Consider the following 115,343-nt stretch of genomic DNA (forward strand, 5'->3'; position numbering starts at 1 on the left):
AGTGAGGATGGTGTGGATGCCATGCTCAGTGTCTGGATACGCAAAGGGGTGATTTCGCGCTTTATTGATACTAATTGCGCCCAGCATGTGACCCGGGTGCGCTATGCGATTAATCAGGCGCAGGCGTTGTCTGTGACCGTGACGATGTAGAACCGGAACGTCAGTGCTGCGATAACCAAAAGCCGCTTGCTTAACAGGCGGCTTTTGCGTCTTTACGGACCAAGTGTCAGCCCTGCAAGAGAATAAGCGTGATCAATAGCGGTTTCTTTTGCGATAGACTTTTTATACAGCGACAAACATTCTATACAGCAACGAACATTCTATACAGCAACGAACAGAGTGCTTAGTGACAATACGCTGCGCAGTTTGCGCAGCATCGTCTCTTGCTCAGCTTCGCTGCGCGTCTCACCCTGAGTATTTCCCCATACAGGCCCGGGCCAGGCAATGTCATCCTTAAAACGGGCAATGTGGTGAATGTGCAGCTGAGGTACCATGTTGCCCAGTGCGCCCAGATTAAGCTTATCCGGTTGAAATAAGGCTTCCAGAGCCTGATTGATCGCTTGAGATTCTAGCAGAAATTGCTGCTGTTCATGCATTGGCAGATGATGCAGTTCTTTCAGATGGGCTTTTTTTGGCACCAGAATAACCCAGGGCACGGCAGAATCTTTATGCAGCAGGGCAACACAAAGAGGAAAGTGGCCGATCACATCGGTATCTTTGGCCAGTTGAGGATGAAGTTCAAAGCTCATGATAGTTATCCGTACAAACGTGTTGGTGGTATAGGGCAGTCATCGAACCGGAAACGGGGTCAGTAATGAAGCGATCACTGCCTGTGTGACTGACAGGCAACACACTGCAACCACAGTACCAGCATTATAACCCCAAGCCGCGTTCGGACGCAGCAGCTAAACATCTTGGTTGGTGGCGGAGTTCAATGCTGTTTATCTATAAAAACACCAGTCTTATCGATAAGAATCAGTACGATGTAGATAAAAAACAGCGAACAAATAAAAAGGCTGACCTCAGGCCAGCCTTCGCAGCGGTTGTTAGTGCCACAAGCTTGTGACAACAAAGCCTGCCGGTTGCGCGTTTACATACGTTCCAGCGTATTGATGCCCAGCAGTGACAAACCTTGTTTGATGGTTTTTGCGGTCAGTGCAGCCAGCTTGAGACGGCTCTGCTTCACTGCTGCATCTTCTGCGATCAGGATTGGGCACGCTTCGTAGAAGCTCGAGAATTGACCCGCCAGTTCAAACAGGTAGCTACACAGAATGTGTGGCTGACCTTCACGTGATACCATTTGCACGGCTTCTTCAAATTGCAGCAGCTTAGCAATCAGAGCTTTCTCTTTTTCATCAGTGATTTGGATATCACCTTCGATGTTGTCCTGAGTGACGCCAGCTTTAGCAAAGATAGACGCCACACGGGTGTATGCGTATTGCATGTAAGGGGCTGTGTTACCTTCAAATGCCAGCATGTTGTCCCAGTCGAACACGTAATCTGTAGTGCGGTGCTTAGAAAGGTCAGCGTATTTCACCGCTGCCATCGCCACAGTGCTGGCAATTTCTGCTTTCTCTTCCGCGCTCAGTTCGGCGTTTTTAGACTCAATCAGTGCTTTAGCCCGCTCTTCTGCTTCATCCAGCAGATCAGCCAGACGTACTGTACCACCGGCACGGGTTTTGAACGGGCGACCGTCTTTACCCAGCATCATACCGAACGCATGGTGCTCCAGGCTTACTTCGTCCGGTACATAGCCCGCTTTGCGTACGATGGTCCAGGCTTGCATCAGGTGCTGATGCTGACGTGAGTCGATGAAGTAGAGAACGCGGTTGGCACCCAGAGTCTCGTAACGGTATTTCGCACACGCGATGTCCGTTGTGGTGTATAGGTAGCCGCCGTCACGTTTCTGGATGATCACACCCATCGGCTCGCCTTCTTTGTTTTTGTATTCGTCCAGGTAAACGACTTGGGCACCGTCATCTTCCTGCGCCAGACCTTTCTGTTTCAGATCCGCCACGATAGTTGGCAGCATGTCGTTGTACATGCTTTCCCCCATGACATCATCACGGGTCAGAGAAACGTTAAGGCGGTCGTAGTTACGCTGGTTCTGAATCATGGTCACGTCAACCAGCTTTTTCCACATATCTAGACAGAACTGATCTCCACCTTGCAGTTTCACTACGTAGTTACGCGCACGCTCAGCAAATTCTGCATCTTCGTCGTACAGCTTTTTCGATTCACGGTAGAAGCTTTCCAGGTCTGCCAGTTCCATGGACACTTCACCAGACTCTTGTTGTACGCGCTCCAGGTTGGCAATCAGCATACCGAACTGAGTACCCCAGTCACCGATGTGGTTGGCACGAATCACTTTGTGGCCGAGGAATTCAAGCGTACGAACGACAGCGTCACCGATGATGGTTGAACGCAGGTGACCGACGTGCATTTCTTTCGCAACGTTTGGTGCTGAGTAGTCGGCAACAATGGTTTGTTGCTCTTCGATGGCGACACCCAGACGCTCATCTGCCAGAGCGACATCCGCTTGTTTAGCCAGGAACTCTTCGCTCAGGAAGATGTTGATAAAGCCAGGACCGGCAATTTCGGTTTTGCTGGCGATGCCATCCAGTTCCAGAACATCCAAGACTTTCTGCGCGAATTCGCGCGGATTTGTACCCAATTTCTTTGCCACGCCCATTACGCCGTTGGCCTGGTAATCACCAAACTGTGGTTTTGCGGATTGGCGAACGGCTGCAGGGCTGCCTGCAGGTGCGCCAGCGGCTTCAAGAGCCTGAGATACTTTGTCATTAATCAGTGCTTGGATATTCACTTGCGTGTCCTTCAATTCTGGGAATTGTTTCGGTATGCATCAGCTCACTCGGCAGAAGTGAATGCATATCTTGATCTTGTTCATAAATTGGCGCACATCATAGCAATTTTATTACCGGGCTTATAGGGACAAAATTACGAAAATTTCTACTTTTCAGCTTAATCTTGGTACCATCGCCGATAAAAGATGGTTTGGGAAAGTAAAAATGCTTCAAGCGCTAATGGAATCAGGCCTTCATCCTGTTCAAATGAAAGACAAACTTGACGACTTTATCCAGAAAATTCAGCAGTTATCTGCTCTTTTGCATATAGATTTATCTGGTCATACTCTGGACCATATTGCACTGCGTATTAATGACCCGAAGTTAGCGCAAGCTGCGCATCAAGAGTGGCTTAAAAGCGGCCGACAAATCTCCTCGGCCGAGATCAACTGTCGGGCGATTATTGTGCTGGAATTTGACCAGCCTCTGGCCGCTGGCCCCTGGCATATCGCGTGTCTGGAATTGCCGTATCCGGCGCCAGGCAAAATCTATCCCGAGCAAAGTTGGGAGCATGTGGAGTTTGTTGTGCCATCGCAGGCGGTCAGCGCAGAGGCGTTTGTGGCGGATATACAGCAACAGTTTCCGGCACTGGCCGCGGGTTGGGATGGATTAGCAGAGCAAGGCGTAACAATTAAACTCTCCAGCCCAAAAGGCCAAGGGGAGAGGCTCAATAATCCGACCGTGGCGTTTAAGTGGCAGGGAGTGTGTATCAAACTGCACCCCCACACCCTGAAAACGATTGTCGAATCGGAACAGGCGCCGAATCCCGACTGCGCGTGCTGAGTTAGCCGAGGTCGTATGCTTTAGGTCGCAGCTGGAACTCTTCAATCGAGCCGATTTCTTTTCCCTGTTGCAGGGGCTTTGCGTCATGGTGAGCATTACCCTGAGTATGCATGATAAGCCGGTTAGCGGTACGCGGTTTGAGCTCATTGACCACAAAGCGGATCATATCTGAGCGCGTCAGCTTTTTGAGCTCTTCCAGTACCTGTTCACGCTGGTTGAAGGTCCAGTCTTTGTTGCCTATGGCTACCCACAAACGCTGCGCGCGGGTGCGCAGTGTTTGATCCGGAGTGGCGATTTGATTCCATAATCCGCGTTTACTGCTGTGCCACTGGTAATCGCTTAGCTCAAGCAGCACCAGGTAGAAGGCATTAAGAAACTCGTCCACCGAGCTGATTAAGTCGGCCGGAGCAGCATTCGGGGATTGAACGTAGAGTACCATCCCAGGGTGGCGGTTAAGCGGCATGTTGCCGGTGCCGACCATGTAACCCAACTGCTGTTTGGTACGAATTTCGTGGAAGAAAGTCGCCGACATCAGATGATTGGCCAGTGAATAGAGGGCAATACTGCGCGGTTCGGTATCACGCGACTGATAATAAACCGCCACAGCGGAATCATCCTGATCGCAAATCACTTCTCGTTGGAAGGTACCGTTACGGCCAAGCATCACCAGAGGCCGGAGCGATTCCTCGTAGCTTTGATTCTGCATCCGCAGCGCATTTTTCAGCACTTCTGCCATGCTGTGGGCATCTTGTTCCTGCCAGTCGCCGTAAACAAACATTTCAATGTGCAGTTCGGCCAGGATGTTTTCGACAAACTTAGCCAGTTCACCCACTTCAATGGTTTCCAAGGCCTCGACCAACTGCTGGTAAGGCGGATTGTTGGGCTGCAGCAGACCGGTCATGGCATTGAACAGTTGCGACAGCGGACGGTCATGCGCGGCGTTACGCCAGTTGCGTAATAAATGTTGTTTGACGGTGGCAAAACGGGGCTGGCTGAATTCGCGCCGGGCAAATTTGTCGAGGATCATTTTCATCAGCTCAGGTTGCTTCTGGCTGAATCCGGATAAGGTCAGAGTCACACCGCCCTGATGGGCATACATGTTGTAGCCCATACCGGCAATTTCCGCCTGATAGGTCTCTTTGGCCAGCGTGTCTAGAAACATCTCCACGCACAGGCGTGTAATAACGATATTGCGCGTGGTCGCCACGGAGTGGGGGCTGTCGATGGCAATATAAATCACCCCTTTAGGGACGCGGAACTCAGCATCCTGCAAGTGCCAGAGACGAAAGCCGGGTAAGTCCTGCAGGATATGGGGCAGGTGGCGAGTGCCGAGCAGTGGTTTGGGATCCAGCTGCTCACATATGAACGGGTTTTTGCCTGGCAGGCGTAGTGCCAGTTCAGTGGCCGGGCTGGCAAAACGGCTCAGTTCATCATCACTGAACGGACGGACACTGTAAGGAGTAAAATACCATTCGGCCTGCTTATCGAACTCCCCATCCTGAGCAATCAGGGTGGCGCGTAAATTATCCGGCACCAGATACTGCAGCAACTCCTGCAACAGCACTTCATCGTAGGCCTGCATCATGTAGTCGCCGTAGATGGTGTCTTCTGCCCGGTAGTGCTGCATGTTGATGACCAGGTGGCTGGCAATATCGAGCGGACGCGAGTTTTCCTGAAAACGAAATGCCGATTCCAGTACGGCCCGCTTTTCCATATAACGCCATTCATCCAGCCCGTGGTCCCGGATCTCGGTTATCGTGGTAAACAGCGCCCGGATGATGTCGTCGACATGGTCAAGGCCAAGTGGCGTCAGGGTACAACTGATGGAAAATTCGCGATAATTACTGCCGCTGGCGCCGCCGCCCGCGGAGAGGGAGGTGACCCAGCCTTTGTCTTTCAGAGCCAGCAATAAACTGCCTTCACCTTCATAGCCAATCAGATGGGCAAAGTAGGACAGCGGTTTGCGCTGATAATACGCATCGGTACTTGGCATTGGGAAACTGAGCAGTAACTTGCGGATTTCTTTCATCGGCTCGACCTGAATCAGCAGACCGGTTTGCGCGCGGGTAACGAAAGGTTCATCGACCTGCTTGTCAGCCAGATTGTTATTTACAATAGCGCTGAACTTGTCGCGGACCCACTCTTCCTGCTCATCAAGTGTATGCGGACCAATCACCACCAGAGTCATTAAATCGGCCGAATAATGTTGCTGATGAAAGGCAATGATCTCATCGCGGATCGAGCTGCCCGCGCGGTCACCGAGTGTATCCAGGTTACCCACGGAAAATTTGGCAAATGGATGAGCCTGATTGATCGTTTCCTTCTGCACCTGGTATAAGCGACGAGAATCATCGCTCAGTTTGAGCTTATATTCTGAGTCAACCGCGTGGCGCTCTTTGTCGAGTGCTTCCGCGTTAAACAGGGGGGCGGTGAAAAACTGACTGAAACGATCCAGCGCTTTTTCAAATACGTTTGGGGCAATATCAAAGAAGAAACACGTATGTTCTGTACCGGTCCAGGCGTTATTGCTGCCGCCGTGCTGGCTAATAACGCTTTGAAACTCGCCCACTTTAGGGTATTTTCGCGTGCCTAAAAACAGCATGTGCTCTAAATAATGAGCCAGACCCTGGCGATCAGCCGGGTCGTCAAAGTGGCCGACTTTAACGGCTAATGCGGCAGCGGACTTCTGGGCACTTTCATCGTGGATCAACAGCACACGCAACGCGTTGGAAAGAGTCAGGTGTCGGTAGCTATTTGAATCATTTGGGCTTATGTGCACAGATATTCTCCGCTGGGGCTTTGTGTAATTATGGCGTTGAAACACGGCGGCGCAAATGCAAGCCGGTGTTTTTTTTGCAGAATGTCATTGTAGTCCCAATAGCGCGTTTTTAATAGACTGTTACCGCGGTCTAAGTCTTTACACCGCGTGCTGTTATAATCGGCGGCGAGCAGCAATGACTGCCGTGTGTCTTTGAGCAAAGTAGGTTATACACAATGAAGATTTTTATCATGCGTCACGGCGAAGCTCATCATTACGCAGCCAGTGATGCAGAGCGAGCCCTGACAGACCGAGGTCGCAGTGAGTCTGTCGCGGTTGCGCGGGTGTGTCTCGAGCAACAGCAAATGGGTCATCTGGATAAGGTGCTGGTCAGCCCTTATTTACGCGCTCAGCAGACCTGGCAGGAAGTGTCGCGTTACTTTGCTGCACGACAAATTGAGATTTGTGACGATATTACGCCCTATGGGCAGGCCAGCGATGTATTTGAGTATATTTCCGCTCTGGTTGATGTAGAGCCGATAGAGAGCCTGCTGTTGGTTTCCCACCTGCCTTTGGTCGGCTATCTGGCGGCAGAATTTGTGGCTGATATGGTACCGCCGATGTTCCCGACTTCGGGCATGATGTGTATCGATTTTGATCCGCATACCCGTCAGGGTAAAGTGGCGTGGAACGTACACCCTTAATCCGGTTTCAAACGCCAAGACAGTATCAGCCGCCGAGACATTTTTAGCTGCTGAGAAAGCAACACCGACGGCGCTAGCGCTTGCTATACCAACTGAGAAAAAGCTGCAGATCGCGGCTTTTTTATCTCTTTTTGATGTTTGTTTTTTGCCAATGTTGCGCAAGCCGTGCTCATTATGCCACTGAGCTGACTGACAATATCCTGTCACCCAAACCGAATCTCACCATCCCCCGACTCGTTGCCAAGTTTTTGACAGTAATGGCTGGACTAAAACTTGCATCCTCAAGCCAATTCAGCACCATTGTGGCGACGCGCAGTCGCGCCGATTGACTCAATTACTTAATGCTTACAGGCCTATGAAGTTTACTCTGCCATTTGCGGACAAATTACCCAATATTCCCCAACGCAGCATGCCGGCGATTGGCGCGCCTGTCATGGTGCTGGCTACGCTGGCAATGGTGGTATTGCCGATACCGGCGTTTCTGCTCGACTTGTTTTTTACCTTCAACATCGCCTTGTCGATGGTGGTGCTGCTGGTCACGGTCTATACCCGCAGACCGCTCGATTTCGCCGCTTTTCCGACTGTGCTTCTGATCGCAACCCTGTTGCGTCTGGCTCTGAACGTGGCATCGACCCGGGTAGTGCTGCTGTATGGTCATGAAGGGGGCGATGCGGCCGGTAATGTGATCGAGGCGTTCGGTAACGTGGTGATTGGCGGTAACTATGCCGTGGGTCTGGTGGTGTTCCTGATTCTGATGATCATCAACTTTATGGTGGTGACCAAAGGTGCCGGCCGTATTTCGGAAGTAAGCGCTCGCTTTACGCTCGATGCTTTGCCTGGTAAGCAGATGGCGATTGATGCTGATCTGAACGCCGGCCTGATTGATCAGGAACAGGCTCGTGTGCGCCGTTTTGAAGTGACCAAAGAAGCCGATTTTTACGGCTCAATGGATGGTGCGTCCAAGTTCGTGAAAGGTGACGCCATCGCCGGTATCCTGATTCTGTTCATTAACATCATCGGTGGCCTGTCGATTGGTATGATTCAGTATGACCTCGGTTTTGGTGATGCGATTCAGATTTATACCCTGCTGACGATTGGTGACGGTCTGGTGGCACAGATCCCGTCGCTGCTGCTGTCGATCGGTGCCGCGATCATGGTAACGCGTCAAAATACCGATGAGGACATGGGACAACAGGTGGTGTTCCAGTTGTTCGATAACCCGAAAGCCCTGATGATCACCGCTGCGATACTGGGTGTGATGGGGGTTGTGCCCGGTATGCCTCATTTCGCTTTTTTGCTACTGGCAAGCCTGGCTGGCGGTGGTGCTTATCTTATTCAACGTAAGCAGAAACAAGCATCGGATGAAGCCAAGTTACCGGCCAAAATCGAAGGTGAAGCCGCACCACCCAAAGAGCTGTCCTGGGATGACGTACAGCCGGTTGATATTATCGGCCTTGAAGTGGGCTACCGTCTGATTCCTCTGGTTGACCGTGATCAGGGCGGAGAGCTGCTGGAGCGGGTGAAAGGGGTGCGCAAGAAACTGTCGCAGGACTTTGGCTTCCTGATTCCGCCGGTACATATCCGCGACAACCTGGAACTGACGCCGAACAGTTACCGCATTACTCTGATGGGTGTCGCGGTAGGTGAGGCGGAAATCCGTCCGGACCAGGAGCTGGCCATCAACCCAGGTCAGGTGTATGGCATGATCGACGGTGAGCAGACCTACGATCCGGCCTTTGGCCTGGAAGCCGTGTGGATTCGCGAAGATCAGCGCGAGCATGCGCAGGCTCTGGGCTACACTGTCGTTGATTCCTCAACGGTGCTGGCCACTCATCTCAGCCAGCTACTGACCAACAACGCCGCGCAGCTTATCGGGCATGAAGAAGTGCAGAACCTGCTGGAAATGCTGGGCCGCACCGCACCGCGTCTGGTGGAAGGTTTTGTCCCGGATCAAATCAGTCTCGGTGTTGTTGTCAAGGTGTTGCAGAATCTGCTGCATGAAGCGATTCCGATTCGTGATATCCGCACCATAGTCCAGACGCTGTCCGAATACTCCAGTAAGAGTCAAGAACCCGACATATTGACCGCCGCTGTCCGCATCGCTCTGAAACGACTAATCGTTCAGGAAATCAATGGCATAGAACCAGAGTTACCCGTTATCACCCTGATACCAGAGCTGGAACAAATATTGCATCAAACCATGCAGGCTTCAGGTGGTGAATCCGCCGGTATTGAACCGGGTCTGGCAGAACGCCTGCAGATGTCTCTGAGTCAGGCGACTCAGGAGCAAGAGCTTAAAGGTGAGCCGGCGGTACTGCTGACCTCAGGTGTGCTGCGTTCTACGCTGGCGAAGTTTGTGAAGAATACGATTCCGAACCTGAGAGTGCTGTCGTATCAGGAAATTCCTGACGAGAAACAAATTCGAATTGTGCAGGCGGTCGGTAACTAAGTTCAGACATTCCCTCCATCCGGAATGGATGTCTGTTTAAAGGTTGCAGACTCATCACATTGATAATGGATAGCCGCTTTGAAAATTAAACGATTTTTTGCCAAAGACATGAGGACCGCTCTGCTGCAAGTGAAAGAAGAACTTGGCGCAGACGCAGTGATCATGTCGAACAAAAAAGTCGCAGGAGGCGTCGAAATCGTCGCGGCTGTAGATGGGGAAACAGCGTCTGCTGCAGCCCCAGCAGCGGCCAAATCGTACGGCTCTCAGCCAAGACATATCGGCACTCAGGCATCGCCTAAGCTGCAACAGGCAGCAACACGCCGTGAGCTGGAAGAAGACCGGGTCAGTCTGAAAAAAGGTCCGGGCTCAGACAGCTCAATGACCAAGCGCTTTGCCAATATGCTCAGACAGTACAGCCAGGGCGGTGAGGTTCAGGATGAAGAACCTACGTATCGCGCTGAAAACGAAGATTCGCTGTCAGCATTACTTAAGCGTCAGTCTGGCTCACGTTCCTCCGAAAGCAGCGCTCAGATCAAAAGCGACTCACCGCTTGCCAGACTGCTGGGAGAAGAGCGTGCTGAACCGGCTTCCCGTCCGCGTCTCGATCCTTCCCGCTATGAACGGGAGCGCCAGAAAGAGAGCTCACTGAGCGCTGAAGAGCTGGAAGGTATGCGTGAAGAGATGAACTCGATCCGTCGCCTGCTCGAGCATCAGGTCTCTGGTCTGATGTGGCAGGAAGTGGAGCGACGTGAACCGCTGCGCGCCATGCTGATAAAGCGTCTGGAACGGATGGGCGTGTCACTGGATCTGGCGGATCAACTGGCGTGCTATATTCCGGAAGACACCCAGCCACAGAAAGCGTGGAAAGCGCTGCTGGGCCTGGTGTCGGATCAGGTTCCGGTGGTTAAGCAAGATATTCTCAAGCGTGGTGGTGTGGTGGCCCTGCTCGGACCGACCGGGGTCGGTAAAACCACGACTGTCGCTAAACTGGCGGCCCGGGCTGCGATGGAGTTCGGCTCCGACAATGTCGCCCTGGTCACCACTGACACTTACCGTATCGGTGCCCACGAACAATTGTCTATTTACGGACGAATTATGGGTTGCCCGGTAAGAGTCGCTAAAGATTCCAAAGAGTTAGCCGATGTAATATACCAACTGCGTAATCGTCGTCTGATTCTGGTTGATACCGCGGGTATGGGACAGCGTGATGTACGTTTGTCGGAGCAGCTCGACACCCTGATGCAGGAGAGTGGCGAAGTCATCCACAGTTACCTGGTATTACCCGCAACTGCACAACGCAAAGTGTTGCAGGAAACCATTGAGCACTTTAGAAGAATTCCTCTTTCGGGGTGCATTATGACTAAGCTTGATGAGTGTTTGAGCTTAGGTGAATTTGTCAGTGTTGTTGTTCAGAATTCGCTGCCAGTGGCTTATATCGCCAATGGTCAGCGTGTACCCGAAGACATAGTGATTGCCCAGCCCAAATACATGGTGGCGAAGGCGAATGAGTTACTAGAAAAGTCGACAGAGAATGAACCTCACTACTGGAACAGTGATGCAGAGAGATTCTAGGCGGCAGACAGATATGACAAACAAAATGATATATGACCAAGCAAGCGGCTTACGTCGTTTAACCCAACCTTCCGTAACCAAAGTCATCGCGGTGACTGGCGGCAAAGGTGGTGTGGGCAAATCAAACGTGACTCTGGGCATGGCCATTTGTATGGCGCGTCAGGGTAAAAAAGTCATGGTGCTGGATGCTGACCTGGGACTGGCGAATATCGATGTCATGCTGGGGATTCGTCCGAAACGAAACCTCGGTCATGTACTGGCGGGTGAATGTGAGCTTAAAGATGCGATCGTGGAAGGTCCGCATGGCATCAAGATCATTCCGGCTACATCGGGTACCCAGTCAATGACGGAGCTCTCGCATGCTCAGCACGTAGGCCTGATTCGTGCATTCGGCTCGCTGGAAGATGAAATGGACATCCTGCTGGTGGATACCGCAGCCGGTATTTCTGACATGGTGGTGAGCTTTTCTCGTGCGGCGCAAGATGTGGTTGTTGTGGTCTGCGACGAACCGACTTCTATCACCGATGCTTATGCACTGATCAAACTTTTGAGTCGTGAACACCAGGTTCAGCGATTTAAGATTGTCGCCAACATGGTTAGAAGCTATCGTGAAGGCAGGGAATTGTTCGCCAAGTTGACTTTGGTCACGGAGCGTTTCTTAAATGTCAGTATGGAACTCGTCGCCTGTATTCCTCTGGACGATAATGTTCGTCAGGCGGTGAAACGGCAGAGAATCGTGGTAGATGCGTTTCCGCGTTCCCCTGCCGCATTGGCGATTAGCTCTTTGGCCAATAAGGCGTTAACATGGCCGATTCCGAAAACGCCAAGCGGGCATCTGGAGTTCTTTGTGGAACGATTGCTCAACCGGACCGAAATTGTAGGGGAATCATTTGGTGAATAAAGCGCTTACTTATAATCAGTTCGGAACCGTGAACAGCCAGACTCTGTTTCTGGAAAAGTATTCCGTACTGGTTAAGCGTATAGCTCATCACTTAATCGGGCGCCTGCCTCCCAGTGTACTTATTGAAGATTTAATCCAGGCCGGCATGATCGGCTTGCTTGAAGCGCAAAAGAACTACGACGGAAGTAAGGGTGCAAGTTTTGAAACCTATGCCGGGATACGGATTCGGGGTGCGATGCTCGACGATATCCGGCGTGGGGACTGGGTGCCACGCTCAGTACATAAACACAATCGGGAAATCAGCCAGGCGATTGCGGTGTTGGAGGGGGAGCTCAATCGCGACCCAACCGATTCAGAAGTTGCTAAACACATGGGAATGTCATTAGATCAATACCATAGTGTACTAACCGATATAAACTGTTCCAGAATTGTCGGAATTGAAGACTTGGGTGTGACTGATGACGCCATCTCACCGGTCGATGATGCAGAAGATAACACTCCGTTCAAAGGAGTGGCTGATGATGCATTCCGGGAAGCCCTGGTCGCATCGATAAAATCGCTGCCCGAGCGTGAAGCTTTAGTACTTTCGCTCTATTATGATGAAGAGCTAAACTTGAAAGAAATTGGTGAGGTACTGGGGGTGAGTGAGTCCCGAGTGAGCCAGATACTAAGCCAATCAATGCAACGTCTGCGAACCAAATTGAGTTCATGGACACAGAACGACTAACTATCACTGATTTCGAACTCAGTGGAGGCAATTTTGAATAAAAACATGAAAATCCTTATTGTTGACGACTTTTCAACAATGCGCCGTATCGTAAAGAACCTGCTTCGTGACCTGGGTTTCAACAATACTCAGGAAGCGGATGACGGACTGACGGCATTGCCTATGCTTAAAAAAGGTGATTTTGATTTCGTGGTAACTGACTGGAACATGCCGGGTATGCAAGGTATCGACCTGCTCAGAAACATTCGTGCCGATGCCGAACTGAAGCATCTTCCTGTTCTGATGATCACTGCTGAAGCGAAACGTGAGCAGATCATCGAAGCGGCTCAGGCTGGCGTTAACGGCTACATCGTGAAGCCTTTCACCGCTGCAACGTTAAAAGAAAAATTAGAAAAAATCTTCGAGCGTCTATAAAAACTGTCGCATAGACAAAAGTTTGCTCTATTCAACGCGTGGAAGGCTAACGACACAATGATTTCATTAGAACAAGCCAGAGAACTCGTTCATTTGCTTGAAGAAGGTCAGCAAGATCAGGCTAACCTTCTGCTTAAGCGTATTTATGAGTCAGAAAGCAACCCAATGTTCAAGGAGATTGGCGCCTTAACACGTGATCTTCACGATTCTCTCAAGCAGTTTCACGTCGATGAACGAATGAGTGAAATTGCCAATGATGAGATTCCTGATGCACGCGATCGCTTGCATTACGTGATCGAAAAAACCGAAGTGGCCGCCAACAAAACCATGGATGCCGTTGATCGCTGCATGCCGATTGCAGACAGTCTGCATGAAAGTCTGCTTCAGGTTCGTCCGCAATGGAACCAACTGATGCATGGTAAAATCGAGCTGAGTGAGTTCAAAGCGCTGTGTCATCGAATTGACGGTTTGCTGTCTCAGGTAGAAGGTGACAGCAGCGAGTTGCGCGGTCAACTTACCGAAATACTTATGGCTCAGGATTTCCAGGATCTGACCGGGCAGATCATTCGCCGCGTGATTACTCTCGTCAACGAGGTAGAGCAGCGTCTGGTCGAGATTCTGACTGTGTTCGGCAGTGAACAAATAGAACAACAAGAGAAAAGTAAGAAAGCATTAACTGAGCCTGAGGGACCGATTATGAACCCTCATGAACGCAGTGACGCGGTTTCATCTCAAGACGAAGTAGATGACCTGCTATCGAGTCTTGGATTTTAGGGGTAACGTATGAGCTACGATTTAGACGAAGATATTCTTCAGGACTTTCTGGTTGAGGCTGGCGAAATTCTCGATTTGCTGTCCGAACAGTTGGTTGAACTTGAGAATAATCCGGAAGACCGCGATCTTTTAAACGCAATTTTCCGCGGTTTTCATACCGTCAAAGGTGGTGCGGGTTTCTTAGCGCTGACGGAACTGGTTGAGACCTGCCATGGCGCAGAAAACGTGTTCGATATTTTGCGTAACGGACAGCGCTCTGTAACAGCCGGTCTGATGGATACAATGCTTCGTGCATTGGATACCGTCAATGAACAGTTTCGTGCGGTACAAGATCGTGAACCACTGGTAGCTGCTGACCCTGAGCTGCTGGAAGAGCTCCATCATTTATGCAAACCGGAGTCGCAGGACGAAGACATCTCAGCGCAAGCCGAGGTGGCTGAAGTCAGTGTTGAAGAAGAGCCGGTCGCGGAAGATGAGCCTGTGATGGACGATGCTGTGGCCGAGCCTGCTACCCGTAGTGCGCTGGCTGCCGATTCGATCGATGACATTACTCAGGATGAATTTGAAAAGTTGCTGGATGAGCTGCATGGCAAAGGTGCTGCTCCAGGCGCTAAAGCGGCCGCACCTGCCGCCGTAAGTCCTGCCCCGACTGCAGCGTCGACCAACAGCCAAGCGGACGGTGATATCACAGATGACGAGTTCGAACGTCTTCTCGATGAGCTGCATGGTAAAGGTGGCGCACCTGGCAAAGAGAGTGAGTCTGCGGCTGCACCTACTGCGAAAGCGCCGGCCTCTTCGGCTTCGTCTTCTGACAGCGACCTGATGAGCGACGAAGAGTTTGAAAAGCTGCTTGATGAACTGCATGGTGCAGGCAAAGGCCCGTCTATCGAAGAGCTCGACATGGCGACGCGCCCAGCCAGTGAAAACCTGCAGCCTGCGGCGAAAGCGCCAACGGCCAAGCCTGCCGCTGCGCCAGCTGCAAAAGCTTCGCAAGCGCAAACACCGAAGGCGGCGCCGGCCGCTGCCGCGCCAGCGCCTAAAGTGATTGAAGAACCGGCAGAGAAACGTGAAGTTGCTGCGGGCGGCGCTGCTAAGAAAACGCAGGCAGAAGCCACCGTTCGTGTTGATACGTCGACACTGGATACCATTATGAACATGGTCGGTGAACTGGTTCTGGTTCGTAACCGTCTACTCAGCCTGGGTCTGAACAGTAATGACGAAGATTTGTCGAAAGCCGTCTCTAACCTGGATGTGGTGACCGCCGATCTGCAAGGCGCGGTGATGAAAACGCGCATGCAGCCGATCAAGAAAGTGTTCGGTCGTTTCCCGCGCGTGGTACGTGATTTGGCTCGCAGCCTGAAAAAAGACATCGTGCTGGAGATGCGCGGTGAAGAGACCGACCTGGATAAAAACCTGGTTGAGGCGCTGGCGGATCCGCTGATCCACTTGGTGCGTAACTCGGTTGACCACGGGATTGAAATGCCGGAAGACCGGGTAAAAGCGGGTAAGCCGCGCACCGGTAAAGTGATTCTGTCTGCATCGCAGGAAGGCGACCATATTGAACTGTCTATCGTCGACGACGGCGGCGGTATGGACCCGAATAAACTGCGTAGTATTGCCGTTAAACGCGGCATGATGGATGAGGATGCCGCTTCGCGTCTCACCAGCAAAGAGTGCTTCAATCTGATTTTCATGCCTGGTTTCTCCAGTAAAGAGAAGATCTCCGATATTTCGGGACGTGGCGTCGGTATGGACGTGGTGAAAACGGCGATTAATACCCTGAACGGTATGATTGATATCGATTCGGAAATGGGTAAAGGAACCAAGATCACCATTAAAGTGCCTCTGACGTTGGCTATTCTGCCAACCCTGATGGTGGGTGTGGCCGGTTATCCGTTTGCATTGCCGCTGGCAAGTGTCAGTGAAATCTTCCACCTCGATTTAAGTCGTACTAACGTGGTTGATGGTCAATTGACCATTATCGTCCGTGATAAGTCTATCCCGCTGTTTTATTTGCAAAACTGGTTGGCTCCGCAAGCCGGCAGAGTCGAAGCTCGTAAAGGCCATGGCCATGTGGTTATTGTCCAGTTGGGCAATCAGCGTGTCGGTTTTGTGGTTGATACTCTGATTGGCCAGGAAGAGGTGGTGATTAAACCACTTGATAAACTGCTGCAGGGGACACCGGGCATGGCTGGCGCGACGATCACCAGTGATGGCCATATCGCACTGATTCTTGATGTGCCGGATTTGTTGAAGCAGTACGCGGCTGCATCACGAATCTGATTGACCTTAAACAATAAGGATAACTATGGCGATTAGAGTATTAGTTGTTGATGATTCGAGTTTTTTCAGACGTCGTGTTAGCGAAATCATCAACTCTGAGCCGCGCTTGGAAGTGATTGATGTAGCGACAAACGGGCGTGAAGCGGTGGAGAAAGTCCAGCGCCTTAAGCCGGACGTGATCACCATGGATGTCGAGATGCCGGTGATGGACGGCATTACGGCTGTGCGTGAGATCATGGCCAGTACACCGACCCCGATTTTGATGTTTTCATCGCTGACGCATGATGGCGCTAAGGCGACCCTGGATGCGCTGGATTCCGGCGCGCTGGATTTCTTACCGAAAAAGTTTGAAGACATAGCCCGTAACCGTGATGAAGCGGTGACATTGCTGCAGCAACGGGTACTGCAGATTGCGAGCAAAAAGGCGTTCATGCGCCGTCCGGTGGTTGCCCGGTCCGAGCCAGTGACGCCGGCGGCGACCAGTCCGACGGCATCGCCACTACAGCGCAGTAGCCTGTCGACGGGCAATCTGAGTCACAGTCGACCTGTTTCTGTATCGGCACGCTTTAAGGCAACGGGTAAAAAATATCAGTTGACCGCCATTGGTACCTCAACCGGTGGTCCGGTTGCACTGCAGAAGATTTTGACTAAATTGCCTGTCAATTATCCGCACCCGATAGTTTTGATTCAGCACATGCCGGCAACCTTCACCGCCGCTTTTGCCAGCCGCCTCAATTCTCTGTGTAAAATTCAGGTAAAAGAAGCGGAAGACGGTGATGTACTGCGTCCTGGTGTGGCTTATCTTGCGCCAGGCGGTAAACAGATGATGGTGGAAGGACGTCCCGGTGCAGCTAAGCTGCGGATTCTTGATGGCGGAGACCGGATGAATTACAAGCCTTGTGTTGATGTTACCTTTGGCTCGGCATCGAAAGTTTTCAGCGATAAAGTGCTGTCGATGGTGCTGACCGGTATGGGGGCCGATGGCCGTGAAGGCGCACGTATGCTTAAGAACGCAGGCGCGACCATCTGGGCACAGGACGAAGAAAGTTGTGTTGTCTACGGTATGCCGCAAGCGGTCGCCAAAGCCGGTATTTCATCCGAAGATTTACCGTTAGACCGTATCGCTGAGCGAATGCTGGTCGAAGTTGGTCTGGCCTGAGGATTGCGCATGATCGTTTGGAGTGTAGCAAACCAGAAAGGCGGAGTGGGGAAAACCACCACGACCATTACACTGGCAGGTTTGTTAAGTAAACAGGGCAAGCGCGTGTTATTGGTGGATACCGATCCGCACGCATCCCTGACCACGTATCTTGGTTATGATTCCGATGGTGTGCCCGCCAGCCTGTTTGACCTGTTTCAGTTGCGTGAGTATACCGAACAGAGCGTTGAACCGCTGATCCTGAAAACCGATGTGGAAGGGATAGATATTATTCCGGCTCATATGTCTTTGGCTACTTTGGACCGGGTAATGGGTAACCGCAGCGGCATGGGGCTGATTCTGAAACGGGCGTTGCTGGCCCTTCGTCAGCGCTACGATTATGTGCTGATTGACTGCCCTCCGATCCTGGGGGTCATGATGGTCAACGCTTTGGCTGCCAGCGATCGTATTTTGATCCCGGTGCAGACCGAGTTTCTGGCGATGAAAGGTCTGGAGCGCATGGTGCGCACACTGGCGATTATGCAAAAGTCGCGCAGTCGCTCGTTTAAAGTCACCATAGTGCCGACCATGTATGACAAGCGCACCCGGGCATCATTGCAGACGCTTAACCAGTTGAAAAAAGATTACCCGGATCAGGTCTGGACATCAGCGGTACCGATTGATACCAAGTTTCGTGATGCCAGCCTGAAACGTTTACCAGCTTCGCACTTTGCCGAAGGCAGCCGCGGAGTATTTGCCTATAAGCAGTTATTGTTGTTCTTAGAGAGGCTCGCCATCGATGAGTAATCCTTTGCTGTCGAGTGAACAGGCTTTAGACGATTATTTCAATGCTTTGCTTGATGAAGAGCTGGGCGATGACGAGCTGCTTCCAGAGCCTGAGCCAGAGCCAGAGCCAGAACGAGCACCAGAGTTAAAACCTGCGCCGCAGATAGCTGCTGCGGTGCAACAGAATTTCTTTGAGCAAGAGCTGGACGAAATCGAGTTACCCAACCTGAATGACGTCCAGCGTTTGCTCAGTCAACTGGAAAACAGTAATCCGGTCGCTGAACTTGATCTCGAACAGGTCATGGAACAGAACACGCTTGATATCGCAGTGCATGAGGTGGTGGCGACACCGGCTGACGTGGACGAAATTCAGGAATGGGATCTTGAACCGGAACTGCACAGCGAAGCAGAGCTGCCAGATAGCGTTGCTTTACAAGAGTTACAGGATTTGGCTGAGCCGGACATCAGCGTCACTGAGCCCATCGCAGAGGTGGCACAGCCACAGGCTGAAGTGACAGCAGACCCGATGCCAGAGCCCGCAACTCAAGCGGGTGGCGGATCTCTTGGTCACTGGGACAGCCCGGTACGCAATGAAAATTTTCAGGTGCTCTATTTTGATGTCAATGGTGTGACCTTTGCGGTTCCGCTCGATGAACTGGGCGGTATTCATCAGAAAGGCAGCCTGAACCACTTGATCGGACGACCGGTCTGGTACCTGGGGTTACAGACCAATCGTGATACTCAGCTGGATGTGGTTGATACCGCAAAGTGGGTCATGGCAGAAAAACTGCGAGACGACAGTCATAAAGAACATTATCAGTACATTGTGATGCTTGGTGAAAGCCACTGGGGATTAGCATGTACTAAACTCTTAGGCACGGAATTGCTTAACAGTGACAAAGTTCGCTGGCGGGAACAGGTGGGTAAACGCCCCTGGCTTGCCGGAATGGTGAAAGAAAAAATGTGCGCCTTGATCCATGTTGAGGCATTGATCGCTATGCTAAACGCTGGTCTTGATGTAAAAGCACTGGATAAATAATACATATTTGTCGGGAACGACTATAAGAGGAAAAGGTATGTCTCAAACTAACGAAGTTGAAGTGCGAAAAGAACACTCTAACGACGAAGTGCTGCAGTGGGTGACGTTCCAGCTAGAAGAAGAAACCTATGGCATCAATGTAATGCAGGTGCGTGAAGTTCTGCGTTATACCGAAATTGCTCCGGTTCCCGGTGCTCCGGATTACGTGCTGGGTATCATCAACCTGCGTGGTAATGTTGTCACCGTTATCGATACTCGCTCCCGATTTGGTTTGATGCAAGGTGAGGCGACAGATAACACCCGTATCATTGTGATTGAATCAGAGCGCCAGGTGATTGGTATTCTGGTTGATAGCGTGGCGGAAGTGGTATACCTGCGTTCATCTGAAATTGACACCACACCAAGTGTCGGCACAGACGAAAGTTCTAAGTTCATTCAGGGTGTCAGCAACCGTGATGGTAAGCTGCTGATTCTGGTGGATCTGAACAAGCTGCTTAGCGATGAAGAATGGGATGAAATGGCTCATCTGTAATGAGTGATTGGGTCAGCTTAACGCCGTCCGTACTTGCTGCTGGCGGCGCTATTCTATTCGTTCTGCTCTTGCTCGCATTGCTGATGGTACGTCGCTCTCAACGGCGTCATTCCGATATGCTGCGCCAGCAAATCCGCCATCTTGATAAAGAACTGCAAAAAGCCAATAAACAAGCGTTGGAAGTGCGTTCGGTGATGGTAGGGCTGGGTCAGCAGGTTTCCGAGCAACAAGATATTATTTTACATCTGAGTGAACGGTTAAAAGAGCTCGAAAATGCCGATACCGACGGGCGGATGTACAGCCGCGCCTCGAAAATGGTCAAGTTGGGCGCAGATATTAACGAGCTGATCGAAGAGTGTGAACTGCCCAAGGCCGAAGCGGAGTTGATGCTGTCATTGCAGAAAAAAATGTCAGGTCGTGAGGCTATTCCGCCGTTAAGCAGTGATCCGGAACAGCGCTCGTCTGCCGGTAATCAGCAGCGTAGCGCGCGTAAACCGGTCCGGCGCAACTGATATCTGCTGCTGATTTGAGCATAATAATTCAGCTTATCAATAGGCTCGGGCGCAAACTTAATAAGGAAGCATAAGGCTTCCTTTTTTTATTGGGCTATGACAGGGTATGCGCTTAATACCTTAGGGTTAGTTGGTGTAAGAAGCTGTTAAAATTTAACAGTTTCTTACCTAGTTTCGTGATTCGAAATACCCTTGGTCTATTTAGTCTCTTTCTGGGTGTGGTAATATAGACGCCCCAAAATAGTGATACAGAAGCCCATGCTGGATGTAAAAAGCCTCACCGCAATTCGTGATGATAGAGCGCTGTTTGAAGGATTGTCTTTTACCATTCAATCCGGTGAACTGGTGCAGATCGAAGGACGTAACGGTACGGGTAAGACGACATTACTGCGCATCATCACCGGCCTTGGTGATCGTGATGAAGGTACTATCCATTGGAACCAAGTCAATATCGAAGCGGATCGTGACAGTTATCATCAGGACTTACTGTTTCTTGGTCATCAGACCGGGATTAAACGTGAGTTAACCGCATTGGAAAATTTGCGTTTTTATCAGTCAGTCCACGCCGGGTCGGCAGTAGGTGAAGATCTCTATCAGGCGCTGACCCAGGTAGGGCTGGCGGGACGAGAAGATGTGCCGGTGGCACATCTTTCTGCCGGACAGCAGCGACGGGTTGCGTTGGCGAGACTATGGCTCAGCCGGAAAAAACTGTGGATTCTGGATGAACCCTTGACTGCGATTGACAAGCAAGGTGCCAAAGTGTTGGAAGCGTTGTTTCTTAAACACGCTGAGCAAGGCGGTATCGTGGTTCTGACCACTCACCAGGATATGTTTGCCGATAATCCCAAGCTGCGTAAAATTAAACTGGGGGATGCCTGATGTTCTCAACTATGGGCACGGTGATCCGGCGTGAACTGCTGATTGCGTTTAGGCGTCAGGCGGATATTTTTAATCCGCTGTGGTTTTTTATCATAGTGATCACCCTGTTTCCGCTGAGCATAGGTCCTGAGCCCGGGCTGTTATCACGTATTGCACCGGGTATTGTCTGGGTGGCGGCGCTGCTGTCTGCTCTGCTCTCGCTCGAGCGTCTGTTTCGTGATGATTTTCAGGATGGTTCACTGGAGCAGATGATGCTGATGCCGGTTCCGTTACCTGTGGTCGTCATTTCTAAAGTATTGGCGCACTGGTTGTTAACCGGTGTCCCGCTTATTCTGATTAGTCCGCTGCTGGCGATTTTGCTGTCTCTGGATTTGGATACCTGGCTGGCCGTGGTATTGACGTTGCTGTTGGGGACTCCAACCCTCAGCTTTATTGGTGCTATAGGCGTGGCGCTGACCGTCGGGCTGCAAAAAGGTGGGGTGCTGCTGAGCCTGCTGGTGCTGCCGCTGTATATTCCAATTTTAATTTTTGCCACTTCAGCGATCGATGCTGCTTCGCTGGGGATGGCGTTTAACGGACAATTGGCCATTATGGCTGCCATGTTTATGGGGGCACTGACCCTGACCCCATTTGCGATCAGTGCAGCACTCAGAGTGAGCGTCAATTGACAGATTGCGGACTGCTGTATCCGTGACATACTGGCAAACCGGACAAGACAGATTCGGTGTCGGAAGCAAAGTGAGAAAGAACAATGTGGAAATGGCTCCATCCCTATGCCAAACCAGAAGCTGCTTACCGTTTATGCGGTAAATTGCAGCCGTGGTTTGTGATTTTAGCGCTGTTATGTCTGGCTGCCGGTACCGTTTGGGGACTGGCTTTTGCGCCGGCTGACTACCAGCAGGGCGATAGTTTTCGAATTATTTATATTCATGTTCCCGCGGCGATCTGGTCGATGGGGGTGTATATGTCGATGGCGATTGCGGCCTTTATCGGCCTGGTTTGGCAGGTGAAATTGTCCGACATGGCCGCTTCAGCGATGGCGCCTATTGGTGCGGTATATACCTTTATCGCGCTGATCACTGGTGCGGTGTGGGGCAAGCCGATGTGGGGCGCCTGGTGGGTATGGGACGCTCGTCTGACGTCCGAACTGATTCTACTGTTCCTCTATCTGGGTGTCATCGCCTTGTATCATGCGTTTGATGACCAGAAAACGGCCGCAAAAGCCGCCGGTATTCTGGCTATTGTCGGGGTCATCAACCTGCCCATTATTCACTTTTCTGTCGAGTGGTGGAATACCCTGCATCAGGGGGCCACTATCACCAAATTTGCCAAGCCATCCATTTCCAACGACATGTTGTGGCCGTTGCTGTTAAATATTTTTGGGTTTGCTTTCTTGTTCGCTGCTCTGGCGATGATTCGTACCCGGAACGAGATCATCAGTAAAGAGAGTCACCGTCCATGGGTGATCCAGCTGGCAACCAGCAAAATGCTCGGGGGGCAATGAGATGTATTTTGACTCAATCGGTGACTTTTTTGCCATGGGAGGCTACGCAGGTTATGTGTGGAGCGCCTTTGGTATCACTTTTGTTTCATTGTTAATTTTGTGGGTGGCGAGTGTTCGTCGCAGCCGGACGCTGCTTAAGCAGGTCGAGGCCAAAATCGCGCGTCAGGCTCGGATTGATGCGGCAAAAAATATGGAGAACACACTATGAACCCAAGACGAAAAAAGCGCCTCGGTATTGTGCTGGCCATTCTGATTGGTCTCGGTGCGACGATTGGTTTGATTTTGTACGCACTGAACCAGAATATGGACCTGTTTTATACTCCGACTGAGCTGGTAAACGGTAAAAGCGGGAAGAAACCGGAAGTCGGCCAGCGACTGCGTATTGGTGGTATGGTACAGAAAGGTTCGGTGAAACGCGATTCTGACTCGTTAAAAGTCAGCTTTTTGCTGCGTGATACCGGGCCGACCGTGACCATTCTTTACGACGGCATTCTGCCGGACCTGTTCCGTGAAGGGCAGGGTATTGTTGCTCAGGGGGTGCTGAAAGACGCCACTACCGTTGAAGCATTCGAAGTTCTGGCTAAGCACGATGAAGAGTATATGCCGCCGGAAATTGCTGAAGCGATGCAGAAAAACCATTCTCCGATGAATTATTCTGAGCAACAGATACAAGGGAGTGCGCAATGATTGCAGAGATAGGACATTTTGCCCTAATCCTGGCACTGGCGCTGGCGTTACTGCTCAGTATATTGCCTTTGATCGGCGCTGCCAAAAACAACGCGACTCTGATGAATGCGGCGCGCCCTCTGTCGCTGGGCATGTTCACTATGCTGGCGTTGTCGTTCGGCATCCTGATGTGGGCCTTCTACAGCAACGATTTTACCGTGCAGTATGTGGCCAGTAATTCCAACAGTCAGCTGCCTTGGTATTACCGTCTGACTGCTGTCTGGGGTGCCCACGAGGGCTCGTTGCTGCTGTGGGTGCTGATTCAGGCTGGCTGGACTCTGGCTGTGGCCACCCTTAGTCGCGGCATGCCGCAAGAGTCGGTTGCACGGGTACTGTCCGTGATGGGTATGATCAGCGTCGGTTTCCTGCTGTTTATCATCGTGACATCGAACCCGTTCACTCGCACTCTGCCATACTTCCCGATCGATGGCCGCGACCTCAATCCGCTGCTGCAGGACCCGGGGCTGATTATCCATCCGCCTATGTTGTATATGGGCTATGTCGGTTTCTCGGTGGCGTTTTCTTTTGCGATTGCATCATTGATGACCGGACGTCTGGACACGGCATGGGCGCGCTGGTCGCGTCCGTGGACGACGGCGGCTTGGCTGTTCCTGACTGTCGGCATTGTACTGGGTTCATGGTGGGCTTATTACGAACTGGGCTGGGGCGGCTGGTGGTTCTGGGATCCGGTCGAAAACGCATCCTTTATGCCTTGGCTGGCTGGTACCGCTTTAATTCACTCACTGGCGGTGACCGAAAAGCGCGGCACGTTTAAGGCCTGGACCGTGTTACTGGCGATTTCAGCGTTCTCACTGAGTCTGCTCGGTACGTTTCTGGTGCGCTCAGGAATTCTGGTTTCGGTGCACGCATTTGCGTCCGACCCGGCGCGCGGCATCTTTATCCTGGCCTTTCTGGTGATTGTGATTGGCGGCTCGCTGCTGCTGTTTGCGCTCAAAGGCGCATCAGTACGGGTGCGAGGCAACTTTGAGCTGGTATCGCGAGAGAATGCCCTGCTGGCCAATAACGTATTACTGATCGCGGCCCTGGTGGTGGTTCTGGTTGGTACTCTGCTGCCGTTGGTGCATAAACAGCTTGGGCTGGGCTCGGTTTCTATCGGCGCGCCATTCTTTAACTCGCTGTTTGCCTGGTTGATGGTGCCGTTCGCGTTTCTGCTCGGTATTGGTCCGCTGATTCGCTGGAAGCGTGACAACCTGAGTAAACTTATCAAACCTATGGTGATTTCCGGCCTGATCTCCCTGCTGCTTGGGGCGATAGTCGTTGACACGACCATGCTGCATTTCAGTGCCATGGCCTATATGGGCTGGGTAATGGCGTTATGGATTGTGTGCCTGCACGCGGTGGAGCTGTATGAACGTGCGACTCATCGTCACGGCTTCCTGACCGGTCTGGGTAAATTGCAACGCAGCCACTGGGCGATGATGTTGGCCCACCTGGGGCTGGCGGTGACGATTATCGGTATCGCGATGGTGCAGAACTACAGCATTGAACGTGATGTGCGCCTGGCGCCTGGTGAACGTTTCCAGCTGCATGATTACGAGTTCTACTTTAAAGGGCTGCGTGATAAAGATGGCCCTAACTACGATGGTTATATTGCCGATTTTGAGGTCACTCAGCAAGGTAAGTACCTCAACACCATGCACGCAGAGAAGCGTTTCTATCGTACGGCGCGCTCTATGATGACCGAAGCGGCGATTGATCGCGGCCTGACGCGCGACCTGTATATCGCGATGGGCGAACGTCTGGATGACAATCATTCCTGGGCGGTACGCATTTACTACAAACCGTTTGTTCGCTGGATTTGGGCGGGTGGTCTTTTGATGGCGATTGGCGGATTGCTGGCCATTAGTGATAAGCGCTACCGTTTCAGAAAGACATCGGCACAGGAGGCATAAGGCATGAATAAGAAGATTCTGTTTATTCCGCTGCTGGCATTTCTGATTCTGGCAGCCGTGTTTGCCACTCAATTGTTCAGAAACTCGGAAGGGGATGATCCGACCAAGCTTGAGTCAGTGTTGGTAGGGAAGAAGGTGCCAACTTTCCGTCTCGAGGATCTGGCTGAGCCCGGCAAACTGTATGATCAGTCGATATTTAAAGGCGAGCCGCTGCTGCTCAATGTCTGGGCAACCTGGTGTCCGACGTGTTATGCCGAGCACCAGTACCTTAACCAGTTATCTGGTCAGGGGGTGAAAATTATCGGTATGAACTACAAAGATCAGCGCGATAAAGCGGTAAAATGGCTCAACAATCTGGGTAATCCATACCTGATCAGTCTGTTTGATGGTAATGGTATGTTGGGTTTGGATCTGGGTGTGTACGGCGCGCCGGAGACATTTCTGATTGATGCTAACGGGGTGATTCGTTACCGCCATGTCGGCGATGTCAATCCTCGCAACTGGCAGGATACCCTGGCGCCGCTTTATCAGAAACTGTTGCAGGAGGCGAAACAATGAAACGTTGGATCCTCGCGATACTGACAAGCCTGATTGTTTCTGCCTCAGCTTTGGCGGCAATCGAAGTGTATGATTTTGACAGCCCGGAGCAGGAGAGCCAGTTTCAGGAACTGAGTAATACACTGCGTTGCCCGAAATGTCAGAACAATACCATTGCAGACTCGAATGCTGCTTTGGCTCAGGACCTGCGTCATAAAGTGTACGAAATGACTAAGCAAGGGCAGTCCAAGCAGGAAATTATCGACTACATGACCGCCCGTTATGGTGATTTTATCACTTATAACCCGCCATTTACCGCCAGTACCGCTATTTTGTGGCTTGGTCCTCTGGCCGTGCTGGCTATCGGTTTTAGCGTAATTGTCGTGCGCAGTCGCAGTAAAACGACCACTGGCCAAGGGCAGCAATGGGACAGTGCTAAAGAAGCGCGCCTTAAGGCGTTGCTGGAAGAAGCTGAAAACGGAGATAAGCACAAATGACTTTATTCTGGATTGCGACGCTTATCCTGGTAACGATTGCCTGTGTGTTTATCGCCATACCGCTTATCCAGCGCAAAGCGAATAATGACACTGTCCTGCGTGACGAGCTGAACAAAGCATTTTACAAGGACCGCCTCAGTGAACTGGAAGAAGAGACCCAGGAAGGTCTGGTTGGCGATCAGAGCGAACTTATTGCCGATTTGAAGCAGTCTCTGCTGGACGATATCCCCGAACAAGGCAAGGCCGTTGAAGCTCGTCAGATGTCGACACTGGCAGTGCTGATACCTTCCGTGCTGGTGGTGGTGGTGCTGAGTTATGGTCTGTATGCCAAGTTTGGTTATTACGATAAAGTCGAGCAGTGGCAAAATATCAGTGCTAATTTACCGGATCTGACCCGTAAGCTGATGGCTCCTGCCGGACAGGGCGTGCAACTGACTGACCAGGAGATGCAGGACCTGACCTTGTCGCTGCGCACTCGGCTATACTATCAACCAGAGGATTCGACCGGTTGGTTGCTACTCGGCCGGATAGGGCTGGCGAACCGGGATATGCAGACGGCGGTTGGTGCAATGAAACATGCTTATGCCCTTGAACCGACGGATGGCGATATCCAACTGGGGTATGCCCAGGCCCTGATGCTGTCTGATGATGAAATGGATCAGAACCAGGCGCGTACGATGTTAGAACGCCTTGCCAGCCGTGATTATGTGGATTTACGGGTCTATTCATTGCTGGCTTTTGATGCCTTTGAACGAGCGGAATATCAGGCGGCTATCGATTATTGGCGTCGTATGCAGCAGATGATAGGTCCGAATGACGCGCGTTACCAGATGCTGACACGCAGTATTGCCAGTGCAGAGCGCAGCCTGGGACAAGGTTCTGATGCCGCTGCGGATTCGGTGCAGGTGACGATATCGCTCGGCGGTAATGTCAGTTTGCCGGCTGACGCAGTGTTGATTGTATCGGTACACACCGCCGATGGCGCCCCGATGCCAGTAGCGGCTGCCCGTTATCCGCTGAGTCAGTTTCCGCGTACTGTGGTGCTTGATGACAGCAACAGCATGATTCAGGGGCGTAAGCTGTCTGATCTTGATTCGCTGATGGTGCGGGTCCGGGTTGACCGTGATGGTAACGTAGCAACAAAACAGGGCGACTGGTTTGGCGAGAGTGAGGCGGTTAATTTAGGTCAACCGGTTGAAGTTGTGATTGATAAGCAGTATTAATTACCCACCTGTATACCCATGTGCTACTTTTTGGGTATAGTTGCTTGATTTGATGTATTAAAGGCCGATGACATCATCGGCTTTTAGCTATGGACTATGATGATGCTGAGCCGTTTAACACGGATTTTTTCCCTATCCGTATTGATGATTCTGGTCGGGTGCAGTTCAGCGCCCGATGATGCCGCTAACGCGGACTCCGACGTAAATGATCCACTGGAAGGATTTAACCGTGCCATGTGGACGGTGAACTACGATTATCTTGACCCGTACGTGGTACGTCCGGTATCGCTGGCGTATGTTGATTATGTACCTTCACCGGTGCGCACTGGCCTGTCCAACTTTCTCTCCAACCTTGATGAGCCAGCCAGCATGATCAACAACCTGTTGATGGGTAATGGTAAAAAAGCGCTCGATCATTTTAACCGCTTCTGGCTCAACTCCACGTTTGGTCTGCTGGGCCTGATTGATATCGCGTCTGAGGCCGGGATCAGTAAGCATGAAGAGAAGGCGTTCAGTGATGCGGTCGGACATTACGGTGTCGGTAACGGCCCTTATGTGATGGCGCCGGGTTATGGTCCGTTGACCGTGCGGGAAACCACCGATCTGGTTGACAGCACTTATGCCCCGTTATCTTATCTCAATATCTGGGCCAGTATCGGTAAATGGGCGATTCAAGGCATGGAAAACCGTGCTGCGCTGGTGTCGCAGGAAGCGATGCTGGACAATTCTCCGGATCCTTATGCGCTGACACGCGAGGTTTATCTGCAGCGCCGTGACTTCAAAGCCGAAATCGAACAACCTGAATATAATCCGGAAGAAGAAGAGTATCTCGACGACTACCTCGACGAAGGTTTCTGATTTGCCCCTTTCCGTGTCGGCCTGCAGCACGATCTTGGCGGCTATTGCCTCGGATCAAGCTCACTGGTTTGCTGGTCTCGTACAAAGGCTCAGGCTGACATCACCCGGCCACTGAAATACTCATTGGCGACAATGTATTCCGTATTGCGAATCAGCTCATCATTGACCTCAGCCCAGTGGGCGGTTTCGTCGTTGGCTGAAATCATCGGCACCACGCCGCCTACCCGGATATTAAACGGAGTCAGATCTCTGGCCCAGCTCTGGGTAAAGCCGGATACCATCGAGGTCGCGTTTTCAATCCCCGGCATATCCTGGGGGGAGTTGTAGGACAGCACATTGACGATGACGCCTTTGGTGTTATGTTTGCGCATTCTTTCCGAACAGACTTGACCAAACGTGAACATCGACGCCGCCATCAAGGCCAGTTTCTCGATAAAACGCTCGGTTGGTTGGTGGTCGGTTAACGCAGGAAGCGCAGCGTTGGGCCAGTTGTTGATCAGCACATCCGGTACGGTTTGATAATGCCGTTCAATGTCATCCAGCATGGCCTGAATACTGGGTAAGCCATAATCGCTTAACGGATAGGCCCGAATATGTCCGCTGATGTCCTGACAACGCTTACGAGTCTCTTCCAGCCCGGCACTATCGGTATCACACAGCACTACGCTTGCGCCAAGTCGGGCAAAATGCAGCGCCAGTGTACCGCCAAGCAGTGAGCTTGCTGAAGTAATCAACACCAGTGAACTTCCAATATTCATCTTGAGCCTGCCTTTGAATGTTATTATCGATTTGGCGGTGGAACAGGTTGTTTCAGGATGGCCGAAGAGATGCAGCAGCGATGTGAATAAAGTCAAAGAACCCGGGGTGGCGGCTTAATCATGATCAAATGTTTGCACTTATTCACACTCCGTGTCGGTAGCGGCGTAACGAATTACATCCGGCGCCAGGACGGGATCGCAGCATGGTGCGTCAAAAGGGGATGAAATCTGCAATAAGGTGATCGTATCGGGCACAAGGTAATTAAACCTGGGCGTGAATCTGATCCTGACGCCAGGCGGTATTGAGTTGCGGGTAGAGATCCGCCGGGATAAGGCTTGGCGCCGTTTTCTGTGCCAGATGACGCCGTTCGTGACCAGATAGGTTGAGGTAAACGTCTTCAGGAAGATCCTGAGTATCTTCAGGCAGATAGGTCAGTACTTCCGGCTGCAGATAATGGGCAAGTTTGGCACTGGCCAGGCCGCCGTGATGGAACATGTCCGCCTGACGGGCTGAAATAGCGTATGAACTCTGATCATTACGCAGTGCCTGGGGGTTCTGCAGGGCAAAGCGTTTACGTAGAATATCATCGCTGGTCAGCGGTTGTTCAACCTGCTCGACTGGTGTGTTGTCACGCACATCAGCTGAAAACATCGCAAGCAGCAGAGAAAAGTCGGCGCGACGTCCTTGCTCGACGGCATGGCTGATGCCACGGCCGAACTGCAGTTCGTTAATAATACCGGCTTTGTCTAAGGTGTGTACTTGCATGCTGCTCTCCGCTTGATGCCCTATGTAGCGGCAGCGGTCAGCAAAGCTTTAGACAAATTTTTGCTTAAAAACCAATATATTTCGTGATTAAAGCCCACAAAAAAGCCCGCAAAAGCGGGCTTTAAGCAAGATTACTGGATCAGTAAGCTGCGATTACTTCGCTAGGTTCGCTGCTACGAATTCCCAGTTAACCAGAGCCCAGAAACCGTTCATGTAGTCTGGACGCACGTTGCGGTAATCGATGTAGTAAGCGTGTTCCCACAGGTCAACAGTCAGCAGCGGAGTCGTACCCGCTTCAGTGATTGGAGTGCCTGCGTTAGACGTGTTTTCGATAGCCAGAGAGCCGTCCGCTTTCTTAACCAGCCAAGTCCAAGAAGAACCGAAGTTGTTGATTGCTGCTTCAGTGAACTTCGCTTTGAACTCTTCGAAAGAACCAAATGCAGCGTTGATAGCATCAGCTACTGCGCCAGTTGGTTCGCCGCCGCCGTTTGGAGACAGGCAGTGCCAGTAGAAAGTGTGGTTCCAGATCTGAGCTGCGTTGTTGAACACGCCGCCAGTAGACGTTTTGATGATCTCTTCCAGAGTTTTACCTTCAAACTCAGTACCTGGGATCAGACCGTTCAGCTTAACCACGTAAGTGTTGTGGTGTTTACCGTGGTGGTAGTCCAGAGTTTCTGCAGAGATGTGTGGTTCCAGTGCATCTTTTGCGTAAGGAAGAGCTGGTAGTTCAAATGCCATTACTCGATTCTCCATATATTTGAAAGAGTTATCTCTTTCGGATTGCTTCCAGTGTTTTTATTTTCGTCGATACGACTGACTTGCGATCTATTTTAGCAAGTTTTTACTTTATTAAAAGCCCAATCTTGAGAAAAATCGTTAATCCAGCCACGCAGGTCAATTGATCAAGTAGTCGATCATTCAACAGTGTAAATGGATCCAGAGCGTAAACCGACTCTTGGCAAAGTAGGCGCCTTCTGCGATAAAGGCAAGTCAGAAAGTTAATTTTACCGTTTGTACAAAGCTGCGCCAGAAACCATAATGATAATGGGCTTTTTATTCTCTATTAATGATTTAGAATGTGGCTCATCAAAATTAAACTCCATTAAGAGGAAGCAATGGAAACCATCGATAAAATCAAACAGCAAATTTCAGAGAACGCGATCCTTCTGTACATGAAAGGTTCACCTAAGCTACCTAGCTGTGGTTTCTCTTCTCAGGCATCTCAGGCTCTGATGGCTTGTGGTGAAAAATTTGCTTACGTTGATATCCTGCAAAATCCTGACATCCGCGCTGAACTGCCAGTTTACGCTCAATGGCCAACTTTCCCGCAGCTGTGGGTTGAAGGCGAGCTGATTGGTGGTTGTGACATCATCATTGAGATGTTCCAGAAGGGCGAACTTCAGCCACTGATCAAAGAAGCTGCCGCACGCGCAGCGAGCAGCGAAGACTGATATTCGTCGAAAACACTGTATAAAACTACAGTTTTTCTTGATTTCCTAAGGCCACATTCGATAATGTGGCCTTAATTTTTTCTAGTCGTCCGTCAGGTTATGAGCCGTTTATTTATTGCAGAAAAACCCAGCTTAGGCAGAGCGATTGCCGACGCATTACCCAAACCGCATAAAAAGGATCAAGGTTTTATTCGCTGCGCCAACGGTGATGTGGTGACCTGGTGTATTGGCCATCTGCTCGAACAGGTCGAGCCTGATGCTTATGATGAACGCTACAAGAAGTGGAATCTGGCTGATCTGCCCATCGTGCCCGAGCAGTGGCAACTGAGAGCGAGAAAATCAGCCAGTAAGCAATTGAGTGTGGTGCGTAAACTGCTGAAAGACGCCAGTCAGATCGTTCATGCCGGCGACCCGGACCGTGAAGGACAGTTGCTGGTGGATGAGGTGATTGATTACTGCAAAGTCAGCAAAGGCAAAAAAGAGACGATGGAGCGTCTGCTGATCAGCGACTTGAACTTACCGGCAGTAAAAAGAGCGCTGTCATCGATGCGCAGTAACCGCGAGTTTATTCCGTTGTCGGTTTCGGCATTAGCACGTTCACGCGCCGACTGGTTGTACGGGATGAATATGTCCCGTGCCTATACCCTGCTCGGCCAGAAGGCGGGTTATCAGGGCGTGTTGTCGGTCGGTCGGGTGCAAACGCCGGTGTTAGGGCTGGTGGTGCGGCGTGATGAAGAAATTGAGCAGTTTGTGCCGAAAGATTACTTTACCCTGGATGCGTTGATCCCTTACCAAGACAGCAGTGGGGCGTTTGATATCCGTGCGCGCTGGCAGCCGAGTGAAGCGTGCAAACCCTGGCAGGATGAAGAAGGGCGGGTGCTCAACCGTAAGCTGGTGGAAAATGTGGCCGGGCGGATTGCCGGCCAGCCAGCCAAGGTGCTTGAATCCGAGCAGAATCAGACCAAACAGTCAGCGCCGTTGCCTTATTCCTTATCCGCGCTGCAGATTGATGCGGCGAAACGGTTTAATCTCAGTGCCCAGCAGGTACTGGACATCTGTCAGGCGTTGTACGAGAAACATAAGCTGATTACTTATCCGCGTTCCGATTGTCGTTACCTGCCCAAAGAGCATTTTGCCCAGGCAGGAGCGGTGACGGCGGCAATTGCACACAATGCCAGTGAACTGACCAGTGCGGTGAGTGGTGCCGATTTAAGCCGCAAATCCAAAGCTTGGAATGATGCCAAGGTGGATGCCCACCACGCGATTATTCCCACGCCGAAGCAGGCATCCGTCAATGCGTTGTCGGCTCAGGAAATGAAAGTCTACCAACTGATTGCCCGTCAGTATCTGATTCAGTTCTATCCGCCTGCGCTTTACGCCGAAGCGAAACTGGTGTTCGATATTGCCGGTGGCACCTTTATTGCCAAAGGGCGCCAGTTGCTCTCCGCCGGTTGGAAAGCCCTGACCGGACACAAAGATGAGCAGGATGAAGGCGTCGATACCGTTCCGCCGTTGCCGGTTGGCACTGTGCTGACCTGTCGTGAAGGGGAAATTAAGGATCGTAAAACCGAGCCGCCGCGTTATTTTACCGAAGCGTCTCTGCTGCAGGCCATGACCGGGATCGCTCGCTTTGTGGCCGATAAAGAGCTGAAGAAAATTCTGCGTGATACCGATGGGCTCGGGACAGAGGCGACCCGGGCCGGGATCCTTGATACCTTATTCAAGCGTCAGCTACTCAAACGCGAAGGTAAGTTGATTAAAAGCTCTGCGGCCGGACGCGGTCTGATTCATGCCTTACCGCAAGAATCAACCTATCCGGATATGACGGCCCACTGGGAGCACCAGTTGCAGGCTATGGCTGAACGCGGCCAGGCTTATCAGCCGTTTATGCAGGCATTGCAGCAACAAATTGAAACGCTGATGCAGCAGGTGAAAACCGGCCCGGTTCCGGACTCACTGCGCGCGTTACCTGCGGTTGAAAAGCCGACGTTTAAACGTAAACGACGCAGCTTTAAAACGAAGCCGAAAGGCCAGGCGTAACAAGGTAGCGGGCAAATAAGAAAGGCCCACCCGGAGGGAGATCCGGACAGGCCCTGAGTTATTGTGTGCCGTGCGGCTCACAGAGTCGGTTGCGGCTGTGCTGTTCGGCTTAGTCGTCGCTGTCTAGCTGTTGACCTGGACGGCGTGTGGCTTTACCTCGCTTTCAACCGATTTAATCTGCTCGTAAGGCAGGCCGACGTACTGCTCGGCAATCAGCTTCATGCCAGATTCACTGTGCAGATAGAATTCCAGTTCAGAATCGGCCATCTTTTCCACAAATGAACGTTTATCCTCATGTTCTTCACCAAAGTGATGCAGCATGCTGGTCATCCACCAGGAGAAGCGTTCCGCATTCCACACGCGACGCAGACAAACATCCGAATATTGTTCCACCACCTGACGTGGCTGGCCTGCATAGTAAGCACTCAGCACCTGATACAGGGCAGCCACATCTGAGGCGGCCAGATTCAGCCCTTTGGCGCCCGTTGGCGGCACGATGTGCGCCGCATCACCGACCAGGAACAGATTGTTGTGCTGCATCGGCTCACAAACGAACGAGCGCAGCGGGGCGATGCTTTTTTCAATACTGGGCCCGGTTTGCAGCTTGGCGGCTTCTTCGGCCGGCAAGCGCAGTTTCAGCTCCTGCCAGAAGCGTTCATCGCTCCACTCTTCGACCTTTTCACTGTTTGCTACCTGAAGATAATAGCGGGAACGGGTTTCCGAGCGCTGGCTGGCCAGGGCAAAGCCGCGTGAGTGTTTGCAGTAAATCAGCTCATCACACACTGGGGGAGTGTCGGCAAGCAAACCCAGCCAGCCAAACGGATAAATCCGTTCATATTCGGTACGGATGTCTTGCGGAATACTCGGACGTGACACACCATGATAACCGTCGCAGCCAGCGATAAAATCACATTCTATCTGGTACGGTTCGCCGTCCATTTCAAAGCAGACACGGGCTTTGCTTTGAGGCGAATTGTGGATCTGGTTCACTGGCGCGCTATAAAAACTGGTTTGGGCCGACGCTTGCCGGGCCTGCATCAGATCGCGGGTCACTTCGGTCTGGCCGTAGCAGGTGACGACTTTGCCGTCCGTCAGTTTTGTTAGATTAACGTGAGTCTTCTTGCCTTCTACACTGATGTAAATACCGTGATGCACCAGGCCTTCTTGCTCGAGACGTTGCTCGCAGCCTGCTTGCTGCAGTAGCTCAACGAAGCCCTGCTCAAGAATGCCGGCACGGATCCGATCCTGCACATGTTGTGCAGAGCTGCGTTCGATAATGATGTTATCGATGCCTTGCTTGTGCAGCAGTTGGCCCAGTAACAGTCCGGAAGGTCCGGAGCCAATAATGGCCACCTTGGTTTGCAACGTTTTCATGGTGTGCTCCTTGCTCGTTATAGTAAGGCTAGCGCCAGTGACGGAAAGGCGATCAACAGGCCCAGCCGGACAACATCCGACAGGATGAAAGGTATGACGCCTTTGAAGATATCGGTGACATTGAGCTCTTTATCCAAGGACTTGATGACAAATACGTTCATGCCGACCGGCGGAGTAATCAGGCCGACTTCGACGGTAATCACCGCCACGATACCAAACCAGATAGGGTCGAAACCGGCCGCCTGAATCAACGGAAACACCACGGGAACCGTGAGCAGCAGCATAGCGATGCTGTCCATGACGCAGCCCATCAGAATAAACAACATCAGTACGGCAAATAGCACCATGTAAGGCGACATGTTGAGGCTTTGCACATAGTCGACCAGAGAATAAGAAATGCGCGACACAGACAGGAAGAAACCGAAGATTTCAGCGCCGATGATCATAAAGAAAATCATCGCAGAGATAGATAAGGTTTCGTTAATCGCTTCAACAAACATGGCCCAGGTCATACCGCGCATCAGCGCAATCGCCAGGGTGAGTGCGGCGCCGATGGCCGCTGCTTCAGTCGGGGTAAAGAACCCGGCGTAAATCCCGGCGATGATAAAGGCAAAGATGGCAGTGAACGGTAGCAGTCCTTTCAGACCGGCCAGTTTTTGCATCAGGGTGGTTTTTTCCCCTGGCGTGGCCAGATGAGGGAACAGCCATACGGTGACCGCAACGGCCAGGCAGTAAAACGCCAATCCAAGCAGGCCCGGAATGACTCCCGCGATAAACATATCACCGACCGACTGTTCGGTGATCAGGGCGTACAGCAGCAGGGCAATTGAAGGCGGGATCATAATGCCCAGCGTACCGCCGGCTGCCAGAGTGCCTGTCGCCAGTGAGACCGAATAGCCATTGCGTTTCATTTCTGGCAGTGCCACACGCGACATACTGGCCGCGGTCGCCAGCGATGAACCGGAAATGGCCGAAAAGATGCCGCAGGATGTCACCGCAGCCAGCGCCATTCCGCCACGCCAGGAGCCGAACAGGGTTTTAGCACCGTTGAACAGCTCTTGTGACATCCGTGCTTTGGAAGCGAATACGCCCATTAAAATGAACATCGGAATCGGACTGAAGCTGTAGTTGGATAGGGCATCAAACGGGGCACTGTCTAAAATGGCCACCGCGGGCTGAAACGCAACGATCGAGGCAAAGCCGACAAAACCGGTGACTGCCATTGATAACGCAATCGGGGCGCGAAACGCTATCATGATCAACATGATGGCGATGCAGATAAAACCAATCATAGGCGCGTCCATTACATCACCTCTTTATGCTGTTGATTCGAGTGGGGAAGCGACGTTGCATGCGCTTCAGTGGTTGTGTCCTGGTTGCGATGATGAGAGCGGATCAGTTCCCAGATCAGCAGCAGGCAGCGCAGGGTCAGCATGGCGGTCGCGAACACCACTATGCGATAAACCCATGGCATTGGGATCATGAGATCCTGGGTGGTTTCACCACTCAGGATGGCGCTCTCAATGGCATCGTAAAAACGGTAGGTCATACCGGCGCCAAGCAGAGCAAAACCAAGCAGGTAGAAGGATTCGAGATAGATTTTTGCCCGCTCGGACATGCGATCGGTAAACAGATCGACCACTACCTGAGCATCACCGACCGACTGAGGCAGGGTAAATAAAATGGTAAACAACAGGCCGTATTTGATCAGCTCAACACCGCCGATAAAGGTCAGCGCAATCGCACCGTCACTGAGGCCATACAGGGTACGGGTCAGGACATCAATCAATGTCACCAGCATCATGCTTATCAGCAGTACACCGCTCAGCACGTGCATGGCTTTTGCTATCTGATTGATAAAATTTCTGCATGCAGTCATAACATTACTCCCGATAGACATCGCTTAAACCGGATTCGCGCAGCTGCCGGCAGACAACGCCAGGGCACGCTGATAAACCGCTTTGGCTGGTAAGCCTTTGGCTTCGAGATCATCCAGGTACTGCTGAGTAACACTATCCAGTACCGGTTTCCACTCGCTGTTGAAGTGATCAGGGCTGATGGTGGTGATCTGCTGGCCTTTTTGTTTGGCCTCGGCCATGCCCTGGCTATCGAGTGCATCGAACGTTTCACCCGCTTTTAATGACCACGACATGCCGGAGTTTTTATCAATCACGGCTTGCAGTTCCGGTGCCAGGCGGTTGTAGACGTTTTTATTCATGGTCACAACGAAAGCGAGCGAATACAGGCCACCCAGATCGGTGTGGTTATTCGCCTGCTCATTGATTTTAAATACTTTTGCCCCTTCCCAAGGCAGGGCGACCCCGTCAATCACGCCACGTTGCAGTGACTGGTAAGAGTCCGGTGCCGGCATGCCGACCGGTAGGGCATTGAGTTTTTCCAGTAAACCGGCGACGACTGAAGTCGGACGACGGATACGCAGGTTGGCCAGATCTTGTGGTGTTTCGACTTTTTTGTCTTTGGTATGCAGCAGGCCCGGACCATGGGTAAACATGAACAGCGGTCGGGTATCTTTGTATTCGGATGCGATCAGACCTTCGGTGTAAAGATGTTCAATCACACAAGATCCCTGCACGGCGCTTTTGACTACGCCGGGCAACTCGACGATCTGGGTAAGCGGAAAGCGGTTGGCGGTATAGCCTTGCACCGTAGCGGTCATATCAAGAATCTGGTGACTGACGGCGTCGTATTGCGCCGGAGCTTTGGCCAGAGTGGAACTGGCGTAGATATCGACGTTGATCCTGCCATTGGAGTCCTGTTCGACCTGGTCAGCCCAAGCCTGGAACAGATCAGTGTGTATTGCCGACACCGCTGGCCAGAAATGACCAAAGCGCAGGTTCACGTCCGCAGCCTGAGCTGATGCAGCCGCGAGTAAAGTGCCGATTGTGCAGGCAGTCAGGGTGGTTATCTTTTTCATCATTCGCATCCATACTCATGTTTATTTTCACGTTATCGCCAGGCGGTCTGCTCGCCAGCTACAGGCTGAAAACAGGGGCCGGGAGGGCAGATATCCCGGCGCTGCGTCCATGCAGCTGTTGGCGGTTATTAAAATTCTTCGGTATCAATCTCCGTCTGGGTGGCGGCGTTATAGCGCGGTCCGGCCACCCGGTTGTGGTTGATGAGATCATCCAGCGCGGCAACCATGTCAGCACTGAGGATCACTTCACTGGCAGCGATGTTTTGCGCCAGATGGTCAAGGTTGGTGGTGCCCGGAATGGAAACCAGCTCGACCTGCTGACTGTTGAGCCAGGCCAGAGCTAACTGCGCCAGGTTGATATCCAGTTTTCCTTCTGCATGCCAGACATCGAGTTGTTGTTGCAGACCGTCAATCAGGCTCAGATTACGGGCGAAGTTGCGCTCGGCGAAGCGCGGCATCGCACGGCGGATATCTTTGTCGGCCAGAGCCTGACGGTCGCGCAGGGTTCCGGTCAGCATGCCGCGTCCGAGCGGACTGAATGCCACCAGGGTGACATTTAGCTCGCGGCACGCGTCAAGCAGAGCGATTTCCGGATTACGGGTCCAGAGTGAATATTCACTCTGGACCGCGCCAATAGGATGCACCGCATGCGCTTTACGCAATGTGGTGGCAGAGACTTCGGACAAACCGATTTCACGAATTTTGCCTTCTTCGACCAGACGGCTCAGTTCACCGACCGTTTCTTCTATCGGGATGGTTTTATCCCAGCGATGCAGGTAGTAGAGATCAATCACATCGGTATTGAGGCGGCGCAGACTGTCTTCACACTGACGGCGGATCAAAGCCGGGTCACCACTGATCTGTTTGGTTCCCTGTGGGTCGATATACATACCGCATTTACTGGCCAGCAAAAATTCATCCCGTCGGTGCATGACGGCCTGGCCCAGTAGAGTCTCGTTGGCACCTGCACCGTATAAGGTTGCGGTGTCGAGATGGTCATAGCCCAAGTCCAGCGCCTGGTTAAGCAGGGCTGAAGCTTCTCGAGCCGGTGTCGCCGGTCCGTAAGCATGTGAGAGGTTCATGCAGCCTAACCCGACGGCACGACTGGTCAGTTGTCCGATCTTTTTCATATCGTTACCCGTTGTTTTCCAGTAACTGCTCCAGCTTGTGCAGCGTTTCCATCGCGCTCAGACATTGCAGTACTGATGAGTTAGGCTCACGTCCCTCGCGGATGGCAGCGATAAATTCACGATCAATCAGCTCAATGCCGTTGTTGGAAACGGTCACGCCGGACAGATCGATTGGGTTGTCGTAGCCGTCGAACAGGTCATCGTAGCGGGCGATGTAGGTGCCTTCTTCACAGATGTAGCGGAAGAAGGTGCCGAAAGGCCCATCGTTGTTGAATGAGAGTGACAGGGTACAGATAGCGCCGGATGGCACTTTCAGACCGATACTCATGTCCATCGCAATACCGAGTTGCGGGTGAACCGGTCCCTGCATCGCTTGTAGCTGGCTGGCAGTCTGACCAGTCTGGTATTGGAACAGATCCACGGTATGGCAGGCGTGGTGCCACAGAAGGTGGTCGGTCCAGCTGCGCGCTTCACCTTTGGCGTTGGTGTTGGTGCGACGGAAGAAGTACGTCTGCACGTCCATTTGCTGGATATGCAGATCACCGGCAGCAATTTTGTTGTGAATCCACTGATGGCTTGGGTTAAAGCGGCGGGTGTGACCGGCCACCGCGACCAGTCCGGTCTGTTTCTGAACTTCAACCAGACGGCGGGCATCTTCGATGTTGTCGGCCATCGGGATTTCAACCAGGACATGTTTACCCGCTTCCAGACACTCAATCGCCTGGCTGGCGTGCATGTGGGTCGGAGTCGCCAGAATGACGGCATCGACAGTATCCAGCGCCAGTACTTCACTCAGGCTGTCGCTGATGACGGCGCCCGGGTATTGCTCACCCAGCGCGGTCATTTTTTCGACTTCACTGCCAACCAGCGCGGAAACCTGGACGTCATCAATTTGACTTAAGGCTTCCAGGTGTTTAGTTCCAAAAGCGCCAGAGGCACCAACGACACAAATATTCATAACGTTTCCTTTCTGTTTCCGGAGTGGTTCGCCCACTGAGTGGTTATATTGTTAAGTGGTTATATTGTTAAGTTGCGATTTTTTGAGAGGTGCTCTTTTTGCAACAATACTTTCGCTAACTGGCGTGGTTGAGATCCAGGTGAGCCGTTCTGATATCTAAAGATTTAAATATCTCCAGTAGCCTGGTGTGCTGCGTGCTGCGAATCACAAGGTGGTCATGATGGATATCAATCTCACCGTCTATAAAGGCCGCTTGTCGGCTCTCGATCTCTTGTTGTAAACGGGCCTTATCGACGCTGCCGCTGCGCAGATCGGCGACCATCTGCCCCGGTTTGAGCTGAGGTACAAGCTCTTCCAGCCAGGGGGTGAGGTCACGCTCAGCATCACTGAGCAGGATCAGATGCGCGCTGTTAATGGCATCCGCCACTGAAAAACAGCCTTGCACCCCGCTGCTGATAAAGCGCTCCAGCTGCGTTTTACAGCTGTCATCATGTAAGGTGTTCGGGTCAAAAGCAGTAATGACACGCTCGGCCTGGTTAACCCCGAGTCTGAGCATGTTCTGCGCGGTAAGTCCGAAACCAATCAGCGCCAGTCGCGAAATTTTTGCCATGCACATTCCTTAAACGTTCAGGTAGCAAATATGTTGATGGAGTGTATTGAAGTTGTTTTATTGATGGCTAACTTAGCAAACGGAATGGTATCGGGATAATTGAAATTTAGTATTGGCTATTCAAATTTTGAATAGCCAATTTTGGATGGCCTATATCATTTTCTTATAGGTTGATCAGTGAAAGACCAATGCGGCGTATAGTTTCAACAAAAGCTTCCTGCGTCGTGGTGCCGCGCCAACTTTTACGCACTGTGATGCCGATCGCACGCTTTTGTTGTTCGGTGTCGTAATCGATCATTTCAAATGCGCCTTCGCTCAACTCTCTGTGCACCTGGTGTTTGGGCAACATGGTCAGTTTGTCACTGCCCACCACGATTTCACGCACCAGCATCTGTGAGCTGGCTTCAACAATCTGTTGTGGCAGTGGGTGATCTTTACTGAGAAACAGCTGCTCGAACATGTGGCGTCCGGGAGTGTTCTTACGTGAAATAACCCAGCCATAGTGACATAAATCGTCCAGAGTCACTTTTGCCATTTTCCCCAGCGGATGACCTTGGCGGGCCAGGATGACGTTAGAGGTAAAAAACAGTGTTTCCTGATGCACATCGTAGGAAGGCACCGGAAAGCGCAGTGCGCCGACAATCACGTCCAGCTCGCCACGCCGTAAGTGTTCGAGTAAATCCTCATATAACCCATCGAGGACGCTGACATTAAAATCCGGACAGTTCTGAGTAAACTCGTTGATTGCACTAGGTAAAATACAGGTTCTTGCCAGTGGAAGGCTACCAATGATGATACTGCCGGCGCTGACATTATTCTTGGCATCGATTTCGGCAATGCCCTGATTGATTTCATTGAAGGCCAGTTTTACCGCCCGGCTCAGGGCCTGGGCCGCTTTGGTCGGGCTGACTCCCAGGCTGGTTTTTTCAAACAAAACGGTGCCCAGGTACTCTTCGAGATCTTTACACGCTCTATATAGAGAGGACTGGGATACACCAATATTACGTCCGGCCGCGGAGTAATTTTGCGCTTCGGATACGGCGACTAAAGCGCGCAGCTGTGTGGTGGTCAGAGCAAATAAACTCGGTGTGGCGGCAGCGCCGGCGGATTTATCCAGGCGGTAACTTTTCTTGATCGCCTGGGTCAGCATCTCCAGGGCCCGTTCGATCCGGAAGCTGAATAGTTCCCCTTCCGCAGTCAGGTTCATCCCGTCAGTCTTGCGTTCAAACAGCGAAGTTTTGAGCGACTTCTCAATTTTGGCGATAGCCTGAGTGATGGCTGGCTGGGATAAAAAAATGCTTTCCGATGCTTTGCTGATACTGCCGTTTTTGACCACGGCCACAAATGCGACCAAGTGGCGCAGGTTGGGTATCTTTTCCATTTTATGCGTAATCTTTCTATCTCGTTTTTTAACACTATATCAAAAACCAATACCGTTAGTGTAAATTGAAATAGCCAAAACGTAACGCAAATGTAAATACTGTGATCCACGCATTGAGTAAGTCCAATTGCTTAGTGACAAGGGAGCAGACTAAGTATGATTATTGATTGTCATGGCCATTACACGACAACGCCGCCACAAGTCGGTGATTATCGTGAATCACAAAAAGCCGCATTGAAACAAGACCCAGCCTATCGTGGCGAGAAAGGGACGATCCACATCAGCGATGATGAAATCCGCGAAAGCATTGATAATAACCAGTTGCGTCTGCAACAAGAGCGCGGAACCGACCTGACGATTTTTTCCCCGCGTGCCAGCTGGATGGGACACCATATTGGCAACGAGTACACCAGCCGTTACTGGACCGAGCATCAGAATGACCTGATTCGCCGCGTGTGTGACCTGTATCCGAATAACTTTGCGCCGGTAGCCCAGCTACCCCAATCACCGGGGATTACGCCGAGCAAATCCATTCCTGAACTGGTGCGTTGTGTCGAAGAGATGGGTTTTATCGGCTGTAACCTCAACCCGGATACCACAGGTGGATTCTGGCAGGACGCTTCGCTGGGCGATCGCAGTTTTTACCCTCTTTACGAAAAACTGGTCGAGCTGGATGTTCCGGCGATGATCCATGTCAGTGCCGCATGTAACCACTGTTTCCATACCACCAGCTCTCACTATCTGGGGGCTGATACCACAGCGTTCAGTCAGTTGCTGATGTCTGATGTGTTTAAAGATTTTCCTGAGCTGAAGATCATCATTCCGCATGGCGGCGGTGCCGTGCCTTATCACTGGGGACGTTTCCGTGGTATCGCTCAGGATATGGGCTTGCCACCGCTGGAAGAGTCAGTCCTCAACAACATCTATTTCGATACCTGTGTTTACCACCAGAAAGGTATCGACCTGCTGCTTGATCTGCTGCCGGCCAAAAACATCTTGTTTGCATCGGAAATGATCGGCGCAGTAAGAGGCATCGACCCGGAAACCGGCCACTATTTCGATGACACCAAACGCTATATCGATGCCAACACCAAGCTGTCGGAGCAGGAAAAATCGATGATTTTTGAAGACAATGCCCGTCGGGTATTCAGCCGCCTTGATGGCATTCTTAACCAGGCTTAATTCAGGAGAGCAAAATGAGTAATCACGTAGTAGTACAGAACATTGAACGCGTCGATCCTGACATTGTGCAAGGTCTGGCGCAGTGTGGTGTGGCCACCGTGCATGAGGCGCAGGGCCGTAAAGGTTTGCTGGCTGATTATATGCGTCCTATTTACAGCGATGTGGCGGTAGCGGGCTCTGCCCTGACCATTTCGGGTGCGGCCGGTGACAACTGGATGATGCATGTCGCGATGGAACAGGCTCAGGCTGGCGATATTCTGGTGTTTGCGCCAACCTCGCCGTCAAATCACGGCTTTTTTGGTGACCTGCTTGCGACATCTGCCCAGTCACGCGGTGTGGTCGGATTAATTATTGATGGTGGCGTACGTGATGTGCGCACGCTGAAAGAGATGAATTTCCCGGTCTGGTCTAAGCATATTTTTGCTCAGGGCACCATCAAGTCCACCCTGGGTTCCGTCAATGTACCAGTGGTTTGTGCTGATGAAGTGGTCAACCCGGGCGATGTGATTGTTGCCGATGATGATGGCGTGTGTGTGGTGCGCCGCGAAGAGGCGGAGTGGGTGCTTAATGAAGCTCGTGCCCGTGAAGCGCGCGAAGAAGCTAAACGGGTGCGCCTCGCCAATGGTGAACTGGGCCTGGACATCTATGAGATGCGTGAGCGTCTGGAACAAGAAGGCCTGAAATATGTCTGAGCAGCCGTTCTCAGCACCATGCATGTGGATGCGTGGCGGCACATCGAAAGGGGGCTACTTCCTGGCATCGGATCTGCCGGCCGATCCAACCGAGCGTGATGCGTTTCTGCTGGAGGTGATGGGCTCTCCGGATGTAAAACAGGTTGATGGAATGGGCGGGGCCAGCCCGCTGACTTCGAAAGTGGCGGTAGTGAAACCGTCTGAGCGTCTCGGTGTGGATGTCGATTATCTGTTTTTGCAGGTGTTTGTTGATCAGCCTTTGGTCGCCGATAAACAGAACTGCGGCAACATTCTCGCCGGTGTCGGCCCCTTTGCAATTGAGCATGGGTTGGTTGAGGCCGATGAATTGGTGACCGAAGTCACTGTGTTTATGGAAAACACCGGTCAAATCGCAATTTGTCGTGTGCCGACACCACAAGGTCAGGTGACTTACCGTGGGGTATCCTGTATAGATGGTGTACCGGGTACGGCCAGCGCGATTGAAATTGAGTTTCAGGACACGGCAGGTTCCAGCTGCGGGGCCTTGCTGCCAACCGGGAACGAGGTGGATGAAATCAACGGGCTTCATGTCACTTTGATTGATAACGGCATGCCGGTGGTGGTGATTGCAGCAGACGAACTTGGATTGTCAGGCTCAGAAAGCCCGCAAGATCTGGAAAACAATCAGGAACTGCGGCTGCAACTCGAGCAACTGCGTCTGAAAGCCGGACCGATGATGAATTTGGGAGATGTCACTGAACTCTCGGTGCCGAAATTGAGTATTGTCAGCGCACCACAACAGGGCACGATCAATACCCGCACTTTCATTCCTCATCGCTGCCATGACGCCATTGGTGTACTGGGGGCGGTGAGTGTGGCGACAGCCTGTCTGTTGCCACACTCACCGGCTAGCCAGGTGGCCCGATTGGAGAAAGCGCAGCGTATGACCCTCAGCGTTGAGCACCCAACTGGTGAATTAAGTGTTGTGGTCAGTTTAGACCAACAGGATAACGTAAAAAGCGCTGCGATTTTGCGTACGGCACGCAAGCTGTTCGACGGCGTAGTATTTGGTCGCTAAGACGACCGAAACGTGAAACATAACTAGAAGATTACAATAACAAGGACGATAAGATGGATAAAGATTACTTACCTTTTCATCCCGACCCGAGCAAGCCTACTTACGTCGCACCTGCTGGTGCGGTGGATGCCCACTGCCACGTTTTTGGTCCGGCAGAGCAGTTTCCTTACTCGCCCAAGCGTAAATATACCCCGTGTGATGCGTCGAAACATCAGCTGTTCGCACTGCGTGACCACCTCGGCTTTGCCCGTAATGTGATAGTGCAGGCGTCGTGTCATGGCACGGATAACGCAGCGTTGCTGGATGCCCTGCAAACCGCGGGTGATTTAGCACGTGGCGTGGCGGTAGTCTCACCGGACATTAGCGAGCAAGAGCTGCAGCAGATGCACGATCTGGGCGTGCGAGGTGTGCGTTTTAACTTCGTAAAACGTCTGGTCGATGCGACACCAAAAGAAGTGTTCCTCAATATCGCGCACAAGATTCGTCCTTTGGGCTGGCATATTGTGGTCTATTTCGAAGCGCAGGATTTTGACGATATCGCCCCGTTCCTGCTCGAACTCGATACCCAGATCGTTATCGATCATATGGGCCGTCCCGACGTTGCTCTCGGCGTCGACCATCCTGACTTCCAAAAATTTGCCCAGTTACTGGCTGATAATCCACAAATCTGGACCAAGGTCAGCTGTCCGGAGCGCCTGACTCAGACTGCACCGGATTACAGCGATGTGGTGCCGTTTGCCAAACATCTGGTGGAACGTTTTCCTAATCAGGTGCTATGGGGCACTGACTGGCCGCATCCGAATATGAAATCGCATGTGCCTGATGACGGTCACCTGGTTGATGTGATTCCCCTTATCGCGCCGACAGCGGAGTTGCAACAGACACTGCTGGTCGATAATCCGATGAAACTGTACTGGCAATAAAGGAGAAGCAAGGATGGCTTACGCAAAAAATGAAGTGCCTATTTTGGGTACCACGTTTTTCGACGGCAACATGGCACGCAAAGGTTATGGCCTGAACAAAATGTGTTTCTCCCTCAACGATTCCTCAGCGCGCGACGCGTTTTTTGCTGATGAGATGGCTTATTGCGATCGTTTTAACCTGAGCGAAGAGCAGAAGCAGGCGGTACGCGATCGCGATGTGCTGCGCATGATTGAGCTGGGCGGCAACATCTATTATCTGGCGAAATTTGCCGGCGCACTGGGGATGAACATGCAGGATATCGGTGCATTGCAAACCGGCATGTCACTGGAAGCGTTTAAACAGAAACTGGTCGATGCAGGGAGATAAGCAGATGGCACAAATTTTAGGCGGCATTACCACGTCACACATTCCGGCGATTGGTAAAGCGATTGATCAGGGTCTGGAGCAGACCCCGTACTGGAAACCATTCTTTGATGCTTACCCACCGGTGCGTGAATGGCTGAGCGAAAAGCAACCGGATGTGGCGATTATTTTCTACAACGACCATGGCCTGGAATTTTTTATTGACCGTAAACCGACGTTTGCGATTGGTGTGGCAGAAGAGTACCACAATGCCGATGAGGGCTGGGGTATAAAACCGATTCCGACCATTCAGGGCGAATCTGAGCTGGCGTGGCACATTTGTAATGAGTTGGTGGACAACGAATTTGACATCACGATTTGCCAGGAAATGAAAGTCGACCACGGCCTGACCATTCCGATGCAGCTGATGTGGCCGGGCTTTAAATACGATCATATCAAAGTGATCCCGGTGTGTATCAATATCGAACAGCATCCGATGCCATCACCAAAACGTTGTTATGACCTGGGTAAAGCGATCGGCGATGCAGTACGCAGTTTTGATCAGGATCTCAAGGTGGTTGTGCTGGGCACCGGTGGTCTGTCCCATCAGCTGGATGGCGAACGCGCCGGATTCATCAATAAAGAGTTTGACCTCTACTGTATGGACAAAATTGTCAGCGAACCGCAAGCGTTAACCAAACTGTCTGTACGCGATTTGGTTGAACAGGCTGGCTCTCAGGGACCGGAACTCAATATGTGGCTCGGCATGCGCGGTGTACTGAATCCGCAACTGACGGTGCTGCACAGTAATTACCACGTGCCGATCTCTAATACCGGTGCCGGATTACTCCTACTTGAATAATTTCCCCTACGACGTGAAATAACATAATAACAGGACCAGAACATGAAACAGACTTACCTCAAACGCCTGGCTGTGGGCATGATGATGATGAGTTCATCGCTGGCGATGGCGGCCGATTATCCGAGTAAAAACATCCAGGGCATTATTCAGTGGGGTGCGGGCGGTGCCACTGACAGCATCATGCGTTCCGTCACACCGGGGGCGGAAAAGCAACTGGGTACCGATATCATCCTCACCAACCGCGGTGGTGGTGCAGGTGCGATTGCGACTAAGTACGTTAATGCCCGCGGTGCTGACGGTTACACTCTGCTGATGGGGGCGGAGCCGACCCAGATGGCTAAGGTTATGGGGCTGGGCAAACTCGATTACAGCGACATGGTGCCAATTTCGGTGCTGGCGCAGGGGATTTCAATCATCGTGGCGCGCAATGACGCCCCATACGATAACCTGCATGAGTTTATCGAATATGCGAAAGCCCATCCGAAAGAGATCAAACTGGGTTCAACCGGACCGGGTGGTTTGCCTTCAGTTTTGCTGGCGATTCTGAAAAGCGCTGAACCGTTTGAAGTGACTGAGATCCCGTATAACGGTGATGGCCCGGGTATGACCGCCATTCTGGGTAACGCGATTGATGTGATGCCGACGGCATACGGCCCGGCCAAAGAGTATCTTCGTGCCGGTCAGATGAAAGTGATTGGTCTGATGGACAAAGAGCCGAATGCACACTTCCCGGATGTTAAACCGGTAACGGACTACTATCCGCAACTGGCCTCACAGCTGCCGTATAACTCCTTCTTTGGTATTTTCGTCAAAAAAGGTACACCGGATGATGTGGTGAGCAAATTGTCCGCGGCATTTAACCATTCCGCCAGCAGCGATGAGTTCAAAAACCTGATGGAGCAGCGCGGTTTTAACTATCTTGGTCTGTCTGGCAAGGAAGCGGGTGACTACGTCGAGCGTTTTCGCTCGGTAGCATCCTGGATTGCTTACGATTCCGGCATTGCCAAATTCTCTCCGGAAAAATTTAACATCAAAAAAGTCAGTCAATAATGAGGTAGCGAATACAGGCATGCGCGGCGTGCCTGTATTCGTGCACCCATAATAATATGTGAGTGAGGAGATTGACCATGGAGGTTAAATCCAGAAAACCGGGAGAATTGGTATTCAGTGTACTGATGGTATTGCTGAGTGCCGGCTTGTTGTATCAGGCATTTTTCATTTCCGACTCCCATGCGTTGAGTTCACCTGGCGCGTTTCCGATGAGTGCAGCGGCGATCATGCTGGTGTTCTCATTGATTACCGTGAAGGACACACTGAAAAAAGCACCGGTGAAATCGGCGCTGCGCGCTTTTCTGCAGCAGATTGTGCCGACCAATGTGGTGATCATGCTGGTACTGATTGGCCTGTTTGCTTTTTGTCTGGAAAGCATCGGCTTTGTGATTACCACGTTTGTTTTTCTGACCGTTACCCTGCTGCTGTTGCATCAGCGTAACCTGGTTAAAGCGGTCACCATTGCGCTGCTGGCACTGGTGGTGATTTATATTATTTTCCGTCTGGTATTTTTGGTTATCCTGCCAGAAGGGGTGATTCCAGAAGGTGATGTGCTGTCTTATCTCTCTTCATTATTTAGCGGAGGCGCCTGAGATGTTGGAATCTATCAACTATTTTCTGATGTCATGGACATCAATGAACCTGTTTTTACTGACCGCTCTGGGGACCTTTCTCGGGATCTACATCGGCGCGATTCCCGGTTTGTCAGTCACTATGGCTGTATCGATCCTGATTTCGTTTACTTTCCCCTGGGATCTGAATAACGCTTTGTGTCTGATGGTCGGTGTTTACATGGGCGGCGTATATGGCGGCTCACGAACCGCCATTCTGTTGAATATTCCGGGCTCGCCATCGGCGATTGCCACCGCAATCGATGGTTATCCGCTGGCTGAAAAAGGCGAAGCCGGGCGTGCAATCGGCCTGACCACGATCATGTCGGTTGTGGGTGGCTTTGTCGGGATTCTGGTCCTGTCGTTTGCCGCGCCGGTCGTGAGTACATTTGCGATTCAGTTCCAGCCACGTGACTATCTGATGATAGGTATGCTTGGCATCATGCTGATTAGCTCATTATCCGAAGGCAGTTTTGCCAAAGGGATGTTTACCGGCGCGATCGGTATCCTGATCGGTACGGTCGGCCTCGATCCGCTAACAGCGGAAGAGCGTTTTACTTTTGGAGTGGTCGAACTGTGGGATGGTATCAACCCGATTGCCGTCATGATCGGTATGTTTGGTCTGTCTGAAGTGCTCAGTCAGCTGCACAATATCGACAAAGCAGTCATTAAACAGAAGCTGACTAAAATCATTCCGGGTTGGATGGATGTACGCCGTTACCTGCCACTGAGTATTAAATCTTCCTTGATGGGCGTTGTGGTTGGCGCGCTGCCGGGCACCGGCGGTGATATCGCGTCTTTGATGGCTTACGACTATGCCAAACGCAGCACGAAAAATCCGGAAGTGCCGTTCGGCCAGGGCGCAAAAGAGGGCCTGGTGGCACCGGAAGCGGCCAATAATGCGGCGGTAGGCGGTGCCTACATTCCGATGCTGACGCTGGGTATTCCCGGCGATGCGGTTACCGCGGTGTTTATCGGTGCGCTGTTCATCCACGGCCTTAATCCGGGCCCGCTGCTGCTGGCCGAAAACCCGAGCATTTTCTGGTTTACCGTCGGCAGCCTGACGTTGGCTAACCTGTGCGTGCTGGTGTTTGGTCTGACCGGAATCAAGGTGTTCAGTAAAATGGTCAGTTGTCCGAAAGGAATCCTGATGCCACTTATTGTCGTGCTGTCAGTGGTGGGTGCTTACGCGATCAATAACTCGATCACCGATGTGTGGTGGATGATGGCGTTTGGTGTGCTGGGCTATTTTATGCGCCAATACAACTACCCGATAGCACCGGTTATTTTGGGTGTGATCCTCAGCGATCTGATGGATCAGAACTGGCGCCGGGCGATGTTGTCCGAGCAGGACAATATTTTATCCTTTATCCAGGGCATTTTTACCAGTCCGATCTCAACCGTGCTGGCGGTAGTGATCGCCCTGATCTATCTGTCACAGATCCCGGTCTGGAAAAAGATTAAGCACAACTGCGCGCAGCGCAAAACGTTCGCGAAACAATAACAAGAGATAACAGAGACAGACTTCAGCACAGCCTTGTCGGGCTGTGCTGCGGTGTGCTGCTGCCTGTTGTCCGCAAAATGAGAGGAAATCCCGATGAAACTTGGACTTATTGGTCAACATATTCAAAAAAGTAAATCTCCTCAACTTCATGAATTGCTGGGTAAAAAGCTCGATATTGCTACCAGCTACGATCTGTTTGACTGCAAACTCGATAACGAGCAGGCCTTGTACGAATTACTCAAGGATCTCAAACAGCGTGGCTATCGCGGTGTTAACGTCACCCACCCTTATAAAGTGTGGGCCTGGAACATCGTGGCGAATACATTTAACACCAGTGCCGGGCTGGGTGCCCTTAATACGCTGATCATTGACGGCGAAGAACTGAGTGGCACCAATACCGATTGCAGCGGTTTTGTGCGTGCCTATCAAAAAGAGTGTTCAGACCTCAAACCGGGCAAAGTGCTGATGAAAGGCGCTGGTGGTGTCGGGCGTGCGATCGCCTTTGGCCTGGGTATGCTCGAGGTGGAACACCTGTACATCTTTGATGAAAACACAGTCAGCCTGCAGGCGCTGGTCAGCGATTTGCAGCAGGCCGGTGTCGCGTGCAGCGCGCTTACCGCTGATGCAGTGACGGCATGTGCACTCAATTGTGATGGTCTGGTCAATGCTACACCGGTTGGTCACTACACCACGCCGGGCGCCTCGTTCAGTGCTGAGCAGGTGCAGGGCCAGCGCTGGGTTTTTGACGCAGTGTATACACCGGTCGCAACCGAATTTATTTGTCTGGCCCGCGCGGCAAATATGAGCGTCATCAGCGGCTTTGAGCTGTTTATCCACCAGGGAGTCGATGCCTACCAGTGGTTTTCCCAGCGCGCGGTCGACAGTCAGCTGCTCAGCGGCGAAATCAGTGTGGAGTAACTTTGCCGCGGTTAATGCGTGGTGAAGCACAAACAAGGACAAGAGTATGAAAACAGGTATTGCAACCGTCAGTATCTCCGGATCGCTGGTCGACAAACTGCATGCGGCAGCCAACGCCGGCTTTGACGGTGTGGAAATTTTTGAAAACGATTTAACCCAGTCCGATCTGTCACCGCGTCAGGTACGCCAGTTGGCAGAAAGTCTTGGTTTGGAAATTATTGCCTTACAGCCGTTTCGTAATTTTGAAGCGATGCCGGAGGCGATACGCAAACAGAACTTTTATCAAGCCCGCAAGAAGTTTGAACTGATGCATGAATTGGGTACGTCACGTCTGATGGTGTGCTCGAACGTGTCTCCGCATGTGATTGATGATCCGGCGCGCGCAGCGGCCGATTTGCATCAACTGGCAGAGCTGGCTGCGCAGGAAAACTTCCAGATCGGCTACGAAGCGCTGGCCTGGGGACGCTACGTGCATGACTACGATCAGGCGTGGGATATCGTTAAGCAGGCAGACCACGGCAATCTCGGTATCGTGCTTGATACCTTTCATATGTATGCGCGGAATAATACCCTCGATACCATGCGTAATGAGATCACGGCCGATAAAATCGCTCTGGTTCAACTAGCGGATGCCCCAAGCCTGCAGATGGATGTGCTTAACTTCAGCCGCCATTTCCGCTGCTTCCCAGGGCAGGGCGATATGCCAATCATCGAATTTATGCAGTGCCTGAAAGAGAAGGGTTATCGTGACTATATCTCCCATGAGATCTTTAACGATGAGTTTCGTGCTTCGCTGGCGAGCGAAAAAGCGACCGACGGTATGCGTTCGCTGATTTGGCTTGGTGAACAGCTCAAAGAGCCCGAAGTGCCGGAGCCGACCATAGATTCACTGGCCTTTATCGAATTTGCCATTGAGGGTGAAGATGGCCAGAAGCTAGTCAATCTGTTGCAGCAGCTTGGTTTTGCCATCACCCATCGCCACCGTTCTAAAAAAGTGGATCTGATGCGTCAGGGTAAGATTAATCTGGTGCTGAATTATGAGCCACAAAGTCAGGCGCACCATTATTTTCTTTCCCACGGTGTGTCGGTATGCGCACTCGGTTTTGGCACCAGCAGCGTGGCACAAATGATTAAGCGCACTAAGCATTATGATTGTGCCCGCTTTAATAATCAGGCCGGCCCGGGTGAGTTGAACATTCCGGCCATCAAGGGCGTCGGTGATCAACTGATCTACTTTGTCGACAGCCAGTCGGTACCGGAATTCTATGATATCGACTTTGTTCCGGTCAGCGATCCCAACCATGCCCATGCGGGGGCCGGGCTGCGAGAGTTTGATCACGTCGGACAGACGGTACTCGACACCGACATGTTGTCGGCCACCTTCTTCTTTAAAGCCCTGTTCGGCTTTGACATCGAACCAAGTCAGGATATGACGGATATTAATGGACTTGTGACCAGTCGTGTGGCCAAGAGTCCGGCCGGCAATATCCGCATGCCATTTAATACCTCGTCGGCGCGTAACTCTTCCGCGCAGCGTTTTGTCAATCAGGCACAGGGTGCGGGTGTGCAACAAATTGCCTTTAATTGTGACGATATTTTTGCGACAGTACAGCAAGTATCCCGTGATTGTATCCTGCCTATTCCGGCTAACTACTATCGTGATCTGGAAGCGCGCTTCCAGCTTGATACCGAGTTGCTGGCCCTGATGCAGGAGTACCACATTCTGTATGACCAGAATGAGGAAGGGCACTTCTTCCATTTCTATACCACAGAGCACTTTGGTGTGTTCTTTGAAGTGGTGCAGCGGGTCAATTATCAGGGGTACGGTGAACCGAACGCTCATATCCGTCTCGCTGCACAGGCTCGGCAGCAGCGCATTGGCAACTAAGCCGTGACATCCGCCAGCCGCCGATGAAGGAGAAAGGGTGATGCCGCTGGGTATCACCCTTTTTGTTGTTGAACTATAAGGAAGTTTATCTTGAACGTGTTATCCGTCGTGTTTCCCATCTTTCTGATTATTTTTCTTGGCTACCTGTGTGTGCGGCGCGGATTAATCTCCGCCGGTGCGGTGGCGGAAATGGGGCGTTATGTTATGTATCTGGCATTACCGGCGGTGATCATCAAAACCCTGATGGAGCTGCCGCTGAGCGAACTGTTTAATCCCCGTTATCTGCTGGCTTACCTGCTGACGTCCTTATCGGTGATGGTGGCCGGTTTCTATCTGTTGCGACGAGGCATGCAACAGGGCGGACTCGATAGCGCGCTGATGATGGCCGGTATGGTGGTACCCAATAGTGCATTTATCGGCTATCCGGTAATGTTGCAGCTGATGGACTCGCCGCCGGTGAGTGGTTTTGCCATGGCATTGATCATCGAAAATCTGTGTGTGTTGCCTATCTGTTTTATTTTAATGGACTTTCATGCAACCAGTAGTCAAAGCGGTTTACGCTCACGGATAATGGGTGTTTTAAAGCGTACCAGTAAGAATCCGCTGCTGATTTCGATTGTGCTGGGTGTAGTGGGTAATATCCTGGCCGTACCGCTTCCGGATGTTATCAATCAGACGCTGACCTTGCTGGCACCGTCTGCGGTATCAGTGGCGCTGTTTGTGATTGGTGGTTCACTGGCAACGATCGCGATTAAAGAGACCCGCTGGTGGCCGCTGCTGACCACGGTATCGGTCAAGCTGGTGGTGCATCCTCTGGTGGCACTGCTGCTGATGTCCTGGCTGTTGCCGGGACAAACCGCACTGACCATGACTCTGGTGGTTATCACGGCAGTGCCAATGTTCAGCATTTATGCGGTGGTCGGCGAAGTGTATTCGCGGCGTGCTTTTTGCGCCACCGCGCAGCTGGTGGCGACCGCTGCATCTCTGGTGTCGATTCCGATGATGCTGAGCATTGCCAGTTGGTGGCTGGCGCGCGGATAAGGTGCCTTGGCAGAGGTATTGTGAAGCAAGGCGGCAAACTGTTACCATCCGGCTATTGATTATTTGTCGGGCGTGGACATGATTCCGCTGATTTATCACCCCATCTATTCGCAACTGCCGCTGCCCGAAGGGCATCGTTATCCGATCAATAAGTACCGTTTGTTGTATGAGGCGCTGCAGCAACAAGCACCTGACTGGTTAGCCGCGTTTGAGTTCTTTGCTCCTCAGGCGCTGACTCTGAAGGATATCTGTCAGGTTCATAACGCCGAGTATGTCCGGGCGCTGGCTGACGGCCTGCTGCCGGCGGCAAAAATGCGTCGTATCGGTTTTCCCTGGAGCCCGGCTCTGATTGAGCGCACCCTGACTTCGGCAGGCGGAACCACGCTGACCGCGCAACTGGCGCTGCAGCATGGTCTGGCGATTCATCTTAGTGGTGGCTATCACCATGCGCACCATGATTTTGGCAGTGGATTCTGCCTGTATAACGATCTGGTGCTGGCGGCGCATCGCGCCTTGCAGCACGAGGGGGTCGACAAAGTTCTGATTGTTGACAGTGATGTGCATCATGGCGACGGCACCGCGACCTTGTGCGCCGGACGTGACGACATCATTACCTTATCTTTCCATTGTGATAAAAATTTCCCGGCCCGCAAGCCGGAGTCCGATCTGGATGTCGCCTTAAGCCGTGAAGCTGATGATGATGAATTCCTCAGCCACTTTATCTCTGTCGTCACCATGGCGGTCAATCTGCATCAGCCGGATCTGATTATTTACGATGCCGGCATCGATATTCACCAGGACGATGAGCTGGGCTACCTCAACGTCTCGACGGCGGCGATATATCAGCGTGACTGCTTTATGATGGATCTGGCGCGCGAGCGGCGCCTGCCGATGGCGTGTGTGGTCGGCGGTGGCTACCGCAGTGATCATCAGACCCTGGTGCCGATTCATCTGCAACTGTTTAAAGCCGCATTTGACCGCTACAAGGAGTAACTATGCAACATCGTATTCGTGGTGCCGGTATTTTGATTGACAATGATGCGGTACTGCTGGTGAAAATTCGCGACTTTACCGGTGAGTACTGGATCCCGCCCGGTGGTGGGTTTGAAGAGGGAGATCGCAGTACCAAAGCCTGTGTGCAGCGTGAATTTCGGGAGGAAGCGGGGATTGAAGTTGAAGTCGGTGAACTGATCTGTGTGCGTGAGTTCCTTGAGCATGACCCTAAACGCTACCATGCGGAATTTTTCTATGCGATTGACCGTTATCGGGGTACGCCCAATACGGACAACCTGAAAGGACTCAATGATGAAGCGGTGATTCAGTCGGTGGAGTGGGTGCCTGTCGAAACACTGCCAACGTTGCGGGTCTATCCGGCGGAGCTGCATGGCCCCTTGATTGAATGGACCCGCCAGCGCCGTTTCAGCAGGCATTTGGGCAGTTATATTCAGGGTAATGCCGAGCACATTAATCATTTGTGACTCGTTGTTGACTGTATGCAGAGAAGCCCGATCCGGATTGCCGCATACTGTTGGGGGCCTTGTTGGTAAACCCCTGGTTCAAACACGACCAGAAACACCACGTCGTCACAGCGGACTGAATCTGTGCTTCGGCAATCGCTTATCAGCGACTTTTGAATGGATTACGTTGCCAGTGTCTGTTCATCTCTGCTGAATGTCACTATTTTTAGCGATAAAGCTCGTTGGGATCAAAGATCAATAACACAAGGACGTGAATTGGTCTGAGTTGGATTTGCGCAGTATAGCGATGCTGAAGAATGAGGCTGACTGCGCCGCCAGGCAGCGCAGTCAGATGACCGTTCGGCGTACCGGTTGGGTCATCCCCCGTTATCTGAGAGCTGAAAACGCCGCAGCCACTTTAGCCACATTGCTTTCGTTAAGGCCAGCCAGACACATGCGGCCGCTGCTGATCAGGTAGATGCCGTGTTCTTCACGCAGGGTATCCACTTGCTCGGCGCTGAAACCTGTGTAACTGAACATGCCTTTCTGTTTCACCAGGAAGCTGAAATCTTTGTGCGGACAAAGTTGCTGCAAAGTGTTGTGCAGGGTTTCACGCATGGTGAGAATACGGCTGCGCATCTCTTCAACTTCGCTTAGCCAAAGATCGTTCAGCTGCTGCGTGTTCAGCACATTTGACACCACTTTCGCGCCGTATTTAGCCGGGCTCGAGTAGTTACGACGTACGGTTGCCTTCAACTGGCCCAGAACACGTGACGCTTCTTCGCTGTCGTTACACACCACTGACAAACCGCCGACCCGCTCGCCATACAGAGAGAAAATCTTCGAGAATGAGTTGGAAACAAAGCTGACCACATTGGGCTCAAGCGCAATTTTACGGATCACATAAGCGTCATCAGCCATGGTGTCACCGTAGCCCTGATACGCCATATCAAAGAATGGGATTAGCTGATTGCGTTTAATAATTTCAATCACCTGATCCCACTGTTCATTGGTCAGGTCGACACCCGTCGGGTTATGGCAGCAAGGGTGCAGCAGGACAATATCCTGAGCAGGCAGCTGACTTAAGGCCGAGAGCATCCCATCGAAATCCAGCATCTTGGTCTGCGGATCGAAGTAAGGGTAAAAATCAACCTGGAAACCGGCGCCGGCAAAAATTGCATTGTGGTTTTCCCACGTCGGGTTACTGACCCAGACGGTGGATTTTGGGAAGTAGTAATGCAGGAAATCCGCACCGATCATCAGTGCACCTGAACCACCGAGCGACTGGATTGTCGCTACGCGCTGATCTGTCAGCGCCGGATGGTTAGCGCCGAACACCAGGTTCTGTACACCCGCACGGTATGGTGCCAGGCCTTCCATTGGCAGGTAAACACATGGCTCGGCATCGGCTTGTTGCAGCTGCACCTGAGAAGCGGCCACTGATTTCAGGGTCGGGATTTTGCCATTCTGGTCGTAGTACAAACCAATACTCAGATTGACTTTGTCAGATCGGTCATCCGCCATAAATTTTTCCATCAGAGACAGGATAGGGTCTCCGGCGTATGCTGTGACATGGTTAAGCACAGTGTTTCTCCTTAATTTTTATACTTGGTAACGATCTGAGCGATGGTTAAGCGCGATGATTAGGTTGAGCACCAGGCCGCAAACAACCGACAGCGCTAACTCATACAGTCCGACCACGGACAATGACACCAACATGATGATCAGGTCAATCCCCATCAGCAGCCACCCGGCTCGCAGACCAAATCTGTCTTGCACATATAAGGCGAGAATATTGAATCCGCCCAGGCTGGCTTTGTGGCGAAATAAGATAATAAATCCGGTACCAAATAAAAAGCCACCAAAAATCGCCGCATAAATCGGATTGAGGTTACTGATCTGAATAAATTGGCTTTGAGTATTGGTGATAAAGGAAACTAACCCAACCGCAGTAAAGGTTTTCAGGCAGAACAGCCAGCCCATGCGGCGCAGAGCTAAATAGTAAAACGGCAGGTTAACCAGGAAAAAGATGGTGCCGAATTCCAGATGATAATGGTAACTCAAAAACAGCGACAGGCCGGCGGTGCCACCGGTGACCATACCGACTTGCTTTAAAAATAGTACCCCAAAGGCGACCAGGCTGGTGCCCATCACCAGCGCCATGGCATCTTCAAACCACTTATGATGTGTGTTTGCGACAGCGACTCCCGACATCGTAATCATCCCTAATGTTAATGTTGAGCTAAATGCGTGAATTGTGCGTTATTAATATCACAATGAAATATTCATGCAATAACTAATCAATTTTAGCTCAATCTGTGCATTTAAAGCCGGTTTGTTGCGCCAAATGCGCGCCAGGATGCCTATTTTGGTGCAGAGTTTTTATTGGGAAATGACGTTACCGTGTTCTTTGACCCGTTCCAGCACCACCGAGGTTTTGATATGGGAAATGAGTTTGGTGGTGAAAATACGGTTGATCAGGGCATTCAGAGTATCCAGGTCGGAGACCAGGCTCTTGACCAGATAATCGGCATCACCTGTGGTTTTAAATGCATCGATAATCGATGGCTCATTATTTATAAAGTTCAGAAAGTTAAGTGTTTTTTCCTGTTCATGATTAAGCAGTTTAATCTCAATCATGGCGATCATGTCCTGTTTCAAGGCCTGTGGTGAAATACGAGCGTGATAGCCGAGGATCAGTTGCTGGTTTTCCAGGCTGATCCGGCGCCGTGAGCATTGCGAGGCTGACAGGCCGATAATGTCGCTAAGTTCTTGATTAGTAAGACGTCCGTTCTCCTGCAGTAGTTGCAGTATTTTGACATCATAGTCGTCCAGTGTGCTGACCATAGTGTGTCCCTGTTAGCGGTTGCTGTTATCGGTGAATGAGCTCGAGTGTACCAACTCACCGTCTGGGCGACTACTTGAGAATCGCGTCTACTGAGACAGGATTTGCGCCACCGTCAAAATGTAACAGGTATTTTCTAACGCAAGGGAGCGGAGAGAGTGAATATATCCGGGTCGCAACCAGTTTGTTGACCCCTGAACGGGTGCAGCGACTGGCCGATGCTATCTCACTGTGTTTTGAAATCTAGCCCGGGTAAGGAAAAATCGCCAAGCTTATGTGATCTCAATAAGTTAACGGCCGTAAAACAGGGCATTGCTGGCGGATGTAAGGGATAAGGAGCGCACAGTGAAACGCACTCTGGGGCTGTACTGGTTTACTAATGATCTAAGGTTGCTGGATAACGGGCTGCTGCATAAAGCCGCTGCGCAAGTGGACGAGCTGGTGTGTGTCTATTGCTATCCGCAGGTCACGCCTTTTATGCGTCATTATAGTCAGGAAGCAGGGCTCAATCCGCTGCGGCGTCAGTTTCTCGATCAGTCGCTCAAGTGTCTCAATCAATCGCTGGGCGACTTACAACAATGTCTGCATGTGCTGGATGCGCCCGCTCTGTCTGCGCTTGTTTCTCTGGTTGAAAATCTGGGTGTAACGCATCTTTTCGTGAGTGAGGTGTCAGGCAGTGATGAACAGCAGGCTGTCGCGCGACTCAAACAGCAGTGCCCGCAGTTAACGGTCGAGCAGTATGCGATAAATCATCTTTATCAGCCACAGCAACTGCCCTTTGATTTGGCTGATTTGCCCGCCACTTTTACCCGTTTTCGCAACCAGGTGGAATCTCTGGCAGTGGATTTACCACTCGACAGCCCGTTATCTCTGCCGCCTATGCCGGATGGGCTGCAAATCTCTGGCTGCAGCGGACAGCGGTTGGCAGAGCCTGAAATCATGACGCCCTTTAGCGGCGGAGAGCTGGCCGGACTGGCGCACTGTCAGCGTTATTTTGACTCCCGGCGGCCAGGTGACTACAAGCAAACCCGCAATGGGCTGGACGGAATGGACTATTCCACCAAATTTTCGCCCTGGCTGGCACTGGGCTGTGTTTCACCGCGTACTATCAACGCGATGCTCAGGCGCTACGAAGTTCTCTATGGTGCCAATGAGTCAACTTACTGGATTTATTTCGAGCTGCTGTGGCGAGATTATTTCTATTTTTACGCTCTGCGTTATGTCGAGCGCCTGTTTAAGTTTGGCGGAATTGAGGATAAAGCCCCGCTCACCAGCTACTATGCGCAGCGTTTTCAGGCCTGGAAGCAGGGCACGACGCCGTTTGCTATCGTCAATGCCTGTATGCATCAGTTGCGTGAAACTGGCTATATGTCTAACCGTGGTCGGCAACTGGTGGCCAGTTGCCTGATCCATGAGCTTCAGATCGACTGGCGTTACGGCGCTGCCTATTTTGAAACCCAGTTGCTGGACTATGATGTCGCCTCGAACTGGGGCAACTGGCAGTATCTGGCAGGTGTCGGCGCTGATCCGCGCGGCTCACGCCAGTTTAATCTGGATAAACAAACTGAGATGTACGATCCGCAGGGGCATTTTATCCGCCGCTGGCATGGCGATTCCACACAGGCGGAGCTGGACTCCGTCGATATGGTGGACTGGCCGGTTGGGCCACTAAAGAGAGACACCTAAATGCAGTTTGATACGTTACGTCTGATTCTGGGCGACCAACTCAACAGCGAGCATTCCTGGTTTGAACAGGTCGATGAGCGGGTGATCTATCTGATTGCCGAGCTCAGACAAGAGAATACCTACGTTAAACATCATATTCAGAAGAGCTGCGCGTTTTTTGCGGCTATGAGCCAGTTTGCCCGTCAAAAGCAGAGCGAAGGTCATCAGGTATTGCACCTGACCCTGGATGACAGCACGCAGTTTGCCGATTTAGCCGCGTTGATTCAGCACTATGTACGAGAAGTGGGGGCGACAAAATTTGAATACCAGCGCCCGGATGAATACCGCTTGTTAGCGCAATTGGCCAATCTCAAGCTTGACGGAGCCGTGATAGGCTGTGTCGATACCGAGCATTTCCTGCTGCCGTTTGATGAAATAGAGCAACAGTTTCCGCCCGGTAAACACATTCTGATGGAGCATTTTTACCGCCGGATGCGTAAACGGTTCAATATCCTGATGCAGGAAGGGAAACCAGAAGGCGGCAAATGGAATTATGACGCCAGCAATCGTAACAAACTGAAAGCGAAGGACATCCAACAACTGCCACAACCTTTATTGTTCGGGCTGGATGTTAGTGATATTCGCGAACGACTTAAACGTCACAATATTCCGACGATAGGACGTCTGGATGGCAAACTTATCTGGCCGGTCAATCGGGCGCAGAGTTTGTCGCTGCTGGCGCATTTCTGCCAGGTGTGCCTGCCGCGTTTTGGTCAGTTTCAGGATGCGATGACGGCGCAGCATGAGTCCAAATGGAGTTTGTACCACAGCCGCTTATCGTTCGCGCTGAACACCAAGCTGCTGCATCCGCGCGAGGTGATCGATGCGGCGCTGGTGATGTTTCGCGCCAGTCGTGGCGTCGATATTGCTCAGGTCGAAGGCTTTATCCGTCAGATCCTCGGCTGGCGCGAATACATCCGCGGCGTCTACTGGGCCAATATGCCGGCCTATCCGGATAAAAATGAACTGGGGGCCAAGCGGCGGCTGCCGCACTATTTCTGGAGTGGTGACACCAAAATGGTCTGCATGCAGCAGGCGATAGGACAGTCACTCGATTATGCTTACGCTCATCATATTCAGCGTTTAATGGTGACCGGCAATTTCTGTCTGCTGACCGGAATCGACCCGAATCAGGTCGACGAATGGTACTTAGGCATTTATGTCGATGCGATTGAGTGGGTGGAGATGCCGAACACGCGTGGGATGGCGCTGTTTGCCGATGGCGGGATTGTCGGAACTAAGCCCTATGCGGCCAGCGGATCTTATATCAATAAAATGAGCGACTACTGTAAAAGCTGTCATTATGATCATAAAGCGCGCAGCGGAGCGCGCTCTTGCCCGTTCAACAGTTTGTACTGGCGCTTTATGGATAAGCACGCTAAGCGCCTCGCCACGAACCCGAGAACCGGGATGATTTTCCGCTCCTGGGACAACATGGATCCGCAGCAGCGCACCACGATTCTTGACACGGCTGCGTCTCATCTGGCCAACCTGGAGCAGTTGTAATGCATATTGTGATTATCGGCGGTAACGGCGGGATTGGTTTTGCCATGCTGCAGCATACACTTGAGCGTTTTCCTGAGGCGCAAATTACCGCTACCTTTCGTCGCCGCCGGCCACAATGGCCACATCCGCGTGTCAATTGGCAGTCGCTCGATGCCAGTAACGAAGATGAGGTACGCAGATTAAGTGATACCACGGACTCAGTCGACTGGCTGATTAACTGCATCGGCCTATTGCACAGTGCTCAGCAGGGGCCGGAGAAGAATATCAATGCGCTGAACGCTGAGTTTTTTCAGCACAATATGATGGTGAATACGTTACCCATGCTGCTGCTGGCCAAGTATTTTACCCCGCTGCTAAAACGCAGTACGGCGCCCAAATTTGCCGCGCTGTCGGCCAGGGTCGGCAGTATCAGCGATAATCGCCTCGGCGGTTGGTACAGCTATCGCGCCTCAAAAGCGGCGCTGAATATGGTAGTGAAAACCTTGTCGATAGAATGGCAGCGTACCCTGAAACATGGCACGCTGCTGGCGCTGCATCCCGGCACCACCGACACTGCGCTCTCTGCGCCGTTTCAGGCTAACGTACCGCCCGGCAAACTGTTTACTCCGGCGTATGTCGCACAGCAACTGACTGATATCATTACGAACGCCACGCCTGAGCAAAGCGGTTCGTTCCTGGCTTATGACGGCCAGACCATCCCCTGGTGAGAATTTATAATGGGACACACACCGTAACTATGAATGAAATATAACAAGGACACACATGGTTAGTGACAGGCAGAAACGAAAAAAGCCGCTGATAAATCAGCGGCTTTTCGAATGTGGCGGAGAGATAGGGATTTGAACCCTAGGTACGCTATTAACGTACGCCGGTTTTCAAGACCGGTGCTTTCAACCACTCAGCCATCTCTCCGTTGTTGAGGCGCATATTAGCGACCCGATAAAATCTTGTAAAGTACCAATTGAATCGTTTGCTGAAATTATGCGCACTTGAGCCGAAAAACTTGTTCTACCTGGCGTTTTTCTCATTCTCTGGCACGAAAAAGAAGCGCGTTTACAGAGCGTTTACAGTGCGTTTACAGCGTTTACAGGGACACCCATCATTACATTGACGATTTTTGTTCCTTTCTCAGAACACCCAGGTTATTGTATTTTTCTCAATAGCCCGTTTGGTTCACAGGGCACTCACCGTAGTAAAATAATAATTGAGATGCTGCTCTCATATATCCATTGTGTTACTTATAATATTAACTTTTATTGTTCGTTATCCTGTGTAAAGCTTTATTTATCTTCTATGTTATTCCTATCTAACTAATACCTTTTGGCATGCTTATTTAAATTTATTGACTTTTTTCGAATTAAGTCCTGACTTAAAAGTAACTTGGTAATAACAATTTCCAGTCTGATTCAGCTAACTTATTAAAGCGTTATCTTGATTGAATAAACTTTTTAATCATTAATCAGAACCATACTGGTGTGAACAACGAAATTTAGTCACAGACCACGCCAATAATATTTTGACAAAATCACTAGGAGTAAAAGATGAATAAATACCTTCCAATTCTAGCGAGTGCCATGGCATTAACTGCATTCAGCGCGGCGTCACAAGCTGCGGTAATGGATGATGAAAGTGGCTTTTATGTAGGTGGTAACTACGGTTATGTAAAAGTAGACGGGCAAGATGATTTTGATGATGACAATGATGTCATGCAGGCGTTGGCAGGTTATAAACTTAACCGTTATGTAGCGGTTGAGGGAAGCTACATCGATTTTGGCAAATATGGTGGTGGTATTGCCAAAGCTGAAACAGATGGTTACACAGCAGCTCTAAAACTCACTGCGCCAATTGCAGAACGTGTGGAGTTGTATGCGAAAGGCGGTCAGTTGTGGTACACCACGGATTACGATATTGCCGGAGTGCATGGTGATGAAGATGATGAAGCGTTATTCGCTGGTGCAGGTGTCGGTTTTAAAGTGACCAATAATTTCCTCGTCAATGCTGAATATACCTGGTATGACGTTGATCTTGACGCGAATGATGCTCTAAATGGTGCTGATACCAACACAGACTTTAATCAGGTTTCTGTTGGTGCAGAATATCGTTTCTAAGTCAGGTAAATAATTTTCAGGGCGCTGGTGTTATTTTTAAATTTAATATCGGCGCCCTCTAGCTGTTCAATATTAGATGGTTCGAAGCCATAAGCCAATGACTGCTTCATGTTCTGGATTATTCTTTCTGAGTTAAGAGATAACAATCCCTGTTATACGCTGGCGATTTAACTGTACTTTCGCTGTATGTAGATTATCTCTGGTGCCAATCCAATGTCTCGAACGAATTTCCAGCACTGTGCAGAGCGCAATACACTCCTTCGGTGGTAAAGAGAGCCGGGTCAGTATCGGTGGTGTATTGTGCGCTATATGACCTGATTTCCCCTCTCGTATTTGCCTCCCCAGCCAGTCCAGTAACTTCAGGTAGTCAGTCAGGCGAAATGGAATGACTGCTCTGCCACTATTACTACTGTTGCTATTGTTGTCATCGATGAAATCGAGCAGGGGCTGATGAGATAACAAGTCTTGTTTTAAGTTTTCCAGCCGGATTTTGATGGATGTATAGTCTGATTGTTCCGGTGTTGGTGCCGCATTTGCCCGTACTGGGTTCAGATCGACATAAGCCATTGCGGCTAACAGGGCTTTTTCGTCCAGCAGCGCCTGAGATTTAAATCTTCCCTCCCAAAACCGTCCGGTACAGTGGTCTTCTCTATTGGCATGAGTTGCTATGTGCTGATTGAGTTCACGCATAAACCAGCTGAGTGAATAGAGACGGGTACGCCAGATTTCAATGATCTCATAACAAGTTTCTTCCGCTTTTGTCGTCACTTGACCGTGCTGAAAGCGTTGAATAATCGCCGGAAGATGATGAGCGATGGACCAACGCTCAATCACTTGCTGCTCAGACAAAGCGAGAGCGCTTTGTTTGTCGATGTAAACGACGAGATGGTAATGATTGCTCATAACGGCGTAAGCACATATCTGAATGCAGTAGATGGTTGCCAGGCTCAATAGACGCTGCTCTACCCATTCGCGACGATGTGAATAGGATACGCCGGTAAGCGGGTCTTCACCACACAGAAATGAGCGCCGCACACAGCGCGAAACGCAGTGGTAGTAAGGTGTTATGTCAGGGCATATCAACTGAGAGCGTGCTGTCGTCATAAATATTACTCATGGTGAAACATGAGATGATTGTGGCTGACATCGTGGCGATAACAACTATGAACAGCAGATTCGCGGGGCGGATCTCGGCAGGCTGTAACATCCGATGTTGCGTAAGCATGATGGAATACCCCCTAGTACGTATTCAAATCATTGCTAAATAGTGTGAGTGTTGTCCTTTGCTGGGATTTGGTCGCGCGGATTAAATCACGGCGTATATGGCGTAGGATGGGTGTCCTGCTTAGAGGGTGAAGGAAGGTGTCCTATTATTGGATTTTAGCGCGAGTGTCCGACTAGAGATTTAGTGTCCGACTTGAGATTTCCGACTAGAGATTGCTGATTAGAGAAGAAGACGAGAAAGGATTTAGGGTGTGTGTCCTGCTAGGACCCCTGCTAGGAAAGGGGAGTTGGCGGTGGTATAAAACGAAAAAGAGAGCCGAAGCTCTCTTTTTCAGGTGTATGGTCGGACTGAGAGGATTTGAACCTCCGACCCCCGACACCCCATGACGGTGCGCTACCAAGCTGCGCTACAGTCCGATGACATTAATCTAATCAGTTTTTACCTTAACGTCAACTGACTATCGTCATAAGATTCTGATTTAATTGTCCTTTGAGTAGAAACGCTGCAATTCAGTCAAACCTTGCATCAGAATAGGCAGAGTTGGGTTTTCTTCGCTCAGACGTTGATAGTTATCATCGAATAACTTGAAGTTACCGAATTTGTCGATAACTGTGGTTTCTTTATCGGTAATCAGCGCTAATTCGCGTGAATCACCGGCCAGAATCCATTTTCGGTTGCTTTCGTTGAACAGGTTACGACCACTGCTGAAATCATTCGGATTTGAGGAAACGCCCAGTAAATCCTGTAACAGAGTCACACTGACATCCAAGTGGCTGGATCTATGGGTGAAGTTGGCGGCGATCTTGCCAGGCCAGTGGATCACCATAGGTACCTGCAGTTGGTAACGACTGTAGTTGCTGTTAGCGCCCCAGCTGTTGGTTTTGGTTTCGTTGAACTCAGTACCATGATTGGAGGTAATGACGACGACGGTGTCATCCAGCAACTGCAGGTTTTGCAATTGGCTGAACAGCTGGGCCAACTCCTGGTCGGCTACATTGACCGAGTGATGGTAATTGTTACGCAGTTTGTCCGTCGCAGACGCTTTGCTGTCCTGGTTCGGCGCGTAGTTACTGAAATTGTCGACTGTCGTCAGTTCCAGATAGCTGAACCATGGCGCGCGGTTCTGTTCGCTGACCCACTGTGCCCAGCGTTGAATAGTTTGCTCATCTGCCGACTGGTTAGGATCGAACGGAGCCTGCGACAGAGGCAGTCCACGGAAAATGGTTTCCTGGTACAGGTCATCACTGAAGTTATCGCCACTGAATAAGCCAAACTGGTAATCCTGAGATTCCAGCACGTCAATCAGTACCGGAGAGGTACCCTGCACCTTGATACTGCTGGCATAACTGCTTGGCAGGCCGTAAAACAGACCAAAGATGCCGAAGGCGTCATTACTGGAGCTGTAATGATTACTGAAGTTGAGGTTGTTCTGAGCGAACTGATACATGTTTGGCATCAGGTCTTTGCTCAGGGCATCAGCGCGCAGGTTGTCGACGCTGACCACTAAAATGTTGAGATTATTCGCCCGACGGCCAAAGCGGATTTTTTCCAGCGGGTAACTGACTAAATCGACATTGGTACGATTTTTCTCTTCCAGGCGCTTGAGGTACTCTTCCCGATCCAGCAGGCCGTGTTTTTCCATAAAGGATTTCGCCGTCATCGGGTAAGAAAGCGGGAAGTTAGATTTCTGGCTGGTAACCGGTGTGTACAGGTACGCATCCGACCATACGTAAATCAGATGGCTGGCGATGAAACTGACGAAGAACACTGCAGCCAGAGGCCGACCGATACGCTTATGCGACAGTTTACGCTGTTTGCGCCACACCCATTCGGAGAGTCCGAGCTGCAGCAGGAAGATCAGTGGCAAAACCACGAACAGATGCTGCAGATCTGCACTGACACTACTGTCGTCAGCGAACAGCAGTTCCCACACCACAGGGGTAAGGTGCAAATTGATGGTCTGATAGGTCTGAGTATCAATCAGCAGGACCGTCAGTCCAAAGGTGGCAAAGCAGACGGCGACAAACCGGAACAAGGTCCGCGACGGAATCAAAAACGTCAGCGGAAACAGGATCAACAGGTAGAGGGCGAAAACCAGAAAGCCAAAGTGACCGACCCAGGAAAAAGTCAGATAAAACTGACCCAGGAAGGTGTCTGGCCAAGGAGACTGGGCAATGTAGCGTGTCCCAATCAGCATCGCTGCGATGATATTGAAGAACGCAAACCAGTGTCCCCAACCAACCAGACGTGATACTCGTTCGCCGTATGTGTTTCCGCTATCTACCATGAATTTTTCTATTTATCCGGTGTTAAGTATGAAATTAATCTTTCAGCGAAGACATTAAAGCTTGCGCAAACTTTTCTGCAATCGCTTTTCTCTGTGCCTTAGCTACGTTCTGATTGATGACATTGGTGGCCACGTTTCCTGCAATCATCAGGGTAAGCTCTGGTGATGCATCATGTTTATCAAGAACGGCAGCGATTTCAGTCAGGATAGTTTCAACTTTTTCGTCACTGTATTTAGATGTAATAGGCATAAAGACTCTAATGATGATAGTAAAAGCGGCTTATGATAACCTACTATGCCTTACAACTGAAACCAGTACGACGATTATTTCACTATGAGTTTGCACCTTTCTAATGTCATTTTGCATCAGTTGCGCAAAAATGATAATGACGAGCTGATGGTTAACTACCGCGCTCAATCTCTTGATAATGATACCTCAACCGAAAACTTAGTCGCTGAGTTACATCGTGTTTTCAATTCGAAAGCGGGCAAAGGCTTCGGTTCGTTTAAATCGGACAGCGAATTTCAGCACTGGTTGCAGGAGTTACGTAAGGGAGAGCGTAATTTTTACGACTTTTCCCAGGTCAGTGCCCAGCGCCTCAAAGATGAGCTGAGCAAATACCCGTTTGCGGACGAAGGTATTCTGGTCATGGCTGAGTATCAGTCACTGGCGACGGACTATCTGTTTATCGCTCTTTTGCCGTCTAACCAGAGCCTGAAAGTGACCGAAGGACTCGATATCAGTGCGACCGATTATCTCGATATCAATAAGATGGATATCGCGGCACGTATTGACCTGTCGAGTTATGAAACGGATAAAGACTCCAACCGCTACCTGTCTTACATTAAAGGTCGCGTCGGTCGTAAAGTTGCCGACTTCTTTCTTGATTTTCTGCAGGCCGACATCGGCCTTGATCCTAAGCAGCAGAACCAGGTTCTGATGCAGGCAGTCGAGGACTTCGTGACCGATGCCAAGCTGGAAAAAGACGATGCTATCAGCTACAAAAAGCAGGTCTACGATTACTGCAATGACCAGATTAAATCCGGTGAAGAAGTGCAGATTCAGGAGCTGTCCGGTGAACTGCCAGCCAGCGAGACCGGCAGCAGTTTCCTGGATTTTACCCGTGAGCACGGTTATGAGCTGGAAGAGAGCTTTCCAGGTGATCGCAGTACCGTGCGTAAGCTGACCAAATATGTTGGTGCCGGTGGTGGTCTCAACATCAGTTTTGACAGTCTGCTGATGGGCGAGCGGGTGTTCTACGATCCGGAGACGGATACCCTGACCATCAAAGGAACACCGCCAAATTTGCGTGACCAACTGACACGCAAAAATGGCTGATTGAGTCAGATGAACTACATCACGAATTGACAGAAAGAGCGCTGCGGCGCTCTTTTTTTATGCACCTTTGCGCCCTGCAGCACGACAGTCAATCCATTTCGATATATGCTTGTATTTAATAATAAATCGTTCAGCAGGCTCGCAGATGGTCAGGCAAAGGCGCGGTGGTTTTTTTAAAAGTAAGTGGTATTTTGCCATCATGGCACTTTGGGGCGTGGTGATGCTGTTTGTGGTGCTGCAATACCGGGCACTGGAGAACAGTAACCGCAGTGTGACCGCACTGCAGGACAGTGTTATTCACCTACGCAACACACTCTATTTCCGAGAGCCTTACCGGACCAATCGTTCCAGCGATTTGGCATTGAATATTCAACAGGTTTACTCATTACGTCGTCAACTTGAGCTCGACTGGCAAGGGCGCTGGTTGCAACCGGACATGTCTCAGTTGCTGTATGTGACAGACCGATTCATTGAATTAACCCAGAGCTTTGTCGCGATTGAATTGTCACTCAGTGACTTTGTGGAGCGATTAAATCAGTCGCGGGACAGTTACGTTTCTCAGCCGGATATTCAACTGCGCTACTGGCAGATTGGCTCTTATGTACTGCAGGCTTTGTATACCGAAGGGCAGCAAAGTCCGCAACTGTATCGCACTTTCGACCACATTTTGCAGTATTCCTACCAATTGCCGGAGCAGGAGAGAAACGAACTGCAGCGCACTCTGACATCCGTTTCTTCATTGTTAAGTAAATATGCAGAATCAGACAATCAGGTCACCAAACTGCTGGAGCATCAGGTGCATGATGAAGTCACGCTGGTAGCAATAAAACTCCAACAGGATTTCAAGTGGTTAACCATACTGGCGATGGCAAGCAGTGTCACCGCTTTAGTGCTCGTGGTGTGGCTGCTGCGACGCGAGCAACAACTTCTGCCGGAAAGTGATGCTTTGTCAGCCAAGCATGAGCAAGGCCACAACCCAGTGCCGCAAACGAAGGTTATGGCGGCTGAAAACTCAGCGCCGGTTTTTTCTGCAATAGCCGGTGACAATGCCGGGTTGATCGAGCCGCAAGTGCTGTCCTCGGAAGTGGATATGCCGGCGATGCTGAATGCTCTGGATAACGATCAGGCATCGGTTTATCTGTTGTTGGAGGTGTTCGTCGAGGATCACCAGCATGATGCTCAGCAGATCAGCCAATTGTTGGTTTCAGATCGTGAAGCTGCTGAGCGGAAAGTACATAGTCTGAAAGGTGTCGCCAGTAGCCTGGGCGCCAAGGGTTTGAAAGAAATTGCCACCGACATAGAACTCAAGCTTAAACAGGGCGGTACACCGTCGGGCGGGGAATTGCAGAGTTTAGCTAAACAGTTGCAGCAGACTCTGGCCAGTGCCAGACATTGGCTGAGTCTGCAGGTGGATGGCTAAAACACTCAAAATTGGCTTTATTTTACGTTTTTTTGCTTTAAATGCTGATTTTTCCGATTCTTTGTTGTGATTAAATTCATTTTCCTAGAGCCTTAAATAAATTTTGCACAAAAAATGCCCGCTGTTTTTCTATCTAACATCCTCAATTTAATGGTGAAAGGATGTTCGCTCGTCGCGTGGCTTTCTCACTGTGAACGGAATTTGCGCTGTCGCGCACTAAAACGGTGACTTCTGGGCTTTATCCGTAAAAAAATCCTGTCGATAAGCGCCTGACCGACGTTCCACAACGGTGCGAGGCCTATGATAACAACCAGGACAAACAGCCTTGCTTAACAAGGTTGCCAAAGTGATAAGGGGGATTCAAGCTCCGGCATGCGGGTCAACCGGCGGTGCAAACTGTGGCAAAAAATTGCTGATTTCTGTGGATTGAATGCGAAATGGGCGAAAATAGCGAGGCTGAAAAAGAAAAAGTTACAACTTTTGCCAAGAAAGGGTTGAGATTTTTTTCTGAACCACTTATAGATGGTAGACTGAATTTTTAATTGAAATACACGGAGAGTTAGTGCGATGAGAGTAGGTTTAGTGGGTTGGCGTGGTATGGTTGGTTCTGTACTTATGCAACGTATGGTTGAAGAAGGCGATTTCAACCTGATTGAGCCGGTATTCTACAGTACGTCTCAAATCGGTATCCCTGCTCCTAACTTTGGTAAAGAAGCGGGTTTACTACAAGATGCATTTGATATTGATAGTCTGAAGCAACTGGATGCAGTGATCACCTGTCAGGGTGGCAGCTACACAGAGAAAGTGTATCCTGCTCTGCGTCAGGCTGGCTGGAAAGGCTACTGGATCGATGCAGCTTCTACCCTGCGTATGGCTGAAGATTCCATCATTACTCTGGATCCGGTTAACCTGAATCAAATCCAGCAAGGTATTCATGGCGGCACTAACACTTTTGTCGGCGGTAACTGTACTGTCAGCCTGATGCTGATGGGGCTGGGTGGTCTGTTCGAGCGTGGCCTGGTTGAGTGGATGAGTGCCATGACTTACCAGGCGGCGTCTGGTGCTGGTGCACAGAATATGCGTGAGCTGATCTCCCAGATGGGCGTGATCAATGACTCCGTCAGCTCTGAGTTGGCTAACCCGTCAAGCTCTATTCTGGATATTGATCAGAAAGTAGCGGAAACCATGCGTTCTGCAAGCTTTCCGACAGACCAGTTTGGTGTACCTCTGGCTGGCTCTCTGATCCCTTGGATCGACGTTAAACGGGACAATGGCCAGAGCAAAGAAGAGTGGAAAGCTGGCGTTGAAGCAAACAAGATCCTGGGCTCATCGCATTCTCCGGTGCCAATCGATGGCACTTGTGTCCGTATCGGTGCAATGCGTTGCCACTCTCAGGCACTGACTATCAAGCTGAAACAGAATGTGCCACTGGACGAGATCGAAGAGATGATCGCGACTCACAACGACTGGGTTAAGGTTATCCCGAACGAACGTGATATCACGGCACGTGAACTTAGCCCGGCCAAAGTTACCGGTACACTGTCTGTGCCAGTTGGCCGTCTGCGTAAAATGTCGATGGGTGACGATTTCCTTAACGCGTTCACCGTTGGTGACCAGCTGTTATGGGGTGCGGCAGAACCGCTGCGTCGTACACTGCGTATCATTCTGGCTGAGAAGTAAAAACACCTCTTCCCAGGCTAGAAAATAAGCATACTTTGGAAAAAGCGCCTGCGGGCGCTTTTTTTATTGTTACCTTTTCTCAACGCTCTTTTCTTACGGCCTGCAATACCTAGCGTTAAACTAATCACGGCTTTCAATATCCTCGGCAGGGCGAAGTGGTCATCGCAGCTTACCTCAGTTAGTCATCGGGTGGCTGCACGTTTGTTGGCACTGAGCCTGCGTTGACTTTCGGCGTTAGCTCAGCTGGTACCACACGTTTATCCGGGTCAGCCAGTTCACTGCCACAATGTTTGCAGTACATGGCATCCGGATCATGGCCTGCATGGGAGCAGTTGGGACACTTGACCAGTTCACGGTGTGAGTTCATCTCCTGGTTCAGCTCTGCGGTAATAATGCCGGTTGGCACTGCGAGGATCGAATAACCGAGCAGCATGGTCAGAGCGGCGACTGCTTTTCCGAGCGGAGTTTGTGGTGCGACATCGCCATAGCCGACGGTGGTAATGGTGACTATCGCCCAGTAGATACTTTGCGGAATACTGGTAAAGCCGTTTTCCGGTCCTTCGATAACATACACCAGTGAGCCAAAAATGGTCACCAGTATCGCCACCGTACTGAAAAAGATCAGCACTTTGCGTCTTGCTCCCAACATGGATCGCATCAGAATGTTGGAGTCCTGCAGATAACGCACCAGTTTCAGAATCCGGAAAATACGCATCACACGCAATAAGCGGATTGCCCCCATAAAGGTGGCGGAGGGAAACAGCAGGCTGAAATAAGTCGGCAGGATAGACAGCAGGTCGATGACGCCGTAAAAACTTTTCGCGTAGGCTTTGGGCTGAGGGGAACAATAGAGTCTGAGCAGATATTCGATGGTGAATAATGCTGTGAAGACGTATTCGATGATTCGGATTTCCTGCTTCCAGACGGCGGCTACCTCGGGGATGGAGTCGAGTATCAGCGCCAGAATGGATGTCAGGATCGCAATAATCAATGCGATGTCAAAAATACGCCCGCCGCGGGTGTGAGTTCCGAAGATAACGACGTAAAGCTGATGTTTAAAAGTATTGTCCGTCATGATATTGCAACCTGTGTCACTCGTTGCAATATCATAACGTTATGTCGGGCGTTAGGCTAATCCGGTAACAGCTTACGCCAGTCCCGGAAACAGGCTGCGTAATCCGTTCGCGATAAATTCAATCCCCAATGCGCCCAGAATCAGGCCCATGATACGGGTGATGACGTTGATCCCGGTCTGACCCAGTAAGCGCACGATATAAGGTGCGGAGCGGAACAGAACCCATGATGCCACGCAGAACAAAATAATCGTAACGACGATGCCTAAGGTATCCATCATCGCCGGATAGCGCGAACCATACACAATCGTCGAACTGATCGCGCCCGGGCCTGCCATCAGCGGCATCGCCAGAGGAACCACACCTATCTGCTCACGGCTGATGTATTCGGTCTTTTCCTGCTTATTCTGCTTATCTTCCCCCAGTTTACCGCTCATCATCGAAAACGCGATGCTGAGCAGCAGTAAGCCGCCTGCCACGCGGAAAGAGTCGAGGGAAATGCTGAACATATCCAGCAACATCTGACCACCGAGTAATGCAATGATCAAAATGACCGCAACGGCTGTGTTAGCGGTGGCTGCGGTTTTGTTCTTCTCTTCCGGTGTCATGTGGCCGGTCAGCGAGACAAACACAGGCATGATACCGACCGGGTTAACGGCGGCCACAAGGCCAAGGAAAAACTGCAGAAAAATAGCGAACTCAAATTGCATTAAGGATTCTCTTGAAATCACAGGGTTGACATAAAAAGCAGGCTTAATGTAGTGCAAAGCCTGTTAAAGCACGAATGAAAAAAAGTATCGCTGCAGGCCTCTGATGATTAAGAAAAACTAATCATTGGATTTGAGTGTGAACCAAACGTGCCGTTATTGTTGGTTTTGTGTGCAACTTAGGGTGAGGATGTTAACCAGAGCACGGTTTGGCGAAAATTTACGCAGTGGTGTGGAGGCGTATCGCTGAAAAGATATACTGCTTAGTGGCACATTAATCCACGGGTACATGTAATGTGGTTGTACAAAAATGAAACTTTTTTACAGGGTTATGTGGCGCTTTGAGTTTGTTTTGTCGGGATACTGAATATTTTTCTGAGTGGTGTTTGTTTTATTTGTATTTATAAATTAATAGCTTAGATTGTTTTTCTTAGGGTGAATACCTCTAGAGTGGTAATTACTTTTTCATAACTGATCTGAGTCAATATTTGTCCCACAGTGAAAGATTATACTCAGCCATGAAAGCAATTTACTAAGCCTGTCGTTAGATAAATGATTGACGAAATGGCCAAAACTTAAAGACACATGCTTAATAAAGAGTTTTTAACATTTTTATATTTTTAGGAGATTCATTATGCCTGTAACTAACTTGGCTGAACTTGATGCTCTTGTAGCACGTGTGAAAGCGGCACAAGCCGAATTTGCTACTTACACTCAGGAACAAGTAGACAAAATCTTCCGTGCAGCATCGCTGGCAGCTAACCAAGCTCGTATTCCCCTGGCGCAACAAGCGGTAGCGGAATCTGGCATGGGTATCGTTGAGGATAAAGTAATCAAGAACCACTTTGCGTCTGAGTTTATCTACAACAAGTACAAAGACGAAAAGACTTGTGGTGTGCTGGAAGAAGATGACAACCTGGGCACGATGACTATCGCTGAACCGGTCGGCATTATCTGCGGTATCGTTCCAACCACTAATCCGACTTCCACTGCGATCTTTAAGTCTCTGATTTCTCTGAAGACTCGTAACGGCATCATCTTCTCGCCACACCCACGTGCCAAGAACTCTACCAACGATGCAGCGAAACTGGTTCTGGATGCAGCCGTAGCGGCTGGTGCGCCAAAAGATATCATCGGCTGGATTGATGAGCCGTCTGTCGAACTGTCTAACGCGCTGATGAAACACGAAGGTATCGCTCTGATCCTTGCGACCGGTGGTCCGGGCATGGTGAAAGCGGCGTACTCTTCAGGTAAACCAGCGATCGGTGTGGGTGCGGGTAACGTACCGGTTGTGATTGATGAAACAGCTGACATCAAACGTGCAGTAGCATCAATCCTGATGTCTAAAACATTCGACAACGGTGTCGTGTGTGCTTCTGAGCAGGCCGCTATCGTGGTTGATTCAGTGTACGATGAAGTGAAAGCACGTTTTGCTTCTCACAAAGCGTATGTACTGAGCAAAGCTGAAGCGGAAAAAGTGCGTAAAGTACTGCTGATTGACGGTGCGCTGAACGCGAAAATCGTAGGTCAGCCTGCAGCGAAAATCGCGCAAATGGCGGGTGTGACTGTCCCTGCAGACACCAAAGTACTGGTCGGTGAAGGCCTGGGTAAAGTCTCTCACGATGACGAGTTTGCGCATGAGAAATTGTCTCCGACTCTGGGTCTGTTCCGTGCCGATGACTTTGAAGATGCGGTTGCACAAGCAGTAACCATGGTTGAAATCGGTGGTATCGGCCATACTTCAGGTCTTTACACTAACCAAGACGTGAACGCAGACCGTATCCGTTACTTCGGTGACAAGCTGAAAACTGCACGTATCCTGATCAACATCCCAACCACTCACGGTGGTATCGGTGACCTGTACAACTTCAACGTTGCGCCGTCTCTGACCCTGGGTTGCGGTTCTTGGGGGGGGAACTCTATCTCTGAGAACGTAGGTCCTAAGCACCTGATCAACAAGAAAACTGTAGCGAAGCGAGCTGAAAACATGTTGTGGCATAAACTACCTAAGTCAATCTACTTCCGTCGCGGTAGTCTTCCAATCGCATTGAGCGACCTGGAAGGTAAAAAACGTGCGTTCCTGGTAACTGACCGCTTCCTGTTCAACAACGGTTATGCTGATGATGTGGTACAACTGCTGAAAGCTCAGGGTATGGAAGTACAGACTTTCTTTGATGTAGAAGCCGATCCAACTCTGTCTGTGGTTAAGAAAGGTGCTGAAGCGATGAGCAGCTTCCAGCCAGACGTTATCCTGGCGCTCGGCGGTGGTTCTCCAATGGACGCAGCGAAAATCATGTGGGTAATGTACGAGCACCCAGAGACTCACTTCGAAGAACTGGCAATGCGTTTTATGGATATCCGTAAACGTATTTACAAGTTCCCTAAAATGGGCCAGAAAGCTGAGCTGGTATGTATCACTACCACTTCAGGTACCGGTTCAGAAGTGACTCCGTTTGCCGTAGTTACTGACGACAAAACTGGTGCGAAATACCCACTGGCGGACTACGAACTGACTCCAAACATGGCTATCGTGGATGCTAACCTGGTGATGAACATGCCTAAGTCTCTGACTGCCTTCGGTGGTTACGACGCGGTGACTCACGCTCTGGAAGCCTATGTTTCTGTACTGGCGAACGAATACTCTGACGGTCAGGCTCTGCAAGCGCTGAAAATGCTGAAAGAATACCTGCCATCAAGCTACGCAAACGGTTCTAAAGACCCGATTGCCCGTGAAAAAGTACACAACGCAGCGACTATCGCAGGTGTCGCGTTTGCTAACGCATTCCTGGGTGTATGTCACTCAATGGCACACAAAATCGGCGCTGAGTTCCACCTGCCACACGGGCTGGCGAACGCACTGCTGATTTCTAACGTGGTACGTTACAACGCGAACGATAACCCGACTAAACAGACTGCATTCTCTCAATACGACCGTCCACAAGCACGCCGTCGGTACGCTGAAGTGGCAGACCACCTGGGTCTGAGCCAGGCTGGCGACCGCACTGCGCAGAAGATTGAACGTCTGCTGGCATGGTTGGATGAGCTGAAAGTGAATCTGGATATCCCAATGTCGATTCAGGCTGCAGGTGTCAATGAAGCTGACTTCCTGGCGAAACTGGATGAGCTTGCGGTTGAAGCTTTCGATGACCAATGTACTGGTGCGAACCCACGTTATCCTCTGATTTCAGAGCTGAAAGAAGTGCTGTCAGCTTCTTACTACGGTAAAGCGTTCGTTGAAGGTGAAACTTTCGAAGGTACAACCGTTATCAAGAAGAAAGCGGATCAGGAAGCTGCCAAAGTCGCCGCTCCAGCCGCAGCGCCTAAAGCGAAAAAAGACAAAGCTGAAGCGTAATGAGATAAGTTTTCGCTAGCACGAAAACCTAGCCATGAAACGAAAACCCGCCATCCGGCGGGTTTTTTTATGGTCAGCCCCAAACCACCGCCCTGGCAGCCGGTAAGGCCTTGCCTGTGCCTTGGGACAGACTGATTAAGGGCATGAGTTGTGGCTGGCCGCTGTTATTACTGTATCTGGCCGGATTTAGGTTGCCGATAAACCACAGTTTGCATAGCATAGCGCTTTCGCTCTTTATCGGATCATCGCCCATGACATGGATTTTCTTTACTTTTCTCGCTGCTTTCATGCAATCCTGGCGTAATGCCTTTCAAAGCCATCTTTCCGGCGATGTGAAAACGGCCGGTGTGACCCTGGCCCGTTTTCTGTGGGCAAGCCCGATCGCTGCGCTCTATCTGCTCGGACTGTATCAATACCAACCCGAGGCAGCACTGCCAATTTTTAATCTCAGCTTTACCAGTTTTGTGGTCGGAGCCTCCGTGATGCAAATCATTGCTACGGCTTTGATGGTGAAATTGTTTAAATTCAATAATTATGCGGTGGGTGCCGGACTCGCCAAAAGTGAAGCCTTGGTCGCCGCTATTCTAGGGATGATTTTCTTTGGCACTCACCTGAGTCTGCTCGGATGGAGCGGGGTAGTGATAGGTGGTGTCGGAGTGTTCATGATGAGCACACAGGGCGGCTGGCGTCAGTTGTCGGTACCGACGGTTTTACTTGGCCTCGGCAGCGGCAGTGCTTTTGCGTTAACATCATTATGGATTCGTGAAGCCAGTCTTGCGCTCGGGTTGCCTTTTCCATATAGCGCCGCTTGGGTGTTGCTGTCGGTCATCTCGCTCCAGACTCTGATGCTGGTGGCGTATCTGCTGGTGAGCGATCCGGCCACGCTCAAAGCACTATGGCTGCGCCCCAAGATTGTGGTGGCGACCAGTGTGTGCAGCTGTATCGGTTCGCTCGGATGGTTCAGTGCGATGTCGCTGGAGGCGGTACCGTATGTGAAAACGTTGGGTCAGGTGGAGATCTTTTTCACCATGCTGATCTCTGTATTCTGGTTGCGACAGAAAGTGCGAATTAAAGACGGGCTGGGACTGATTTTAGTTGCCCTGGCGGCAGTATTAGTGATGTGGACCTGACCCGGTTGTATTAATCAGGCAGCCCGATCGGATACCCGATTGCGGATAATAAAAAGCCTCTCAATCGAGAGGCTTTTTGCTGTTTCAATCACAAGCCGTTGATTAACCGGCCAGTGAGTCAGTGGCCACTTTATAGATTGGGTCTTCTTTGACGTTAATCTCGACCAGGCTGCCAGCTTTGTGCAGCAGGGCACGACAATCTTCACTCAGGTGACGCAGATGCAGGGTTTTACCGACCGAGGCGTAACGCTCGGCGATAGTCTCAATCGCTTCAATCGCTGAATGGTCGGCAACGCGTGACTGGGCGAAATCAACAATCACATCTTGCGGGTCGTTCTGCGTATCAAACAGCTCGAGGAAATTAGCCGCAGAGCCAAAGAACACCGGGCCGTTGATCAGGTAAATTTTTGAACCTTCGTCATTGATTTGGGTGCTGGCATAAATGTGTTTTGCGTGTTCCCAGGCAAACATCAGAGCTGAGACAACCACACCCACTAATACTGCAATGGCCAGGTCAGTAAATACCGTTACTACGGTCACCAGTACGATAACAAAAAAGTCTTGTTTTGGTACGCGGCGTGCCAGTTTGAAGGTGGCCCATTCGAAAGTGCCAATCACGACCATAAACATCACACCAACCAGCGCAGCCAGCGGGATCATTTCAATCAGTGATGAAGCAAACAGAATAAAGAACAGCAGCATGACCGCAGCAACGATACCTGACAGTCGGCCACGGCCGCCTGAGTTAACGTTGATCATCGACTGGCCAATCATGGCACAACCACCCATAGCGCCGAACACGGAACAGGTCATGTTCGCCAGACCCTGACCCATACATTCGCGGTTTGACTGACCGCGTGTGTTGGTCATTTCATCCAGAACCGTCAGTGTCAGCAGAGATTCGATCAGACCGACAGCGGCCAGAATCACTGCATAAGGCAGGATAATTTGCAGCGTTTCCAGTGTCATAGGAACTGTTGGCAGAGCGAAGGTCGGCAGATTGCCAGCCAGGGTCGCTGCATCATTACCCGACATTGAGCGCAAGAAGTCGACCACAGTACGTGTTTCCAGCCCCAGGCCTTGTACCAGCAAAGTAATAGTGACTATCGCAACCAGTGACGAGGGTACTGCCGTGGTCAGCTTAGGCAAAAAGTGAATGATTGCCATCGTCAGGGCGACCAGACCCAGCATCAGCATCATCTGATCTTGCGGTAGCCAGGTCAGGATGCCATTCAGATCCGGTGCTTTAAACTGGCCAAGCTGAGCCAGGAAAATCACGATAGCCAGGCCGTTGACGAAACCAATCATGACCGGATGTGGCACCATACGAATAAACTTGCCCAGTTTGAACAGGCCTGCGCAAATCTGTAATACACCGGCCAGCATAATTGCTGCGAACAGGTACTCAATACCATGGGTCGCAACCAGGCTGACCATAACCACTGCCATCGCACCCGTTGCACCGGAGATCATGCCAGGACGACCACCAAAAATAGAGGTGACCAGACCAACGATGAAGGCGGCATACAGACCAACCATAGGATCTACGCCTGCCACAAAGGCAAACGCGACGGCTTCGGGAACTAATGCCAGTGCTACCGTCAGACCGGATAGCACGTCATTTTTTACCGAATGCTTGGAAAATTGGGGGAATTCAAACATGAGTACTCAGTTTTTTCGCTGTCGTTAAATGAACGGCGACACTTGTGCGTGCTGTGTTTAGCAGTGCCTGGTGACGACTGACGTCATCCGGGACCAACCGAAACTGGGGAAGCAAAGAGTAGCAGCGTTTAGGTGTCGCTAGTTAAGCGCAGAATGGTACTGAATAGTGTGATTAAGTTCAACAATTAACCGGCCGAATGTCTGAGCAGGGATGAAATTATTACTGTGATGAATGATCGAGTATCAGCCGTTATCAGCAGCTGTTATCAGGACACACATCCTTGTGAAGGCAGAGCAGTTATCAGGACACACGTTTGCGAGGATAAGGGAGGGGGGAAACCGTGTTGCATGTCAGTTCAGCGTGTGCCGATAGCGATGTTTGTCAGACTTTTGCTTGTTTTCTAGGCAGTTAAGTCTAGTTTTGACTGAAAATTAACGGAGTAGTGTGATTGGTGTCATATACTGGCGGCTTTGCCATTTTTCAGTTGGAGGTTATCCATGCCATTGTCAGCAAGAAACACGGCACTGACGGCGTTAATCAGTGCATTGTCTTGTTCTGCCTATGCGACTCAGGAGCAAGGTGCACAAGAGACACAAGGGGGACAATTCAGCGGGGATGCCAAACTAGGCTTTATCTATTCCAAAACGGATAGTACTTCGATGTCGATCAACTCAGGTGCCACAATTAATTATGATGAAGAGATGCGTAAGCAAAAGCTCTCTCTGGCGACCTACTATTCACATAAGTCCGATAGTGACGCTGATGACGACGGGACCAACAAATATCGTGTGATCTACGATATCAAACACACCTTATCGCAAAGCTCTTTTGTGTTTGGTAACGCCAAGTACGAGCATGACCAATATGCGACTTATCGTCACCAGGCGCTGTTAGTAGGTGGTTTTGGTTATACCTTACTTGATACCGAAACATCGAAACTGGAAGTTGGTGCTGGTCCGGGTTTCCGTTATTCGAAACGTCAGTCTTTTGATGAAGACCATCCTAACCGTTCAGAGGATGAAATCATTGCCAACGGCTTTATTAATGGCAGCTTGAAAGTCAGTGATGCACTTGATATTGGTGGTGGTGTACGGATGGACTACGGTGATTCAAACACAACCACAACAGCCAACGCGTACCTGAAAAACAAACTGGCCGAGAAACTGGCACTGGTGCTGGATACGGAATATATCTACAACACAGAAGTGGCGTCTGGCAGAGATCATGATGAAATCTACAGTACCATCAGCCTGAACTACGCGTTCTAATCGGTCCGTCGCCCGTCATGGGTGAGGCCGTTCGTTGAAAGGGACATCGCCAGTTCTGAGCGACAAATTGTAATAAAAAAGCCCACCTTCTCAGGTGGGCTTTTACTTTTCAGCGTATTAGTACGTTAACAGCGACGTTAGTCAGTTACTGTGGCTTAGTCATTGCTGCACCGGCCTGGTTGCGAGCAACCTGACTGCCGGCACCGCGAGGCTGGTAACGTTCAGCGCGGAGTGGTGCTGCCACTACGGCAATCTCTTTCAGCTCACTGCTGCCTGGTGCTTTGGCCATTGGTGCTGATGCACGGCCGGACGTCACGGCGATTGCTTTCGGCGCTGTGATAATCACAGGTGCTTCTTCAATCACTGGCTCCATCACTTCTGCAACCGGCGCTGGTTCAACACTTGGTTCAGTTGTCACCACTTCAGCAGCCGCTTGTGCAACCTCAACGTCTTCTGTTGCTGGTGCCTCTACTGCCGCAGCGATTTGTTCTGCCGCTGCCGTAGGCGCTGCTTCTGGAGCTGGTGTGCTGACTTTAACGGCAGGTGCTTCAATCACAGGGCTTTCAGCGACTGGGGTCTCAACAACCGCTGCCGTTTCAACCACGACTGCTTCAACCGCTGCATTGTCTGTTACCAGCTCTGCCACCGGCGCTTCACGACGGATGATCACTTTACCCATCGCCATCTCCGGACAAGCGAAACCGCCCAGAGTGACATTAGTTTGCGCCTGTTGTTCTGCTTTTGCTTTCTTCGGCTTCGGCAGATCATAACGCGGCATCACTTTACCCATCGCCATTTCCGGTGATGCGACACCACCTTTACGCAGACGGAATGGGTTCGGACGGCGGTCGCGACCGCGACGACGACGCTGACCACTGGCACGTAGATGACGTGGTGAGCGGCGGTTACGGCGTTGTTTCTGCTCGTCTTTTTCAGTATTTTCCCCGTCAGTGTCAGCAACCTTGGTATTGTTATCTTTCACTGATTTCGCTTCTGCTGTCTGCTCTGGTTGAGCGGCTGCAGTGATGGCTGCTTCAGTTTGATCCTTAATACGGATCTGCTTGGTCAGTTTACGGCGCTGACGACGCTCTTTGACAACGGCCGCTTTTTCCTCTTGCGCTTCCTGACGAGGCGCTTCGGTTACGTCTTGTTGCTGAGCGTCGGTCGCCAGTTTGCGACCCTGTTCCATCACCTTGCTGGATTTCGCTTCATCGCGTTTGCTGTCGTCACGTTTGTTGCGACGCTGATCATTAGCATTGCGGTCGTTACGCTCGTTACGATCTGTGCGTTCCTGTTTTGGTTTACGCTCTTGCTTACGATTGCTTTGCGCGTCTTTATCCGCAGGCTTATTGCTCTCTTGTGGTTTCGCATCTTTCACGTCATCCGCTTTGCGTCGGTTCTTATCACGCGGATTGCGGCGGCGATCGTTACGTTCACGGCGAGGTTGGGAAGACTTGTTGCGGTCACCTTGCGGTTTCTGCTGTGGTTTTTCCTCAGTTTCCTGAGCTTGTTTTGGCTCTTCTGCCTGAGGTGCGGCAAATAGGTTTGACAGAGCGTTCAGGAAGCGGGAAATCAGGCCCGGTTTTTCTTGTTGCACTGGAGCTGGCGCAGCTTGCGGTGCTTCGACCGGCTGTGGTTTAGGTACCGGAGCCGATTGAGTCGGAGCCGCAAAACCTTTCAGCACTGGTTCTTCCAGACGCTTAGGTTTGATATCGGCATCACCCAGATCTTTGCCTTCTGCTTCTTTCATTGATTCCAGTTTACGTGGAATCAGGTAAGACAGCATTTCCTGCTCTTCACCTTCGCGGATACGGATAACTTCGAAGTGCGGCGTTTCCATATCAGAGTTCGGTACCACAGTGATTTTCACATCTTGGTGACGCTCAATGTGGTTAACGGAACGACGTTTTTCGTTCAGCAGGTAAGAAGCGATCGAGACTGGCACAACCGCCAGTACCTGAGAGGTGTTGTCTTTCAGTGCTTCTTCTTCAATCAAACGCAGTACAGACAGCGCCAGAGATTCGTTGTCACGCACAACACCGGTACCGGTACAACGCGGACAGATGTGATGGCTGGCTTCTGCCAGCGACGGGCTCAGACGCTGACGCGACATTTCCAGCAGGCCAAAGCGCGAGATACGGCCGATCTGCACGCGAGCACGATCCAGGCGCACAGCTTCACGCAGACGGTTTTCTACTTCACGCTGATGGCGAACAGGTGTCATGTCGATAAAGTCGATAACAACCAGACCGCCCAGGTCACGCAGACGCAACTGACGAGCAATCTCATCGGCCGCTTCCAGGTTCGTGTTCAGAGCCGTCTCTTCAATATCGCCGCCTTTGGTTGCGCGTGCTGAGTTGATATCGATAGAGGTCAGAGCTTCAGTTGGGTCAATAACGATTGAACCGCCGGAAGGAAGACGAACTTCACGTTGGAAAGCAGATTCGATCTGGCTCTCGATTTGGAAGTGGCTGAACAGTGGCACTTCACCATCGTATTTCTTGACTCGGTTAATGAAGTCAGGTCGCACCAACCGGATGTGTTCCAGAGCGCGTTCATAGATGGTGTTGCTGTCGATAAGAATTTCGCCGATATCGCGACGCAGATAGTCACGAATGGCACGTACGATGACGTTACTTTCCTGGTGAATCAGGAATGGGGCCGGGTTAGAGTCAGATGCCTGTTTGATTGCGCTCCAGTGGTTGATAAGCACATTCAGGTCCCACTCCAGCTCTTCCGCACTTTTCCCAACACCTGCGGTACGAACAATTAGACCCATACCTTGCGGTAGTTCCAGCGTGCTTAGTGCTGCCTTAAGTTCAGTGCGTTCATCACCTTCGATACGACGTGAAATACCGCCGGCACGAGGGTTATTTGGCATCAGAACCAGGTAACTGCCAGCCAGTGAGATAAAGGTAGTCAGAGCCGCGCCTTTACTGCCACGTTCTTCTTTCTCTACCTGTACGATCACTTCCTGACCTTCCGTCAGCACTTCTTTAATGCTTGGGCGGCCTTGGTAACTGTAACCTTCTGGGAAGTATTCGCGGGCAATTTCTTTAAGAGGAAGGAAACCGTGTCTTTCAGCGCCGTAGTCGACGAATGCGGCTTCCAGACTTGGTTCAATGCGGGTAATACGTCCTTTGTAGATATTCGCTTTTTTCGATTCATGTCCAGGACTTTCGATATCCAAATCGAACAGTCGCTGGCCATCGACCAACGCGACACGCAACTCTTCTTTTTGAGTTGCGTTAATTAACATTCTTTTCATTTAAAAATCTCGTTATCTTTTCTTCATTTTGATTGTTGTTCTTATTGCTTTTGTTTCGTTTTCACGGTGCCTGATCCCATGGCTTGGTTATTACAGCCTCCCGGCTGGAGGGGGATGCTCTGAGGGCACTTCAGTATCACAAGCGTTTCACTCGCCTGTGATCCGCGTAGTGGCGGAGGATACTCAACATGAAATGACGATGAGTAGAGCAACAAGAACGCCTTAATCAACTGTGTCTTACGCCGTGTGCAGCACATCGGTTTTTGGCTTAGCTACTCATAAACTTGCGTTAATCAAACGGCTACAGATAATATGCCACCTGTTCGATTATTGCAGCTGTGAACTATAGCAGTGACTGGTAAACTCAGCAATCTGCTTTATTAGAAAGCGCTTAAAATTTTGCGGTTCTGTATAAAAAATGTCAGTGAACACGCAAAATTCTTAGTGAAAACCAGTGACAAATTTGAGTTTTGCGCGTATTCCAGGCTTTAACTGTCGGAGCAGTGCGCCGCATTGATGTGAGTTTCAACAATTTAGCTTAAGTTTTAAGCTGAAAGCGTTTTTTTTGTTACCAAGAAAATGTGAATTTCATCCTATTACGGTTAGAATAGCCGCCATGAGCGAAATAAGAACCCAAGTCCAGTTCGTTGATATCGACGAAGACATGGCTGGTCAGCGCATTGATAATTTCTTGCGCAACCAATTAAAAAACATCCCTAAAAGCGTGGTTTACCGAATCCTGCGTAAGGGCGAGGTGCGCGTCAATAAAAAACGCGTCAAAGCCGAATACAAGCTGGCGGCCGGCGATATGGTGCGGATTCCGCCGGTGACCATGGAAGTGAAAGAAGAAGAGATCGCGGCACCGAGTACTAAGCTCAATAAGGTCGCAGAACTGGAGCATTGTGTACTGTATGAAGATGAGCATCTTTTGGTGCTCAATAAACCATCCGGTACAGCGGTGCATGGCGGCAGCGGCTTAAAGTTTGGCGCGATTGAAGCGCTGCGTGCGCTGCGTCCGCAGGCTCGCTTCCTTGAGTTGGTGCACCGGATTGACCGCGATACGTCAGGCATTTTGTTGGTGGCTAAGAAGCGCTCGGCGCTGCGTCACCTGCAGAGCCAGTTTCGCGAAAAAACCGTGCAGAAGTACTACTTTGCGCTGGTGATGGGGGAGTGGAAAGCCAGCTGCAAAGCGGTCAATGCGCCACTGCTGAAAAACGAAGTGAACAGTATCGTGCGGGTCAACTCGAACGGTAAGCCGTCAGAGACCCGTTTTAGAATTCTTGAGAAGTTTTCACAAGCTACGCTTGTTCAGGCAAGTCCGATTACCGGCCGCACCCACCAGATCCGTGTGCACACTCAGTACATGGGTCATCCGATCGCCTGGGATGATCGTTATGGTGATCGCCGTTTTGACGCCTATACCGCTAAGTTTGGCATTGACCGTCTGTTTTTACACGCCGCCAACATTCAGTTTGTTCATCCGGGCAGCGGCGCAAAAATGGAAATCAATGCGCCTCTCGACGATAAACTGGAGCAGGCACTGGCCAAAATGCGTCAGGCAGGCTGATTCTTTCAGTCAGAGCGACTGGTGGTGTAGCAGAGCGACTGGTGTTTTAGCAATGCAAAGGCTTGTCGGATGACAAGCCTTCGTTATTTGTGGCTGAATTAAGTTATGTGGTGAAATTAAGTTATGCGGCGAAATTAAGATATGCAGCGGAATGAAGTTTCAGCTCAGCTTAATGCTTACAGTACCGCAAACTGCTCGTTTTCCAGCAGGCGAATAAGGCGAATCAGCGGCAGTCCGACCAGACTGTTCGGATCGTCGCCTTCCAGCCGTTCAAACAGGGCGATGCCGAGTCCTTCACTTTTAAAGCTGCCTGCGCAGTGCAGTGGCTGCTCCTGGTCAACATAACGGCTGACCATCTGTGGAGTGAGCTTGCGAAAGTGAACGGTAAAGGTATCTAAAACCACCTGAGCCTTGTCGGTGCTGCGGTTATACAGTGCCAGGCCCGTATAGAAGGTGATCGCCTGACCGCTCTGACTGAGCAGCTGTTCGATGGCTTTATCACGGGTGTGGGGCTTGCCGACAATCCGGCCGTCAATGACACACACCTGATCCGAGCCAATCACCAGGCTGTTGCCGGTAACCTGGCAGGAGCGTGCTTTCGCCTCAGCAAGGCGCAATACCAACTGCTCCGGACTCTCACCGACCAGTGGGGTTTCATCACAATCCGGGGTGGCGGTGGTAAACGGGATCTGCAGTTTGGCGAGCAACTGTTGACGGAAAGGGGAAGTTGACGCTAAAACAAGTTGGTAATTTTGCATCTTTTTATACGCTTCTTACTGTACAATTATCATGGGTTTTACGGCAGCTTATATCAACAAACAGGCTGCTCATAATTCTCTATACGGAAAGGGAAAAAAAAGTAACTTTTTTGCCTTTTTCTTTGACTAAATCTATTTTGGAAGATAATATTCGCGCCCTATGCAAAAGGTAAAAATACCGCGAACGATTGATCCGGGTAAAGCCGCTCAGAAACGACTTGATTACGATGGCATCATCCAAATGAGTCTTTTCAAGCGCTTAGAGGAGTCAGTCGAAGGCGTTAAACGCGACGCTCAAGTCTCATTGTCATTTGGGCTTGATGAACAGCGACTTGTTGTTATCTCTGGTAAAGCTAACATCGAAGTCGATTTAGAGTGTCAACGCTGTAATGAGGTTTTCACACATCAGTGTGAAGTTGAATTCACTTACACCCCTTATAAAGGGCAGCAAAGTGAAGAAGACGCCCCCGACGAGTACGATTTGGTAGATCTGAACGAGTACGGTGAGGTTGACCTGATTCAGTTAGTTGAAGACGAGTTCATCATAAACTTGCCCCAGGTTGCGATGCACGACGAAGCAGATTGTAGCGTTACTTCAGACAATATGGTGTTTGGTGAACTTCCAGACGAAGTGTTGGAAGAGAAGCCGAATCCGTTCGATGTTTTAAAAAGTTTAAAGAAGTAAATCTTTAAGCAATAACATAGGAGTAGGGTCGATGGCCGTACAACAAAACCGTAAAACACGTTCACGCCGTGGTATGCGTCGTTCACACGATGCGCTAACTACAGCTGCACTATCTGTAGACGCAACTTCAGGTGAAACTCACCTGCGTCACAACGTGACTGCTGAAGGTTACTACCGTGGCAAAAAGGTTATCAACAAGTAAGGTTGACCTTTGCAAAATTTAACCGTTGCACTTGATGCAATGGGCGGGGATTTCGGTCCTCGCGTTACAGTGCCTGCCGCCGTGCAGGCACTGTCGCATTTCCCAGAGCTAAAAGTGACTCTCATCGGTGATCAGACTGAGATCGCCCAGCAACTTTCTCTTCTAGGTTACGAATCAGATGCCCGTTTGTGCATTCTGCACAGTGACCGAGTTATCTCTAACTCCGAAAAACCATCATTAGCACTGCGTCATTGTCAGGGCAGTTCAATGGCGATGGCGATTGATCAGGTCGCTGAAGGCCAGGCCCATGCCTGCGTCAGTGCAGGTAATACCGGAGCTTTGATGGCGTTATCCCGTTTTCGACTCAAATTGTTACCAGGTATTGACCGTCCTGCTTTAGTATCGGCGTTACCCACCGCGTCCGGCGGTAAAGTGTGGATGTTGGATTTAGGCGCCAATGTGTCGAGTGATGCCGATTCTCTGTTCCAGTTTGCCGTTATGGGGGCTGCATTGGCGGAGCAACATTTGTCCCGCATTCCCAGGGTCGCTATTTTGAATGTCGGCGCTGAGGAAATAAAAGGTAATGATCTTGTCAAACGTTGTTCAGGAATGTTGCAACAGACTAACGCAGTGAACTTTATCGGTTATATTGAAGGTAACCAACTGCTGACCGATGCAGCGGATGTGATAGTCTGTGACGGTTTCGTCGGCAATATCTGTTTGAAAACCTGTGAAGGAACTGCGCAACTCTTTATCGATAAGTTAAAAAGTAAGTTTTTAGCCTCATCCATAAAGGGTTGGATTGCCAGAAAGCTGTTTTCTGAACTATTTACTGAACTAAAAACACTGAACCCCGACCAGTATAACGGTGCAAGTTTGCTAGGATTGCGCGGCATTGTCATTAAAAGTCATGGAAGTGCTGATGTATCCGCTGTCGTGAATGCCATTTCCGAAGCGGTACATGAAGTGAAACGACAAGTCCCCAGCCGTATAAGCGATCGTTTGGAAGCGGTTTTACTCGAGAGGCATTATTAGTCTTCATGTATAGCAAAATTTTAGGTACAGGCAGCTACCTGCCATCTCAAGTGCGTACCAACGCCGATCTGGAGAAAATGGTAGATACAAGTGATGAGTGGATTGTCACTCGCACCGGTATTCGTGAGCGTCGGATTGCTGCCGAAAATGAAACGGTTGCCGATATGGCGTTTTATGCGGCTCAGAATGCAATCGAGATGGCTGGCATTGATAAAGAAGCCATCGATCTGATCATTGTCGCCACCACGAGCGGCAGTCATACTTTCCCGTCTTCAGCTTGTCAGGTACAAGCGAAACTGGAGATTCAGGGCTGTCCGGCGTTTGACCTGGCTGCAGCCTGTTCGGGTTTTATGTACGGTTTGTCGGTGGCAGATCAACACATTAAATCGGGTATGTGTAAAAATGTTCTGGTGATTGGCGCGGATGCGCTGTCAAAAACCTGTGATCCGACCGATCGTTCAACCATCATTCTGTTTGGTGACGGTGCCGGTGCTGTGGTTGTGGGTGCCAGCGAAGAGCCGGGTATTCTGTCAACCCACATTTACGCGGACGGCCGTTTTGGCGATCTGCTGAGCCTGGAAGTCCCGGAGCGCGGCGGTGATGTCGACAAATGGCTGCATATGGCCGGTAACGAAGTGTTTAAAGTCGCCGTGACACAATTGTCAAAGCTGGTGAAAGATACACTGGCTGCCAACAATATGCACAAGTCTGAACTAGACTGGTTAGTGCCTCATCAGGCGAACTATCGAATTATTTCAGCGACGGCGAAAAAACTGTCGATGTCGCTGGATCAAGTCGTGGTCACTCTGGACCGTCATGGCAATACCTCTGCCGCTACCGTGCCAACTGCACTGGACGAAGCGGTTCGTGACGGACGCATTCAACGTGGCCAGACTCTGTTGCTGGAAGCCTTTGGTGGTGGTTTCACCTGGGGTTCTGCATTGGTCAAGTTCTGATTGATTCACAACGGACGGTTGAACTTAGCAGCAACGCGCGATAAATATTCAGACTTAAGGAGTCGCAAGACTCCTTATTCATTATTAAGTTAAGGAAAAAAACATGAGCAAGTTTGCTATCGTATTTCCGGGTCAGGGCTCTCAGGCAGTGGGTATGCTTGCTGAGCTTGGCGAACAGTATGATGTAGTTAAACAAACTTTTGCAGAAGCGTCTGACGCTCTGGGTTACGATCTTTGGGCTCTGGTTCAAAATGGCCCTGCAGAAGATCTCAACCAGACTTTCCGCACTCAACCTGCACTGCTGGCGTCATCCGTTGCTATCTGGCGCGTATGGCAGGAGCTGGGCCTGGAGCAGCCACAAGTGCTGGCCGGCCATAGCCTGGGTGAATACTCTGCTCTGGTTTGTGCCGGTGTGATTGACTTTAAAGCGGCCATCAAACTGGTTGAACTGCGTGGTCAGTTGATGCAGGAAGCCGTTCCTGCGGGTACCGGCGCTATGTTTGCTATCATCGGCCTGGACGATGAAGCGATTGCGAAAGCGTGTGAGGAAGCCGCACAAGGTGACGTTGTGTCCCCGGTGAACTTCAACTCGCCAGGCCAGGTGGTTATCGCCGGTCAGAAAGACGCAGTTGAACGTGCCGGTGCACTGTGTAAAGAAGCGGGTGCCAAACGTGCATTGCCGCTACCGGTTTCAGTACCGTCACACTGCGCTCTGATGCAACCGGCAGCCGATAAACTGGCTGTGGCACTGGAAGCACTTGAGTTCAACGTGCCACAAATTCCGGTGATCAACAACGTAGATGTTGCGGCTGAAACGGATCCGGCAAAAATTAAAGATGCACTGGTTCGCCAACTGCACAGCCCGGTTCGCTGGACTGAAGGCGTGCAGAAGATGAGTGAGCAAGGCATTGAGACTCTGATTGAAGTTGGCCCGGGTAAAGTATTGACTGGTCTGACTAAACGTATTGTGAAAACGCTGAACGCGCAAGCAGTGAACGATATCGCTTCACTGGACGCAGTTAAGTAAAAGTAGGAAATAGACATGAGTGATTTCATGAACCTGGAAGGCAAAGTTGCCCTGGTTACTGGCGCAAGTCGCGGTATCGGTAAAGCGATCGCGGAACTATTGGTAGCACGTGGTGCGAAAGTGATTGGTACTGCAACCAGCGAAAGCGGCGCAGAAGCGATCAGCGCTTATCTGGGCGACAATGGTAAGGGTCTGGCACTGAACGTGACCGATGTTGAATCTATCGAAGCAGTACTGAAAAACATCAATGACGAATTCGGTGGCGTAGACATCCTGGTTAACAACGCGGGTATCACCCGTGATAACCTGCTGATGCGCATGAAAGATGATGAATGGACAGATATCATGGATACTAACCTGACATCTATCTTCCGCCTGTCTAAAGCGGTTCTGCGTGGTATGATGAAAAAACGTCATGGTCGTATCATCAATGTGGGTTCTGTTGTTGGTACGATGGGTAACGCAGGTCAGACTAACTACGCAGCAGCGAAAGCGGGTGTAATCGGCTTTACTAAGTCAATGGCACGCGAAGTTGCTTCACGTGGTGTGACTGTGAACACAGTTGCACCAGGTTTTATCGAAACTGATATGACAAAAGCGCTGAATGACGAGCAACGTGCTGCTACACTAGCACAAGTGCCGGCTGGTCGTCTGGGTGACCCACGTGAAATTGCTTCTGCTGTGGCTTTCCTGGCATCTCCGGAAGCTGCGTACATTACCGGCGAAACTCTGCACGTTAACGGCGGAATGTACATGGTTTAACGCTAAGTTTGCGGCGAAGTGAGCGCAAACTGTGAAGTAAATGGTTGACTTCGCCTGAAACTTAACGTTTAAATGCGCAAGATTTGTGCATGATATAAGTCAAAAATGGTGTGAATTTCGGTTAAAATCGCCAAATTTGTGGTTTGACCAGCAAGGTGCCCCTTGCAACTTTCACTAGTTCGAATAAACTACGGCATCATCGCATTAGGCGAAATCTGTAAAGGAAAAGTAAAAATGAGCAACATCGAAGAACGCGTAAAGAAAATCATCGTTGAACAGCTGGGTGTAGACGAAGCAGAAGTTAAAAACGAAGCTTCTTTCGTTGAAGACCTAGGTGCTGATTCTCTTGACACTGTTGAGCTGGTTATGGCTCTTGAAGAGGAATTCGACACTGAGATTCCTGATGAAGAAGCAGAGAAAATCACTACTGTTCAAGCTGCGATCGACTACGTAAACAGCGCTCAGTAATGCTCTCCCCAGGCGGCCCTCTGGCCGCCTGAGTTTTTCTCACTCATCTATTATCTCTCATAGAATTTTCATTTCCGGAGAATATGATCGTGTCCAAGCGTCGTGTCGTTGTCACTGGCATGGGTATGTTGTCACCGGTAGGCAACACAGTAGAATCTTCTTGGAAAGCCCTGCTAGCTGGTCAAAGTGGTATCGTGAATATCGAGCACTTTGATACAACAAATTTTTCTACTCGTTTCGCAGGTCTGGTAAAAGATTTTAACTGCGAAGAGTACATGTCTAAAAAAGATGCCCGTAAAATGGATTTGTTTATCCAGTACGGTATTGCCGCGGGTATCCAAGCGCTAGACGATTCAGGTCTGGTCATCACTGCAGAAAACGCGCCTCGCGTTGGTGTTGCCATCGGTTCTGGTATCGGCGGTCTTGATTTGATCGAAACAGGTCATCAGGCGCTTATGGAGAAAGGTCCACGTAAAGTGAGCCCGTTCTTTGTTCCTTCTACCATCGTTAACATGGTAGCGGGTAACCTGTCTATCATGCGTGGTCTGCGCGGTCCTAACATCGCGATATCAACTGCATGTACTACAGGTCTGCACAACATCGGCCATGCTGCGCGTATGATTGCATACGGTGATGCAGACGCCATGGTAGCCGGCGGCAGCGAAAAAGCGTCAACCCCTCTGGGTATGGCGGGTTTCGGTGCAGCAAAAGCGCTGTCTACTCGTAACGATGAGCCACAGAAAGCGTCTCGTCCTTGGGATAAAGACCGTGATGGTTTTGTACTGGGTGACGGTGCAGGCGTGATGGTGATCGAAGAGTACGAACACGCGAAAGCTCGTGGCGCGAAGATCTACGCAGAAATCGTTGGTTTCGGTATGTCGGGCGATGCTTACCATATGACTTCACCAAGTGAAGATGGTTCAGGCGGTGCGCTGGCTATGGAGGCGGCGATGCGTGATGCTGACCTAACTGGTACGCAAATCGGTTACGTCAATGCACACGGCACGTCTACACCAGCTGGTGACGTGGCGGAAGTGAAAGGCATCAAGCGTGCACTGGGCGAAGCAGGCTCTGAGCAAGTACTGGTTTCTTCGACTAAGTCGATGACCGGTCACCTGTTGGGTGCTGCGGGTTCAGTAGAGGCAATCATTACAGTGATGTCTTTGGTAGACCAGATTGTTCCACCGACCATTAACCTGGACAATCCAGAAGAAGGTCTGGGTGTGGATCTGGTTCCAAATACTGCGCGTAAGGTTGAAGGTATGGAATACGCTATGTGTAACTCGTTTGGCTTTGGTGGCACAAACGGTTCACTGATTTTCAAACGCGTATAAAATCCTGACCGCAACAGTTAGCGAAAATATTTGAGTTGAAACGGCTTGATGCTTAGCATTAAGCCGTTTCTTTTTTCAGGGAGTAGAATATGTTCTGGCACAATGGCGAACTAACGGATGTGGTCGCGGTTTCGGATCGCTCGTTTCAATATGGTGATGGCTGCTTCACCACTATGCTGACCAAGCAGGGCCGGATTGAGCACTGGTGCTATCATGTTGAGCGAATGGAAGCGTGCCTGAATGTGCTGGCTATTCCCCTGCCGGACTGGGACACGATCAGCCTGTGGTTGCAGCAGGCGATGCTGGCGGATGACAAAGCAGGCCTTAAGCTGCATATCAGCCGCGGTCAAGGCGGACGTGGTTATAGCCCGGCCAATTTACTTCACCCTGACGTGACTATCAGTCATTTTTCATATCCTGCTCACTATGCCGCCTGGCAGCAGGAGGGGATTCGTCTCGGCGTTTGTCACCATCGTATGGGGCTCAACCCGATGCTGGCGGGTCACAAACACAATAACCGCCTGGAGCAGGTGCTGCTCAAAGCAGAAATGGATCAGGCCGGCTATGCCGACGGCGTGTGCCTTGACCTGAATCAGCATGTGGTCGAAACCACCATGGCGAATTTATTCTGGCGGAAAGGCGATACTTTGTACACACCGGACCTGAGCAACTCAGGGGTAGCTGGTGTGGCGCGGCGGCTGATTGTTGAGCAAGCGCCCGATTTGGGATTGAACCTCGAGAGCGGGACGTTTAAGCTCGACCATCTTGCGGATGCCGATGAGGTGTTTATCTCCAATGCTATTATGGAAACCGCTCCGGTGATTGAAATTGGCGGACGGGCATACCCAATCGGTCACTACACACGACGCTTTCAGGAGAGCTTTCATTCGTGATTAAAAAACTCGTTTCACTGCTGTTTACTCTGCTGGCACTGGCCGCAGTCGGCTATTTCTATGTTACTAAGCAAGTTGAAGATTATCTCACTCAGCCGCTGGGTATCGAAACTAAACAACTGTTCACGGTCAACGCCGGAACCAGTCTGAATAGTGCGCTGACTCAGATGACCCGCCAGGAGTGGATTACGCATAGTTTTGCCGCCAAATTGGTGCGTCGTTTCCATCCGGAACTGGTTCAGATAAAGAAAGGTACCTATCAGGTAGAGCCGCAAAGCACGCTGCGTGATGCGTTGAATTTGCTGGTATCCGGGAAAGAGCACCAGTTTGCGATCACCTTTGTGGAAGGCAGCCGTTTTAATGAGTGGTTGGCTATGCTGGCACATGATGAGCAGTTGGAACATACTCTGGCCGGCAAATCAGAAGCCGAGATTGCGCAGTTACTGGGTGTGGAGCAGAAAAAACTGGAGGGTTTGTTTCTGGCCGAGACCTACCACTTTACCAAGGGCACCAGCGATCTGGACATTCTGAAACGGGCACACGCCAAACTGGAAGCCATTCTGGACAGCGCCTGGCAGCAGCGTCAACCGGATTTACCACTAAAATCGCCCTATGAGGCCCTGATACTGGCGTCCATTATTGAGAAAGAGACGGCGGTGGAAGAAGAGCGTACCCGGGTTGCTTCGGTGTTTGTCAACCGTCTTAATAAGCGGATGCGTTTGCAGACGGATCCGACGGTAATTTACGGAATGGGCGAGAGTTATGATGGTAATATCCGTCGTAAAGATTTGCGCACAGCCACCCCGTATAATACGTATGTGATTAACGGCTTACCACCAACACCGATAGCAATGCCGGGTGAGGCATCTATCGCGGCAGCTCTTAATCCGGAGCAAAGCGCGTATCTGTATTTTGTCGCCAGCGGTAACGGTGGCCACGTATTTTCTAAAAGTCTGACCGAGCATAATCGTGCGGTGCGTGCGTACCTGAAACAGCTCAGACAGCAGTAAACATAGCGATTAGCAAAGATAAAACCCATGAATGCAAAATTTATCGTAGTAGAGGGCCTGGAAGGGGCCGGTAAAAGCACGGCTATCCAGGCTGTGGTTGAAGCGCTGCACGCGCAGGGTATCGACCATATCACCCGCACTCGTGAACCGGGCGGTACTGTGCTGGCGGAAAAAATGCGCTCGCTGGTTAAGGAAGAGCATGACGGTGAAGTGCTGCAGGATATTACAGAGCTGCTGCTGATGTACGCAGCACGCGTGCAGTTAGTTGAGAACGTGATTAAGCCGGCGTTAAACCGAGGCGATTGGGTTGTGGGTGATCGTCATGATATGTCCTCACAAGCGTACCAGGGCGGAGGTCGGCAAATTGCAGCCGAGACCCTGCATAATCTGAAACAGACCACGCTTGGTGATTTTAAGCCGGATTTGACGCTGTATCTGGATATTGACCCTAAGCTTGGCCTGGAACGCGCCCGCGGCCGTGGCGAACTGGATCGGATAGAAAAAATGGACATCAGCTTTTTTGAACGTACCCGCGAGCGTTATCTGGAGATCGCCCGCGCTGATGAGTCGGTAGTGATCATCGATGCCGCCCAGAGCATGGCAGAAGTGGCGAACAGTATTCGTCAGGCGCTGGACTCCTGGTTCAAGGTGGTTTAGGCGATGCAACCGATTTATCCCTGGCTGAATGATGCCTGGTTGTCCTGGCAGGCACGGCTTAAAAATCAGACCTTTTCTGCTGCGACCCTGATTGCAGCGCCGGCTGGTGTGGGCGCCTTTCAGCTGGTTGAACCGTTTGCCGCGGCACTGATGTGTTCAGCGCAGGACGGTGAAGCGTGCGGGTTCTGCCACAGCTGCGATTTGATGCAGTCGGGGAATCATCCTGACTATCATGTGGTTCGGCCAGAAAAAGAGGGCCGTTCTATCAGTGTTGAGCAAATTCGTCACTGTAATCGTCTGGCGCAGGAATCGTCGCAACTGTCCGGCTACCGGCTGATAGTGATTGAACCTGCCGAAGCGATGAATGAATCGGCAGCCAATGCGCTGCTCAAAACGCTGGAAGAACCGGCAGGTAAGTGCGTGTTTGTGTTAGTGACGACGCGCATTAGTCATATTCTGCCGACCATAGTGAGCCGCTGTCAGCAAATCAACGTCGCAGAACCAGCGACACAGATGGTGTCTTGCTGGCTGAGTGAGACTCTGGATAAAAGCGTGCCGCCTTATGCCGCGCACATTCATGCCAATGCGCCATTGACCACACAGGTATTCATTGCCGAAGGGGGAGTGGCGGATTACAGCGCGCTGGAAAGTCAGTTTATTGCTGCGCTGCAAGGTGATGTCAGTGCATTGATCAATTGCGCCAAAGCGGCGGCAGCGCAGCCGGTACAACGTTTAAGCTGGTTATGGTATTTGCTGACAGATGCGCAGAAAGTGCAGTTTGGCATTCAGCAGGCGTATTTTACGCCGGGTTGTGAACAGGTTGCCGGGCTGATGAACTTTGCTCAGTTACAGCAACAGACTGACCGTCTGGCTAAACTGATAGAACAACTGAGAACGTTCACCGGTTTGAACGGTGAGCTGCTGATCACTGATTGGTTACTGAAATTAAATGAGGAAGCATGTTTGTAGATTCGCACTGTCATCTCGATAAACTCGATTATGATGAATTACATAACGGCATCGAAGATGTGATAGAAAAGGCCAGGCAGGCTAATGTAAAACAGCTGCTTTCGGTCGGGGTAACTCTGGATTCATTTGCCGGCATGCTGGAAATGATCACGCCTTACGATAATGTTTACGCTTCCTGTGGCGTACACCCGCTCGATGTTGCGAGTGATTTTGAACTCGCCCGTTTTCAGGAATATGCATCACATCCCAAAGTGGTTGCGATTGGTGAAACCGGTCTGGATTACCATTATGAGCCGGAAACGGCACCGCTCCAGCAAGAGCGATTTAAGCAGCATATCGAAACAGCAGTAGCGCTCAACAAGCCGCTGATTATTCATACCCGAAATGCCCGTCAGGATACACTGGATATTCTGCGTGCGGGCGGAGCGGAGCGCTGTGGTGGTGTCATTCACTGTTTTACCGAGGATCTGGCGTTTGCCGAGGCGGCGATGGAGCTGGGTTTTTACATTTCTATCTCCGGTATCGTCACCTTTCGCCAGGCGCAAGAACTGAAAGATGTGGTGAAGCAGTTACCACTAGAGCGCCTGCTCATTGAGACCGATTCGCCTTATCTGGCGCCGGTTCCGCACCGCGGTAAGCAAAACCAACCGGCATATGTGGTTGAAGTCGCGGCTTATATTGCGCAGCTCAAAGGTGTCTCTCTTAAGGAAGTCGCTGAAAAAACCACCCAAAATTTCCAGCAACTTTTTTTACGATAAAAAATAAATCATTGTGAAAAACGGCTCGGTATGGGTTGTTTTTTATACATAATGGCGCTTTAGTGCATTGGCGTGCCTGTTGTTCACCAAATGTGTTGGAAATCTGGCTTTAAAATGCGGAAATGAAATTTTGTTACGTAAAATAACAATTGGCTCTATTTTATTTACTGCATGAAATTAATGATTAGTTATTTTTTTATCATTAAAAACAGCTAGATAGATGAAATGTAAAGGATTTCACTCTGTGGTGGGTATTGTGATCTGTCTAATAATTTGAAACTAAATTTCATTAGTCGCTAGAAAGCTTGAGGGGCATCAAGATATATTTAGAGCCGGAAAATATAATGACATTCGCGTTACATTTTCCTTGAGGGCCAACACTGAGGCTACGGGGGTGTGCCGTTGGAACTCAAGAATACTAATAACTTAATCAGGAGCATAAACGTATGAAAGGTTTCTTTAGTAAACTTTCACAGTCCATTATGTTACCCATCGCGCTGTTACCAGCGGCGGGTATCATGCTGGGTATCGGGGGTAGTTTTACTAACCCAACAATGATCGAAGCGTACAACATCAGTGTGCTTCAGGACGGAACTATTCTGAATAGCTTCCTGCAAGTAATGACTGCCGCTGGCGGCATCGTATTTGCTAACCTGCCAGTTATGTTTGCGCTGGCAATCGCCGTGGGTTTTGCGCGTGCTGAAAAAGGTGCTGCTGCACTGGCTGCGTTGATCTCATACCTGGTAATGAACGTTGCAATCGCGAAAACGCTGACTGTAGCGAACATGATCAACCTGGACTCTAACACAGTCGTACTGATGGGCAGCGAATACCCGGGCGTACTGGCTGATGTGCTGGGTATCAGCAACACACTGAGTATGGGTGTGTTCGGTGGTCTGATCGCAGGTGCTATCACGGTTGTTCTGCATAACAAATACCACGACGCGAAACTACCTGATTACCTGGGTTTCTTCGGTGGCGCACGTTTTGTTCCAATTATTAGTGCATTTGCTGCGCTGTTCTACGGCATCGTTCTGACCTTTATCTGGCCATTCTTTGGTGCTGCGTTCGGTGCAATCGGTGCGGCTCTGGGTGAGATGACTGCAAGTGGCCACGGTTACGTTGCGTCTCTGATCTTCGGTATCATCGAGCGTTCTCTGATCCCTGTTGGTCTGCACCACGTGTTCTACCTGCCACTATGGCAAACTGAAATCGGCGGTACTGCGACTATCGCTGGTGAAGTGATCAAGGGTACACAGAACATGTTCTTCGCTTCTCTGGCAAGCGGTGACTTCTCTCAATTTACTTCAACCAACTTCATGACTGGTAAGTTCCCGTTCATGATGTTCGGTCTGCCAGCAGCAGCGTACGCTATGTACACTCTGGCGGATGACGAGAACAAAAAAGCAGCCGGTGGTCTTCTGTTCTCAGTTGCTCTGACTGCATTCCTGACTGGTATCACTGAACCAATCGAATTTACCTTCCTGTTCCTGGCTCCAGCTCTGTACTATGCAGTGCACGTGCCGCTGGCAGGTCTGTCATTCCTGCTGATGGATATGCTCAATGTTAAAGTTGGTATGACATTCAGTGGCGGTTTCATTGACTTCGCTCTGTTTGGTGTACTGCCAGGTGTGACTGGTGTTGAGAACAACTGGTACTTCATCCCGCTAGTTGGTATCGCTTACGCGTTCGTTTACTTCTTCGTGTTCCGTTGGTTCATCGTGAAGTTCGACGTCAAGACTCCAGGCCGTAAAGGCAGCGCAGTTGCCGTGGTTTCTAAGAAAGACTACCACGCAGCAAAAGGCGGTGCAGCTGGTGACAACCAGAAAGCGAAAGACATGATTGAAGCTCTGGGTGGCGCAGAAAACATCGTTGATGTGGATGCATGTATCACTCGTCTGCGTATCACTGTTAAAGATGGCGCACAGGTGAAAGGCAACGAACACTGGACTCAAGAGCTGGGTGCTCGTGGTCTGGTTAAAGTTGGCGAAACTGGTATCCAGGCAATCTACGGCGCAGAAGCTGCAGGTTACAAAGCACAAATCAACTCTCTGCTTGGTAAGTAATGAATAGCGGAGACAAATTCAGAAGAACCGGCGCTTTTATCATCGATTTGATGGTGGCTAAGATGTTCACGCAAGCGGTGATGTCGGTTCTGATGGTGGTGGTAACAGGTGTCTTCGCTGAGAAGAGCGGAGGCATGTCACTGAATGACAATCTGGCTCTGCCAGTTCTGTTACTGATTGTACTGGCGATGCTGTTAATCTTTATCGGGATATATCTTGGATTCAGTACTCTCTGTTTTAAGCTGATAGGGAAGTCTCTGGGAAAATACCTGCTGCGGGTCGACAGTGGTCAGTGGATCAAAGCTAAAGATTTGTCGACGTACTTATCGCGCGAAAAAGAGAAAATTGTCTTTTTTTGTGCCACGCTGGGATTGTATGCCGCCTATTCGGCGATTCAGCTCTACATGTACAATGTTGAGCCGCTGCATGAAACCCGGGCACGGAGTAAGGCCTGACTCAGTAGTAACAAAGTAACTAGCCCGCTTAATTGCGGGCTTTTTTGTCTTATCTATTCTTGTCGCTCCAGCAGCCTATTGCTGTCCCGCTGATTGCTGTCCCGCTGATTGTTGCCCTGCTGACATCCTGACCAGTACTTTGGTTTGTGAACCTGCCCACGTCAGGCACATAAAATCCCCGAAATTGTGATGCAGACAAAAAAAGTGGTCATAAATAGCCGTCATCCTGAGCAAAGGTTGAGAATTGTCATTAATTGGCTGGTGGCGGAAAATATAATACACAGGTGGTGACATTTTTATCGGGTGCTAACATTTAGGCTGTGGGGCAAGCCGTTTAGAACCCAACAATGCTAATAATTCGTTCAGGAGCATAAACATGTTTAAGAACTCGTTTGCTAACCTGCAAAGAGTCGGTAAGGCGCTGATGCTTCCAGTATCAGTTCTGCCAGTTGCGGGTATTCTGCTTGGGGTAGGGGCGGCTAATTTTAGCTGGCTACCCGAAATTGTTTCCCATCTGATGGAGCAGGCCGGTGGTTCAGTATTCGGCCAGATGGCATTATTGTTTGCGGTGGGGGTATCTCTGGGCTTTACCAACAACGATGGTGTGTCAGGTTTATCGGCTATCGTCGGATACGGTATTATGGTCGCTACCCTTAAAGTAATGGCTGCTGCCATGGGCGTCGACAGCATAGATACCGGTGTGTTAGGTGGTATTCTGGCTGGTGGTGTCGCTGCGTGGGCTTTTAACCGCTTTTATAAAATTCAGTTGCCTGATTACCTGGGCTTTTTCGCCGGCAAACGCGCCGTACCGATTATCACCGGTTTCTTATCTATCATTCTGGGTGTCATCCTCTCTTTTATCTGGCCGCCAATCGGTGCTGTGATCGCTTCGTTCTCAGACTGGGCTGCCCATCAAAACCCTGTTCTGGCATTCGGTATTTACGGTGTGGTTGAGCGCTCTCTGATCCCATTTGGCCTGCATCATATCTGGAACGTTCCTTTTTTCTACGAAGCCGGGACTTGTGTTAACGGTGCTGGTGAAACGGTACACGGTATCATGACTTGTTTCCTGACCGCCGACGATGCGTCTCGTGCGGCCGGGAATGGTTTTGGTCAGCTGGCGGGGGGGTACCTGTTTAAAATGTTTGGTCTGCCTGCCGCTGCATTTGCGATAGCACATTGTGCCAAGCCTGAGAACCGGGCTAAAGTCATGGGTATCATGGCTTCAGCAGCACTGACGTCGTTTTTGACCGGTATTACAGAGCCGATCGAATTCTCGTTCCTGTTTATTGCACCGGTGCTATACGGCATTCATGCGCTGCTGGCGGGTTTAGCATTCGTGCTGACTAACTCTCTGGGCGTGGTGCATGGTCATACCTTCTCAAACGGTTTTATTGACTTTGTCGTGCAGTCCTCCCGAGCCGATAACATGTTACTGCTGGTCGGTCTGGGTGTGGCTTATGCGGTGCTGTATTACGTGGTGTTCACTTTTGTTATCCGTGCACTGGATTTGAAAACGCCGGGGCGTGAAGATGAAAGCGCGGATACCACCACAGCGTCAGGCACAGAAATGGCTGGTGAGTTGGTGGCTGCTTTCGGGGGCAAAGCCAATATTACTAATCTGGATGCGTGTATCACTCGTCTGCGGGTCTCAGTGGCAGATACTGACGCAGTGGATCAAGATAAGCTGAAGAAACTCGGCGCAGCAGGCGTGGTTGTGGTATCTGGCGGAGTGCAGGCGATTTTTGGTACCAAGTCAGATAATCTGAAAACCGATATGGATGAGTGGATTCGTAACCACAGTTGATCCGTGTGCGCCACCGGGCTGAAGGTGCCTGGTGGTGAACCGCATGCTTCAATATGCAGTGATGATGAAAAGGAGGCTTGGCCTCCTTTTTCTGTTCCAGTGACCTATGTCTTAGCGATGGCTGTCTCGCTATTCTTTAATACCTGAATCACCCCGCAACAACCCTGTTCATGCTGCTATAAACCTGTCCATGCTGTAAAAAAACTGATTGTACTCTGATGGTTTCTCTACAGGAGCCTTGAATTCCCTTTACCCTTGGTTGACATATCCCTGCCGGACCTGAACTAAAGTTTGTAGTGTTAAAACAATTAATAAAGGGTATCAATAAATGAAAAAACTAGGGATGACAGTGGCACTGCTGAGTTTGTCGGCCGGAGCATATGCTCAGCAGGATCCTAACCTGAAAGTCGGCCTGGCGGTCGATCAGCAGCTGAGCGCTGTGCTGGAAGTCAACAACCAATATCGTTTTACTCTGGGTAACCAAGGTGCGGCGTTCGATTACATTGCAAAACGTGGCAGCTTTAATAACCCGGATGTCCCTTTTGACTGGTATGTTGGTGTCGGTGGCTGGGCTGAGTGGGATGATGACTTTGGCGCACGTGTGCCGCTGGGGCTGGATTGGCAAATTAACCAGAATCTGAATGTTTATGGTCAGGTTCACCCTGAACTGCAGCTGCATGATGATACCGAGCTTCAACTTGGCGCAGCTCTGGGTGTGACATACCGTTTCTAAGCGGTTTTTGTCTGACTGCATGGCAAGTCATGTCACGACAAGTCAGAGCGCAGGTCCATTCAAGAGTGAATGAATAAAAAAAGCCGGCAACTGAGTTGCCGGCTTTTTACGTTCAACTGAACTTGGTGTTCAATAAACGTGATTACTGTGATTTATTCATCGCTTTACGGATACAGATGGCTGCGCCACCCCAGGTAATCCCTAAACCCAGAATCATCATGATGATTGCACCAGTGGTCATGCGTTATTCTCCTTACGGCTCATCGCGTTCACCGCGACACCAATGATAAACAGTACGCCAATCAGCGCCCAGCCCAGTGTGAGATCGTAACCGCCGTAGCCTTCGGTCATCAGAGTTTTCACCTTAGTCACCACAATGATGGCCAGAATAACTGGTGAGATAAAGCGCAGACAGATATCGAACCAAATGCCAACCGCGAAATCGGATACTGAGTTAACGTATTTACGCGCATCAGACACTTTAACCAGCCAGGTCATCAGCACCAGTTCAACCAGACAGCTCGACATGATGCCGATGTTGTTAGCGAAGTGGTCTACCAGATCCAGCAGCAGCAGGCCGCCGTTGGTTGCAAAAGCCATGGATACGATGAAGCTCACACCGATAACGATGTTGGCCGCTTTCTTGCGGCTCCAGCCCATTTTATCGATCACGGCTGAAGTTACGGCTTCCAGAATCGAAATGTGTGAGCTCAGACCGGCGACGATCAGTGCCAGGAACAGCAGCGGGCCAAATACATAAGGCAGTGGCAGCAGGTTAATCGCCGCTGGCAGAGTAACGAACGCCAGACCTACACCGGCAGAGACAACTTCCGTCAGCGGTTTACCTTGCTCCTGCGCCATGTAACCCAGTACCGAAAAGATCATGATACCGGCCAGAATCGAGAAACCACAGTTGAGCAACACCGTCATAAATGCGTTGTTGGTGATGTCTGATTTTTGCGGCAGGTAGCTGGAGTAAGCCAGCATGATGGCAAAGCCGATACTCAGGGTGAAGAAGATCTGGCCATAAGCGGCTGCCCACACTTTCACATCCCAGATTTTGCTGAAATCTGGCTGGAACATGTAGTTCACACCATCCAGTGCACCTGGCAGGAACAGCATACGACCGATAAGCAGCAGTACCATGACAAACAGTACAGGCATCATCACTTTAGAAGCACGTTCGATACCGGATTTAACCCCGCCAACGATCGCAGCGTAAGTGACGGCCCAGGCAATCACCATTGCCAGCACGATCTTCCACTGAATGCCGCCCAGGTTGGTCGGAGAGTTGTCACCAAGGCCCAGGTATTCGCTAAAGAAGAAGGCGTTAGTATCTGTCCCCCAGCTTTGGTCAAACGACATACCAAAGTAGGAGATCGCCCAGCCGATAACAGCGACGTAGTAAACCCCAATCACAGCGGCAACGCCTACCTGGAACCAGCCCAGCCATTCAAATTTTGCGTTAATACGTGACAGCGTCGCCGGAGCTGAACCGCGGTTACGCTGACCCATAGAGAATTCCAGGATCATAAACGGAATACCGGCGGTGATCATGGCAAACAGGTAAGGAATGAAAAAGGCGCCACCGCCGTTTTCATACGCCATATACGGGAAACGCCAGATGTTTCCCAGTCCCACTGCTGAGCCCACAGCAGCCAGAATAAAACCGGCTCGGGAACCCCATTGTTCTCGCTTCATAAGTTACTCCTTAATAATCCCTGAGGTATGAAGCATCTCTTTCACTACAGCTAATAAGGAACAGGATAGGAGATAACCAATCAGAATATGGCTAACTTGTTAAAAAAATGGCCTATCATCCAGTAATTAGCAAAATGTTAGTTATAAGTTTTGTAAGCTAGTCGAGATCTCAGAATATTGTTCTTAGTTTTACGATGTGTGTTTGCGGAATCTGAAATAATCAGCTACGCATTGCTATCGAGACTACAGATATCTGCCGCTCATGGCAATAGATTGTAAACATGATGTTGTGCTGGTTTAGTGGTTTGTTTGTTGTTTTTTTGTTCTTTGGTTAGTGAAAAATTTTATATAATTTAAAATATCCAGACTGTAAAACTGGACTGAAGAGCTATAGCAATTGATAAAACTGTATTTATCGCTAGAGTGTCTGACTGAAATATATACACACACTAGTGAATCTCTCCAATGCGGTGCTATTAACTCAGAAGCGTATGGTCAGACCCAGATTGGCCGAGAACTGGTTCATCCAGTCTGACTGAAAGCGCACAATACAGCGTCCCGGTTCCGGCAGGCTGCACAACGCACTGGTTTCATTATCGACCACGGTTCCGAGCCAGCGAATCTGACTGCTGAGTGCAACGGATGAAGTTATATGATAGTCGAGCCCAGTGAAAATGCTGGCTGCGAATCCGGATTTGTTACCGACCCAGCTGGCATCAAAGTAGGAAGCGCCGAGGCCTGCGCCCAGGTAACTGCTCCAGTTAGACTCAAGCTGATAATTAATCCGGCTCTGAAACAACAGGTAGTGCAGCGTCGCTTGATCCCCGGCTGTGTCGACATCGGTAGACTGCCGGGCGTAGAACAGACCTACCCGGCCGGTTTGAAATGGCACTTCCAGTGTGATTGCCAGCGTGGAAGAGGCGTTGAGGTCATAAGACTGGCCGGTATTGTCTTCCACTTTTCCACCCAGTGCGTAACCGGTGGAGGGTGTCAGGTAAACGTCAGCCGTGGCCGTGGCAGAGAGCCAACAACCAAACACAAAAACGATAAATTGAAGCGAGCGCATCACAAACCTCAAAATTATTTTCGGGTGGTTGAGTAATTGTGATAGTAACTTCATAATCGTGCACGAAAAACCAGCAATTCTTGAACATGCGTCGCACCACTGGTTATGCTTTAACAGACGCTATCGTGTGCCTGTATCTAACCCGGCTCTACTTTCCTTTTTAGCTATCAAAGTGTTAGTGGGAAGGATGGCGTTGTCTGATTAATACGAGGAGGTGTGTATGGAACGCGATCTCAAATTTGCACTGTGTGTGGTGGTGGCCGTGTTTGTAGTATTGATTGGCTTTGGAACGATAGCCATTTCAAATTAAGTAAAAGGGTTCTGCTGATGAAAAATAGTGGAACAGTCTCTGAATTAGATACTCTGGTTGATATCAGCCGGTTGTCTAAATTTATTGGCGGGAAAAAAGCGTTGGTTGCGCAGGGCGGTGGACAACGCGGTATCTTCACAGCCGGGGTATTGGATGCCTTTATGCTGTCAAATTTTGACCCGTTTGATGAGTTTTACGGAACCTCGGCGGGGGCATTAAATCTCAGCTCGTTTTTGTGTCGCCAGCCGGAGCTGGGTAAATCTTTTATCGTTGATCTGACGACTGACCCTCGTTTTTTCTATCTGTTCAGTTATATCCGTCGTAAGCAATATATGGACCTCGACTGGGCGCTGGATAGAATCTGTGACTTCCCTTATCGGCTGGATATGGACATGGGACGTCAGGTACTGGGGCAACGTAAGGCATTTGCCGCGGTGACGTCGACCCGGACGCTGAGCGATTTTTATTTTCCGATTCTCGGTCCTGAATGGCGTGAAGTGCTGATTGCAACGTGCGCTATTCCCGGTCTGTATCCGCGTGAAGTGGAACTTGCCAATCAACATTATATTGATGGTGGGGTCTCTGCATCCATTCCGGTTCAGGAAGCCTGGCGGCGTGAAGCGCGTTTTATTGGCGTCATTCGCACGGAAAGCTTTTCCGAAGAACCTGATATGCCGCTGGAATCGGTACAGCCGACAGAGCCGGTGAAATGGTTTCGTGATTCGGTCAACACCATTCAGACTCAGTGGCAGAGTAAACTGCTGCAATGGAAACAAGACTGGAACGGATTTTTTAACCAGCAGATCGAAAAGGCGAAACAACAGAAAATTGAGCAGAAGCATCTCAGTACCCTGAATGGCGGGCGCTGGTTGTTTGGTGCGGATGACATCTATCGTCTCAGCCATTTGATTGGTGATAAATTTGATTCCGGCCTGGCGGATATGCTGATGGTACACTATCAAACCTATTCGCTGACCTGTGACTTTTTGCGCAATCCGCCCGACGACAGTTTTATTGTTCAGGTTGCTCCGAGCGAACCATTGCGTTCCAGTTCACTGCTCAGTAATAAGGATGATCTGCTGCACGATTATGAACTCGGGCTTGAAGCTGGGTATCGTTTTGTCCGCATGTATCAGATAGCGGAAGATGTGCAAGCTGAACGAATCAAGCAGCATAAGTCGGTGCAGCCCGATTTGGATGAATAGCCCGATAGATACCAATAGGTCAGCATCTCGCAGCTGTTGATTTCACTATTATAAAAGCAGGGGCTTTGAGCCCCTGTTTCAGCTATTACGAATTTTACAGTACCGGTAAAATACGCATACAGTTGGTTGAGCCTTCCACATCCATGATATCGCCCTGGGTGATGATCACCAGGTCACCAAACGCCAGCAGTTTTTTCTCTTTCAGCGCTTCCAGCGCAGCCTGAGCCACCTCAAAGCCTTCACCTTGTTTACTGTCGAAATAAAATGGCATGACGCCGCGGTACAGAGCACAGCGGTTGAGTGTGCTGTCATTGCGTGACATGGCAAAGATAGGCAAGATGGAATTAAGACGTGAAGTCATCAGTGAGGTCCGGCCGGATTCAGTCAGATTGACCATGGCTTTAACCCCTTCCAAATGGTTCGCAGCGTATATTGTCGACATCGCCACTGTCTCTTCGGCGGTCGAAAATGAGCGGTCAATCCGGTAGTTCTGCTGATTGGCTTCAAACATTTTCTCTGCCCCGATACACACTTCGGCCATGGCTTTGACGGTTTCTACCGGATATTTGCCGGCCGCCGTTTCTCCTGACAGCATCACGGCATCGGTGCCGTCCAGCACCGCATTGGCCACGTCCATCACTTCTGCGCGGGTTGGCATCGGATTAGTGATCATCGATTCCATCATCTGGGTCGCCGTAATGACGACGCGGTTGAGCGATTTAGCTCGGGTAATCAGTTTTTTCTGCACGCCAATCAGCTCCGGATCACCAATCTCAACCCCCAAATCGCCGCGAGCGACCATAATGACATCGGATGCCCGGACAATGTCATCAATGTTTTCATCGCTGGCGACCGTTTCGGCCCGTTCGACTTTCGCGACCATACGCGCTTCAAGGCCGGCATCGCGTGCCAGACGGCGGGCATAATCCATATCGGTGCCGTTTCGCGGGAAAGAGACCGCCAGATAGTCCACTTTGATTTCAGCCGCCAGCAGGATGTCGCGTTTGTCTTTTTCCGTTAACGCATGGGCAGACAGTCCGCCGCCTTTCTTATTAATACCTTTATTATTTGATAATGGTCCACCGACCAGAACGCTGGTATGGATCTTATTGTCCTCAACGCTAATCACCTGCAATTGTACCCGGCCGTCATCGAGCAGCAGGATATCTTCCCGTTGTACGTCATTGGGCAGTGCTTTGTAGTCGATGCCTACCGCATCTTTATCACCTTCGCCGGGCGCGAGTTCGGCATCCAGAATGAATCGTTCACCTTCGACCAGTTCGATTTTTCCTTCCTTGAAGGTCGATACCCGGATTTTTGGCCCTTGTAAGTCACCCAGAATGGCGACGTGTTTACCCAGTCGGGCGGAAATTTCACGCACTTTCTGCGCGCGCAGTTTGTGATCATCGGCACTGCCGTGGGAAAAATTCATGCGTACCACATTCGCGCCGGCACGAATGATGGCTTCCAGTATTTCCCCTTTATCGGTTGAAGGCCCTAAAGTGGTGACAATTTTCGTTCTGCGTAGAGCTGAGGTCATAGTGATCTCCTGAAATGTTCGGGCGTGATAAAAGTTCAACTGTGTTTAAGTATATGCAAGATATTGGAATTGTTTGTCTTTTAGGGCGGATATTTGCACTGTGTCATACTTGGTCGAGCTGATAGCACTTCAACCGCAGAACCCTCATTTAAGTCTGCTGAGGGGCTTGAATCCGGCCGTTAAGCGCGCGGCTTTGACCCGGCTAGCGCATTGTCCTGTTGCTGCTATTTCATCCAACGCCAGGTCAGCCTGAGCACGGCTAAGGAAGCGACATTTTGACTGAAAACACAAACTTCTATGTATATGCGTGATGCTTGTCACGGCTATTCACCAAAGCGCTTCACAATTAGTTCGCAAAGTAAAAAAATTGGCATGTTGTTGAATTCTGGAGCGCCCTATGTATATGGCTCAACCAGGCCATATTGATCACATCAAACAGGTCAATGCTGGCCGTGTATATAAACTTATCGATCAAAAAGGTCCCATTTCTCGTATCGACTTATCGAAAGAGAGTGAACTCGCCCCCGCCAGCATTACTAAAATTACCCGCGAATTAATTGATGCCCATCTGATTCATGAAACGACAGTCCAGGAAGCGATCAGCCGTGGTCGTCCGGCGATCGGATTGCAGGTCAACAACCAGGGCTGGCAGTTTTTATCCATGCGTCTTGGACGCGGTTATCTGACCATAGCGCTGCATGAGTTGGGCGGCGAGGTGTTGATCGATACTAAAATAGACATCCATGAAATTGACCAGGATGATGTCCTGCAGCGTCTGCTGTTTGAAATCGATGAGTTTTTCCAGACTTATGCCGAGCAGCTCGGGCGGGTGACCAGTATCGCGATTACTTTGCCGGGGCTGGTCAATTCAGAGCAGGGTGTGGTGCTGCAAATGCCGCATTACAACGTGGAAAATCTGGCTCTCGGTGAAGCGATTTTTCAGGCAACCGGTTTACCGGTCTTTGTCGCGAATGATACCCGAGCCTGGGCGTTGGCAGAAAAATTGTTTGGCCATTCCCAGGATGTCGACAACTCCGTCCTGATCTCAATCCACCACGGCTTAGGCGCTGGTATTATTCTTGACGGCCGGGTACTGCAGGGCAGGCACGGCAACATCGGTGAACTGGGGCATATTCAGATTGATCCGCACGGCAAGCGTTGTCATTGCGGCAATATCGGTTGTCTGGAAACGGTCGCCAGTTCTCAGGCGATTCGTCAGCAAGTTACCGAGCGTATTGCGGCCGGAGAAGCCTCGTGCCTGAGTGATCAGGAAGAGATCAGTATCGAAGACATCTGTCTGGCAGCGGCCGAAGGCGATCCGCTCTCGGTCGATGTGATTGAAAAGCTGGGACGTTATCTGGGTTCGGCGATTGCCATCGTCATCAACCTGTTCAACCCGGAAAAAATCTTGATTGGTGGTGTGATTAACCAGGCGAAGAGTGTTTTGTATCCGGCCATCCAGCGTTGTATCGAAGAACAGAGTCTGCCGGTTTACCATCAGGATTTACAGTTGGTGGAATCTCGCTTCTACAAACAGGCGACCATGCCGGGCGCGGCACTGATCAAGCAGGCGTTATATGACGGTTTGTTGCTGATGAAAGTGGTCGAAGGGTAAGTTTTTCTTCGTTTTTTCATCTCTCCGGTTTACATTTGCCACTCGGATTATATTTACCTGCGTGAATATGGCTATACTGTGTAGCGTTGTCATGTGTCTATTTATTGGGATTTTGTATGTCGGGTATTTTGAATACGGTCGATCAGCGTACCAATCTGGTAGGTGAGAACCGCCTGGAATTGTTATTGTTCAGTCTGAATAGCCGCCAGGTGTTTGCTATCAATGTGTTTAAAGTTCGGGAAGTGATTAAAGTTCCGAAAACCACTAAGATGCCAGGCTCTCATCCTAACATTATCGGTGTCGCCTCTTTACGGGGTGTCTCAGTCCCGATTATTGACCTGAGGCAGGCGATTGGCTTCCCGCCTTCGCGCGAGGAAAATCCGGAGCAGAATCTTATTATCACCGAATACAACCGGACCGTGCAGGGTTTTCTGGTCGGGCAGGTGCGTAATATTGTCAATACCGCGTGGACTGAAATTCAGCCACCGCCAAAATCGGTCGGGCGTTCGAACTATCTGACCGCGATTACTCAAATCAAAGAACAGGATCAGACCAAGATCGTTGAGATCATTGATGTGGAAAAAGTGCTGGCTGAAATTATTGAGTATGATGTGTCGATCTCCGAAGAGATCCTGGATCCGACTCTGGTCAATGACATGGTCGGTCGCAATGTTCTGATCGTGGACGACTCCTCGACAGCGCGTAACCAGATCAAGGGGACCTTGTCTCAGCTCGGCCTCAACATCATTGAATGCAGTGACGGCCTGGAAGCGCTTAATTTCCTCAAGGGTTTGTGCGATAAAGGCAAGAACATCAACCAGGAACTGCTGATGTTGATCACCGATGCCGAGATGCCGGAGATGGATGGCTATAAGCTGACCTATGAAGTACGTAATGACCCGCGTATGGCCGATCTGTTTATTACTCTGAACACCTCGTTAAGTGGCAGCTTTAATGAAGCCATGGTGCAGAAAGTCGGGTGTAACCGATTTATCTCCAAGTTCCAGCCGGATTTGTTGGTGGAAGCGGTGCAGGATCGCCTGCGCGAACTTATTTAAGTGGTATTTGCATAAGCTATTTTTTTAAAGCGCTGATAGTCAGCGCTTTTTTATTGCCAGCTTGTCAGTGGAAATCGCGGGAACGGGTCTGTAACTGTTGCAGCTTAGGGGTGAGATCGATAAGACGTCCGGCAATGACGTGAATGACACTGCCTTCCCGCTCCAATATGCCTTTTACCATCAGCAGCTTAGCACCGATATAGGCACTTTTTTGGGCTCGTGCGGTGGCCTGCCATACCACCACATTAATATTGCCGGTGTCGTCTTCCAGAGTAAAAAAGGTCACACCAGCGGCGGTGCCCGGTGACTGACGTCCCGTGACCACACCGACCACGGTCACCAGTGACTGATGAGCCAGATCCGTCAGATCGCGCTGGCGGGTAAAGCGTCCCAGTTCTCCGGCCTGGTCAAGCAGGGTGACCGGATGCTGAGTCAGCGACAGTCCTAAAGCAGCATAATCTTCCAGCAGAGTGTCGAAATCACTCGGTTGGTGAGCCAGCGGCGGCGCTTCTTCTTCCAGGGTGGCAAACAGCGGCAGATCGCTGAGTGAGTCCATCATTGCCCAGCGTGTGGCATAGCGGTTATCGACGATAGCGTGCAGCGCATTGGCAGAAGCCAGCGCTTCAAGATCGCGCAGGCTAAGTGCACAACGTTTCAACTGCCCCGGATGATGAAAGCCCTGAGGCGGGCGCTGCTCAATCAGTGCCTGAGCGCCGGCCGCGCTGAGCCCTTTGATCTGGCGCAGACCAAGCCGTATGGCCAGTTGCTGCTGATGTTGCACGACCTGATGATCAATGGCGGAGTGGTTGACACACACCGGCAGGACACTGATGCCATGGCGGCGGGCATCCTGAATCAGCTGTGAAGCGCTGTAAAATCCCATCGGCAAACTATTGAGCAGCGCAGTGTAGAACGCTTGCGGGTAATGGTATTTCAGCCAGGCGGAACAATAGGCCAGCACAGCAAAAGACGCGGAATGACTTTCCGGAAAGCCGTATTCACCAAAACCACAAATCTGCTGATAAATCCGTTCAGCAAAGGCTTGCTGATAGCCACGTTGTCGCATGCCATCGACCAGCTTGTGTTTGAACTTGGCCAGCTCACCATTCTTCTTCCAGGACGCCATAGCACGGCGCAGTTGATCGGCTTCACCGCCGCTGAACCCGGCGGCGACCATGGCCAGTTTGATCACCTGCATCACCTGCTCCTGAAAAATCGGTACACCCATGGTGCGTGACAGTACCGCTTCAACCTCCCGGGAGGGGTAAGTGATGGGCTCAAGGCCATCGCGCCGTTTGAGAAACGGATGCACCATATCACCCTGAATCGGCCCGGGGCGAACAATCGCTATCTGGATGACCAGATCATAGAAACAGCCGGGCTTCAGGCGCGGCAGCATACTCATCTGCGCCCGAGATTCTATTTGAAATACCCCGACTGTATCAGCACGCTGAATCATGCCATAGACATTGCTGTCATCCTGCAAACGGGTGATAGCGGCAATGTTCAGACTGCGCTGGTGGTGCTCTTCTACCAGGGCAAAACATTTTCGAATCGCAGTCAGCATGCCCAGCGCCAGCACGTCGACTTTAAACAGCCCGAGACTTTCCAAATCGTCCTTATCCCACTGGATAATGGTGCGCTCCGGCATGGCGGCATTCTCGACCGGAACCAGCTCATGCAGTGGTCCGGAAGAGATAACAAAACCGCCGACATGCTGAGATAAGTGACGCGGAAAACCGATCAGCTCACTGACCAGTTCAATAAACTGCTGGCCTTTAAGTGATTGCGGCTCCAGCCCCAGCTCGGTCAGTTGTGCCTGCCAGCCAAGAGCTTTATCCCGGCGGTTAACGTTCTGGATAAAAAAATCGAGCTGCGCCTGGTTGATGCCGAGTGCTTTGCCGACATCGCGTACTGCACTTTTAAAGCGATAGGAAATGACGGTGGCCGCCAGTGCGGCCCGCTCACGGCCATATTTTTGATACAGGTACTGAATGACTTCTTCACGACGTTCATGTTCAAAATCGACATCAATATCCGGCGGCTCGTCGCGCTCTTTACTGATAAAGCGTTCAAATAACACGCTGATCTGGCGCGGGTCAACCGAGGTGATTTCCAGGCAGTAGCACACCACGGAATTGGCTGCCGAGCCACGTCCCTGATAGAGAATGCCACTGCGTTTGGCAAACATCACAATGTCATGGATGGTGAGAAAATAGTAGGGCAGGTCAAGTTCGCCAATCAGTGCCAGCTCTTTTTCAATCAGTATCTGAATGTCTTGCGGTACCCCGTCAGGAAAACGCAGTGCTTTACCGCGTTCCACCAACTGGCGTAAATAGGCCATCGGTGTGATGCCCTGCGGTACCAGTTCGCTGGGATAGTGATAGTGCAACTCGCTGAGCTGAAACTGGCAGCGCTTGGCAATCCGCACACTCTCTGCCAGCCATTCGGCGGGAAACAGCTTGCTGAGTTTATTCTGACTGCGCAGTGCACGTTCGGTATTGCTTAGTAGATGGGCCTGAACCTTGTCCAGTGGCTGGCTATGGGCAACAGCGGTCAGTACATGCTGCAGGGGCAAGCGGGTCGCGTTGTGCATCAGTACGCCGCCGCAGGCGGTCAGCGGTAGTGCCAGTTGCTGGGCTAGCTGACAACAATGAGCGAGATACTCTTGATCCTGCGGCCCCAGATGGCGCTGTACTCCTATCCATAGACGGCCGCTGTGATGGTGTGTCAGCCATTGCCCCCAGTGCGTGTCACGCTCGTGGTGGCCCGGCAACCATACCAGCAGGCAGTGGCGCGCGGACATTACATCCCATTCCGACAGTTGATAGTGGCCTTTTTCACTGCGGCGACGGGCGTTGGTTATGATGCGGCACAATTCAGTGTATGCCTCGCGATCCGGGCACAGCAATACGAAGCGGCATTCATCATTCAGGGTAAATACGCTGCCGACAATTTGCCGGATGCCAAGCTGATGTTGCTTAATCGCAGTGTGAGCACGTACTACGCCGGCCAGTGAGCATTCATCAGTGATGGCAATCGCGTCATAGCGCAGAAAATCAGCTTGCATCACCAGCTCTTCCGGATGGGACGCGCCAGCCAGAAAGGAGAAATTACTCTGACAAAACAGTTCTGCGTAAGCCATAAAACCTCTTCAATTCAAACGGGTTGTGAAATTAACTGAACTGCCCGTGCACAAACCACTGCTGTTCGGGGGTACGAAATACCCATAGCCAGCGTCCCTGAGGAGTGCGGGCAATGAAATAGTCACGAATAATGTTGTGGCCGTCCCACCATCCGGTCGCAATCCGCTCCGGACCGTGGATAAGCGAGATCGGTTCCTGTAACGGCTGCGGCTGCGGTAAACGAAGGCTCGGTCTTAAGCGGCCAGAAGCGCGATGACAGGCAGAGTTAAGGCTTTGGGGCGGGGTACTCATTGCGCTGACCGCTTGATCGGCAGGCAAGTAACGGCTGCGCAGCTCTGGACGGGGATCGTCACTTAACAGCAGTTTACACACTTGCTCTGTGCCCAGTTTGGCCTGCAGAAGGGTGATCAGTTCTGCGGAGCTCTGCTGACCCTGGCGGACGCGAAAAAAGTCACCAGGAGTTTGTTCGGCAAGGCCGGAGCGAATGACTCGCAGGCTGAGGCTAAGTACTGGCCGGGTCAGTTGCACAGATTCCATGCTCAGCCAGCACAGCCGAGACCATTTGAGCGCCTGATATTCCCCTTGCGCTGAAGTAAAGCGCACCACATCGCATGCGTCATCGCGCTGTTGCAGCATCAGTTCCAGCTCAAACGCGACCTGATTACGCAGGGTGAGAAAGGCTTCCAGTCGTTTGAGCAGGCGGCGGAGGGGCTTTTCCAGCCACTGCACATTGTCTATCTCATACAACAGATCAAGATGGGCGTGGAAGGCCTGCGGAGGATGATAAAAGCTGAGCGGGTGTTTAAAGTGGCCAAGCAGGCGCCCGACATAGTTGACCAGGTCGATATCAAAGCGGCGTGCTATCTCTTGCATGGGCAGCGCCAGCAGAGCCTGAATATTCCGAATCCCCACCCGGGCGAGTTTGTCGATCTGCTTAGCATCCAGCTCGGTGGCACTGAGGGGATAATGCTCCAGTCGCTGACGCAGCGCTTGCTCGTCGCCGCAGATCCAGTCGGCTGCACTTTTGGCGAGCAACGTCGCAGCAAGAGGAGAGAAACCGCTGGCGTAGTGATAACGCACCTGACGCTGGTCCAGATGCTGACTCAGCGCCTGCCAGTAATTATTCAGTCCGGCGTACAGCGACAGCATATTGGTCACCCGCAGCAGCAGCCCCTGCGGCGGACAGAGCACGATATCGCACGTCAGCAGATACAGCCATTGAGCCAATTCCTCAATCGCTTGCCGCTCTCTGTCCGCTTCATACGGATAGACCTGAAGCTCGCTGCATAAAGCCGCCGCGCTGCCAAGCCCCATGCCCGGTTTGATGCCCTGCTTAAGCGCGGACTGACTGGCCTGCACCACCTGATGAGCAGGTCCGTTGACGATCACCACCGGTGCGGCAGCACGCTCTGCTGCGGTTTCAGACGCAGCCGGTGCCGTATCCGCGGACATGTTCTCAGCAGTCATACTTACTGCCGTCATATTCTCTGCGCATGGGGCCTCTGCAAACATCGTATCGAGCTGCAGGTTAGGAAAATGCAGATAGATCCATAGAGTCATGGTCAGCCCTGTTTACGCAGCGGAAATGGCACCACCACTGAAGAAGGCAGCGGCAGTACGAGACGTGACCAACGCTCTGCCATCGAGAGGGTAAACGCAC

105 protein-coding genes and 2 tRNA genes (2 of these 107 only partly in view) are annotated in these 115,343 nt (G+C 50.8%); 73 read left to right on the forward strand and 34 right to left on the reverse strand.

Annotated features, from left to right (window positions below):
- Nucleotides 1-150, forward strand: the 3' portion of a protein-coding gene (locus tag E6C74_RS01205) for a FeoC-like transcriptional regulator (RefSeq protein WP_136482574.1). Its footprint begins 81 nt before the window's first position; 150 of the gene's 231 nt are visible here — the last part of the coding sequence; its start codon lies off the left edge, out of view; its stop codon occupies nucleotides 148-150.
- A gap of 170 nt (nucleotides 151-320) precedes the next feature.
- On the opposite strand, the gene E6C74_RS01210 is transcribed toward E6C74_RS01205, so the two are convergent.
- Nucleotides 321-749, reverse strand: a complete 429-nt coding sequence (locus E6C74_RS01210) for an HIT domain-containing protein (RefSeq protein WP_136482576.1) — start codon at nucleotides 747-749, stop codon at nucleotides 321-323.
- Nucleotides 750-1,090: 341 nt separating this feature from the next.
- Nucleotides 1,091-2,824, reverse strand: coding sequence for an arginine--tRNA ligase (gene argS, locus E6C74_RS01215; protein WP_136482578.1), 1,734 nt, complete (start codon nucleotides 2,822-2,824; stop codon nucleotides 1,091-1,093).
- A gap of 205 nt (nucleotides 2,825-3,029) precedes the next feature.
- Here argS and E6C74_RS01220 point away from each other — a divergent pair, with 205 nt between their 5' ends.
- Nucleotides 3,030-3,647 carry a VOC family protein gene (locus E6C74_RS01220; RefSeq protein WP_136482580.1) on the forward strand — a complete coding sequence of 206 codons (618 nt, stop codon included), beginning with the start codon at nucleotides 3,030-3,032 and terminating at the stop codon, nucleotides 3,645-3,647.
- A 1-nt stretch (nucleotide 3,648) separates the two neighbouring features.
- Here the strand turns inward: E6C74_RS01220 and E6C74_RS01225 are convergent, their stop codons facing one another.
- Nucleotides 3,649-6,426 (reverse strand): insulinase family protein, encoded by a 2,778-nt coding sequence (locus tag E6C74_RS01225; RefSeq protein ID WP_136482582.1) that lies wholly within the window; start codon nucleotides 6,424-6,426, stop codon nucleotides 3,649-3,651.
- Nucleotides 6,427-6,641: 215 nt separating this feature from the next.
- Between E6C74_RS01225 and sixA the strand changes: the two genes are divergently transcribed.
- The 23 genes from sixA to E6C74_RS01340 all read left to right on the forward strand — a co-directional run bounded on the left by sixA (nucleotide 6,642) and on the right by E6C74_RS01340 (nucleotide 28,373).
- Nucleotides 6,642-7,109 (forward strand): phosphohistidine phosphatase SixA, encoded by a 468-nt coding sequence (gene sixA, locus E6C74_RS01230; RefSeq protein WP_136482584.1) that lies wholly within the window; start codon nucleotides 6,642-6,644, stop codon nucleotides 7,107-7,109.
- Nucleotides 7,110-7,464: 355 nt separating this feature from the next.
- Nucleotides 7,465-9,558: a flagellar biosynthesis protein FlhA gene (gene flhA / locus E6C74_RS01235; RefSeq protein ID WP_136482587.1), complete on the forward strand. Its 2,094-nt coding sequence runs from the start codon at nucleotides 7,465-7,467 to the stop codon at nucleotides 9,556-9,558.
- Nucleotides 9,559-9,636: 78 nt separating this feature from the next.
- Complete coding sequence (gene flhF / locus E6C74_RS01240) at nucleotides 9,637-11,130, forward strand: flagellar biosynthesis protein FlhF (protein WP_136482589.1); 1,494 nt, start codon at nucleotides 9,637-9,639, stop codon at nucleotides 11,128-11,130.
- Between the two features lie 13 nt (nucleotides 11,131-11,143).
- The gene (locus tag E6C74_RS01245) at nucleotides 11,144-12,031 is read left to right on the forward strand and encodes a MinD/ParA family protein (protein WP_168796923.1); all 888 of its coding nucleotides are present in this window, start codon (nucleotides 11,144-11,146) and stop codon (nucleotides 12,029-12,031) included.
- Nucleotides 12,024-12,758 carry an RNA polymerase sigma factor FliA gene (locus E6C74_RS01250; RefSeq protein ID WP_136482593.1) on the forward strand — a complete coding sequence of 245 codons (735 nt, stop codon included), beginning with the start codon at nucleotides 12,024-12,026 and terminating at the stop codon, nucleotides 12,756-12,758. Before E6C74_RS01245 ends, E6C74_RS01250 begins: the two co-directional genes overlap by 8 nt.
- 45 nt (nucleotides 12,759-12,803) lie before the next feature.
- A complete protein-coding gene (gene cheY, locus E6C74_RS01255; protein WP_168796924.1) occupies nucleotides 12,804-13,172 on the forward strand; it encodes a chemotaxis response regulator CheY in 369 nt (122 codons plus the stop codon).
- Between the two features lie 57 nt (nucleotides 13,173-13,229).
- Nucleotides 13,230-13,946, forward strand: a complete 717-nt coding sequence (locus E6C74_RS01260) for a protein phosphatase CheZ (RefSeq protein ID WP_136482597.1) — start codon at nucleotides 13,230-13,232, stop codon at nucleotides 13,944-13,946.
- 9 nt (nucleotides 13,947-13,955) lie between these two features.
- Entirely contained in the window at nucleotides 13,956-16,229 is a 2,274-nt protein-coding gene (locus tag E6C74_RS01265; protein ID WP_136482598.1) for a chemotaxis protein CheA, read from the forward strand.
- Nucleotides 16,230-16,254: 25 nt separating this feature from the next.
- Nucleotides 16,255-17,388: a chemotaxis response regulator protein-glutamate methylesterase gene (locus E6C74_RS01270; protein WP_136482600.1), complete on the forward strand. Its 1,134-nt coding sequence runs from the start codon at nucleotides 16,255-16,257 to the stop codon at nucleotides 17,386-17,388.
- Nucleotides 17,389-17,397: 9 nt separating this feature from the next.
- Nucleotides 17,398-18,174, forward strand: a complete 777-nt coding sequence (locus tag E6C74_RS01275; RefSeq protein ID WP_136482602.1) for a ParA family protein — start codon at nucleotides 17,398-17,400, stop codon at nucleotides 18,172-18,174.
- Nucleotides 18,167-19,192, forward strand: coding sequence for a chemotaxis protein CheW (locus E6C74_RS01280; RefSeq protein ID WP_168796925.1), 1,026 nt, complete (start codon nucleotides 18,167-18,169; stop codon nucleotides 19,190-19,192). The genes E6C74_RS01275 and E6C74_RS01280 overlap by 8 nt, the downstream gene beginning before the upstream one ends.
- Before the next feature lie 37 nt (nucleotides 19,193-19,229).
- On the forward strand, nucleotides 19,230-19,724 hold the full coding sequence (locus E6C74_RS01285; protein ID WP_136482604.1) for a chemotaxis protein CheW: 495 nt from the start codon (nucleotides 19,230-19,232) through the stop codon (nucleotides 19,722-19,724).
- Entirely contained in the window at nucleotides 19,724-20,236 is a 513-nt protein-coding gene (locus E6C74_RS01290) for a DUF2802 domain-containing protein (RefSeq protein WP_136482606.1), read from the forward strand. The genes E6C74_RS01285 and E6C74_RS01290 overlap by 1 nt, the downstream gene beginning before the upstream one ends.
- A gap of 258 nt (nucleotides 20,237-20,494) precedes the next feature.
- Nucleotides 20,495-21,115 (forward strand): cytochrome c biogenesis heme-transporting ATPase CcmA, encoded by a 621-nt coding sequence (ccmA, locus tag E6C74_RS01295; RefSeq protein WP_136482608.1) that lies wholly within the window; start codon nucleotides 20,495-20,497, stop codon nucleotides 21,113-21,115.
- Nucleotides 21,115-21,783, forward strand: a complete 669-nt coding sequence (gene ccmB / locus E6C74_RS01300) for a heme exporter protein CcmB (RefSeq protein WP_136482610.1) — start codon at nucleotides 21,115-21,117, stop codon at nucleotides 21,781-21,783. Before ccmA ends, ccmB begins: the two co-directional genes overlap by 1 nt.
- Nucleotides 21,784-21,866: 83 nt before the next feature.
- On the forward strand, nucleotides 21,867-22,619 hold the full coding sequence (locus E6C74_RS01305) for a heme ABC transporter permease (protein WP_136482611.1): 753 nt from the start codon (nucleotides 21,867-21,869) through the stop codon (nucleotides 22,617-22,619).
- A 1-nt stretch (nucleotide 22,620) separates the two neighbouring features.
- Nucleotides 22,621-22,827: a heme exporter protein CcmD gene (gene ccmD, locus E6C74_RS01310; RefSeq protein ID WP_136482613.1), complete on the forward strand. Its 207-nt coding sequence runs from the start codon at nucleotides 22,621-22,623 to the stop codon at nucleotides 22,825-22,827.
- Nucleotides 22,824-23,306: a cytochrome c maturation protein CcmE gene (gene ccmE, locus E6C74_RS01315; RefSeq protein ID WP_136482615.1), complete on the forward strand. Its 483-nt coding sequence runs from the start codon at nucleotides 22,824-22,826 to the stop codon at nucleotides 23,304-23,306. Before ccmD ends, ccmE begins: the two co-directional genes overlap by 4 nt.
- Nucleotides 23,303-25,258 carry a heme lyase CcmF/NrfE family subunit gene (locus E6C74_RS01320; RefSeq protein ID WP_136482617.1) on the forward strand — a complete coding sequence of 652 codons (1,956 nt, stop codon included), beginning with the start codon at nucleotides 23,303-23,305 and terminating at the stop codon, nucleotides 25,256-25,258. Before ccmE ends, E6C74_RS01320 begins: the two co-directional genes overlap by 4 nt.
- A gap of 3 nt (nucleotides 25,259-25,261) precedes the next feature.
- Nucleotides 25,262-25,816: a DsbE family thiol:disulfide interchange protein gene (locus E6C74_RS01325; protein WP_136482619.1), complete on the forward strand. Its 555-nt coding sequence runs from the start codon at nucleotides 25,262-25,264 to the stop codon at nucleotides 25,814-25,816.
- Nucleotides 25,813-26,292: a cytochrome c-type biogenesis protein gene (locus E6C74_RS01330; protein WP_136482622.1), complete on the forward strand. Its 480-nt coding sequence runs from the start codon at nucleotides 25,813-25,815 to the stop codon at nucleotides 26,290-26,292. The genes E6C74_RS01325 and E6C74_RS01330 overlap by 4 nt, the downstream gene beginning before the upstream one ends.
- Entirely contained in the window at nucleotides 26,289-27,515 is a 1,227-nt protein-coding gene (gene ccmI / locus E6C74_RS01335) for a c-type cytochrome biogenesis protein CcmI (RefSeq protein ID WP_136482625.1), read from the forward strand. Before E6C74_RS01330 ends, ccmI begins: the two co-directional genes overlap by 4 nt.
- A 102-nt stretch (nucleotides 27,516-27,617) precedes the next feature.
- Nucleotides 27,618-28,373, forward strand: a complete 756-nt coding sequence (locus E6C74_RS01340) for a VacJ family lipoprotein (protein ID WP_136482627.1) — start codon at nucleotides 27,618-27,620, stop codon at nucleotides 28,371-28,373.
- A gap of 89 nt (nucleotides 28,374-28,462) precedes the next feature.
- Here E6C74_RS01340 and E6C74_RS01345 read toward each other — a convergent pair whose 3' ends face one another.
- From E6C74_RS01345 to sodB, 3 genes are all read right to left on the reverse strand, one after another.
- Nucleotides 28,463-29,131, reverse strand: a complete 669-nt coding sequence (locus tag E6C74_RS01345) for an SDR family oxidoreductase (RefSeq protein ID WP_136482629.1) — start codon at nucleotides 29,129-29,131, stop codon at nucleotides 28,463-28,465.
- 262 nt (nucleotides 29,132-29,393) lie between these two features.
- Complete coding sequence (locus E6C74_RS01350; protein ID WP_136482631.1) at nucleotides 29,394-29,897, reverse strand: VC2046/SO_2500 family protein; 504 nt, start codon at nucleotides 29,895-29,897, stop codon at nucleotides 29,394-29,396.
- A gap of 153 nt (nucleotides 29,898-30,050) precedes the next feature.
- Entirely contained in the window at nucleotides 30,051-30,635 is a 585-nt protein-coding gene (gene sodB / locus E6C74_RS01355; protein WP_136482633.1) for a superoxide dismutase [Fe], read from the reverse strand.
- 377 nt (nucleotides 30,636-31,012) lie between these two features.
- Here sodB and E6C74_RS01360 point away from each other — a divergent pair, with 377 nt between their 5' ends.
- Both E6C74_RS01360 and E6C74_RS01365 read left to right on the forward strand, forming a co-directional pair.
- Nucleotides 31,013-31,348 carry a Grx4 family monothiol glutaredoxin gene (locus E6C74_RS01360; protein WP_136482635.1) on the forward strand — a complete coding sequence of 112 codons (336 nt, stop codon included), beginning with the start codon at nucleotides 31,013-31,015 and terminating at the stop codon, nucleotides 31,346-31,348.
- A gap of 99 nt (nucleotides 31,349-31,447) precedes the next feature.
- The gene (locus E6C74_RS01365; RefSeq protein WP_136482637.1) at nucleotides 31,448-33,388 is read left to right on the forward strand and encodes a DNA topoisomerase III; all 1,941 of its coding nucleotides are present in this window, start codon (nucleotides 31,448-31,450) and stop codon (nucleotides 33,386-33,388) included.
- 123 nt (nucleotides 33,389-33,511) lie between these two features.
- Here E6C74_RS01365 and pobA read toward each other — a convergent pair whose 3' ends face one another.
- The 8 genes from pobA to E6C74_RS01405 form a co-directional block, all read right to left on the reverse strand.
- Nucleotides 33,512-34,762 carry a 4-hydroxybenzoate 3-monooxygenase gene (pobA, locus tag E6C74_RS01370; RefSeq protein ID WP_136482639.1) on the reverse strand — a complete coding sequence of 417 codons (1,251 nt, stop codon included), beginning with the start codon at nucleotides 34,760-34,762 and terminating at the stop codon, nucleotides 33,512-33,514.
- A 17-nt stretch (nucleotides 34,763-34,779) separates the two neighbouring features.
- On the reverse strand, nucleotides 34,780-36,066 hold the full coding sequence (locus E6C74_RS01375) for a TRAP transporter large permease (protein WP_136482640.1): 1,287 nt from the start codon (nucleotides 36,064-36,066) through the stop codon (nucleotides 34,780-34,782).
- On the reverse strand, nucleotides 36,066-36,641 hold the full coding sequence (locus E6C74_RS01380) for a TRAP transporter small permease (RefSeq protein WP_240798099.1): 576 nt from the start codon (nucleotides 36,639-36,641) through the stop codon (nucleotides 36,066-36,068). Before E6C74_RS01380 ends, E6C74_RS01375 begins: the two co-directional genes overlap by 1 nt.
- 24 nt (nucleotides 36,642-36,665) lie before the next feature.
- Nucleotides 36,666-37,700 (reverse strand): TRAP transporter substrate-binding protein, encoded by a 1,035-nt coding sequence (locus E6C74_RS01385; RefSeq protein ID WP_240798100.1) that lies wholly within the window; start codon nucleotides 37,698-37,700, stop codon nucleotides 36,666-36,668.
- 125 nt (nucleotides 37,701-37,825) lie between these two features.
- Nucleotides 37,826-38,827: an aldo/keto reductase gene (locus E6C74_RS01390; protein WP_136482642.1), complete on the reverse strand. Its 1,002-nt coding sequence runs from the start codon at nucleotides 38,825-38,827 to the stop codon at nucleotides 37,826-37,828.
- A gap of 4 nt (nucleotides 38,828-38,831) precedes the next feature.
- Complete coding sequence (locus tag E6C74_RS01395; RefSeq protein WP_136482644.1) at nucleotides 38,832-39,785, reverse strand: Gfo/Idh/MocA family oxidoreductase; 954 nt, start codon at nucleotides 39,783-39,785, stop codon at nucleotides 38,832-38,834.
- 115 nt (nucleotides 39,786-39,900) lie between these two features.
- Nucleotides 39,901-40,395 (reverse strand): NAD(P)-binding domain-containing protein, encoded by a 495-nt coding sequence (locus E6C74_RS01400; protein WP_136482646.1) that lies wholly within the window; start codon nucleotides 40,393-40,395, stop codon nucleotides 39,901-39,903.
- Nucleotides 40,396-40,558: 163 nt separating this feature from the next.
- The gene (locus E6C74_RS01405) at nucleotides 40,559-41,776 is read right to left on the reverse strand and encodes a LysR family transcriptional regulator (RefSeq protein WP_136482647.1); all 1,218 of its coding nucleotides are present in this window, start codon (nucleotides 41,774-41,776) and stop codon (nucleotides 40,559-40,561) included.
- 156 nt (nucleotides 41,777-41,932) lie between these two features.
- On the opposite strand from E6C74_RS01405, the gene E6C74_RS01410 reads away from it, so the two are divergent.
- From E6C74_RS01410 to E6C74_RS01475, 14 genes are all read left to right on the forward strand, one after another.
- The gene (locus E6C74_RS01410) at nucleotides 41,933-42,958 is read left to right on the forward strand and encodes an amidohydrolase family protein (protein ID WP_136482649.1); all 1,026 of its coding nucleotides are present in this window, start codon (nucleotides 41,933-41,935) and stop codon (nucleotides 42,956-42,958) included.
- Between the two features lie 14 nt (nucleotides 42,959-42,972).
- Nucleotides 42,973-43,650: a 4-carboxy-4-hydroxy-2-oxoadipate aldolase/oxaloacetate decarboxylase gene (locus tag E6C74_RS01415; RefSeq protein ID WP_136482651.1), complete on the forward strand. Its 678-nt coding sequence runs from the start codon at nucleotides 42,973-42,975 to the stop codon at nucleotides 43,648-43,650.
- The gene (locus E6C74_RS01420; protein WP_136482652.1) at nucleotides 43,643-44,707 is read left to right on the forward strand and encodes a 4-oxalomesaconate tautomerase; all 1,065 of its coding nucleotides are present in this window, start codon (nucleotides 43,643-43,645) and stop codon (nucleotides 44,705-44,707) included. The genes E6C74_RS01415 and E6C74_RS01420 overlap by 8 nt, the downstream gene beginning before the upstream one ends.
- 53 nt (nucleotides 44,708-44,760) lie before the next feature.
- Entirely contained in the window at nucleotides 44,761-45,630 is an 870-nt protein-coding gene (locus E6C74_RS01425; RefSeq protein WP_136482654.1) for an amidohydrolase family protein, read from the forward strand.
- 13 nt (nucleotides 45,631-45,643) lie between these two features.
- Complete coding sequence (locus E6C74_RS01430; RefSeq protein ID WP_136482656.1) at nucleotides 45,644-45,997, forward strand: protocatechuate 4,5-dioxygenase subunit alpha; 354 nt, start codon at nucleotides 45,644-45,646, stop codon at nucleotides 45,995-45,997.
- Between the two features lie 4 nt (nucleotides 45,998-46,001).
- Complete coding sequence (locus tag E6C74_RS01435) at nucleotides 46,002-46,835, forward strand: class III extradiol dioxygenase family protein (protein WP_136482658.1); 834 nt, start codon at nucleotides 46,002-46,004, stop codon at nucleotides 46,833-46,835.
- Nucleotides 46,836-46,877: 42 nt separating this feature from the next.
- The gene (locus E6C74_RS01440; protein WP_136482660.1) at nucleotides 46,878-47,885 is read left to right on the forward strand and encodes a tripartite tricarboxylate transporter substrate binding protein; all 1,008 of its coding nucleotides are present in this window, start codon (nucleotides 46,878-46,880) and stop codon (nucleotides 47,883-47,885) included.
- Between the two features lie 77 nt (nucleotides 47,886-47,962).
- On the forward strand, nucleotides 47,963-48,478 hold the full coding sequence (locus E6C74_RS01445; RefSeq protein ID WP_136482662.1) for a tripartite tricarboxylate transporter TctB family protein: 516 nt from the start codon (nucleotides 47,963-47,965) through the stop codon (nucleotides 48,476-48,478).
- A 1-nt stretch (nucleotide 48,479) separates the two neighbouring features.
- A complete protein-coding gene (locus E6C74_RS01450; protein WP_136482664.1) occupies nucleotides 48,480-50,000 on the forward strand; it encodes a tripartite tricarboxylate transporter permease in 1,521 nt (506 codons plus the stop codon).
- A 93-nt stretch (nucleotides 50,001-50,093) separates the two neighbouring features.
- The gene (locus E6C74_RS01455; protein WP_136482666.1) at nucleotides 50,094-50,918 is read left to right on the forward strand and encodes a quinate dehydrogenase; all 825 of its coding nucleotides are present in this window, start codon (nucleotides 50,094-50,096) and stop codon (nucleotides 50,916-50,918) included.
- A gap of 46 nt (nucleotides 50,919-50,964) precedes the next feature.
- A complete protein-coding gene (locus E6C74_RS01460; RefSeq protein WP_136482668.1) occupies nucleotides 50,965-52,806 on the forward strand; it encodes a sugar phosphate isomerase/epimerase and 4-hydroxyphenylpyruvate domain-containing protein in 1,842 nt (613 codons plus the stop codon).
- Nucleotides 52,807-52,902: 96 nt separating this feature from the next.
- On the forward strand, nucleotides 52,903-53,847 hold the full coding sequence (locus E6C74_RS01465) for an AEC family transporter (protein WP_240798117.1): 945 nt from the start codon (nucleotides 52,903-52,905) through the stop codon (nucleotides 53,845-53,847).
- Nucleotides 53,848-53,925: 78 nt separating this feature from the next.
- Nucleotides 53,926-54,840, forward strand: coding sequence for a histone deacetylase (locus E6C74_RS01470; RefSeq protein ID WP_136482672.1), 915 nt, complete (start codon nucleotides 53,926-53,928; stop codon nucleotides 54,838-54,840).
- Between the two features lie 2 nt (nucleotides 54,841-54,842).
- Nucleotides 54,843-55,325, forward strand: a complete 483-nt coding sequence (locus E6C74_RS01475; protein ID WP_136482674.1) for an NUDIX domain-containing protein — start codon at nucleotides 54,843-54,845, stop codon at nucleotides 55,323-55,325.
- Between the two features lie 366 nt (nucleotides 55,326-55,691).
- On the opposite strand, the gene E6C74_RS01480 is transcribed toward E6C74_RS01475, so the two are convergent.
- The 3 genes from E6C74_RS01480 to E6C74_RS01490 form a co-directional block, all read right to left on the reverse strand.
- Nucleotides 55,692-56,888: an amino acid aminotransferase gene (locus E6C74_RS01480; protein ID WP_136482676.1), complete on the reverse strand. Its 1,197-nt coding sequence runs from the start codon at nucleotides 56,886-56,888 to the stop codon at nucleotides 55,692-55,694.
- Between the two features lie 18 nt (nucleotides 56,889-56,906).
- On the reverse strand, nucleotides 56,907-57,518 hold the full coding sequence (locus E6C74_RS01485) for a YitT family protein (protein WP_136482678.1): 612 nt from the start codon (nucleotides 57,516-57,518) through the stop codon (nucleotides 56,907-56,909).
- Nucleotides 57,519-57,686: 168 nt separating this feature from the next.
- Nucleotides 57,687-58,151, reverse strand: coding sequence for an Lrp/AsnC family transcriptional regulator (locus tag E6C74_RS01490; RefSeq protein WP_136482680.1), 465 nt, complete (start codon nucleotides 58,149-58,151; stop codon nucleotides 57,687-57,689).
- A 343-nt stretch (nucleotides 58,152-58,494) separates the two neighbouring features.
- Here E6C74_RS01490 and E6C74_RS01495 point away from each other — a divergent pair, with 343 nt between their 5' ends.
- The 3 genes from E6C74_RS01495 to E6C74_RS01505 are packed head-to-tail and all read left to right on the forward strand — an operon-like array spanning nucleotide 58,495 to nucleotide 62,087.
- Nucleotides 58,495-59,835: a DASH family cryptochrome gene (locus E6C74_RS01495; protein WP_136482683.1), complete on the forward strand. Its 1,341-nt coding sequence runs from the start codon at nucleotides 58,495-58,497 to the stop codon at nucleotides 59,833-59,835.
- Nucleotides 59,836-61,380 carry a cryptochrome/photolyase family protein gene (locus E6C74_RS01500; protein WP_136482685.1) on the forward strand — a complete coding sequence of 515 codons (1,545 nt, stop codon included), beginning with the start codon at nucleotides 59,836-59,838 and terminating at the stop codon, nucleotides 61,378-61,380. It begins immediately after the preceding gene.
- Nucleotides 61,380-62,087, forward strand: a complete 708-nt coding sequence (locus E6C74_RS01505; RefSeq protein ID WP_136482687.1) for an SDR family oxidoreductase — start codon at nucleotides 61,380-61,382, stop codon at nucleotides 62,085-62,087. The genes E6C74_RS01500 and E6C74_RS01505 overlap by 1 nt, the downstream gene beginning before the upstream one ends.
- A 114-nt stretch (nucleotides 62,088-62,201) precedes the next feature.
- On the opposite strand, the gene E6C74_RS01510 is transcribed toward E6C74_RS01505, so the two are convergent.
- A tRNA-Ser gene (locus E6C74_RS01510) sits at nucleotides 62,202-62,292 on the reverse strand.
- A gap of 629 nt (nucleotides 62,293-62,921) precedes the next feature.
- Between E6C74_RS01510 and E6C74_RS01515 the strand changes: the two genes are divergently transcribed.
- Complete coding sequence (locus tag E6C74_RS01515; RefSeq protein ID WP_136482690.1) at nucleotides 62,922-63,488, forward strand: porin family protein; 567 nt, start codon at nucleotides 62,922-62,924, stop codon at nucleotides 63,486-63,488.
- A 132-nt stretch (nucleotides 63,489-63,620) separates the two neighbouring features.
- Here E6C74_RS01515 and E6C74_RS01520 read toward each other — a convergent pair whose 3' ends face one another.
- The 4 genes from E6C74_RS01520 to E6C74_RS01535 form a co-directional block, all read right to left on the reverse strand.
- Nucleotides 63,621-64,592, reverse strand: coding sequence for a transposase (locus E6C74_RS01520; protein WP_136482692.1), 972 nt, complete (start codon nucleotides 64,590-64,592; stop codon nucleotides 63,621-63,623).
- A gap of 460 nt (nucleotides 64,593-65,052) precedes the next feature.
- Nucleotides 65,053-65,129: transfer RNA gene (locus tag E6C74_RS01525), tRNA-Pro, on the reverse strand.
- 62 nt (nucleotides 65,130-65,191) lie between these two features.
- Nucleotides 65,192-67,000, reverse strand: coding sequence for a DUF3413 domain-containing protein (locus tag E6C74_RS01530; protein ID WP_136482694.1), 1,809 nt, complete (start codon nucleotides 66,998-67,000; stop codon nucleotides 65,192-65,194).
- Nucleotides 67,001-67,034: 34 nt separating this feature from the next.
- Nucleotides 67,035-67,250 (reverse strand): YejL family protein, encoded by a 216-nt coding sequence (locus tag E6C74_RS01535; RefSeq protein ID WP_136482696.1) that lies wholly within the window; start codon nucleotides 67,248-67,250, stop codon nucleotides 67,035-67,037.
- A gap of 84 nt (nucleotides 67,251-67,334) precedes the next feature.
- Between E6C74_RS01535 and yejK the strand changes: the two genes are divergently transcribed.
- The 3 genes from yejK to asd all read left to right on the forward strand — a co-directional run bounded on the left by yejK (nucleotide 67,335) and on the right by asd (nucleotide 71,439).
- Nucleotides 67,335-68,339 (forward strand): nucleoid-associated protein YejK, encoded by a 1,005-nt coding sequence (yejK, locus tag E6C74_RS01540; protein ID WP_136482698.1) that lies wholly within the window; start codon nucleotides 67,335-67,337, stop codon nucleotides 68,337-68,339.
- A gap of 145 nt (nucleotides 68,340-68,484) precedes the next feature.
- Complete coding sequence (locus E6C74_RS01545; RefSeq protein ID WP_240798101.1) at nucleotides 68,485-69,759, forward strand: Hpt domain-containing protein; 1,275 nt, start codon at nucleotides 68,485-68,487, stop codon at nucleotides 69,757-69,759.
- Between the two features lie 567 nt (nucleotides 69,760-70,326).
- Nucleotides 70,327-71,439, forward strand: coding sequence for an aspartate-semialdehyde dehydrogenase (gene asd / locus E6C74_RS01550; RefSeq protein ID WP_136482701.1), 1,113 nt, complete (start codon nucleotides 70,327-70,329; stop codon nucleotides 71,437-71,439).
- Nucleotides 71,440-71,617: 178 nt separating this feature from the next.
- Here asd and E6C74_RS01555 read toward each other — a convergent pair whose 3' ends face one another.
- Nucleotides 71,618-72,514: an ion transporter gene (locus E6C74_RS01555; RefSeq protein WP_136482703.1), complete on the reverse strand. Its 897-nt coding sequence runs from the start codon at nucleotides 72,512-72,514 to the stop codon at nucleotides 71,618-71,620.
- A gap of 72 nt (nucleotides 72,515-72,586) precedes the next feature.
- Nucleotides 72,587-73,222: a YchE family NAAT transporter gene (locus tag E6C74_RS01560; protein WP_136482705.1), complete on the reverse strand. Its 636-nt coding sequence runs from the start codon at nucleotides 73,220-73,222 to the stop codon at nucleotides 72,587-72,589.
- A 631-nt stretch (nucleotides 73,223-73,853) separates the two neighbouring features.
- On the opposite strand from E6C74_RS01560, the gene adhE reads away from it, so the two are divergent.
- Together adhE and E6C74_RS01570 are read left to right on the forward strand one after the other, a co-directional pair.
- Nucleotides 73,854-76,571, forward strand: a complete 2,718-nt coding sequence (gene adhE, locus E6C74_RS01565) for a bifunctional acetaldehyde-CoA/alcohol dehydrogenase (protein WP_136482707.1) — start codon at nucleotides 73,854-73,856, stop codon at nucleotides 76,569-76,571.
- Nucleotides 76,572-76,822: 251 nt separating this feature from the next.
- Nucleotides 76,823-77,701 (forward strand): DMT family transporter, encoded by an 879-nt coding sequence (locus E6C74_RS01570; RefSeq protein ID WP_136482709.1) that lies wholly within the window; start codon nucleotides 76,823-76,825, stop codon nucleotides 77,699-77,701.
- Nucleotides 77,702-77,803: 102 nt separating this feature from the next.
- Here E6C74_RS01570 and E6C74_RS01575 read toward each other — a convergent pair whose 3' ends face one another.
- Nucleotides 77,804-79,363, reverse strand: coding sequence for a SulP family inorganic anion transporter (locus E6C74_RS01575; protein ID WP_136482711.1), 1,560 nt, complete (start codon nucleotides 79,361-79,363; stop codon nucleotides 77,804-77,806).
- 498 nt (nucleotides 79,364-79,861) lie between these two features.
- Between E6C74_RS01575 and E6C74_RS01580 the strand changes: the two genes are divergently transcribed.
- Nucleotides 79,862-80,632, forward strand: a complete 771-nt coding sequence (locus E6C74_RS01580) for a DUF481 domain-containing protein (RefSeq protein ID WP_136482713.1) — start codon at nucleotides 79,862-79,864, stop codon at nucleotides 80,630-80,632.
- Between the two features lie 145 nt (nucleotides 80,633-80,777).
- On the opposite strand, the gene rne is transcribed toward E6C74_RS01580, so the two are convergent.
- Entirely contained in the window at nucleotides 80,778-83,900 is a 3,123-nt protein-coding gene (gene rne / locus E6C74_RS01585; RefSeq protein ID WP_136482716.1) for a ribonuclease E, read from the reverse strand.
- Between the two features lie 616 nt (nucleotides 83,901-84,516).
- On the opposite strand from rne, the gene rluC reads away from it, so the two are divergent.
- The gene (gene rluC, locus E6C74_RS01590; protein WP_136482718.1) at nucleotides 84,517-85,467 is read left to right on the forward strand and encodes a 23S rRNA pseudouridine(955/2504/2580) synthase RluC; all 951 of its coding nucleotides are present in this window, start codon (nucleotides 84,517-84,519) and stop codon (nucleotides 85,465-85,467) included.
- A gap of 176 nt (nucleotides 85,468-85,643) precedes the next feature.
- Here the strand turns inward: rluC and E6C74_RS01595 are convergent, their stop codons facing one another.
- Nucleotides 85,644-86,225, reverse strand: a complete 582-nt coding sequence (locus E6C74_RS01595) for a nucleoside triphosphate pyrophosphatase (RefSeq protein ID WP_136482720.1) — start codon at nucleotides 86,223-86,225, stop codon at nucleotides 85,644-85,646.
- Nucleotides 86,226-86,385: 160 nt separating this feature from the next.
- Here E6C74_RS01595 and yceD point away from each other — a divergent pair, with 160 nt between their 5' ends.
- From yceD to E6C74_RS01680, 17 genes are all read left to right on the forward strand, one after another.
- Complete coding sequence (gene yceD, locus E6C74_RS01600) at nucleotides 86,386-86,910, forward strand: 23S rRNA accumulation protein YceD (RefSeq protein WP_136482723.1); 525 nt, start codon at nucleotides 86,386-86,388, stop codon at nucleotides 86,908-86,910.
- 31 nt (nucleotides 86,911-86,941) lie between these two features.
- Nucleotides 86,942-87,112 (forward strand): 50S ribosomal protein L32, encoded by a 171-nt coding sequence (gene rpmF / locus E6C74_RS01605; protein ID WP_039429829.1) that lies wholly within the window; start codon nucleotides 86,942-86,944, stop codon nucleotides 87,110-87,112.
- Between the two features lie 9 nt (nucleotides 87,113-87,121).
- Nucleotides 87,122-88,147, forward strand: a complete 1,026-nt coding sequence (gene plsX, locus E6C74_RS01610) for a phosphate acyltransferase PlsX (RefSeq protein WP_136482725.1) — start codon at nucleotides 87,122-87,124, stop codon at nucleotides 88,145-88,147.
- A 5-nt stretch (nucleotides 88,148-88,152) separates the two neighbouring features.
- Nucleotides 88,153-89,103, forward strand: coding sequence for a beta-ketoacyl-ACP synthase III (locus E6C74_RS01615; protein ID WP_136482727.1), 951 nt, complete (start codon nucleotides 88,153-88,155; stop codon nucleotides 89,101-89,103).
- A gap of 103 nt (nucleotides 89,104-89,206) precedes the next feature.
- Complete coding sequence (gene fabD, locus E6C74_RS01620; protein WP_136482729.1) at nucleotides 89,207-90,130, forward strand: ACP S-malonyltransferase; 924 nt, start codon at nucleotides 89,207-89,209, stop codon at nucleotides 90,128-90,130.
- A 27-nt stretch (nucleotides 90,131-90,157) separates the two neighbouring features.
- Nucleotides 90,158-90,892, forward strand: a complete 735-nt coding sequence (fabG, locus tag E6C74_RS01625; RefSeq protein ID WP_136483179.1) for a 3-oxoacyl-ACP reductase FabG — start codon at nucleotides 90,158-90,160, stop codon at nucleotides 90,890-90,892.
- A 234-nt stretch (nucleotides 90,893-91,126) separates the two neighbouring features.
- Entirely contained in the window at nucleotides 91,127-91,360 is a 234-nt protein-coding gene (gene acpP / locus E6C74_RS01630) for an acyl carrier protein (RefSeq protein ID WP_014204679.1), read from the forward strand.
- Between the two features lie 89 nt (nucleotides 91,361-91,449).
- The gene (gene fabF, locus E6C74_RS01635; RefSeq protein WP_136483180.1) at nucleotides 91,450-92,694 is read left to right on the forward strand and encodes a beta-ketoacyl-ACP synthase II; all 1,245 of its coding nucleotides are present in this window, start codon (nucleotides 91,450-91,452) and stop codon (nucleotides 92,692-92,694) included.
- An 89-nt stretch (nucleotides 92,695-92,783) separates the two neighbouring features.
- Nucleotides 92,784-93,587 carry an aminodeoxychorismate lyase gene (pabC, locus tag E6C74_RS01640; RefSeq protein WP_136482731.1) on the forward strand — a complete coding sequence of 268 codons (804 nt, stop codon included), beginning with the start codon at nucleotides 92,784-92,786 and terminating at the stop codon, nucleotides 93,585-93,587.
- Nucleotides 93,584-94,597: an endolytic transglycosylase MltG gene (gene mltG, locus E6C74_RS01645; protein WP_136482733.1), complete on the forward strand. Its 1,014-nt coding sequence runs from the start codon at nucleotides 93,584-93,586 to the stop codon at nucleotides 94,595-94,597. The genes pabC and mltG overlap by 4 nt, the downstream gene beginning before the upstream one ends.
- 27 nt (nucleotides 94,598-94,624) lie before the next feature.
- Nucleotides 94,625-95,254 (forward strand): dTMP kinase, encoded by a 630-nt coding sequence (gene tmk / locus E6C74_RS01650; RefSeq protein ID WP_136482735.1) that lies wholly within the window; start codon nucleotides 94,625-94,627, stop codon nucleotides 95,252-95,254.
- 3 nt (nucleotides 95,255-95,257) lie between these two features.
- The gene (gene holB, locus E6C74_RS01655) at nucleotides 95,258-96,223 is read left to right on the forward strand and encodes a DNA polymerase III subunit delta' (protein ID WP_136482737.1); all 966 of its coding nucleotides are present in this window, start codon (nucleotides 95,258-95,260) and stop codon (nucleotides 96,221-96,223) included.
- A complete protein-coding gene (locus E6C74_RS01660) occupies nucleotides 96,214-96,981 on the forward strand; it encodes a YchF/TatD family DNA exonuclease (protein ID WP_136482739.1) in 768 nt (255 codons plus the stop codon). Before holB ends, E6C74_RS01660 begins: the two co-directional genes overlap by 10 nt.
- A gap of 446 nt (nucleotides 96,982-97,427) precedes the next feature.
- Nucleotides 97,428-99,047: a PTS transporter subunit EIIC gene (locus tag E6C74_RS01665; protein ID WP_136482741.1), complete on the forward strand. Its 1,620-nt coding sequence runs from the start codon at nucleotides 97,428-97,430 to the stop codon at nucleotides 99,045-99,047.
- Nucleotides 99,047-99,502 (forward strand): hypothetical protein, encoded by a 456-nt coding sequence (locus tag E6C74_RS01670; RefSeq protein ID WP_136482743.1) that lies wholly within the window; start codon nucleotides 99,047-99,049, stop codon nucleotides 99,500-99,502. The genes E6C74_RS01665 and E6C74_RS01670 overlap by 1 nt, the downstream gene beginning before the upstream one ends.
- 376 nt (nucleotides 99,503-99,878) lie before the next feature.
- On the forward strand, nucleotides 99,879-101,309 hold the full coding sequence (gene ptsG / locus E6C74_RS01675) for a PTS glucose transporter subunit IIBC (protein ID WP_136482745.1): 1,431 nt from the start codon (nucleotides 99,879-99,881) through the stop codon (nucleotides 101,307-101,309).
- A 328-nt stretch (nucleotides 101,310-101,637) separates the two neighbouring features.
- Entirely contained in the window at nucleotides 101,638-102,042 is a 405-nt protein-coding gene (locus E6C74_RS01680) for a hypothetical protein (protein WP_136482747.1), read from the forward strand.
- 142 nt (nucleotides 102,043-102,184) lie between these two features.
- Here E6C74_RS01680 and E6C74_RS01685 read toward each other — a convergent pair whose 3' ends face one another.
- From E6C74_RS01685 to E6C74_RS01695, 3 genes are all read right to left on the reverse strand, one after another.
- Nucleotides 102,185-102,283, reverse strand: a complete 99-nt coding sequence (locus tag E6C74_RS01685; RefSeq protein WP_136482749.1) for a MetS family NSS transporter small subunit — start codon at nucleotides 102,281-102,283, stop codon at nucleotides 102,185-102,187.
- On the reverse strand, nucleotides 102,280-103,743 hold the full coding sequence (locus E6C74_RS01690) for a sodium-dependent transporter (protein ID WP_136482751.1): 1,464 nt from the start codon (nucleotides 103,741-103,743) through the stop codon (nucleotides 102,280-102,282). Before E6C74_RS01690 ends, E6C74_RS01685 begins: the two co-directional genes overlap by 4 nt.
- Before the next feature lie 481 nt (nucleotides 103,744-104,224).
- Entirely contained in the window at nucleotides 104,225-104,809 is a 585-nt protein-coding gene (locus E6C74_RS01695) for a porin family protein (RefSeq protein ID WP_136482753.1), read from the reverse strand.
- A 220-nt stretch (nucleotides 104,810-105,029) separates the two neighbouring features.
- Between E6C74_RS01695 and E6C74_RS01700 the strand changes: the two genes are divergently transcribed.
- Both E6C74_RS01700 and E6C74_RS01705 read left to right on the forward strand, forming a co-directional pair.
- Complete coding sequence (locus E6C74_RS01700) at nucleotides 105,030-105,119, forward strand: YnhF family membrane protein (protein ID WP_136482755.1); 90 nt, start codon at nucleotides 105,030-105,032, stop codon at nucleotides 105,117-105,119.
- A 17-nt stretch (nucleotides 105,120-105,136) separates the two neighbouring features.
- A complete protein-coding gene (locus E6C74_RS01705) occupies nucleotides 105,137-106,324 on the forward strand; it encodes a patatin-like phospholipase family protein (RefSeq protein WP_136482757.1) in 1,188 nt (395 codons plus the stop codon).
- Nucleotides 106,325-106,418: 94 nt separating this feature from the next.
- On the opposite strand, the gene pyk is transcribed toward E6C74_RS01705, so the two are convergent.
- Nucleotides 106,419-107,864, reverse strand: coding sequence for a pyruvate kinase (gene pyk, locus E6C74_RS01710; protein WP_136482759.1), 1,446 nt, complete (start codon nucleotides 107,862-107,864; stop codon nucleotides 106,419-106,421).
- 397 nt (nucleotides 107,865-108,261) lie between these two features.
- Between pyk and E6C74_RS01715 the strand changes: the two genes are divergently transcribed.
- Complete coding sequence (locus E6C74_RS01715) at nucleotides 108,262-109,479, forward strand: ROK family protein (RefSeq protein ID WP_136482761.1); 1,218 nt, start codon at nucleotides 108,262-108,264, stop codon at nucleotides 109,477-109,479.
- A 116-nt stretch (nucleotides 109,480-109,595) separates the two neighbouring features.
- Nucleotides 109,596-110,537 (forward strand): chemotaxis protein CheV, encoded by a 942-nt coding sequence (locus E6C74_RS01720; protein ID WP_136482763.1) that lies wholly within the window; start codon nucleotides 109,596-109,598, stop codon nucleotides 110,535-110,537.
- Nucleotides 110,538-110,601: 64 nt separating this feature from the next.
- On the opposite strand, the gene E6C74_RS01725 is transcribed toward E6C74_RS01720, so the two are convergent.
- The 3 genes in view from E6C74_RS01725 to imuA are tightly spaced (at most 31 nt apart) and all read right to left on the reverse strand, a layout consistent with a single transcriptional unit that may run on beyond the window.
- Complete coding sequence (locus E6C74_RS01725; protein ID WP_136482765.1) at nucleotides 110,602-113,682, reverse strand: error-prone DNA polymerase; 3,081 nt, start codon at nucleotides 113,680-113,682, stop codon at nucleotides 110,602-110,604.
- 31 nt (nucleotides 113,683-113,713) lie between these two features.
- Nucleotides 113,714-115,243, reverse strand: a complete 1,530-nt coding sequence (locus tag E6C74_RS01730) for a DNA polymerase Y family protein (protein ID WP_136482767.1) — start codon at nucleotides 115,241-115,243, stop codon at nucleotides 113,714-113,716.
- A 2-nt stretch (nucleotides 115,244-115,245) separates the two neighbouring features.
- A protein-coding gene (gene imuA / locus E6C74_RS01735; RefSeq protein WP_136482769.1) for a translesion DNA synthesis-associated protein ImuA crosses the window boundary here: on the reverse strand, nucleotides 115,246-115,343 show its final stretch. 577 nt of this gene lie beyond the right edge of the window; only the last 98 of its 675 coding nucleotides appear in the window; its start codon lies off the right edge, out of view; its stop codon occupies nucleotides 115,246-115,248.

The sequence above is a fragment of the Vibrio sp. H11 genome (assembly GCF_004804295.1).
In the GTDB taxonomy this organism is placed as follows: Bacteria; Pseudomonadota; Gammaproteobacteria; order Enterobacterales; family Vibrionaceae; genus Vibrio; species Vibrio ostreae.

What these genes read in the sequence shown, in the direction of transcription:
- E6C74_RS01400 (WP_136482646.1), bottom strand. Translation starts at nt 40,395, where the DNA reads ATGGCAAAAATTTCGCGACTGGCGCTGATTGGTTTCGGACTTACCGCG.
- E6C74_RS01325 (WP_136482619.1), top strand. Translation starts at nt 25,262, where the DNA reads ATGAATAAGAAGATTCTGTTTATTCCGCTGCTGGCATTTCTGATTCTG.
- E6C74_RS01275 (WP_136482602.1), top strand. Translation starts at nt 17,398, where the DNA reads ATGATCGTTTGGAGTGTAGCAAACCAGAAAGGCGGAGTGGGGAAAACC.
- rpmF (WP_039429829.1), top strand. Translation starts at nt 86,942, where the DNA reads ATGGCCGTACAACAAAACCGTAAAACACGTTCACGCCGTGGTATGCGT.
- E6C74_RS01260 (WP_136482597.1), top strand. Translation starts at nt 13,230, where the DNA reads ATGATTTCATTAGAACAAGCCAGAGAACTCGTTCATTTGCTTGAAGAA.
- E6C74_RS01695 (WP_136482753.1), bottom strand. Translation starts at nt 104,809, where the DNA reads ATGCGCTCGCTTCAATTTATCGTTTTTGTGTTTGGTTGTTGGCTCTCT.
- E6C74_RS01560 (WP_136482705.1), bottom strand. Translation starts at nt 73,222, where the DNA reads ATGCAATTTGAGTTCGCTATTTTTCTGCAGTTTTTCCTTGGCCTTGTG.
- E6C74_RS01440 (WP_136482660.1), top strand. Translation starts at nt 46,878, where the DNA reads ATGAAACAGACTTACCTCAAACGCCTGGCTGTGGGCATGATGATGATG.
- E6C74_RS01685 (WP_136482749.1), bottom strand. Translation starts at nt 102,283, where the DNA reads ATGACCACTGGTGCAATCATCATGATGATTCTGGGTTTAGGGATTACC.
- E6C74_RS01660 (WP_136482739.1), top strand. Translation starts at nt 96,214, where the DNA reads ATGTTTGTAGATTCGCACTGTCATCTCGATAAACTCGATTATGATGAA.
- E6C74_RS01285 (WP_136482604.1), top strand. Translation starts at nt 19,230, where the DNA reads ATGTCTCAAACTAACGAAGTTGAAGTGCGAAAAGAACACTCTAACGAC.
- E6C74_RS01570 (WP_136482709.1), top strand. Translation starts at nt 76,823, where the DNA reads ATGACATGGATTTTCTTTACTTTTCTCGCTGCTTTCATGCAATCCTGG.
- ptsG (WP_136482745.1), top strand. Translation starts at nt 99,879, where the DNA reads ATGTTTAAGAACTCGTTTGCTAACCTGCAAAGAGTCGGTAAGGCGCTG.
- E6C74_RS01345 (WP_136482629.1), bottom strand. Translation starts at nt 29,131, where the DNA reads ATGAATATTGGAAGTTCACTGGTGTTGATTACTTCAGCAAGCTCACTG.
- pobA (WP_136482639.1), bottom strand. Translation starts at nt 34,762, where the DNA reads ATGAAAACGTTGCAAACCAAGGTGGCCATTATTGGCTCCGGACCTTCC.
- E6C74_RS01535 (WP_136482696.1), bottom strand. Translation starts at nt 67,250, where the DNA reads ATGCCTATTACATCTAAATACAGTGACGAAAAAGTTGAAACTATCCTG.
- E6C74_RS01210 (WP_136482576.1), bottom strand. Translation starts at nt 749, where the DNA reads ATGAGCTTTGAACTTCATCCTCAACTGGCCAAAGATACCGATGTGATC.
- E6C74_RS01265 (WP_136482598.1), top strand. Translation starts at nt 13,956, where the DNA reads ATGAGCTACGATTTAGACGAAGATATTCTTCAGGACTTTCTGGTTGAG.
- E6C74_RS01595 (WP_136482720.1), bottom strand. Translation starts at nt 86,225, where the DNA reads ATGCAAAATTACCAACTTGTTTTAGCGTCAACTTCCCCTTTCCGTCAA.
- E6C74_RS01615 (WP_136482727.1), top strand. Translation starts at nt 88,153, where the DNA reads ATGTATAGCAAAATTTTAGGTACAGGCAGCTACCTGCCATCTCAAGTG.
- E6C74_RS01515 (WP_136482690.1), top strand. Translation starts at nt 62,922, where the DNA reads ATGAATAAATACCTTCCAATTCTAGCGAGTGCCATGGCATTAACTGCA.
- ccmB (WP_136482610.1), top strand. Translation starts at nt 21,115, where the DNA reads ATGTTCTCAACTATGGGCACGGTGATCCGGCGTGAACTGCTGATTGCG.
- E6C74_RS01505 (WP_136482687.1), top strand. Translation starts at nt 61,380, where the DNA reads ATGCATATTGTGATTATCGGCGGTAACGGCGGGATTGGTTTTGCCATG.
- tmk (WP_136482735.1), top strand. Translation starts at nt 94,625, where the DNA reads ATGAATGCAAAATTTATCGTAGTAGAGGGCCTGGAAGGGGCCGGTAAA.
- E6C74_RS01470 (WP_136482672.1), top strand. Translation starts at nt 53,926, where the DNA reads ATGATTCCGCTGATTTATCACCCCATCTATTCGCAACTGCCGCTGCCC.
- E6C74_RS01425 (WP_136482654.1), top strand. Translation starts at nt 44,761, where the DNA reads ATGGATAAAGATTACTTACCTTTTCATCCCGACCCGAGCAAGCCTACT.
- acpP (WP_014204679.1), top strand. Translation starts at nt 91,127, where the DNA reads ATGAGCAACATCGAAGAACGCGTAAAGAAAATCATCGTTGAACAGCTG.
- sixA (WP_136482584.1), top strand. Translation starts at nt 6,642, where the DNA reads ATGAAGATTTTTATCATGCGTCACGGCGAAGCTCATCATTACGCAGCC.
- flhA (WP_136482587.1), top strand. Translation starts at nt 7,465, where the DNA reads ATGAAGTTTACTCTGCCATTTGCGGACAAATTACCCAATATTCCCCAA.
- ccmA (WP_136482608.1), top strand. Translation starts at nt 20,495, where the DNA reads ATGCTGGATGTAAAAAGCCTCACCGCAATTCGTGATGATAGAGCGCTG.
- E6C74_RS01575 (WP_136482711.1), bottom strand. Translation starts at nt 79,363, where the DNA reads ATGTTTGAATTCCCCCAATTTTCCAAGCATTCGGTAAAAAATGACGTG.
- fabD (WP_136482729.1), top strand. Translation starts at nt 89,207, where the DNA reads ATGAGCAAGTTTGCTATCGTATTTCCGGGTCAGGGCTCTCAGGCAGTG.
- E6C74_RS01395 (WP_136482644.1), bottom strand. Translation starts at nt 39,785, where the DNA reads ATGAATATTTGTGTCGTTGGTGCCTCTGGCGCTTTTGGAACTAAACAC.
- E6C74_RS01730 (WP_136482767.1), bottom strand. Translation starts at nt 115,243, where the DNA reads ATGACTCTATGGATCTATCTGCATTTTCCTAACCTGCAGCTCGATACG.
- E6C74_RS01405 (WP_136482647.1), bottom strand. Translation starts at nt 41,776, where the DNA reads ATGGAAAAGATACCCAACCTGCGCCACTTGGTCGCATTTGTGGCCGTG.
- E6C74_RS01280 (WP_168796925.1), top strand. Translation starts at nt 18,167, where the DNA reads ATGAGTAATCCTTTGCTGTCGAGTGAACAGGCTTTAGACGATTATTTC.
- ccmI (WP_136482625.1), top strand. Translation starts at nt 26,289, where the DNA reads ATGACTTTATTCTGGATTGCGACGCTTATCCTGGTAACGATTGCCTGT.
- E6C74_RS01485 (WP_136482678.1), bottom strand. Translation starts at nt 57,518, where the DNA reads ATGTCGGGAGTCGCTGTCGCAAACACACATCATAAGTGGTTTGAAGAT.
- sodB (WP_136482633.1), bottom strand. Translation starts at nt 30,635, where the DNA reads ATGGCATTTGAACTACCAGCTCTTCCTTACGCAAAAGATGCACTGGAA.
- ccmD (WP_136482613.1), top strand. Translation starts at nt 22,621, where the DNA reads ATGTATTTTGACTCAATCGGTGACTTTTTTGCCATGGGAGGCTACGCA.
- E6C74_RS01725 (WP_136482765.1), bottom strand. Translation starts at nt 113,682, where the DNA reads ATGGCTTACGCAGAACTGTTTTGTCAGAGTAATTTCTCCTTTCTGGCT.
- E6C74_RS01380 (WP_240798099.1), bottom strand. Translation starts at nt 36,641, where the DNA reads ATGACTGCATGCAGAAATTTTATCAATCAGATAGCAAAAGCCATGCAC.
- E6C74_RS01455 (WP_136482666.1), top strand. Translation starts at nt 50,094, where the DNA reads ATGAAACTTGGACTTATTGGTCAACATATTCAAAAAAGTAAATCTCCT.
- E6C74_RS01665 (WP_136482741.1), top strand. Translation starts at nt 97,428, where the DNA reads ATGAAAGGTTTCTTTAGTAAACTTTCACAGTCCATTATGTTACCCATC.
- ccmE (WP_136482615.1), top strand. Translation starts at nt 22,824, where the DNA reads ATGAACCCAAGACGAAAAAAGCGCCTCGGTATTGTGCTGGCCATTCTG.
- E6C74_RS01445 (WP_136482662.1), top strand. Translation starts at nt 47,963, where the DNA reads ATGGAGGTTAAATCCAGAAAACCGGGAGAATTGGTATTCAGTGTACTG.
- asd (WP_136482701.1), top strand. Translation starts at nt 70,327, where the DNA reads ATGAGAGTAGGTTTAGTGGGTTGGCGTGGTATGGTTGGTTCTGTACTT.
- E6C74_RS01500 (WP_136482685.1), top strand. Translation starts at nt 59,836, where the DNA reads ATGCAGTTTGATACGTTACGTCTGATTCTGGGCGACCAACTCAACAGC.
- E6C74_RS01545 (WP_240798101.1), top strand. Translation starts at nt 68,485, where the DNA reads ATGGTCAGGCAAAGGCGCGGTGGTTTTTTTAAAAGTAAGTGGTATTTT.
- E6C74_RS01700 (WP_136482755.1), top strand. Translation starts at nt 105,030, where the DNA reads ATGGAACGCGATCTCAAATTTGCACTGTGTGTGGTGGTGGCCGTGTTT.
- E6C74_RS01450 (WP_136482664.1), top strand. Translation starts at nt 48,480, where the DNA reads ATGTTGGAATCTATCAACTATTTTCTGATGTCATGGACATCAATGAAC.
- yejK (WP_136482698.1), top strand. Translation starts at nt 67,335, where the DNA reads ATGAGTTTGCACCTTTCTAATGTCATTTTGCATCAGTTGCGCAAAAAT.
- E6C74_RS01670 (WP_136482743.1), top strand. Translation starts at nt 99,047, where the DNA reads ATGAATAGCGGAGACAAATTCAGAAGAACCGGCGCTTTTATCATCGAT.
- E6C74_RS01475 (WP_136482674.1), top strand. Translation starts at nt 54,843, where the DNA reads ATGCAACATCGTATTCGTGGTGCCGGTATTTTGATTGACAATGATGCG.
- pyk (WP_136482759.1), bottom strand. Translation starts at nt 107,864, where the DNA reads ATGACCTCAGCTCTACGCAGAACGAAAATTGTCACCACTTTAGGGCCT.
- E6C74_RS01290 (WP_136482606.1), top strand. Translation starts at nt 19,724, where the DNA reads ATGAGTGATTGGGTCAGCTTAACGCCGTCCGTACTTGCTGCTGGCGGC.
- yceD (WP_136482723.1), top strand. Translation starts at nt 86,386, where the DNA reads ATGCAAAAGGTAAAAATACCGCGAACGATTGATCCGGGTAAAGCCGCT.
- E6C74_RS01375 (WP_136482640.1), bottom strand. Translation starts at nt 36,066, where the DNA reads ATGGACGCGCCTATGATTGGTTTTATCTGCATCGCCATCATGTTGATC.
- E6C74_RS01270 (WP_136482600.1), top strand. Translation starts at nt 16,255, where the DNA reads ATGGCGATTAGAGTATTAGTTGTTGATGATTCGAGTTTTTTCAGACGT.
- E6C74_RS01705 (WP_136482757.1), top strand. Translation starts at nt 105,137, where the DNA reads ATGAAAAATAGTGGAACAGTCTCTGAATTAGATACTCTGGTTGATATC.
- E6C74_RS01350 (WP_136482631.1), bottom strand. Translation starts at nt 29,897, where the DNA reads ATGCAAGTACACACCTTAGACAAAGCCGGTATTATTAACGAACTGCAG.
- E6C74_RS01390 (WP_136482642.1), bottom strand. Translation starts at nt 38,827, where the DNA reads ATGAAAAAGATCGGACAACTGACCAGTCGTGCCGTCGGGTTAGGCTGC.
- E6C74_RS01490 (WP_136482680.1), bottom strand. Translation starts at nt 58,151, where the DNA reads ATGGTCAGCACACTGGACGACTATGATGTCAAAATACTGCAACTACTG.
- E6C74_RS01720 (WP_136482763.1), top strand. Translation starts at nt 109,596, where the DNA reads ATGTCGGGTATTTTGAATACGGTCGATCAGCGTACCAATCTGGTAGGT.
- E6C74_RS01330 (WP_136482622.1), top strand. Translation starts at nt 25,813, where the DNA reads ATGAAACGTTGGATCCTCGCGATACTGACAAGCCTGATTGTTTCTGCC.
- E6C74_RS01430 (WP_136482656.1), top strand. Translation starts at nt 45,644, where the DNA reads ATGGCTTACGCAAAAAATGAAGTGCCTATTTTGGGTACCACGTTTTTC.
- E6C74_RS01245 (WP_168796923.1), top strand. Translation starts at nt 11,144, where the DNA reads ATGACAAACAAAATGATATATGACCAAGCAAGCGGCTTACGTCGTTTA.
- E6C74_RS01555 (WP_136482703.1), bottom strand. Translation starts at nt 72,514, where the DNA reads ATGACGGACAATACTTTTAAACATCAGCTTTACGTCGTTATCTTCGGA.
- E6C74_RS01365 (WP_136482637.1), top strand. Translation starts at nt 31,448, where the DNA reads ATGAGCCGTTTATTTATTGCAGAAAAACCCAGCTTAGGCAGAGCGATT.
- E6C74_RS01690 (WP_136482751.1), bottom strand. Translation starts at nt 103,743, where the DNA reads ATGAAGCGAGAACAATGGGGTTCCCGAGCCGGTTTTATTCTGGCTGCT.
- E6C74_RS01715 (WP_136482761.1), top strand. Translation starts at nt 108,262, where the DNA reads ATGTATATGGCTCAACCAGGCCATATTGATCACATCAAACAGGTCAAT.
- E6C74_RS01360 (WP_136482635.1), top strand. Translation starts at nt 31,013, where the DNA reads ATGGAAACCATCGATAAAATCAAACAGCAAATTTCAGAGAACGCGATC.
- E6C74_RS01385 (WP_240798100.1), bottom strand. Translation starts at nt 37,700, where the DNA reads ATGATGAAAAAGATAACCACCCTGACTGCCTGCACAATCGGCACTTTA.
- E6C74_RS01530 (WP_136482694.1), bottom strand. Translation starts at nt 67,000, where the DNA reads ATGGTAGATAGCGGAAACACATACGGCGAACGAGTATCACGTCTGGTT.
- E6C74_RS01420 (WP_136482652.1), top strand. Translation starts at nt 43,643, where the DNA reads ATGTCTGAGCAGCCGTTCTCAGCACCATGCATGTGGATGCGTGGCGGC.
- E6C74_RS01415 (WP_136482651.1), top strand. Translation starts at nt 42,973, where the DNA reads ATGAGTAATCACGTAGTAGTACAGAACATTGAACGCGTCGATCCTGAC.
- E6C74_RS01520 (WP_136482692.1), bottom strand. Translation starts at nt 64,592, where the DNA reads ATGACGACAGCACGCTCTCAGTTGATATGCCCTGACATAACACCTTAC.
- adhE (WP_136482707.1), top strand. Translation starts at nt 73,854, where the DNA reads ATGCCTGTAACTAACTTGGCTGAACTTGATGCTCTTGTAGCACGTGTG.
- E6C74_RS01220 (WP_136482580.1), top strand. Translation starts at nt 3,030, where the DNA reads ATGCTTCAAGCGCTAATGGAATCAGGCCTTCATCCTGTTCAAATGAAA.
- rluC (WP_136482718.1), top strand. Translation starts at nt 84,517, where the DNA reads ATGAGCGAAATAAGAACCCAAGTCCAGTTCGTTGATATCGACGAAGAC.
- E6C74_RS01460 (WP_136482668.1), top strand. Translation starts at nt 50,965, where the DNA reads ATGAAAACAGGTATTGCAACCGTCAGTATCTCCGGATCGCTGGTCGAC.
- E6C74_RS01680 (WP_136482747.1), top strand. Translation starts at nt 101,638, where the DNA reads ATGAAAAAACTAGGGATGACAGTGGCACTGCTGAGTTTGTCGGCCGGA.
- E6C74_RS01410 (WP_136482649.1), top strand. Translation starts at nt 41,933, where the DNA reads ATGATTATTGATTGTCATGGCCATTACACGACAACGCCGCCACAAGTC.
- holB (WP_136482737.1), top strand. Translation starts at nt 95,258, where the DNA reads ATGCAACCGATTTATCCCTGGCTGAATGATGCCTGGTTGTCCTGGCAG.
- fabG (WP_136483179.1), top strand. Translation starts at nt 90,158, where the DNA reads ATGAACCTGGAAGGCAAAGTTGCCCTGGTTACTGGCGCAAGTCGCGGT.
- pabC (WP_136482731.1), top strand. Translation starts at nt 92,784, where the DNA reads ATGTTCTGGCACAATGGCGAACTAACGGATGTGGTCGCGGTTTCGGAT.
- E6C74_RS01580 (WP_136482713.1), top strand. Translation starts at nt 79,862, where the DNA reads ATGCCATTGTCAGCAAGAAACACGGCACTGACGGCGTTAATCAGTGCA.
- E6C74_RS01305 (WP_136482611.1), top strand. Translation starts at nt 21,867, where the DNA reads ATGTGGAAATGGCTCCATCCCTATGCCAAACCAGAAGCTGCTTACCGT.
- E6C74_RS01435 (WP_136482658.1), top strand. Translation starts at nt 46,002, where the DNA reads ATGGCACAAATTTTAGGCGGCATTACCACGTCACACATTCCGGCGATT.
- rne (WP_136482716.1), bottom strand. Translation starts at nt 83,900, where the DNA reads ATGAAAAGAATGTTAATTAACGCAACTCAAAAAGAAGAGTTGCGTGTC.
- E6C74_RS01320 (WP_136482617.1), top strand. Translation starts at nt 23,303, where the DNA reads ATGATTGCAGAGATAGGACATTTTGCCCTAATCCTGGCACTGGCGCTG.
- E6C74_RS01340 (WP_136482627.1), top strand. Translation starts at nt 27,618, where the DNA reads ATGCTGAGCCGTTTAACACGGATTTTTTCCCTATCCGTATTGATGATT.
- cheY (WP_168796924.1), top strand. Translation starts at nt 12,804, where the DNA reads ATGAAAATCCTTATTGTTGACGACTTTTCAACAATGCGCCGTATCGTA.